The organism is Calothrix sp. NIES-3974 (genome assembly GCF_002368395.1).
Lineage (GTDB): Bacteria > Cyanobacteriota > Cyanobacteriia > Cyanobacteriales > Nostocaceae > NIES-3974.
Genome location: NZ_AP018254.1, coordinates 115,343 through 230,685, shown reverse-complemented (window position 1 = coordinate 230,685; position 115,343 = coordinate 115,343). Strand labels below are relative to the sequence as shown.

The following is a 115,343-nucleotide window of genomic DNA, read 5'->3' as shown; positions in this document are numbered from 1 at the left end:
TCTAACCCGGCAAAACGCTCACCGGGAGTGTCCCGTTATACCACGATGAAAAATCGTCGGAATACGACCAACCGATTGGAATTGAATAAATTCTGTCCCCACTGCAATAAACACACTGTTCACAAGGAAATCAAGTAGAAATGAGCTATTATCGTCGTCGTCTATCCCCCATAAAGCCGGGAGAACCCATTGATTACAAAGATGTGGATTTGTTACGTAAATTTATTACGGAACGCGGAAAAATCTTACCACGTCGAATTACGGGTTTAACTGCGCAGCAACAGCGAGATTTAACCTTGGCGATCAAAAGAGCGCGTATATTGGCATTATTGCCGTTTATTAACGCGGAAGGTTAGTATTGACTGAAAATTTGGGATTTTGCGTCAAGTGAAGTTAGTTGGCCAAGAAGGGGCTTTCCCCAGTAGGGTGACTAACCTTGATGGGAGATGCATTGTTCTCGCAAACTTTCCCAGATGGATTTTGGATGGATGTTGAGTTGCCTCCTTCCAAAATCTAGAATTTACAGATAGGGGTGACTTACGTTTTGTGAGGTCAAGTGCAGGCTAGGTCAACAAATATCAAAATTATCAAATATGAGTTCTAGCACTCGATAAAGGTGAAAATTGTCAGGTAGGTTCAGGGTGTAGAGGGTAGAGTTAGGTTAATTGATACTACTGGATGATTTCCCTCATGGTTTTTGTGACAGCTGACAGGTGACAGGTGATAGTTGGTTGCTCCAGCAAGCATTAACCACCTCCACGAAAAGCCACCTCTTGGCCGTGTAAAGTATATATAGCTATATAGCGAACTGCCTGTAGTATACAAATAAAAGTTTCCTTGGTGAACTACTAGTATGAGTCCTAACATCATCTAAAATCGAATCTGAGGGAAACTTGATTAATGAAAAAATCTAGATAGTTAAAAGCGCAAGACTTGTGGAGAAAGGAACACTGGTAGAATGGAGAGTGGGAAGCGATCGCCGTCTGGGTGTGGTAGACCGTCCAGATGGAAAAAGCCGTTGGTTTGTGGTGGATGAGCGCGGCCAATCCCACAGTATTGCCCCTCGACAAGTCACCTACGCGCTGACAGGTGAAACCTATAAACCGTCTCAAATACCCGCATTTTTGGCTGATGTCCAGCCCTTTTTAGACCCATCTAGCTTAGAGGTTGCTTGGGAAATATTGGTTGAGGAGGGACAAAATGTGACTCCTGCGGAGATGGCAGTTTTGCTATTTTCTGAAAGCCAACCAGTTCACTGTTATGCCTCCCATTATTTGCTCTCCGATGATAAGATATACTTCAAACAAAAGGGTGAAAGTTACGAACCCCGTTCTGCGGCACAGGTTGCCGAACGCAAGCATCAAATCGAAGTAGAAACCTTAAAACTTAAAGGACAGCAGGAATTTTTAAGTCGTGTACAAGCAGCCTTAAATGGTGAGAGTGTAGAATGGCAGCGTTATGACCGCCACCGCATTGAAGCTCTAGAAAAATACGCAGCCCTACTTGCAGATATCGTCCGGGGGAATGCCAACACCGATCCGGGTAAAGCTTTCCCCCCCCCAGCACCAGTACTGGAAACGATGAACCTACTGGGTCGTCCCGCAACCCCCCAAGGAGCATTCCAACTGCTGGTTGATTTAGGTATATGGAGTCAAAATGAAAACCTTTTTCTCCGTCGTTCTGCAATTCCAGTCCAATTTCCTAGTAAGGTAATAGAAGTGGCGCAACAGCGTTTGAATTCCCACCCACCCGACCGTGATGTCGAACGTCTCGACTTGACTGGATTGAAGGTATATACAATTGATGACGAAAGTACGACCGAAATCGATGATGGTTTAAGTTGGGAAAAACTTGAGGATGGTCGGGAAAGACTTTGGGTACATATTGCCGACCCCACCCGTTGGCTGTTACCGGAAGACGAACTGGACTTAGAAGCTCGGCGACGGGGAAGTACGGTATATTTACCAACCGGAATAGTGCCGATGTTTCCGGAAATTTTAGCCACTGGACCGATGAGTTTGATTCAAGGCCAGGTTTGTTGTGCCCTCAGTTTTGGCATTATTCTGGATGCAGAGGGGGGTGTGACAGAATATACCATTCATGCCAGCCATATTAAGCCCACCTATCGCCTCACCTACGAAGACGTGGACGAAATGTTGCAGTTAGATGTGCAGGCAGAACCGGAAATTCGAGCGATCGCGAAATGGGCTGACAAAAGAAAAAAATGGCGCTATGCCCAGGGGGCGATTAGTATCAACATGCCAGAGGCGATGATTAAGGTCAAGGATGATGATATTAGTATCAGTGTGCTAGATGATTCGCCGTCGCGGCAACTGGTAGCGGAAATGATGATTTTAGCCGGGGAAGTGGCAGCCAAGTATGGTAAGGAAAATAACATACCCCTACCCTTTCGCGGACAACCTCAGCCCGAACTACCACCGGAGGAGGAGTTAATTTTGTTACCTGCCGGGTTTGTGCGAGCCTGTGCGATGCGCAGATGTATGCCGAAAAGCGAAGTGAGTATAAGTCCTGTGCGTCATGCGGGGTTAGGGTTAGATAATTATACCCAGGCGACTTCACCGATTCGTCGTTATAGCGACTTGTTGACCCATTTTCAGCTGAAAGCCCATTTACGGGGAGAAGAGTTACCATTTTCGGCGGAACAGCTAAAGGAAGTGATGATGACCGTCAGTACCACCACTCAAGAAGTAACAATGGTGGAACGGCAAACAAATCGTTATTGGGCTTTGGAGTATTTACGTCGTCAAGCTGATGCTGTGTGGCCAGCTATAGTTTTAATGTGGTTGCGGGAAGATAGTGGTTTAGCTTTAATTTTATTGGAGGATTTGGGATTGCAGTTACCCATGTTTTTCCGACGACCAGTGAGTTTGGGAGAACAGCTACTGGTGAAGGTTAGTGTGTGTGACCCCCAAAAGGATGTGATCCAGTTCCAGGAAATTATGTATCAACCAGAAACGGCTCAGTCTGGGGTAAATTAGGGATTTCTAGGATTACTGGTGCGTGGTCGCTGGGTTTTTCGAGTTTGCGGGGGTTTTTATCGATAACGCAACTTTGGGCTTGTGCGTATAATTGCGGAGTGAGGTAGTGATGGTCAATGCGCCAACCGCGATCGCGTTTAAAGGCCATTGTCCGGTAATCCCACCAGGAAAAGTGTCCCGGTTCGTCATTAAACTTGCGAAAAGCGTCGCGAAAGCCTAAATTGAGGATTTGGGATAGGGCTTCCCGTTCGGCGGTAGATGACATAATGTGATTGGGAATATCGACATGTTCGTGAATATCTTTATCTTCGAGGGCGATATTGAAATCTCCACACATACAAATATGGGGGGTGTTGGGGAGTAACTTCTGTAAATATTCCTGAAGAATTTTCAACCAACCTAACTTATAGGTATACTTCTCGCTGCCGATTTCTGAACCATTGGGAACATAAAGGTTAACAACTCGAATACCCTTGTAGATACCAGTAATTACCCGTTTTTGCTCGTCCCATTGGGGATCGATATCGGACAAAATAGAGGTAAATCCTGTTGTCACATCGGCAATTGGTTCACGACTCAGTAGAGCGACACCATTATAGGATTTTTGACCGTAGACATAAACATGGTAGCCCAACTCTTGAAAATGCGATCGCGGAAAATCGGCATCAATTACCTTAGTTTCTTGCAAACACAATACATCCACTGGGTTTTGTTGTAACCAACCAACTACATGGGTCAAACGAGTCCGAATTGAATTCACATTCCAAGTCGCGATTTTCATTCCTGATTACTTCCCAATCCACAATCTCCTATAGTTGCGTTTTGTGTATTTCTCGTCAAGCTCCCCCCCACTGAAGAGAACTGGGGATGCTTTCGGGAGCAGGGGAGAAGGAAGCTTTTTATTCTCCTATTCACCCGACTTTCTTTGACTTTATAAGAGGATGTTTTACAAGTCGATTTTAATACTTGAATTATCGTTTTTGGGAGCGCGACATGTCCGTCGTACTCTCGAAGGAAAAATCAGCTTGATAACCCCATATCCAGAGTCAGGACAATAGTCAAAATAGTGATAATTAATACTTGAGAAACAACCTCTAAGTAGGTGTGTGGTCAAAATTGTCGTTGAGATCAGGGAGTAGAGACAACCCGACGGGTCGTTTCTACGCCAAATAAACGGTTGCGTTGCGGTTTTATGTTTAATTGCACCTACCTAATGACACAGGATCGGAGATTAACTTGCAATTCGCAAAAACCCAAAATCTCAAGTCTAAAGTCTCAAATCCAATTGATCCCCAAGGTAGATGAATCAAAAAGCCTTGAGAAACTATCTTTGAAAAGTCTAAATCACTTAAAAATTAAAGCTGCTAACAAAGGAGGGCGGAACTATATCTAAAGGCAGATTATTGGGACTATTATTGATAGTAATAAATAGTCTTGATGTAAACTGCTAAAGGGAAAGGTCAATTTTTTATTCCCTTAACAATTGTTAAAGTCCATGACTAAAATATTAATAAAATATGGACTTTTATAAAATCTGAACCAAAATAAAGTATGAAAATAGCCCAAGTTGCCCCGTTATGGGAGCGAGTTCCACCACCAACCTATGGAGGGATTGAACTTGTTGTTAGTCGCTTGACAGACGAGTTAGTGCGTCGAGGTCATGACGTAACCTTGTTTGCATCAGGAGACTCACAAACATTGGCAAAACTAGAATCGGTTTATCCCCATGCACTGCGTCTCGATCCCAAGGTGAAAGAATATGCGGTGTATGAAACCCTAGAACTGAGCCATGTTTACCAAAAAGCGGGGGAATTCGATATTATCCATTCCCATGTCGGGGTTCCAGCTTTACCATTAGCGAGTTTAGTAAATACACCAACAGTCCATACTTTACACGGTAAATTTAACCGTGATACTCAGGCAGTCTATTTACACCATCATCATCAACCCTTTGTTAGTATTAGTGATGCCCAGCGTCAAATTAATCTCAACTACGTGGGTACGGTTTATAACGGTATTTCCTTAGCAGATTATAAATTCGTCGGTAATCCCCAAGAGCCAGCTTATTTGGCGTTCCTGGGGCGTTTTTCGCCGGAAAAAGGGCCTCACCATGCGATCGCGATCGCAAAACAAACTGGTTGGAAACTGAAAATGGCGGGTAAAGTTGATGTTGTAGACCAGGAGTTTTTTGAACGAGAGGTCGCTCCCCATATTGATGGTCAACAGATTGAATACCTCGGTGAAGTTGACCACAACGGCAAGGTAGAACTACTCGCGAATGCCAGTGTCACCCTATTTCCCATTACTTGGGCTGAACCCTTTGGTTTAGTGATGATTGAATCAATGGCCACCGGCACACCAGTAATTGCCATGAATTTAGGCTCGGTTCCAGAGGTGATAAATCATGGTGTAACAGGGTTTGTCTGTCAGGCATATGCAGAGATTGCGGCCATGATTCCCCAGGCTTTAGAACTTGACCGTCACAGGTGTCGTCAACACGTTGCGGAGAATTTCAGCGTCCAGCAAATGGTGGACGCTTATGAGGCGGTTTATCAACAAATTATCCAAGACCGGATTGGCAAAAATGGACGTATCCATGCAGCCAAGATTCAGATGTAGTGGTAATTAGTGCCCTGTTCTCGTACCTTTGCGAAGGACTGTAGGTTTCACTGCATTGTTAATGTCATGAATTCATAACTTTTTCCCATACAGAAAAGGAGGACGATATATGAGTATGCGAGCAAACAGTTGTCCCTGTTGCGGAAGTTCCATGCTGTTGCGTCACGTCCGTCACGGTCAAATTTACTGGTTTTGTCAAGCCTGTCGGCAAGAAGTGACATTATTAACAGTTAATCGCACACCAGGAGGAACTGGTGTGCAAGGGGTGAGTTCTAAACCCACAGTGAGTGTGTAGATAGCGTGATTTGAAGTGATGTGGATGGGTTAATCTTGGTTTTGGTAGGTGTGTGAGGTTTGGGAGCGTAATTCACAGATTGACCCTTGATTCGGCTTGAGAAATAAAGACAAAAAAAAATAGAATCGGTTCCCGCCCCATTAGATTTTTCTAGTGGGGAAAATTTTGTACCAATTTGAAAAAAGAATGCAACAGATGAATTGTGTAGAGAGGTCGCATTGCTATGTCTGATATCGTTGCATCTGTATGAGTTAAAATCACCCATATCATCCATTCAAATCAACATGTTGGCAGCAGTTTTGTACGGACAGGAAGACTTGCGTTTGCAACAAGTCGATGACCCAACCCCAGGGGAGGGGGAAATCGTGATTCAAGTAGGTGTCGCGACCACCTGCGGGACTGATTTAAAAGTATGGCGACGGGGTGGTCATGCGAAAATGCTCAAACCTCCCACATTGTTTGGTCATGAAGCTGCGGGGAGGATTGTGGCAATGGGGAAAAATGTCAGAGGATGGCAAATCGGCGATCGCGTGGTTGCCAATAATTCGGCTCCCTGTATGGATTGCTTTTTCTGTCACCGGGGGGAATATTCCCTCTGTCCAAATTTGACCTGGAATAATGGTACATTCGCGGAGTATTTGAAAATACCAGCCCCCATTGTGGAACATAATTTATTGCCGATTCCGGAGGGTTTAGGGGATGAATTAGCAGCCATGACCGAACCTTTGGCTTGTGTGCTACATGGTGTTTCCCGTTCTCATATTAAACCAGGCGATCGCGTGGTGATATTGGGAGATGGAGCCATTGGTTTAATGTTTGTAGCCAAGTTGGTTGGGGATATGGACGTGGAAGTGATCGTTTTTGGTGGGAGCGATCGCAGATTAGCAATTGCCCAAAAATTTGGTGCAACCCAAACATTTAATTATCGCCAAATTGCGGATATACCTGGTGTAGTGCAGGATATAACCGACGGGATGGGAGCGGATATCATTATTGAAGCGACCGGAGTACCCAGTGCTTGGGAAACCGCGATCGCTTGTAGTCGTCCAGGGGGAACGGTGAATTTATTTGGGGGGTGTCCCCGTGATACAACTATTCAAGTGAGTACAGAACTGCTGCATTACAGCGAATTGACCGTGAAAGGTGTATTTCATAACACACCTAAATATGTCCGTGCAGCCCTAGATTTGTTAGCAACTCGGAAAATACCCTTTGAACTGTTGATTAGTCAAACCCGACCCTTAGAGGAACTGGGATTAGCCTTTACCCAAATGCGCGATCGCCAAGCGATTAAAGTTGCCATCAAACCGTTTTATTAGTAGAGACGTAGCAATACTACGTCTACGTCAAATTTTCAATTTATATTTGTATTTAGCGAAGCCGATTTTCAAACCCGATTTACAGTTTTTTCCGTTTTTTCCACTGTTTGTAATTGGGGAATTTCAATCAAAAATTCAGTTCCTTGCTGTGGTACAGAATTACATTTTAAAATTCCCTTGTGTTTTTCCACAATTATTTGATAACTGATTGATAAACCTAAACCAGTTCCCTGTCCCACAGGTTTTGTGGTAAAAAATGGGTCGAATAAACGTTTGATAATTTCTTCCGGGATTCCCCCTGCATTATCACGGATAGAAATGATGGCGCTGGGAAGATGATTGGGAAGTTGACCGACACTGGTTTTAATCCAAATTTGGGCCGGAAATTTTGCTGTTTGTTGATAGCGCTGTTCTTCTAATGCATCAATGGCATTAGTTAAAATGTTCATGAATACCTGATTGAGTTGTCCCGCATAGCATTCGATTTGAGGTAAATTTCCGTATTCTTTAATGATTTGAATTGCGGGGGTGTCGGGTTTAGCTTTAAGACGATGTTGGAGGATTAATAGAGTACTATCAATACCTTCGTGGATATTAACCGGTTTCATTTCGGCTTGATCGAGACGGGAAAAATTGCGTAAAGATAAAACAATTTGGCGAATGCGATCAACACCTACATTCATAGATGCAAGCATTTTTGGCAAATCTTCCACCAGAAAACCGAGGTCAATTTCTTCCGCATATTCAATGATTTCGGGATGGACACCAGGAAAGTGTTTTTGATAGAGGTTTAACATTTCCAGCAAGTCTTGACAATACTGGTTAACATGTTTGATATTGCCGTAAATAAAGTTTACTGGGTTATTAATTTCGTGCGCAACTCCTGCAACTAATTGTCCGAGACTGGACATTTTTTCCGTTTGGATTAATTGCGCTTGAGCTTGCTTAAGTTCTTGAATAGTTTGTGTGAGTTGATGGGCTTGTTTTTGACTTTGTTCCAGCAATTCTGCTTGTTGCAGAGCAATTCCTAATTGCACGGCTGTTTGACGCAGAAAATCCACATCTGCTTTTTCCCAAATCCGGGAATTTTGCTGGTGGTAGGCGATAATTAAACCCCAGGGTTTTTTATCTAGAATAATCGGTGCGATCGCTAATGCTTGCATTTGCAGTTTTTCCACCAGTTCGATTTGTGGTTTGGGTAAATTCAGGGTGTAAATATTCTCAATTGTAAATGGTTCTAAATAATCGGCTTGACCGATAAATTCATGGAAAAATAGCTGATTCCAATTAATTTCTGTCTCTTGATAATTATCTGTCAGCCATTGGGAATTAGTTCGATGAAAATTACCGATAAAACAGGTTTTACCATCATCCAGCCAACGATATATGGTGACACAATCAGTTCTTAACAGTTGACAAATATCGCGAGCAGTGGTCTTAAAAATTGTCTCCACATCTAAAGCCGCACTAATTTGTTCGGTAACTTCAGAAATAAATCTTTGTTGTTCCGAAACATTTTGTAATTGAAGAGTACGCTCTTGAACTTGATTTTCTAATAATTCATTAAATAAATGAATTTGTTGATATAAATTATGGGCATAGACAGCAGAAGCAAATCTAGTTCCCAATTCTTGGGCAAATTCAATATCTTCTTGGCTCCAACCAACAGGTTGAGATTGCTTTAATTCCCGCCATTGAGCAAAGGATTGACGGGGATACAGTTGACGTGCATCGGGATCAAATTTTCCAGCCCAGATTTTTTCCGTATCGTATGCACCACGAAAAATAGTGATATAACCTAATAATTGTTGTCGAGAAATCAGGGGAATAATTAAAATACTACGAATTTTAGTATCCACAAAAGCAGGAAATAAACTTTCTAAATCCGCTTCTTGATAAATATCTGGAATCACCCACAAATTAAATTCATTCCCTTGATAATGTTCTCGTAACTCTATCGCTTGTTCGATGAATTTCCAACCACAACCATCAAAGCGAATTGGTTGCTCCCCATAACTATAAATCAACAAATTTTCCTGTCCTAACTCCACCTGGTCGCGGAAATTATACATGCGACCGTTATATCCTTCAAAACAAGAATTTCCCAAACACACACGTCCACCAATTCCCCCAAAGGCTTTTACAGTAGTATCAAGTGCTATTTGAATTTCCACATCCGGTAAGGAATGAAGCGCATCCACCACCTGATTAATAATTTTTTCCCGCGCAGCGATCGCCCTAGTCGATTCTAGCAACTGGTGGTGAGCGATCGCGATCGCAATTTGTTCTACCACCATTTGCAGTGCTTCAACTTCCACAGGTGATACATCCCGCTCCTGGGAATGGTGGGAAACCAGCAACCCCCACAATTGCTCATGATGACAAATCGGTACAACTACGGATGATTTCACTCCCATTGCTCGTAAATACTGGATGTGACAGGGGTCTACATCACGGGAAAAAAACTCCTGAGCATGGATTTCATCCTCCTGTACGTCCCAAACGGAACTTTCAGAAATTTTTCCGGTTTCAATATTGACTATGGAACGAACTCGTGACCTCCTAAAGGCTTCCCTTGCAGATACAGGAATATCATCGGCGGGAAAGTGTAACTTATATAATGAAGGTAAACGGTTATCTTGGAGCGACTCCGCTACCACCTGACCGCTACCATCCACGTCAAACTGATAGATTTTTACCCTATCTGTGTTCAGAAAATCCCTCACCTCCCTGACGGTGGCTTGTAAAATTTCTGACAGTTCCCCGCAGCGACGGATGCGATTATTGATCCGTCGCAGTAAGGAGTTCTGTTGACGGCTGATTTGTAAATCTTGCTCTAGAGTCCGAGTCATTGTAGTAATTAAAATTAGGGATATTTGATTTTCTTTTTTATTATTTAATTATTTCTATTTTTAGGTTGTTTTAATCTCTGTGTCTTCCGTAAAATCACCGACTATTAAATGGGTATTTCTAAATAATAATTAATATTATTTCCAGTTGTTTTGTCGTATTCTAGAAATGATTTGTATTCACAAAAACAAAATCATGAAAATATACAACCAAATCGAAAAATATAAAATCTGGTTGTCAAGATTTCGTTAAATTCAAAAATCCAGAAAATAGGGAATAGCAACAGAACTGAAGCCTGTAGGCGGAGATTTGTTCCCGAAGAAGCTAATGCCAATTGGAAAAATTAATGTAACAGATATATATTGGCAAGTATTGCTATGTAAAGGTTTTCAAATCTATCACCCGAAGTAAAAATCTAGGACAGAGTTCTTGAAAGAACCTCCTTCTACAATGAGCAATCCAGAATCTAAAATCTAAAACCGTATAATAACTTTTGCATACTTGGTGGTTTTATGACATTGATGTCACACTGAACAGTCAACAATTATCAATAAGCAATTGATTAAGGTGATAAACGGTAAATTTCCCAAGTGCGATCGCTCACATGTTTGTATAATAAACGGTCATGTAAACGGCTCGGTCTTCCTTGCCAAAATTCAATTTCGGCAGGAATAACACGTAATCCCCCCCAATGGGGAGGACGGGGTATTTCTTGATTTTGATATTGAATTTGTAACTCTTGAAATTTAGTTTCCAAAACTTCTCGATTCGGGATAACTTGACTTTGCTGGGACACCCAAGCACCAAGACGACTATTCACAGGACGGCTGTGGAAATAGGCATCTGATTCTGACTCAGAAACCTTTTCCACATGTCCAGAAATACGTACTTGACGTTCAATCTCTGCCCACCAAAATACGAGGGATGCTTGGGGATTTTCAGCTAACTCCTGTCCTTTTTGGCTAGTGTAATTGGTAAAAAAAACGAATCCCCGTTCATCAAAATCCTTGAGTAAAACAATGCGAGCAGATGGTTTACCATCTGGAGTCGAGGTTGCAAGCGTCATCGCGTTCGGTTCGATAATTTTGGCATCCTGTGCAGCTGCAAACCAACGTCGAAACTGGACAAACGGATTTGCATCCACATCGGTCTCAGCTAACCCTTGCAAGCTATAGTCTTTACGCAGGTCTGCGATCGCTTTATCCATGATGATATATATCCTGATTATTTTCGGAGTTTTAATACGGTTTTAAGGAAAATCTATCATAATTCATCATCATGGACACAATAAACCCATCTACCGACATCAACACAAATCTTTCAATTTTGTGGATCGCAGCATGAACCGTTCCCTATTGTCACAGTTATTCACATCTCTGGAATCGCGATGGGGGTCACCAGAAATGCGATCGCAATCTTATAACAGGGTTTTGTGATTGCGTGCAATACCTAGTACGGGTTGGCGGAAATATCCATACCATTTATCTGGTGACTATGCTCTGCGTAGTCACCCAGTGAATGAAGGCTCTGCCTTCATTCACGAGGCTGGAGCCTCACACTCTTGGACTCCCACGCGGAGCATGGGAGCTAGGGAAATGGTAGGCGTATTTCCGCCGACTTGTACTAGTCAAATACCCAAACAATAACTAGCACTGTCGTATAGATGGGTCAGGATTAACATACAGTTACACCATTTCCCTCAAATTTTGATACATTTTCTTCCCCTGCTCCCGAAAGCTCCCCATCAGGTATCAACCCAAAATGCAAACGGTATTACTTTCCCGATTATCCATTTCCCCAATTGCGTAGAAAATGTAAAAAAAAGATGTGCGTAAATAGCAAATAAGCGCTACTATAAAAAAGCTTAACCAGGGAATCTCTGCTTACACTCCATGTCCAAAGCTCATGTAATCGGATTAGGTAAGTCCGGTGTGGCTGCGGCCAGGTTGTTGAAACGAGAAGGTTGGGAGGTGGAAATTGGCGATACCAAAACCTCCCCAGACCTCCTCCATCTCCAACAGGAACTTGCAGCCGAAAATATTACCGTTAAATTAGGGTATTCCCTGCAACTAGATGGCGAACAGGACCCCCAACTAATCGTCGTCAGTCCCGGTGTCCCTTGGGACATACCCGTCCTTGTCCAAGCCCGCAACCAAGGAATCGAAACCATAGGGGAAATGGAACTGGCTTGGCGTAACCTGAATACCGTTCCCTGGGTGGGAATTACCGGAACTAATGGTAAAACCACCACCACATCCCTAGTTGCAGCCATCTTTCAAACCGCCGGTTTGAATGCTCCTAGTTGTGGTAATATCGGCTATGCAGCTACCGAGGTCGCCCTTGCATCTGCCCAGGCTGGAGACCATACCCTACCCCTCGATTGGGTCATCGCCGAAATTAGTAGTTATCAAAGCGAGTCATCTTCCACCCTATCTCCGCGAATCGGGATTTGGACAACCTTCACCCCCGATCACTTAGCTCGTCACAAAACTTTAGAAAACTACTACAATATCAAAGCAAAACTTCTCCACAAATCAGAGCTACAAATATTTAATGGTGATGACCTATACCTGCGGCAAGTAGGTTTGAGTCAGTGGGAAAATGCCTACTGGACAAGTGTCAAGGGCGAGAAAGAATTAATCGGTCATCGAGGCTTTTATCTTGAAGACGGTTGGGTCATGGAAAAACTCACTCCCCAATCCTCATCAATCAGAATTATTCCCAGTTCCGCCTTAAAAATGGTTGGTACACACAACCTGCAAAATCTCCTCATGGCAGTCGCCGCCGCCCGATTAGCTGGTATAGAATCGGACGCGATTCATCAAGCTATCAGTGAATTTCCGGGTGTACCCCACCGGGTAGAGTTGATTTGTACTTGGTCAGGTATTCAGTTCATTAATGATAGTAAGGCGACTAATTACGATGCAGCCGAAGTCGGATTAAAATCCGTTGCTGCACCAGTTATACTGATTGCTGGTGGAGAAGCCAAGGAAGGGGAAGACACAGCTTGGTTAGCCGAGATTCAAGCAAAAGCCGCCTATGTATTGTTAATTGGCAATGCAGCCCCATATTTCGGTCAACGATTGGCAAGTATCGGTTATCACAACTATCTGGATGTGGGGACAATGGCTAAGGCAGTGGATATGGCGGGTGATTTGGCTCAAAAATACCAAGCCAAGTCTGTGTTATTGTCGCCTGCATGTGCGAGTTTTGACCAGTATCCTAATTTTGAAGTCCGTGGTGACGATTTTCGCCAACTATGTTTGACCAAGTTTGGGTGATTTGGTTTCTATTCTTTGATTCTGTGGGGGTAGGGAGCAGGGAGTACAGACACGACATGTGGAGTCTGTACAACATGAGTTTGAATTTTTAATTACGAATTACAAATTACGAATTATCTAGTGACTATGCTCTGGGTGGTCACTCAGTCAGCGAGGTCTACTGCCTTCATTCACGAGGTCAGAACCTCGTAGGTTCCGCACCCACGCGGAGCATGGGTGCGAGGGAAACTTGATATATATCTAGTGACTATGCTCTGGGTAGTCACTCAGTTAACGAGGTCTACTGCCTTCATTCACGAGGTCGGAACCTCGTAGGTTCCGCACCCACGCGGAGCATGGGTGCGAGGGAAGCGGATCGACTGAAGGGTAATCCAAAATCCAAAATCCTTAATATCCCTCCTCCTCATATTCCGGTTGCTTCTCCTTGACCTTCTGGGGAATATTAATCGGTTGGGGAGCATCATCATCCCACGCATCCTTCTCCAGGTCGTGGTCAATGTAATCCTCAGCCTTCACCTCATCCACCGGTACACTATAACTATCCTTCCCTGTAGCTTCACTCCAATTATCTTCCTCCTCCTCATCATCGTAGTATGCCGGTTCCGGTTCCGGACGTGCTTCCATCACCTGACGACGGGGGGGTTCCTCTTCGTAATAATCCTCATCCCAAACTTCCTCTTCCACTGGTTCCGGTTCCCGCAGTTTTTGTCGCGGTGGTTCTAGGGGGATACCACTGGGAAGTTGGTTTGATGGGGCGATCGCTTTTGGCATAGCGTATTCCTCATCCCCATCCCGTTCCCAAGGTGCGCGACCAATTCCCAGGCTTTCTAGTAAACCAACACTCAGTTGATTTACCCTTTCCTCTGCTCCTTCAAACACGATTAACCGATTTGGTCCAGTACTAACTACCTCATCAATGGAAATTTCGTAGGTGCTAATCAACCGGTCGGGGATTTGCGGTAATCCCAGGGAGGCAATAATAATCGACAATAACTTACCATTTTCCCGATGGAAGGTAAATCCACGCACCCGTCCGAGAACTTCTCCGGTTTCGGTAATGACCTCCCAGTTGATGAGATTACTTAACAACTCCACGTCGATATCTTCGATGACATCTTCGTTTTCCACCAGGATGACATCACCGATTTTACTGATGCGGTCAAGATACATGTAACGGGGTATACTGGAAACGGCGATGAGGCTGTCCTTGAGACCAAGGGCTACTACTTCTCGCTGTTCCACATCAACCCAGATTTGATTGACTATTCCTAGCCGTTTTCCATTGTCACTGGTGACGACCTGGGTGTTTAATATATCGGAGCGTCTGATTTGTTCTGAGGTCATTTATCTACCGAGTCCCGATTCTCGAATCCGGTTTATCCATACAACAATATTAATAACAAAAACTCAAGCGGTTGTATTGCTTGATTGTAATTTTATCCCCAATACTTGGGTATGAGCTCCCCGTGCTTGGGTGACACCAATAGTGCGTTCGGCTGATTCTATCATTGGCCGACGGTGACTGACAACGATAAATTGGGCACTTGTTGATTGTTCTCTGACGACTTTTGCTAAACGTTCGACGTTAAATCCATCCAGGAAACTATCTACTTCGTCAAAGGCATAAAATGGTGAGGGACGATATTTTTGGAGGGCGAAAATAAAGCTGAGAGCGGTGAGGGATTTTTCTCCTCCGGACATGGAAGCTAGTCTTTGTACGGGTTTACCCTTGGGGTGTGCAACTAGGTTTAAGCCACTGGTAAAGGGGTCTTCCGGGTTGTCGAGGAGTAAATAACCATCACCGTCGGAAAGTCCGGCAAATATACCTTTAAAATTTTCGTTGACTGCATCGAATGCTTCTTTGAAAGCTCGTTGACGTAGGGTGGTAAAGTTTTCAATTCTTAACAATAATTCGGTGCGTTCCCCTTCCAGGGTTTCGAGTTTTTGGCTAAGTTCCTGGAGACGGTTTTGCGTACGTTCGTACTGTTCCAATGCCAGCATGTTGACGGGTTCCATTGCTTGCATTCTTCGGGTGAGGCTTTTGAGTTCCTTTTGCAGCTCCTCTAAATCAACGTTTTCCGGTACTTCCGGTAGGGGTGAGGGTAGGTCTGTGGTGACGGTTTGTAGTTGGGTTTGGATGTGAGTTAATTCTTCTCGACGGTTAATTTGACTTTCTTGCAGTTTTTGGATTTCCCATTCTACCTGTTGTTGGCGTAATAATTCGGCGCGAATTTCGGCTTCGAGGGTGTCTCGTTTTTGTTTTTCTGCTCCTAAACTGGCTTCTAATTCCGTTAATTTGACACGAGTTTGGTCAATTTGCTGGGTGAGGTGGGTTAATTGTTGAGTCAGTTGCTCATGCAGATTGTGTTGGTTAATTTGTAGTTGCTGATACTCTTGGATGCGCTGTTGGGATTCCTGAATCCGCTCCTGTAAACGTACCTGTTGGGATTCTAAATTTATTAATCGGGTTTCTGCCTCCTGGAGAGCAGTTTGTCGTTGTTGTAATTGCTGCTCGTAATTTTTGATATTGGCTTGAATTTGTTGCCATTCACTAGGGGTTTGGGAAGCTTCCAATTCCGCTAGTTCTGTCCTTAGTTGTTGTAATTGTTCCTCCTGAGTCAGTAATTCCCCTTGAATCACCCCCAAACGGGATTGAACTTGGGTGTATTTTTCATGGTTTTGGGTTAACTGATTCCGGGTCGCTTCCACCTGTGTTGTTAAACCCTGTACATCCCGTTGTAACTGTTCTAAACGTAATTGGGATTCCCGTCGTCCTTGTCGAGACTCCGTTAACTCAGCCGAGATATCTTTAACCCGCACAGATAAATTTGCGATCGCATCGTTACATCTTGCCAATACCCGTTCTATTTCCTGTAGTCTTTGCTTTAAGGCTCGAACTTCCTCCGATTCGCCAACTTCCACGTTTCCAAACCGTAATTGGGAACGGTTGGCCATACTTCCCCCGGTCATGGCTCCACTGGGTTCGAGTAACTCCCCATCCAATGTCACAATCCGATATTTACCTAATTGCGATCGCGCTGTTTGCAAATCCTCAAATACCACCGTACCCCCAAACACATAGGCAAACACATCCCGGTAACGGGGTTCGGTTTCAATCAAATTAATCGCTAAATCCACAAACCCATTCACATACCGCAATTCATTCGCTCCCGGAATCCGGGGTGGATTAATTTTATTCAAAGGCAAAAATGTCGCTCTACCCCCGCGACGCTGCTTCAACAATTCAATCCCCGCAGCTGCAATCCCATCATCTTCCACCACTATATTCGCTAACCTGGCTCCCGCAGCTATTTCCAAAGCAATTTGATACTGGGGCTCCACCCGTCCCAAATCCACCACCAATCCGCAAATACCCGGTAAGCCCGATTGCAAAATTATCTTACTCGCCTGCGTACCCTGGGCTTCCTGTTGTGCCTGTACTTGAGCCTCCAATTTATCTAACTGCCGTTGTTTTTCCCGTTGCTCATTCACCAACCGCTTTTGAGTCTCCTGTTGCAATTGCAACTCCTGCTCCGTCGCCGCCAGGGTTTCTGCCAATTCCTGAATCGGTGTAGTTGCACCCCTAAATTCCCTCTCTAACCCAGCCAATTCCTCCCTTTTAGCTGCCAATTCCGGCTCCAACCTCTCCAACAAATCCCTCTGTTCCTGAATTTGCAACTCCAACTGCTGATACCGTTCCTGCAACTGGGCTTGCTCTGTCCGCAACGGTTCCAAAGTTTGCAACAACGCCTCAATTTGCCGGTTTAAAGCCGTTTGCTGCTGCACCCATGCCTCCGAAGCCGAAGCCACCTCCGCCGCCGCTTGTCGGGCATTTTCCAGGGTCTGCTGCACCCTATCCCGTTGTTGCTGACAAAAAGCAATCGATTCCCGCTCCAACCCCTGGGCTGCAATCATTTGCTGCAAATTCTGCTGCTGTTGCTGCAACTCCTGTTGAGTCGATTCTAACCTGTGTACCGTCCCCTGCTGGGTTTGCCTTAACTCCTCCTGTTGCCGTTGTAACTGCTTTCGCTCCGCTTCCTGATTCGCTAACTCGGCTTGGGTTGCCAATAACTGCTCATCCCCCAAAGCCTTGAGCTGAATATTTAACTGTTCTAATTCCGTATTTTTACTACTAATCAACCCATTAATTTCACCCAATTGGGTCGCCAACTCCGCCTGACGCTTTTCCCCCTCCTGAATTTGGTTTTGCAACCTTTCCTGTTGATTCTGCAAGGTTCTCCACAACAACACCCCTTCCCAGGACTGCTTCTCTAAAAACTCCGTCCGTAACTTTTGATACTTCTCCGCCTTCGCCTTATCCTGAGCCAACCTTTCACACTGGGTCACCAACTCCGACTCAATAATCCGACAACTATCTTCCTTCTCCTTTACTTCCTCCAAAGTCGATTTTGCCTGATTAATCTTGCGATCAAAGGCAGCTACCCCAGCCAATTCGTCGATAATTTCCCGCCTTTCCCGCGCATTCATGGAGATAATACCCGTTACATCCCCCTGCAAAACAATATTATAACCCTCTGGATGAATTCGCAACCGCTCCAACTCCTCATGCAACTCCCCCAAAGTGCAGGAAATGCCATTGATGTAGTAATTCGACGTGTACGTCCCCTGCTGCGTTACCCGCAACCGTCGCGTCACCGACCAATCTTCCCCAGGTTTGGCGCGAATTTTCTCCTTCCGCGTCCGGTCATCCTCACTTAACTCCGGTTCCGGTTCCTCTGGTTCCACCTCATCAGCCAAAAAATCATCCGCAATCGTCGTGATCACCAAATCCTCCTCCGACACCTCCTGGGGTTGGTGGTCAGACAAATCAAAGGTGACGGTGACACTCGCTTCCACCGTCGAACGTCCCTTACTTGCTTGGGTATTAACTAAATCCGGTAATCGGTCTGCTCGCATTCCCTTAGAACCAGATAAACCCAGACAAAATAGTAGGGAATCCAAAATATTCGATTTACCCGAACCATTAGGACCAGTCACCACTGTAAAACCGGGTAACAACGGTACCGAAGTTGTCCCACCAAAGGATTTGAAATTGGTTAGTTCAACGCGCTTTATATGAACCATAGGCGTTGGTAAGAGAAGGGGTAAGAATATAGGATACAGGATACAGGATATGGAAGGGAATGGGGATTTTGGATTTTCCCAGACGTAGAGACGTAGCATTGTTACGTCTCTACAATTAATCGTGGGTCGTGATTTCCGTCGGTAGTCAACGGTCAACACATTTTACCTAAACTTTTATCACAAAAAATATTTAGCCACTTGACTCTCCACTTAACTGGAGGGTTGAGAATAGGGTTATTCATTCACAAACCCAAAGGCTGGAAAATGACATTGACGATAAAAGTCCCCGATATGGCTTGTGCTAGCTGTGGGGAAGCGATCAAAAAAGCAATTATGACGTTGGACTCAGATGCGGTGGTGCAAACAGATACCAATACTAAGTTGGTGAGTGTGGAAACTCAGGTTTCGGAAGCTGTGATTCGGGAAGCAATCATGAATGCTGGTTATTCGGTTGCGTAGAAAGTAGCTATCGACTGCAATAGCCAAAAAAGACCAAATACAAAATATCTACCCTTGCAAGGAGGGGCTGAAAATCTTGAATTGGGTAGGTTGGGTGGAGATGCATAAATCAATATCCAGCGATATTATTCGTCCTCTACACCGTCAACCAACAATCAATTTTTTGGAGGACGATTATTTAGGGTATTTTGATTAGTTTTTCGATTTATTGTTGTTGATAATTTATTGATTTTCTCTGTCAGTTTTGTGGAGCTAAACTGCGTTTAACTCCACCGATAATTGTCCAAAAACTAATCAGATTGATGTGTAATTGAAAGAGATTAAATAAATCAGGGAGTCAACCAATAAATAGGCTAAATAACATGGTGAATAGTACATTAAAATTACGGGGAATGAGTTGCGCATCCTGTGTTCAAAATATAGAAGCAGCTATTAGTTCCGTGCCTGGAGTTAGGGAATGTATAGTGAATTTTGGTGCAGAAACTGCCACGATTACCTATGACCCAGAAAAGACTGATATTGTGACGATTGAAAAGGCTGTAGATGCGGCTGGTTATTCTGCTTTTTTGCTCCAACCAGAAAATACTTTAATGGAGGAAGATGCAGCCGAAACCTATAGACAATCCAGGGAAACCTATCACTTGACTCGTAAGGTGGTGATATCGAGTATCCTGAGTGGGATTATCGTTATTGGGTCAATTCCCATGATGACAGGTTTACATATTCCTGTGATTCCCATGTGGTTGCATGACCCTTGGTTGCAATTAGTCCTGACAATTCCCATTCAATTTTGGTGTGGCTTATCTTTCTATGGGAATGCTGGAAAAGCTTGGAAACGACATACTGCAACGATGGATACCTTAGTTGTATTGGGAACAAGTGTGGCTTTTTTTTATTCCCTATTTCCCACCTTTTTCCCCAACTTTTTTATCTCCCGTGGTCTGTCTCCAGATGTGTATTATGAAGCTGCTGCGGTGATTATTACCTTAATTTTACTGGGAAGGTTGTTAGAAAGTCGGGCAAAAAAACAAACTGGAAAAGCAATTCGTCAATTAATCGGTTTGCAACCAAAAACAGCACGTTTAATTCGGGATGGACAGGAAATTGATATCCCCATTTCTGAGGTGCAAATAGGTGATATTATCCTCGTTCGTCCTGGGGAAAAAATACCTGTAGATGGGGAAGTAATCGCAGGGACATCAACCGTTGATGAGTCAATGGTGACAGGGGAAAGTATACCCGTGGAAAAACAATCAGGGGATGAGGTGATTGGAGCAACTATTAATCAAACAGGTAGTTTTAAATTACGGACAACACGGGTGGGAAAGGATACAGTGTTAGCCCAAATTGTTCAACTTGTCCAGCAAGCTCAGGGAAGCAAAGCCCCTATTCAAAGATTAACAGACCAGGTGACAGGATTTTTCGTCCCAGTGGTGATAGCGATCGCAGTCCTCACGTTTATCATTTGGTTGAGTGTCGCGGGTAATGTCACCTTGGCCATAGTTACCACGGTTGGGGTGTTGATTATCGCTTGTCCCTGTGCTTTAGGTTTAGCGACCCCCACATCGGTGATTGTCGGGACTGGTAAGGGTGCAGAAAACGGAATTTTGATTAAGGATGCCCAAAGTTTGGAATTAGCCCATAAAATCCAAACTATAGTCCTGGATAAAACCGGAACCATCACCGCAGGAAAACCAACTGTCACCGATTTTGTGACGGTGAAGGGAACGGCAAACGGGAATGAAATCAAGTTATTACAATTAGCCGCATCCGTCGAGCAAAATTCGGAACACCCCCTAGCTACTGCTATCGTTGCATACGCTAAAACTAATCTGGAAAGGTTACATGTAACACTTTCCCAGGTAGTCGATTTCCGAGCAATCCCCGGTAGTGGTGTTCAGGGGATGGTTGATGCCCATTTGGTACAAATTGGCACACAACGCTGGCTGGCGGAATTAGGGATAAATACGCAATTGTTAGCAGGGGAAAAAGACCGTTTAGAATCAGAGGGGAAAACCGCCATTTTCCTTGCTGTAGACGGTCAAGTAGAAGGGTTAATGGGGATAGCTGATGCTGTCAAACCAACATCGAAATCAGCCATCCAAGCCCTGCAAAAACTCGGTTTAGAAGTAATCATGCTGACAGGAGATAACCACCGTACCGCCACCAGTATCGCCCGTCAAGTTGGTATAAACCGAGTCATATCCCAAGTCCGTCCCGACCAAAAAGCCGCCACCATTCAAGAATTACAACGGGAAGGTAAAAAAGGTAAAATAGTGGCAATGGTGGGAGATGGAATTAACGATGCACCAGCCCTGACCCAAGCCGATGTCGGGATTGCCATTGGTACAGGAACGGATATTGCGATCGCATCTAGTGATATTACCCTAATTTCCGGCGATTTGCATGGTGTGGTGACGGCTATTCAACTGAGTCATGCCACAATTCGTAATATTCGGCAAAATCTCTTTTTTGCCTTTATTTATAATGTCGCGGGAATTCCCATCGCCGCAGGTGTTTTGTACCCAATTTTCGGTTGGTTACTGAACCCAATTATTGCAGGTGCAGCAATGGCTTTTAGTTCGGTTTGTGTGGTGACGAATGCCTTACGTTTACGGAATTTTCAGCCAAAATTGCTTATTTAGGAAATGGGTGTCGGGAGTCATGGGAAAGTGAGAAATGCAGGATAGTCTTCTACAAGGATATTCTTCTACAAAGTGATTCTTGGAAGATATTTATAGCATGTCAATAAATATTCTTTGAATCCAGTGCTATTTGACCTTGTGTAGGAAGTTTTAAAGGCACGCAGAAGGCAACGCTATATAACGCTATATAATATTTATTACTTCATATTTTATTGATAAACAGGCTCCTATGGGATTTTATTCACAAGTAATTTTACCACCCCTTTTAGATTGGAGTTTATCTGATGCAACGATTGCCAAACTGCGCTATGAACTCCTCCAAGATGTGCAAGGAGAAGTTTTAGAAATTGGTTTCGGTACAGGATTAAATCTTGGTTTCTACCCAAATCATATTCAGAAAATTACCACTGTTGATAAAAATGCTGGAATGAATGCTTTTGCCAAACGACGTATTCAAAATTCCCAGATAAAAGTTGAGCAATTAACACTTTCTAGCGAACAATTACCAATTGCAAATCATACTTTTGATAGTGTGGTCAGCACTTTTACATTATGTAGTATTACTAATGTACGGCAGGCTTTGAAGGAAATTCATCGTGTCCTAAAACCCGGAGGCAGATTTTTCTTTTTAGAGCATGGATTAAGCGACAAACCGCAAGTCCAAATTTGGCAAAATCGATTGACACCACTGCAAAAAATTATTGGCGATGGCTGTCATCTAAATCGGGATATTTATGCATTAGTAGCAGCACAATTTCCAGATGTAAACATTCAACAATTTACTCCGGTCAACATGTCTGATATTATTGCCCATTTTTATCAAGGTGTTGCTACAAAAAGTTCACCACAACAGGAGTGGCAAAATTAATTATGTTAGTAAAGAATGGTCAACAAATCGGTACTGTCGCCAAAGTAAGTGGAGTTCCAATTAAAACAATTCGCTACTACGAGGAACTAGGTTTGCTAAAAGCATCTAGTCGAACAGAAGGGGGATTTCGCCTGTTTGATGAAGATGTTTTTTCCCGTTTACACTTTATTAAACGTGCCCAAAGTTTGGGATTGAGTTTATCAGAAATTAAAGACTTTCTCGAAATTTATGACCAAGGAAAATTACCATGCGATCGCATTAAAATTAGTTTACAAGAAAAGCTGCAAGATATTGAATATAAAATTCAAGAACTTATCCAGTTTAAACAGGAATTAGAACAACTTCTCTCAGCTTGGAAAGTTGAAAACTCTACCTCGACATCAGTGATTTGCCCAATTATTGAAAAAGATTAAAATGTGTTTGATTCGAGAGGAGGATAAAAATGTCGTGATTAGGAGCCACATTTTATATTTGTAAGTTTATAAAGGTTAGCATGAATGACCTACTCCACAAAACAAAATTTGTATAATCCAAAATCCTTTGGAACAAAAAAAGACGTAGCACTGCTACGTCTCTACAAATAAAATTTACATAATCCAAAATCCAAAATCCAAAATCTATTTGACTCTTCCCCGAAATCTCACAAATCCGTAGGAACCTGTCGGTGTACCCGGTGCTGTTGCATTCGGTAAATCTCCTAAATTGACGATAATTGCACCGTTAGTATTTTCTCCACCACAATCCACTAACTTTTTGCTGGGATTACTGGGGTTAAAGTAAACGGTTTGTGGTTCCACTCCCGGTGGTAAATAACGCATTTTCCCGTTGAGATCATAATTAGTCAAAGCTTGCATTTGACCGTTGTATTGCCAAAGTATACCCCTATCCCCACCTACACCTGGTGCTTTGTCAGGATAATTATTAAACGCAGTTGGAATAAAATTTACATGATTGGGAACGCGATCGCACAAATACACATTTTGAGCTGTGTCATCACCTGCTGAGAGGAAATAAATTGTGTATTCCAATTCGTCTCCTGGACGCACTAACCCACCATTAATTACCCCTGTTAACAGGTTAGCAGGCCATCCGGAATTGTCTTCGTCGGGATTATTCCCATCTTTGACTAGTTGCTGATACTGTTGTTGGTTGACTGCGGTAATTCTTTTCACCAAAATTACTTTTGGCTTACCGTTGACAACAGGACTATTTTCCACAGTAAACAGGGTCGGGTCATCATCCCCCGTATTTCCAGGATCATTACCAATACTTACACCATTATCCCCGGTTTGTATAAAGTCCCTGCCAACACCAGGAGGATTAGCTGTCCCATTTCCAGAATCTGCATCCGTTAGCACCATACCAACCGTTGCAGGGTTATCGGGGGTATTGAAGGTTGCGATCGCTTGGTTACTAATGGGATTGCTGTTATTGGTGTTATTGATTTTTGCTCTAATTTTGATGGTAATTGTATCACCCACCCGCAATGTTCCCGAATTGGTAATCGCACCTGTACCATTGTAATTGGTATTGTAGGTAATATTATTGCCAGCAGTAACGGCAGTTATTTCCCCAGACACAAAGGTTAATTGGGAAGGGAGGGAATCATTAATCACAAAGTTAATAGCATCACTGTTACCGGGAGGTAGGTTAGTATAGGTAATTGTATATTCCACATCATCACCCACCGTCACCGTATTACTATTATCATTATCACTCAAGAACCGGACAGATTTTTTCCCCTGCACATTTGCGCGATTAGAAGTTGTGATTACTAAAGGAGTAATTACAGCTTGACTAGGGAAAAAAGCCCAAGTATCAATTCCCTTGAAATCACCATAATTACCGCTAAACCCGTGTACACCTCCAGAACTATTTATCCCCATCGCTGCATTGCGAGGATTGGGAGGTGTTCCGGGAGTACCCAAATCGATCGCAGTCCCGTTTTTAGTCTGATAATTGTCAGCGTTGTAATAAACGGTATACGTATTTAAACCTGGGGGAAAAGCTGCGGGGGGATTCTCCATTTCAATGATCAACCCATTGGGATTATTTTCCGCATCCAGCATAGGAAAATGGTATTCTCCTGTTCTCAGGGTTACTTGAGCTTTGTAAGCAGCATTCCCTGGTAGGGGTTGTAAATTCACCCCATTACGGTCTTTTCCATCCCAGACAACCACATTTTTACCTACCAGGGCAACGTTTTGCAACACCCGATCCTGACTGGGGTTAAACACACCATCGTTATTGGTGTCAATGATGATGGAATAACTACCACTACTAGTACTATCAAAACTAAATTTTCCCCCCACTCCCACAAAGGTTTGATTTCCACTTCCCCCATTTCCCCCTGTAAATTGGAAGTTGGTTGGTGTTGCAGGAATTGCAGGTGTAGTTGGAATTCCTAAATGGATTAAAGTTTCCGGATCTGGGGGATTGAAAAACACCAAATGGGTAATGTCGGTGATCGTATCAGGAACATCCGGACGTTGTACTTCCACATTCCCCTCAAAAGGACTAAGCTGATTATTATTTGCGCGTGCAGAACGGTACAAAGTCGAATTATCAGTCCTATCGATAAACCCCCGACTATTACCAAAGAAAATAAATGCATAGGGGTCTAATCCATTCATTTCCGTCCGGTAACGGAATCCGTCTTTTGTTTGGATATAAAACTTGGAATTTAAAGAACGATTATTACTCCCTAAATTCATCGCGACGTAATTTGTGAACACCCGACCAGTTTTGGAATTTCCTTGACCATCTCGAACCGTGATATCCCAAGCAGAAACAGCCATTCGTTGAGTGTTATCGGTGGGAAAGGATGCATTTACATTTATTGGTGGGGGGTCTCCAGAAGTACTAGGTGCATGAAATTCCACTTCATAAATACCCGTTTCCGTTGCGGTGAATTGACAGGGTGTATATCCACCTGGATTGGGTAAGGGTCCAGCAGTTTCCTTTGCTAGCGTGTTGATAAAACCTTCATTGGTACCAGTGTTTTTGACATCACAAACACTTTCAATTCCCGACGGACTGCGTAAAACAATATCTTTGCCATCAAAACTAGTATGTACACTGGAACCCAAATTAATAACTTCACCCGACTTGACATAGACTTTGAGTTGGGTTTTTCTGGGAATATTTGCAGTTGTACCATTCGACCATTCCAAATAGGGTCGGGAACCACCCCGCGACACCAATTCTTTAGAGCCCTCCGCAACAGCTGGTAGGGAAAGTAAACAAACCAGGGTGGAAGCATTGAGGGTGGAGTGTAATAGCTTTAATAGTAGGTTTTTAAAAACTGAATTGTAGATATGTTTTGACATATCCTCAAAATAAAATATACAATTAATGCAAAAGTAGCATTGTATATTTTGTGGACAAAACAGTATTTTTACCACAAGTCAGGAATCAGGGAGAAGAGACAACCTGTCGAGTCATCAGTAGGTGTTCACTTCCGACGCAATGGGGATTTTGTGGTTGTTCTCATTCACAAGGACAAAAAATAAATCCGTAAATCTACTGTTTGTTTTGTCCGCGTTGATGGATACAAATGATGTATACGAACCTTGAAAATTGAATCTATATAAGTAGGTTAAGTTAAATCATTTTGGGTTTTGGAGAAGATTTTTATTGATTTTTACAGTGAAGTTGGGTTGTTAGGATAGATATCCCAGGACTTACGCAATCACTACTCAGTTACTTCATTGTGTAGATGCGTAGCGGATCGACTGTAGGGTCAGTCTTGTTTTATTGTAATAAGTGTGTAAGTCCTAATATCTTTTGGATAGGATGACTATTGTTAAAAAAAAATGACTTCTGGGATAATTTTTTTAATCACCGATGAAACCATCTAATTCATATTTGAAAAAAAAAGACGTAGCAGTGCTACGTCTCTACAAATAAAATTTACATAATCCAAAATCCAAAATCCAAAATCTATTTGACTCTTCCCCGAAATCTCACAAATCCGTAGGAACCTGTCGGTGTACCCGGTGCTGTTGCATTTGGTAAATCTCCTAAATTGACGATAATTGCACCGTTAGTATTTTCTCCACCACAATCCACTAACTTTTTGCTGGGATTACTGGGGTTAAAGTAAACGGTTTGTGGTTCCACTCCCGGTGGTAAATAACGCATTTTTCCGTTGAGATCATAATTAGTCAAAGCTTGCATTTGACCGTTATATTGCCAAAGTATACCCCTATCCCCACCTATTCCTGGTGCTTTGTCAGGATAATTATTAAACGCAGTCGGGATAAAAGTGACATGATTGGGAATGCGATCGCACAAATACACATTTTGAGCTGTGTCATCACCTGCTGAGAGGAAATAAATTGTGTATTCCAATTCGTCTCCTGGACGCACATTACCACCGTTTGTACCACCAATGAGGAAGGTTGCAGGATTTGGCCATTTATCTGTATCTGCGGGTGTGATGGGGGGATTGGGATTGGTGATGGTAATATTGTTATCGTCGTAGGGATTGCTATCTTCATCTTTGTATACAGCTAGGTTATCACCGTTATTAGTGGTGGTTAAACCGTTGACTGCGGTAATCCGTTTGATGAGGAGAACGTTGGGATTATCTGGTCTGCTAAATGGTATTGTCACCGTTGCTGGAGTTGGATCTTCCTTCCCAGCAGCATCAATGGCAGCATAAGTAAAGACAACAGTAATTTCACCATCATTTGGGTCAATAGTTAACTTAGCTGGGTTATAGTTAGTAATCACTTGACCCGCTGCGATCACATTACCATCGTAATAGAGTATGCCGTTGCTTGGTAGAGTGAAAATCCGAAAACTGTTACCACTACCCAAAACACCATCTTCTGGATCGGTTCCTGATAGTGGTGGAATCTGTACTCTGATACTCCCCCCTGGATTAATTTGGGAAGGTGCTGTAATTTCATTGGTATCAGGAAGTTGTTCGATACCAAAGTCTCGGTCAGCAATATTATTGATACCGATGTTGAAGGGGGTAGTAGCTAAGGGACTGGTACCTACCCATCCCTGGGGAAGTGAAGTTGTAGGAGCAGTAGATCCAACAGTTCCAGGTGTGGTACTTAACCGAATTGTGACGTTATTTTGATTGGAGTTAATGTTAGTGAAGGTATAGGTTCCATTTGAGTTGATGGGTGTTGTGGCAATTACATTACCAGCACTATTTACAAAAATCGCGTTGAGTCCACCTGCATTAGTTCCAGTTTCCGTTCCAGTTTGAATATTGTTAAATGTGTTGTTAGCGCTATTATCTGCGTCATTCCAAACCCGACCAGAAATTGTAATCGTAGAAGAACCAATTGTAATTACAGTTGCATCATTCGGTTGTGGTGTGTTTGGATCATCTGTTGGCACTCCAGTAGTATTACCCAAGTAAAATGTAGTTCCCTGGTTGGTGACACTTGTCGGTGGATTAGCAGTATTGACTCTGACTCGATATTTAAGAATAACTTGATAGGAACTACCTGTTCCTACTACCCCTGGAAGCAGACCTGATGAACGAATCGGTGCAGAATTGGCAAAGGGAAATGTTCCTCCGCTAGCATCAGCCACCGCAACACCATTCATGGTGGTACTATTAGTAACATAGCTGACTCCTGCGGGAATTGGGTCTTTAAAGACAGCTTTCGTTGCCGGGACGGTACCTACATTTGTAATTGTCACTGTGTATTCAACTACATCTCCAGGGAGGACTGTACTACCTGGGCTACCACTAACCTTTGTATAGGTTTTCGTTGATTCCAGAGTGGGAATAGGTGCAGCACAGCTGGCGAAGTCTGTACCCAATGTACTCACAGATGGATTGAATGTAACCGTTCCTGTCGCAGTCAAGGCACCTGTATTCGTATTAATTTGATATTTAGTGTTATTACTACCAGCATAAGCATATAATTTACCATCGGGAGTCAAAGCCAAGCTATTAAATTGTGTACCAGCAGGTGCTTGAGCTAACAAGTTAGCCGGAGAAGAGGCGGAAAAGTTGTCGATGTCAATGGTGTATACATTTTGATCAGCGGCTAAAAATAGGACATTATTTCCATCAAAAGCCATATCTCCATTAGATCCGGTAACGCCAAATAGTGAACTGCGGCTAATCTCTGCACCTGTTGTCGGGTTCAGTTCAAATAAGGTTGTTTGGGTTGCTACAAATAATCGTCCGCTAGGAGAAAATGCTGAACGAATCGTGAATGCACCAGGGTTAAAACTTCCTGTAAGTTGGGTATGGGTGTTGGTAACGGGGTCCCAATAGGCTGTTCTGGTTCCAGAGGTATCGCGAGATGTGTAGAACAATCGACCTGTACTAGGTTGTAGTGCTGCGGCCGCGCTTTGGAAGAACATACTAGTAGAGGGGATGCCATTGTTGGCAGTTGCCTGATTATAGGTAGCAGTGGCTAGATTAACCCGATAAATTCTACCGGGTGACTGATTATCAATTGCATAGACTATTCCGCAGTAAGCAGGTGAAGATGTTTGCGTTCGGGCTGGCTGATGGAGAATAGGGATTGTTAGAATTGCCATCAGGAATATAGCCAGGAATCTAATCCACTTGGGACGAAGAGTTTGGTTTCTCTTCCTTTTTTTCGGAACTGCGATCGCTTTTAATCTTTTATATATAAAATTATTCATACCTGTACATCTATTTGATTTGGGAAGGTAAATAGTTTTCGTGGTGTTTTCGTAGAGACGCGATATATCACGTTTCTACATATTTCGCCTATTTGTGTTGAATTGTCGCAACCTGTTGACTAACGATTCCTGTTGTTGGGGTGGAACAATTTTTTGTCTCCCAAATCCGTTGAATAGTTCGTCGATTTTCACTGTTAATCCCAGGTAGGGACCACCCGCAGACCGAGTTCCGGAAAAGTCGCGGTCGTCTACTTTGCCAAAGACGTAACCTGCTGCTAAACGCAGGGTGGGGGTGAGGTAATAACCTGCTTCAACAACAAATCCGGTTTCACTGAAACCTCCTTGATTAATCCATCTCGCTTCACCAACAATGTCAGTACTGTATCCCAGACGATAGGTTAATCTGGCTTGGGCTAAATTGGTATTAGTGGTTCCCGCTAAATCACTGGCGATGTAGGATGTGGTGTTACGGAGTGCGTATTTACCGTAGAGTTCCCAACGCCAATTGGGTGCGTAAATTGTCTCTAGTGCAAGGGTGTGGTCTTCGACTCCGGTTCCGCTTCCGACCAGGAGGGTTTCGGGGATAGAGGAGGGATTTTTTCGATATTCGTACCGGAATAGGGCGTTAAATTTGTCGTTGTGGGGGTCGCGGTAGGCTAATCCTAATTTTAAGTTAGCAGTGTCGCTGAGTCCGGTTAATCGCTGGTTGGATGCACCTGCTTGTTGATACCGTAAAAGTGCGGTGATGGCTGGTGTGATTTTACCTACGGCTCCGGCGGTGATTACGGTATTGGAACCGGCGGATGATGTGCGGTATTCGTAGCGAGCGCTGGCTTTAAAGTTGGGGTTATCCGTATATTCCAAGCCAATATTGTAGCTATCACCACCATTAAAGCCGATGGCGTAGGCGGATTGTCCGATGGCGAAGGGTTGGGCAAATTGGTTTCCGGCGGCGGTTTTACCAAAAAAGTCGCCAAAAACCCGTTCGTAGCCTAAATTGAGGCGTAATCCGGGGGCTATTTGCCAACGGTTGTTAATTCCGATTGCTCCTTGGGTGGTAAGTTCGTTACTTCCCCCTAATATGGAGTAGCGTCCGGTAATGGTGGTGTCTCGACCTAGTTTGTGTTCACCGCTAATTCCTAAACTGGTGATGGACTGACCGGAAAATTGACCGCGTGTATAAAATTGTTGAGCAAGGGTAAGGTTGAGTCCGGGTGTGAGTAACCAGTTTAAACCGAAAGCTGTGCGGTCAGAGTAGACTGCATCAACTTGGGAGGAAAGGGTTAATTCGTTTTGTGCAAGGAAGGTTAGTCGTTTGCTCAGGGGGAGACTTAAACGCGATCGCAGTTGGTTGGAGTTACCGGAAAAGGTATTATTGATTTTATCTGTGCGATCGCGGTGTATCCAATCGAATTCGAGGTTTCCTTGACCGATTTTTTGTTGGATTCCCGCAGAAATGGTGGTCAGGGAGTTATCAACGCGACCTCCCGGTAAGGGTTGGCTACGGGGTGCGAATAATTCCTCAAAGGTGTCTAGGGGTTGGGGTGCAATCCCAAAGTTGTCTTCGTGGTCGTATTGGAAACGGAGGTTGGTGGTGTTGGTAATTTTACCTGTGACTTGCGCACCGTAGCGGGTTTGTCCGGGGACGAAACTAATGGTGGTATTATTGGCAAAGCCGGTGTCGGCAAAGCGGTAGTAAGCACGTGCTTGGATTCCGGGGAAGATTTGTGCATCCGCTTCGACTCGGACTGCTTCCCCCTTGACTGTTCCCATGATATCGGAATCGTTGTGGGAGCGGGCATATTCGGCGATGAAGCGACTGTTATTCCCGAAGGATATCATCGCATCTGCACCGTAAAGTTGAAAATCGCGGGTTCCTTGATTTTCTTGGAAGTAACTTGCTGCAATCCAACTATCTTGGTTTGTTCCCCTAGCCAGATTGTACTGTAAACGTCCGCCGTAGATATTGCCGTCGGAGTCTTCTAATTTTTGTTGATAGGTGACGATAATTCGTCTGACCAGGACTTCCCCGTTGTCTCCGATATCGGTACGTTGTTGAGGTGCTGTAAATAGTAAAGTTCCCCGGTCGTAATCAATTTGGTAATCCTGACCGATATTTAAACGTTGACGCTGAATAATCGTTCCCGGTCGATTTAATTCCTCCGTTTCGATAAACACCGCTTCACTTCCCGGTTGTACCAGACGACGGGAAAGGAAGTAAAATCCACTTGTCCCATCCGGTGCGATCGCATCCCGTTGGAAACCTTGAACGTTATTACCATAGAACCCTGTGAACTGGAGATTACCCAAGTTGTAATTGAGTTTGAACCCGTGTAATTGCCGGGTAAAGGAGGTAAACTGTTGGGATAGCCGGGCAAATTCTTCGGTGTTGTAATCACCCCACATAATATAATCGGGGGATGCACCCCGGACTTTACTGGAGCGTTCAAATCGAGCATACACACTATCAATCGATGGTGTAATCACATCTATTCGGGAACTGTCACCATAGACGGGATAATTTTGCTCATCAAACTGGTAATTGCGGAACAAGCGATTATCACAATTACAATCCTCATTCAAATTGCGATCGCTGTTATAAGCTCCTGTAAATAACCATTCTCCCACAGCACCGGTGGCAAATAGGGAGGAACGGACATCAAAACGGGTGCTGCTATCTACTCGATTACTAGTTTCCGGACGGGGACGGAGAAAATCCCGCAGACTACCATAATAATCCGTACTTCGCGCTCCTAATCGCAAATCAATTACCCCTGTCACCAAACTTGGCCGTAGTGCAGTGGCAAATTGGACTTGGGTAAAGGCTTCTAAATTACTCGCAGTAGCACGGATGCGTACTGTTTGCGCATTTATGTTAGATTGGAGTTGAGCAGTAAATTCCCCTTTTTTTGCTTGTACCTGAAATCCTGGAACTTCTGGTTGCAAGTCATTTCCCACAAATTCCCCCGCAGTTGCAGCAATGGTAACAACTGCATCCCGGTGGGAAATATTGCCATTTTCATCCAGTAATTGTCCAGTAATATTTGCCAAAGAGCGACCATCTGCGGGAATAGTTGTTTCCCTGGTGGAGAGGGACATTTTCGTTGGTAAACCCCGTAAAAACACTTTCACACTGCTTTCAAGGGTATTTTCTCCCTTAATTCCCGCAGTAATTTGGTTTTCTCCTTCCTTGAGGGGGACACCATACCAAGTTTGCGTCACCACATCCCCATCAACTTCCGTCCGTCCCACTAAAGATGGGTCTACTAATTCACCATTAACTCGTAGTTCAATCTCGCTTCCGGTTGTAAACTGTAGAATTACGGTTGTTGCAGGGATATCAATGACGGCTTTTTCGCTGGGAGTGAGTATTTTTATAGTTTTGGTAGTGGTAGGGGAGTTAGGGGGGGAATCAGCTGTATGATGGGAAGGGGTATTTTGTTTAATTTTTTCAATTGCAGCAGGTAATTGGATGGCAGAATCTGGTTGGAAAGGTTTAATTGCTTCTGGGGAGGAAATCGGTGTCTGGGGATGATTAAGGGGTTGAAGTTCCTGATTATTCTGGTCTTGATTATCAGTTTTTTTGAAGTTACTTTCCGGATGATTAACTTCGTGATTATTAACTTCTTGACTGAGAATCAAAGAATTATCTTTGAATTTATCTATATAGGTTGGCAATTGAACACTTGCATTCGGTTGGAAAGGTGGAATTGAGCCATCAAAGTTTTTAAAAACCTCTTTTTCCTGCTCAACCCCATCTTGATCAACCAGCAGAGATTCCCGTAATTTACGCTTGAACGCCAGAATTTGCTCATCCCGCGATCGCACCACTATACTATCATCAATATTCTCCTGTCTTTTGTCTCCTATTTCCCCTATAATCTCTCCCGTTTCCCCGTCGATTTCCTCCCCATAGGTTGCAATCGGAGCGAAAATACTACTGAAAATACCCGCAACCGTTCCCAGCAAAATTAAATTTGGATAGGAAAGAATCAGCTTGCGCGCAAAACTAGAAAATAGAGATTTGTGATAATTTCTGTGAAATTTCTTATATATATCTAGATATCTATCAGAAGACCTGTAATTCATTTTTTCACATCCTCCAAGAAGCTAGGAGTCACTGCAAAATTCATCCGCGCAGTTCCACCCGGTGCAATACGAACAAGACGGGATTGACTATTACGCTCCTTGAAGCGACGATTAGGAGCAAGGGTATAACCCGGTAAACTACTTAAATCCAATACACCCGTATGATTTCCTGGTAAAACATTCGCAACCGAAAATAAACCATTCGGGTCAGTTGTGACACGATTACCATTATTTAAATAAATTACCGCATTCGGGATACCCGGTTCATTTTCCTGCTGTTCCCCATCAAAATTCTTATCTACAAACACCCGACCAATAATAGTACCGCAATCGGAAATCATCCCCGGACGCAATTGTAATTTATGGGTCGCTGGACCATCCTGGGTACGGAAATTATTATCCACCCGTTGCGCATTTACCACCGCACTATTTACACCACTACCTCGCATTGCATCGGGAGTAATTCGCGTTCCATAGACAATATTTAAAACCGACCGTGGTGGTAAAATTGCATTAGTACGGAAGATGACATTTTGTCCATTTACCTCTGTTGAAACTTCTACTTCTTTACCGTTAATTTCTCCCCGAACAGTTTCTGGTTGCAAACGAAAACCCAAAGGTAAAGTATCAATAGCAAAAACATTATTTAAACCAACTTCCACCAAATTCCGCAAAGATAAACGATAAATTGCGGTATCCCCAGGTTCCGCAGTTGCTCTATCTCCCGATTTAATAATTTGCACCTGATTCGGTTGACACAGATTAGTCGCAAACTCAAAGGTTAATAAATCCAAACCCTGTAATTCCGCATCCGCAACCGCAACTACTGTCCCCGTAAATTCCGTTTCCCCCGTTAAACGAATTGGTTGACCATCTAAAGAAGTCGCAACATATCTTAAAATCCGATTTTGAGCATTACCAATACCCGTTTCTCCCCCCGTAGACTCACCAATTCTAATGCGGATACGACGCTGTTGATAAATCGAATTTGCTGGTGGATTAACAACTAATATATAGGTTTTACCAGGTTGAGTTTGTCCCTTACTGGGGTCAAGTAAAAAATTATAGGTTCCCCGTAAATTGGGGTCAGCAGGGTTATTTTGGAGGAAATAGGGATTCAGGTTTTCCGCGTTTGGTAATCTTCCTCCAGGAACACCATTATTGGGAATATCCGGTAATTCTGTGCGAGTTAAATCCACTAATCGACCCAATTCTGTCCCTGTCGGGTCACTAGGATTAGTTTCATATACACCAACGGAAAAACCTGTATAATCCGGTAAAAGTTCACCACCACAACCTAAAATTCTCCCCAAGGGGTCAATTAACCCCCGTTCTGTATTTAAAACCTGGGAAAATCCACGAAAAATTCTTCCTGTACCATCACTATATTGATAGCTAGCTTGGTTAACAATGGGAATGCGATTATTTTGATTAGTATTTTGATTATTGACCAATTGCGCTTGAGTTGGAAAAGACGATGACAATGAAGTTCCCATTAGGAATACCATCGTGCTAGTTGTTAGCCAACACCTTTTTTTTTTCGTACATTTAGCATTATTTAGCATCTAGAAAAGTAAATATAATAGAAATCCGATTTAGTGTTTGAATCTATTTGTTGGGGTCAGGGAGTAGTGAGTAGCCATCATGAACTGCATACACCAGAACGTACGAAAGTGTTTTTTCCTCTACTCCCCACTCACTACTGACTTTCAAACCTTCAATTCCTGGGGTCAAATTGCAGAAAAAATTTTCCACACCTTCTACAACTACCTGTATTCTGGACGTTACTGATGTGATGTATGAAATTGATTCGTTGGATGTGTAAAACCCGGATGGAGACGCGATATAGCCTCTTTCAGAGGAGCTTCGCTAACGCGTCTCTACATTTTATTCATACCTGGATTCAGCAACGCTGTATTTTGTCTTCTACCGAACCCTTAACTGATAACTTCCCTTGACATTACTCTTAGCAGCGATCGCATTGGGAAAATTCCAGCGAATATGGGTGTATACTTCTGCGGGTGCAGGTTTTTCCTCCACCTTCCCGTTCGCAAGTTTCACCTTCACCGTCGGATTTTCCACAAAATTACGTCCCCCATCAATACTGTAGGTAATTTTAGCGTTCGTATTAGCGTTAGCAGATTTAAGTACAAACACCATCCCCTTGGGAATCGGTTGATTAAACGTTAGATTTTTCACCGCGCGATCGCTTTGATTTGCACCTGTAATCGTGTATCGCAACACATCCCCCGGTTGAACAGTCACTCGACCTTGAAGAGGTTCCCAGGAGGTTTTCATTTTACCTTGAACATCCTTAGTTAAAACTTGTTTCTCCGCAGTCAATTCCAACTTCAGCATTGATTGCTTTTGCACATTCTGCGCGATCGCAGTTATCGCATTCGTCCCACCTCCCAACGGAACCCCAGCAATCACACCAGAAAATGGTAATAATAATGCTGCTCCAGCAAACACCGCAATCGTCAATTTTTTCATAATTAAAACCTCAAAACTAAATAAATCCTCAAAATTTTCGGTCTACCGTAGAGACGTAGCACCGCTACGTCTCTACAAATGGGTTGAAATGCTAATTAACTTTGCGTTGGAAAACAAACTGACGCTGTTCACCAGGAGCAACCGGATTAGTCACCGTATTCACATACTTACTCACATCTGTGTCAGCAGTTGTTCCCGTTTGGTCAATCGAGAGATTAGCACCAGTAGCTCCACTGTAGAATTGAATCGTTGCAGTACCGGAATCCCTCGCAGAACCAACTACGTTACTGGTATCAATTTGACCATTACCATCATTATCCTTAGCCCAGTTATTCTTACCATCACCGGGTGTTGTACTGAGGGTTCCATCCTCCGTAATTACTACCTTGTCAGCGCGGAGAATTCTATTACCTGTACCCGATTCCGCCTCGGAAATATTAGTATAACGAATACGATACTCGATAATATTACCAGGTGCAGGTATTTTCGGATTACTGCTAAATTCCCGGTCTTCAGCACGTACCGCAGGTCCATTTCCAGGTAAGACACGGGATTCTTTCACCATTCGTAGGAAACCTGTATATACCCGGTTAATGGTAATATTATTCGGTTCATTGTTGAAACCAGGGGTACCATCGTCAATGAAAGCAGTGATGGGTACGGGGAAACCACCTACTAAATCGTTTGGATCTGGTGTGGTTGTATCTAAGTCAGTGGAAAGTGGTGTTCCTGGTGGTAAATTCACCTCCACCCCGTAATTAACCTGCGCACCCGGAGCTAAATTGGGAATGGTGATGTAATCGGTGGGATTATTAAACGCTGTTCCATTCCAAGTATAGGTCTTGGATTGCTGACCGTAGGTGATTGTCACCGTTGTTCCTGCTGGTAAATCTGCGGGGTTAGCAGGTGGTGTGGGAATCAAGGAAATATTATTGGGATTAGTACCGCTATTTCTGACGGTATTGGTAAACGTAACTGGAGATGGGTCGAGGGTATCACCAGGTTTTTTATCTTCAGGAACTAGGGAAGATTTGTTTGTAAAGTCATCATTGTTGTTGGTCGGTCCAATCGCATCAGGAGTCCGTTCCGGTCCATTCAAAACCGCATTATTCTGGGGAACGTCAATTACAAAGGAGTTTGCTTCACCACCAGGTCCGACACCAGTGTTATTATTACCCGTATCAATTCCTGTATTATTTAACTCAGTCGGATTATCAATAAACCCATCCGTCACAGTTGGTGTATTATCGGGAATTCCATCACCATTTGCATCCACAGCACCGGGAGGAAGATTATTACTGTCGTAATTGCTGGGATTTTGGTCACCAGATTCATCATAAACCTGATTATCGGGAATTCCATCACCATTATTATCCACGGTCGGTACACCCGCAGTTTGACCAAATAACTGAGCAATATTATTCACAGTTAAAGGTGCTGTTTGACCAGTTCTCACCTTCACCTGTACATTAAACCCACTCACCGTCTGACCAGGTGCTACAGCAGTGACAACATTCGGGTCATTGACAAAACCAACACGGGTGACAGTTGCTAAATTTGCAGGAGGTGTGGTTGTCCAAGTTGCTGCATTGGCATTTACAGATACAGCATCAGTTGTGTATACTACCTGCCAACCAGGAGGAGGTGTGGGAATTGCTGCTAATTCTGTTCCTTGGGGAATCGCATCGGAAACTAAAATTCGGTTCCCCGTCAAACCCCTCACCGTCGTTCCCGCTAAGGGAGCAGGGGTAATCCCATTACCCGTCGGGTCATTCAATTCCACCCGTAAACTTAAACCGTAGGTTAATCTATCATCCTCAATAGCAGGTGTTCCGGCATTATCATAATTATTACGCACCTTGAGAACCGTTGCCAATGCATAGGTCTTCACTGCTTGATCTACGGTAATTCTTTGGGTTGCACTTGCTTCCCGAACTCCATTCACAGGTGCTCCATTGACTTCACCAGGAGTACCATCCGGGTTATCCACCGTATACACGTCACCACCATTGGGGTCACGCAGTTGGTTTTGTGCATCCCCTGGAGTATCACCCAAGGTTACGTTAATAATATCGTTAGTTCGTGCCCCCGCAGCAACTGTAACCGGTACACGGACTAAAATAGAACCGTTGACGGGAATAGAACCAGAAATATATTCACTTCCAGGAATCTGAGTCCAGGTAGCACCCCCATCCAAACTATATTCAGGTTTTCCTGCTTGACCTGGACCTGTCACCCTCACTGCTTCCGGAATCCGGATTCGAGTCGGGTCGTTACCAACGTTAGTTACGGTGTAGTTGTAGTAGATAGTATCACCAACGTTAGCTTGACCGTTATTATTTAAATCTTCTCTGAAAGTTGTACCGCTTCCGGTGACGGTAATACCAGCAACCTCTGCAACGGTGACAACAACTGTATTCGATGTCGCATTGATTTTTGTATTCGGGTCAAGGGGGTCTTCGTAGGTTGCAGTTGCGGTGTTACTAATGGATTCACCAGCACGGGTTCCTTCCGCAATTACCGGTGCAACAAATTGGATAATACCACTTGTAATCAATACAGTTGCTACCAATGAGCGATATAGTTCTGGGAAAAATTTGACAGATTTACGTGAGTATGACATATTTGTGTTTAATTTTTAGTTTTCTTTGTAATCAATCTTGCGTTGCGACGTAAGATTTTTCTTTTTTTTTTACTCCTGATGGGGACATCAGTGAATTTTTACATCAAGCTTTCACAGTCCTTGAACTTCGCAATTGTTCGAGTACTCTATAATTGCGAGTTAGAATTGTGGAAACAAAAAATCCTATTGACCGTCAATTATTAACAGTCAAACACCTAAGTTCTACTGATAGGGTATCTGCAACCTGATTCATTATTGAATTATCTGCAAAGCTTGATACTATGTGTACATATAAAATTTCGGGACAAAATTGCTGACATCAGCTAAAAATCATTGCGTCAATAATTACGGATTGTCAACAGTTAACTGTTAACAACAAGTAAATATATGACTTCAACCCGCAATAGCTTGTTTGAATTGTCTCTGTACACATATATCTCAGTAAATGGCTTTGAACTGATTTGATTTAAGGTTTTTCTGACTCCCTCTAGTTTTGAATGTGTATTTGTGTTTGCTCTGCGGTTAGGGAATCACTTACTTCACTATCTTACCTTCTACAAGCATCAAAACATCTAGAAAGTTCTACAATGAATGTAGCATTTACGATTTTGTTCCCCCTCAGTAAAAGCACTTAAAGACTTGATAAATTAACCATTACTGATGTTGAGGAAAAAGATGCATTGAATTGTTGATTTTTTCCTATCTTTAATGTTGTTTCACCTGGTTATACATCTTCATTCCAGCAGATTTTGACAATGTGGTAAATGTTTACGTAGATATAGGTATGCAACATGTACAATATATACAACTTTTAAATAGATGTTAAACTGACTCCTTTACATGTGTATACTTCGCACCCTGATATATTCCCCTTTCGATTTGTTGATGGTTGACTGTTAACCAGCATTAAGCTGTTTGAAGTATTAAAAATTATTCCAGTACAGACGCGACATGTCGCGTTTCTACTTCCCATTTTCAAATTAGTTTTGAGGTATACAAAAAATTTCACAGGTGAAGGTGGTAGATTAGTGGCGTTATACTAACTACTTTGCGGTTTATAGTTTCATGTATGATTTCTCCAGATTTAATCGGGGAATTACTGTCAACCTATGGTTCTCCCCTATACGTTTATGACGGCGATCGCTTACAAAAAACAATTAGTCACATTACAACAGCGATTCCCTATCCCCGTACCCAATTTCACTTTGCAGCTGTCACCAATGGTAATATTAATTTGTTGAAAATCTTTACAGATGCGGGTTGGGGTTTACATGCAAATACACCGGGAGACATTTATCTGGGTTTAAAAGCGGGTGTTGCACCGGAGGGGATAGTTTATTCCGGTAGCAATTTAAATCAACAGGAGATGGAACAGGTTTTAGATTGGGGGGTAAAAACTCTGAATCTGGATAGTTTGAACCAGTTAGAGTTATGTTGTCAAACAATTCAAACTCGATATCCGTCTGCTGCTGGGACTTGGAATTTAGGTTTACGTTTGAATTTACCAGAAATTACTGGAGACAGTCGGATTGGTGTCCATCCCAGGGAATTTGAGGAGGCAGTAGCCCTTGCAAAAGCCTATGGCTGTGAAATCAGGGGTTTACATTTCTATCGAGGAACCGGGACAAATGCCACAACCGCATTTACTGAAGTCATAGACAAAGTAATTGCCACAGCCCAACTGTTACCCGATTGGCAATATTTAGATTTTGGCGGTGGATTTGGCTATCCTTACCACCACGATGGGGTTGGCTTTGATTGGCAAATCTTCGGCAGCCAAATTAGTCAAAAAATGGCCAACTTAACATACCCAGTAAATTTAATTATCGAGCCAGGACGAGCTGCGATCGCAGGATGTGCATATTTATTTACAAAAGTCGTGTCTGTGAAATGGCAGGGCGATAAACAGATTTTGGGGGTTGATACAACCGTTGCCAATCTGTCAGTTCCTTCCGTACATGGAGGTTACAGGGAGATTCGTGTCTGTCAGCAAGAGGATTCATCACCGCTTTACACCACAGATGTGTGTGGGAACACCACCTATTCGCGGGATTATTTGGGTAGAAACTGTCAACTGCCAAAACTCAAAATTGGTGATGCGATCGCAATTTTAGATGTCGGTGCTTACGGTTATGCCATGTCATCCCACTTTTTACACCGTCCTCGACCAGCAGAGGTATTACTCACAAATCAGCAACATCGTTTAATTCGCCAACGAGAAGATTACAGTGTGCTATTAACAAATCAAGTTGTTTAAAAGGAGACAGGAGACAGAATCAATCAATTAATTATCTAATCCCGGATTTCTCACAAACCCCTAAAACATTTAGGGAGTAGGGAGCAGGGAGTAGGGAATAGAAATAAAACTTCGATGCTGCTTCACAAATAATAAGTAGGGTCTGCGGTAAAAGTCTTTTAGTAGGGGTAGGGAAGAGGGAGTCAAAAAATTACAAATGCAAGGTTTTAAATTTTTATATATCCATGTATTTGCAATTTTTTTCACCCCAAGTAGCCTCAGCACCTTACAAGATGAAAGTCTGACTATTTTTCAGCTAGCCCTAAGTAATCTAAAATCTATAATCTAATTATCTAAAATCCCATGAAATGCATCAACTGTGGAACCGATAATAATCTCCAGGATAGAACCGCTAATCAAGGTAGATGTAAAAGCTGCAATCATCCCTTTGCCTTTGAACCCACCGCAGTGGGAACTCCGAGCAAAATGACAGACCCATTTTTTGCCAAAGTTCTAGCGGATATTTCCGTTAATGACAGCTTATTTTTTAATGAAAAACAGTTACTTTATTTATTAAATAATCGTCTCAAACTGAAGTTTGATTATGATAGTACATTTGGTTGTTTGTATCCACTTTTTGGGATAATTACACTAGTTGTTAGTATTTCTCTATTGTTGAATATTGTTGGTTTAGATTTCCGTTCAAATATCTTCTATATTGCGACAATTATTGTGACAATTATCTACCATGTCTTATGGATACTCGCATTATATGATGGTACCCAATCCAGCAAACTAAACAAAAAAGAGCGCAAACAAAGCGCTCATAACTTAAAAAAGCTGGGATTTATTATCCTCATCATTGGCGGATTATTGAGCTTATTTGCATTTAAATCCTTCCCCCTCTTTGTGATTGCCGTCTGCTTAGGAATGCTATCCATCTATCTTGGCTACAGACCAATCAACCAAACCGAATTACCAGAAGAACTTATTATTACCCCATCCCAACTGCAAACATGGTTAAATCGTTGGCAAGAGATTAACGGTACAAACCCGAAAATCCTCCCACCCCCAATCCAAACCCTAGCACCAGCCAATATTAACCCCGATGTCACCGCTTATAGCTTCGACCGATTAATAGTTTGCGATCGCGCAGATATCGCTCAATTTCTGATTGCCAATAATTTTCACTTTGAACATAACTGTGCCATCCTCAGCATAGATAGATATCCTCAAAATATTTTTGCTACCACCATGCAAATGCTGCGACGCAATCCCGACCTCAAAATCTACACCTTACACGATTGCACCCCTTCCGGAATCACCCTTCCCCACCAACTTACCACCGACCCCGACTGGTTTGCCAATACTAACTTACCCATCACAGATATTGGTATTACACCCCGTCAAGTCCTGAGCAAAAAACGGGGAATGGTCATTCAATCCTCATCTCATTACGCAGCAGCAGCAAAAACCCTACCCCTAGAGGTCCAGCAAAATCTCCTTCCCGAAGAGAAACAATGGTTGGAAGCAGGAAACTATGTGGAATTAGAATCCCTCAACCCCCGTCAACTCATCCAAATTCTCCAGCGTGGAATTACTAGTAATACCTTCAACATCGACAGCGAAGATAGTAACCTCATGCTGATTGGTGATACCGGAAGTTTCATGTATACAAGTGATAGCTTCGGTTGAGGCATTACAGAATTAGAGTGTAGAATTGTAAGACTCCCCGATAAATCAATAGGTTATGTCAGCGAAGGATCAATTTCACGATATTATGAGATTAGCTTTGGAAAAAGACGGGTGGAATATTACAAACGACCCTCTATATATTGATTTTGGTCAAGTTCAGATGCGGATTGATTTGGGAGCAGAGAAGTTAATTGCAGCAGAAAAGCAAGGAGAAAAAATAGCTGTTGAAATCAAAAGTTTTCTCAATCCATCAGCTATTACTGATTTTCATCTTGCTCTCGGACAATTCCTTAACTACCGCACTGCTCTTCGTGGAAAAGAGCCAGAACGTAACCTATATTTAGCTGTTGATCTAGAAACTTATAATGATTTCTTTGGACTTCCATTTATACAACTTCAAATTCAGGAATTTCAATTAAGGCTAGTGATTTATGATATTGAAACTGAGGAGATAGTGAGATGGGTAAGTTAGAAAAATATAGAGAATGCGTTCAGCAACTTTTAGAAAAATATGGCAGTTATAAACCTTCCTACGGGGATATAGAAGTAGAAAAAATATTTGATACTACACGCGATCATTATCAAATTGTTAGTGTAGGCTGGGAAAATAAACATCGTGTTTATGGTTGTTCAATACATATAGATATCAAAAACGAAAAAATTTGGATTCAGTGGAATGGAACTGAGATCAATATTGCGGAGGAGTTAGTTTCGATGGGTGTTCCCAAGCAAGATATAGTTATCGGATTTCATTCTCCTTATAAAAGACAATTTACTGATTTTGCTGTGGGTTAGGAAGTAAAGACGCAGCAATCTACGTCTCTACTTCTTGGATTGAGAAGAAGGAGCTAAAAACGGGGAAAATACTGATTCGGAGTTGGTGTACCTTCCTCAATTGGTGCTTGGTTATTATTTGGTTCGGTCGGGACAACCGTACCATTGTTAAAGTCTGGTGGGGTATCCGGAGTTGGTTTTGGGGTTAGTTTTGGCTTCACATCTGGTCGAGAAGGAGGTACATCCGTTGGTGGAATTACAGGATTTTGATCTATGGGTGCTTCCGTGGGTTCGGGTTCAACGGGAGTGGGAGTATCCTGCATCGGTTTTTGCAAAGATAAGCTAAAATTATATGTCCCCTCTGTAAGCCCTGGGAGTAAATACATTTGAATCGTATATCTACCAGTTAATGGTAAAATACCCTGGTAGGAGCTAACTTGGCGGGCAATGCTATCAATTGGCTCTCCCCTTGGTGTTAGTACCGTAAAGGCAACTGTACCAACTTGATCCAGGGTAGCTGTTAATCTTTCCCCCTCTGTCCCCTGAAAGGTAAATTCAATTGTCTCGTTAGCGCGAATTGTCCCTTGTTCGCGAGCTATTCCCGAACTATCGAATCTTAAACGCTTACTACTAGTAATTGGCTCCAATACAGTTGGTGTGGGTGTAGGTGTTTGTGGTTCGCTAATGACCGGAGAGGGAAAGGTTTGAGGGGAAGTTGGTATATTTTCTTGGGGAAACCGGGCATTATTACGGATAGAACTAACTATCGCCCAAGAGCCAAACCCAGCTAAAATTACTACTGCCGCCCCAATCGCTCCCACCGCCAAGGGATTATCTAAAATGGATTTATCACTAGGATTAGGTATAACAGGATGCGGACGTTGGGGAGAACTTGGATCTGGGGTTGAGGATGGTGTGGGGTCAGGACGGGCACCAACTGCAAGGGTTTGTAAATTTGAGATATTTGCTGGAACCGTTGGCGATGGGGGAGATACGGGAAATGCGGGTGTAGCTTGACTCAGCCCTGCCAATGCCTGAATTACCTCGGCAGCTGTTTGATAGCGATCGCTGGGAATATAACTTAACATCCGATTCAAAATCTGGGCAAAACGGGGATTCACACTCGCGTAACGCTGCCAATTCCAAGCAACCTGGGTTTCATCATACAACTCCTGGGGTTCCTTCCCCGTCAACAACACTATTGCTGTCACCGCCAAAGAGTATAAATCACTACTTGCGTATGCCCGTCCAGTTTGCATCTGCTCGCTGGGGGCGTATCCGAGTTTACCAACAGCAGTCGCATTCACGGATTGGGTGGGAGCTTGTAATTTCGTCGCTAATTCTTTGACCACACCAAAATCGATCAATACAGGTAAATTATCCCGTTCCCTCAAAATAATATTTTCTGGAGATATATCTCGATGGATGATACCAAGACCGTGAATATGCTCTAAAATTGGAAGCAACAACCGCATTATTTGTATTACTTCCATCTCAGTAAAAGTTTTTCCCTGCAATTTCCGCTCTTCCAGTAACGTCCGATAGGTTTGACCAGGAACATAATCTTGTACCAAAAATAAACGCTGATCCTCCTCAAACCGTTCTCGAAACTGGGGAACTTGGGGATGCTGAATCTGGTATAAAATTGCCGCTTCCCGTTGGAATAATTCCCTAGCCTTATCCCAAGCACCCGTTTCCGTCGTCACAGGAATTAATTCCTTAATGGCACAAAGCTCATTGAAGCGACGGGTATCTTCTGCCAAATAAGTGCGTCCAAATCCTCCCTGACCAAGAATACGAAGGATTTTATAACGATTTTGTAATATATGACCAACAGAAATGGGTGCTTGCATGATGAATCGGTTAAGTTTACATTTCGTCGTTGATAAGTTCCGCAGTGCGGTTTGTCAGACAATTTTGGATTTTGGATTGACCCTGTGGATCAACCTCAGAAATTGGGTTGAGGATTTTTGATTATTTTAGCCAGAAGTCACTATGGGTCTCATGGATTGGTTCCACTCATACATTTGCTTCGTACCACCAAAGAACAATTAGTCAATCTACCCCATAGAGGATTATGGCATAAGCACCCCTAAATTGTTTTCGCCTCAAAAACCTATGGAAAATTTTTAATCAAGAACCACAAGTTTTATCTAGTTTATCTGTATTGCCAATTATTTTCCCGATTTCCTGTATACCGTTAGATTATTGAGTTGAAAGTGAGCAGGGAGTAGGGATTAGTAGGAAAATCAGTCCGTTACTCAAGGCTTACAACTTACTTGTGAGAAATCCAGGTTTCATCTGTTGTTGGTGTAAGCAGTATATGATGGCTACTCTTTCTAGTAAACAAGGCTTATTTCCAAACCGATTCCCCACTCCCTACTCCCTTTATTTTCAAATAACAAATTACTTTTGTAGGTATTTTTACTTATACATAAAATTCAAAATCTACATAAAATTCATAGGAATAATTCGTAGTTGGTTATAAATTAGATAGGGGACAATGAAAATCTACCGATATTTCGACTTCAAAGGCAAAAATATCACCGATTCAATCGGAGACTAAATTATTTTAGCGAACCTAGAGGCGATGGTCTGATAAATAATTCTGAGAACATGACAAAATGTCTGTTAAGCTGTCAAACGGTGGTGTTTGGCTAATAGTTCTGGAAAGTGCGGATTTTTGCTTTTCGCAAAGTGATTTTGTCAGCTTTTACAAAGAGTTGAAAAAAACTGTGACGTAATTTTTCAGATTATTTCACCACGAGAAAGCCTTATTTCTAATGATAAGATTGCCATGAATGCACATCGAGGGTCTACTGTGCTCAGTTCTGCAACTTTCAAATTGCAACCTCCCATCACAGGAGTGACGGAAAATAATCGCTTACGGCTATTTTCTGGCTCTGCGAATTTACCCCTGTCTCAAGAAGTTGCCCGGTATTTGGGAATGGATTTGGGACCGATGATCCGCAAACGTTTTGCGGACGGGGAATTATATATCCAGATTCAGGAATCGATCCGGGGTTGTGATGTATACCTCATCCAGCCAAGTTGTCATCCTGTTAACGATAATTTGATGGAACTGCTGATTATGATTGACGCGTGCCGTCGCGCGTCAGCACGGCAAGTTACCGCAGTCATACCTTACTATGGCTACGCACGTGCGGATCGTAAAACCGCAGGACGTGAATCAATCACAGCCAAGTTGGTTGCTAACTTGATTACTCAAGCGGGAGCCAGTCGCATTCTGGCAATGGATTTGCACTCGGCCCAAATTCAAGGTTATTTTGACATCCCCCTTGACCATGTATATGGGTCTCCAGTCATTCTTGATTATCTCAAGAGCAAAGACCTTTCGGATATCGTCGTTGTATCTCCGGATACTGGTGGCGTGGCACGCGCCCGGGCATTCGCAAAAAAGCTAAATGAGGCTCCCTTGGCAATTATTGATAAACGTCGTCAAGCCCATAACGTCGCCGAAGTCATGAATGTGATTGGTGATGTGAAGGGGAAAACGGCGGTGCTGGTGGACGACATGATTGACACTGGTGGAACGATTACCGAAGGTGCGAAAATGCTGCGGGAAGAGGGTGCGCGACAGGTTTATGCCTGTGCTACCCACGCAGTGTTTTCTCCCCCTGCGATAGAGAGGTTATCCAGTGGGGTGTTTGAGGAGGTAATCGTCACCAATACAATTCCCGTTCGGGAGAGCGATCGCTTCCCCCAATTAGTTGTTCTTTCAGTGGCTAACTTGTTAGGGGAAACGATTTGGCGCATCCACGAGGATAGTTCTGTTAGTAGTATGTTCCGTTAGTGGCTATTTTGTTGTTGTTTAGGCAACAATGTTGCAACAGTTAACAGTTAACGGCTAACTGTTAACTTTTTTTTCATTAAATGGCTGATTCCCATTTCCTGAGTTGGAAGGGAGTAGGGAGTAGGGAGTGGTAGGAAAAACCAATTTGATTGGTTATGGTGTCAGCAATACAGCAATAATAAGTAGGGCTTGGTGAAAATATAGTAAAATTTTTATTGCGCATAAGTGCTTGTGTCGGTTACTCTCCACTCCCTCTGTATCAAGTCATACCATTTTACTTTGAAGTTGATACATTTAGGCAAAGGGTGCAGGGGGAGAAAATGTATCAAAATTTGAGTGAAATGGTATCAGTCCCCCGTGTTGTTTGGACACAACCAAGGGCGACAATAGCTAGTGGTCTATGCATTAGTTCTGATGGGTTGGTCATTGTGGCTTTAGCGTCGAAAAAGCGTTAATATAAGGCGCTAGAGCGCTACTACGAACCTTTCCTAACCCATCAAATTAATTTCATGGAGTACTACTCCCAACTCCCGACTCCCTATTTTCAAGCTAGGTAGTAGCCGCCGTTTAAAATGGTCTGGGAGGTACTATCGGCTCTTCGGTGGGTTGAGGTTGGGGGGGATTGAGGAAATTTTCCCATTCGCGGATTTGCTGTCTAGCTAAACCGTGAGCGGAGGTTCCCCGGGGAATTAAACGGGCTGTTTCGATTGCACGGGTAATACTTGATTGGGATTGTCCACGGGCAATATCGAGAATTTGCTGACTCCACTGATCTATTGCTGGATTTGCCTCGTTACGGAGGAAGTTGCGTCGGGGGATGCGTTGGGCGATACGAATTGCCTCAGCGAGGGCTTCTGGTGTACCTCTGAGGGCTGTATCTCTGGCGTTTTTCCAGTTTTGCTGTGCCGTGAGTTCCTCTTGCCAGGTATCAATATCGTTGCGAGCTTCCCTGGATAGGGAGCGTCCCTGACTAATTGGTCGGATTGTCTCGATGGCGGCTCCCAGGTTGCCGTTTGCTGCTAGGGAACGAGCGCGCTCCAGGATTGGTTGGTCTTGGATACGTTGAATGGTGGCTGTCCAGGCGGAGATTTTTTTGCGTGCTTCTGGATACAATGCTCTTCCGCGTCTAATTTGACTAGCTTCCGCGATCGCTTGTTGCAGGGAGTTAATATCTTCGGCGAGGGCTAACTGTTCGGCTCGGTCGAGGAAGGGACGGTCTTCGATGGTTTGAATCTGGGCAGACCAGCGATTGATTTCTTGTCGAGCTTCCCGTCCCCGGGGATTACTGCTGGGGATTAATTGGGCTTCGGCGATCGCCGCACCTAGGTCACTAATTGTACCCTGACTGGCCAACATTCGTGCCCGATCTAACCTGGTGACATCACCGATTTCTATCTGCCATCGAGAAGCTAGTTCTTGAGCTTTTTGATACACCGGACGGGAAGGGTCGATGCTTTGAGCTTGGGCGATCGCGGCTTCTAATCCGGAAATTGTTCCTAACCAGGCGTTCCTTTGGGCTTCGGCAATGGCAATAAAATCTTCCGTTTCTGCTTGTCATTTAGCAGTTGGGGGTATCTGTTGGGCAATACTAATCGCCTCATCCGCATCCCGACTATCCAGTCGCCGTTGTGCTATATCTAACATTCTACGCCCGAATTCGGGAATGGCTTCCTGGGCTTTAGGATACACATAGCTACTGCTGGTGATGGATTCAGCTAATTTGATGGCTTTGAGTAAATCATCTACAGAACCATTTCTTGCCAATCCTCTGGCTTGAGCCAGTTTTTCGCCGTCTTCTCGAGCTAGGGTAATTAACTTAGTTAACTCTTCGTATTTCGTCGTTTCCCAGAAGCTATTATTGATCCGTTGTAACCTAGCTGCGGTCATGAAGGCTTGATGCCAACGTTGTTCCCGCATGTGGTCTTCGGCTTCTTTGAATATCTCCTCACCCTTTGCCCAAATTGACTGCCAATTAGCAATTTTATCTTCCACCAACTTATAGGCAGAAACATCACTGGGAATTCGTTTGGCAATGGCGATCGCTTCTTCTAATTTTCCTGCTTGGAATGTGCCATCGGCAATCTCCAAAACCCTCTTTGACCATTCCTCGACATAACCATCTATTTGGCTGCGTAATGGATGATTTTCCGGTAAATCCTTAACTAGAGCGATCGCTTGTAATAAACTATCCACATTCTGCTTGGATGCAGCTAATTCCGCACAGTGCAACCGCACCGCAGCACTAGCTAACGGCCAAAACACTGACGGACAATTGGGAGCGCTAGGTAATTTCAACAGCATCGCCATCGCTAAAAAGGCAACTGTTCCCGGTACGAATGCTAGTAACCCAGTCCACAATACCCAACTTTTTGTCCAGCCTGGTAATTTCCAACTACCCGCATCGGCAACATGCTCGGAAGAAGATGACTGGTCAATAGTCAAGTCTTCGGAAATCGGTTTGTTTTGCTGCTTCACAGATTTTGATTTTGAAGTCATACTTCGGGATTTTATCCCATCTTGATCGATCGGTTGTCGCTGTCGGGATAACCTAAACTGCTGATCTGAACGTAACTCCTTACCTGACGACCAATTTTCTGGAATATCCCGCTCTGTCATCTCTCACACCAAAATTATCAAAGATTATCGCTAATAATTTTCTGTTTTGAATCTCTATTCTGAACTCACACCCTTAGATTTGCCATCCTACACCCTTTTATCCGCAAAAATCTAGTTCACTCCCCTATTATATCGTTAAATACCATGAAATACCCGGAATTTACAGTGCCAATTTATACATTGCTGTTTTTCTGGAAAATCATGTTTGTAATTCCTCAATTAACTGTGTCAAATGTTCGCGACTAGCGTTGTAAACCTCGCCACAAAACTCGCAGGTAGCTTCTGCACCGTTATCTTTGACAATCATATCTTGAAGTTCATCCGTACCCAGCAATTTTAATGCTCCTAACACCCGGTCAAAGGAACAACCGCAGTAAAAACGCAAAATTTGGGTTTCTGGGAAAATAAATAATCCCAGATCAGCCAGTAAATCCTGGAAAATATCGTTTAAAGTTTTGCCTGCTCGTAGTAGGGAGGTAAACCCTGACAGGGAAGCAATACGCGATTCTAACAGTTGAATGAGAGACTCATCCCGTGCAGCCTTTGGTAAAACCTGAACCAATAAACCACCCGCAGCTGTCACACCGGTTTTATCCACAAATACCCCCACCATCAAAGCCGAAGGAGTTTGCTCGGAAGTCACTAAATAATGGGCAATATCATCGCCTATTTCCCCCGATACTAGCTCCACAGTACTAGAATAGGGGTAGCCGTAACCAATATCACGGACAACATATAAAAACCCATTACCAACCGCACCTCCCACATCTAACTTACCTTTGGCATTGGGAGGTAATTCCACCTGGGGGTTGCCAACATAACCTCGTACTGTCCCATCAAGCCCAGCATCGACTAAAATACCTCCTAATGGGCCATCTCCGCGAATACGTAGATTAATCCTTGAACCAGTTCGCTTCATGCTGGAAGCCATTAACAAACCAGCCGTCATTGTTCGACCTAAAGCCGCAGTGGCTACATAGGACATTTGATGGCGCTGTCGTGCTTCTTCCGTCAACCTAGTGGTAATTGCTCCCACCACACGAATCCCACCGTCTACCGCAGTTGCGCGAATTAACTGATCCGCCATGAATCAACCTTACATTTTGTTACAATTTCCTTATATATTGTAAATTAAAATCTTTATTTATAGGAAAAGGCGAGATTTGGGGGACAGGATACAGTAGAGGGAATTTAACTTTTTTGTCACCCCTAAGAGGTTGTTGGGAAAGTATTAATTATCACTATTTTGTCTATCGTCCTGACTCTGGACATGGGGTTATAAAGCTGATTTTTGCTTCGAGAGTACAGAAGCGACATATCGCATCCCTTCTTATTCCCAAAAACGATAATTCAAGTATTAGAATCGACTTTTAAAACATCCTCTAAGCTAATTTCCGGGGAAAAATCGATTTCAACTCCAATACTGGTGAGGATTCTAAAGGTAACTCCACTGACTGATTAGGGAGAAAAATACGTTTGGAACGATAGCCAAAGTTATTTTGCTCATCTTGGAAAGGTTCAGTATAAACTTCTAGCTGATTCAAAATCAAATTAAATATCCAATAGTGATTAATTTCTGCTTCCGCATATAAAGGTATCTTGACATCGCGGTCATAATTTAACGAAGAATCAGCAATTTCAATCACTAAAAAAATATCTTTTGGTGTCGGATGTGCTGATAAATAATTATCCCCAGGAGAACGAACAATCGCAAAATCTGGTTCAGGTTCGCTACCGAAAGGTAGTTGAATTGGGTCTTGACATTGTAGTTCAGCTTTACCGAAAACTAATCGACTGAGCTCTCGCAATAGGTTGCGACAACAAGTTGTATGTGCTGTTCCTTTCGCTACCATCGGTATTAACTCCCCCCTAATCAGTTCAACACGCTCATTTTCCGGGAAAAAACCCAGCTCAATTAAACGATGGTATTCCTCTGGGGTAAAGCGTCGTGTTGTGACTTGACTCAGCATTGTCGTTACACTAGATATGCCTGGCTTTTTCTACATTTTATAGTAGAGACGACCTGTTGTTTTGTCATTGTAGGGATAACTCGTTATTTTGTCATTGTAGAGACGACCCGTTATTTTGTAATTGTAGTAGAGACGACCCGACGGGTCGTCTCTACGGGGGTGGTACATACATGAAAATCCCAAATCCAAAATTTAAAAATTCTGTCCCAGACCGAAATGGAAACGACTGTCACCTTCGCTACCAAAACCGTAGTCAGCACGAATCACACCTAAAGGTGAATTAACCCGTACACCTGCACCATAGCCAAAACCAGTACCGGGTTTTCCGCGAACACCCGCAGGATTTCCAACGACAGTATCCCCAGAACCCAGGTCAGAAGCGAAATCGGCAAACAGTACACCCCCTAAAGCGGACATAATGGGGAAACGGTATTCCGCAGAAGCAAGGACATAGCTGCGTCCACTACCAATATCACCAGAACCAAAACCACGGACGGAATTTGTCCCACCTAAATTAAAAGCTTCGTAGGGTGGTAAGTCACCGAGGACAGTTCCTGCTTGGAGATTTAAGGCAAATACTTGGGGTTGGTCGCTTTTGAAGATGGCTACGGGTGTATATTGGGTGTAATTGGCTTGGAGACGGTTCATGGAAATGTCACCGTTCGCAAAGGGAACGGATTGTTCGGTGCTGAGTTTGAGGATGGAACCGCTAGTGGGGAAAAAGGGGTTGTCACGACGGTCTTTAACTGCTGCAAAGGAGACGGTGAATAGGTCATCAATACCTGTATTGCTGAGGGTTAACTTATTACCAAGTTCGTCGGTGGGGACAATATTACCATCGCGATCGCGGGTGCTAACACGGGTATAGTTAAAGCCGAGGGAGGTGTCCCAACCATCGATGGGTCGTTCTAAACTGACGCTAGCACCAATTTTACCTTCACGCACTCGATCACCGTTAGCCAGTTTCACATCTCCGTCGAAGGTGTTGGATAAACCCCGGTTGCGGAAGGTTCTGATGGTATAACCAATGCGGTTGGGTTCATTTGCACGGTAGGGACTTCTGAAGAGGGTATCAAATAACAAATCACGACGACCTAATTGGACGTTGACTCCCAGGGTATCGTTGACACCTCCCACGTTGCGGTCTTGGTAACTGAAGGTTCCCATAATGCCTTGGTCAGCGTTATAATTACCGCCAAGGTTGATGGAACGCGCACCGGTTTCCCTCAGTTCGTAGGTAATATCGGTTTTGCTATTATCCCCATCGAGACGGACATTGACGCTTTCAAATAGTCCGATGGTGTAGAGTTTTTGCAGGTCTTGACGAACGATACTTTCTTGGAAAACATCACCGGGTTTTAATTTGAGTTGTTTGCGCAAAAAATCCGGTTTTGTCCGTCCGGTTAGGGGTTTACCTTTGCTATCCACATCCCTTCCCTCTTCATCCACGAACTTGAAGTTGATTTGACCAACCACACCCTCAGTCACATTCATGGTTAGGGTTCCACCGGGGGTCGGAGTAATGGAAATTACCCTGGCTAAACTATAACCTTGGTCGCGATACCATTGATTAACGGTTTCTCCACCTTTTTTTAAAGCTTCTGGACTGATGGGTTTACCAACCAGATTTTGCAAGGGTGCAAAGGCTGTTTTCTGGTCTAGGACTTTCGCTCCGGATAACTGGAAAGTGCGAACAATCACTGGTTCAACTTGGAATGTCACCTGTAAACCCTGGGGGGTAGTGGTGGTTGTAACGGTTGCATTTCGGAATAGTCCTGTATCCAGGATTGCTGTCACATCTTTTTGCAGTTGATTTTGACTGGTGTCACCTCCAAGTTGAGTTTGAATCACTTGACGGATGATTTGGTCAAGTTCGGAGTTTGCACCACGAATTTGCACACTAGTTGCAGGAACAACTAGATTCCCATCGATATTGTTTACGGGATTGGGTCTAGTAACTGGTAGTGAATTGTTGGAGTTATTTGAGTTATTAGCAATATTGGTATTGATGACAGTAACGGAATTATTTGTAGTACTGGTATTTTGAGTAGTTGAAGAGGGATTCTTAACAGCAGTCGAGTTATTCGCAACCGTAGTTCTAATCACAACCGCAGAATTAGTATTACTCGTATTATTTTGATTTTGTGTTCCTAGGTTGATGGGTACAGTGGGAGAAGCAGCAACCTTGACAGGGGTTGATGGAGGTGGAGTGGGGGGAGTTCTGGAAATGGAAGATTGACCAGCTTTGGGGACGGGAATTTTAATGGGTGTGGGTTCCGGTTCCAAACCAGGAGCAGAAAATTCGATAACCCGACCATCATCGGTTTCCGGTGGATTTAAGGGAACAGCTACCACAACCACAGGTGAATTGTTTCTCGAAGGACTTTCCACCGTAGCTGGTTTCTGGGAAAATTGGGGGGTTGTTGTCGTTTCGGGGGTAATATTCGGTTGAGGATTTGCTGGTGTGGTTGTGATCACCGGAATGACCACACTTTTGGGTGCTTCCCCACTGGTAGTATTGGGAATTGGTGTCGCGATCGCTTGACCAATATTCACACCCGTTGTCACGCTGGTAAGGGTAAAAAGTGCAGCTGAAGAAACTCGCATAGTATTATCTGTTAAATATCCAAAACAACTGGTAATAATTTTTTTGGGGAGGTAATGCTATGGGGACACAACCTTTTTTCTTCGCACCATTACCAAGTTTCCCATCAACTATTCCTCTTACATTTCCGTGACTTAGGGGTGGTGATTTTTGTTTCTTTATATCTCCAGAAAACATGACGCAGGAGATAGCACACAGGTGTTAAATTGATTATTTCTCAGGGTTTTACTAGTAGTTGAGGTATTTTACAGATGATGGGATTGATGAGAATGTAAAGAATTAGAAAGCAGAAATTCTCAACAATCAAAGATTTACAAAATTTTTCCGGAAATGTTAAATATACGCAGAATATTTAAAGTTAATGTAAACAGGGAGTAGGGAATAGGGAGTAGTAAGTAGAAAAAAAATCCAGGTAATATTTGACATCAATCCAAAATCTAAAATCCAAAATCTAAAATCCAAAATCCTATGGTTTTATCTACCACAACCGATCCATCCACTTCCCGATTGCGTTTACTTGTACTCAGTAACGGTCACGGTGAAGATATTATTGCTGTGCGGATTTTACAAGAATTACAAACTTGGGAACAACCCCCAGAAATTTTTGTTTTACCCTTAGTAGGGGAAGGTTTTGCCTATCGTCACCTGAATATACCAATTATTGGCACAGTTCAACGAATGCCATCGGGTGGGTTTATCTATATGGATGGTGGTAAACAGTTGATTCGGGATGTTAAAGGTGGGTTGTTACAACTTACGTGGAAACAAATTCAAACTACCCGTAGCTGGGTGAAACAACAACAAATAAACCATCTCCAACATGCAGTGTTAGCGGTAGGTGATATTGTCCCCCTCCTATTTGCATGGATGAGTGGGGGAAATTATGCGTTTGTGGGGACGGCAAAATCAGAATACTACGTGCGTGATGAATCCGGAGTCCTACAACGCAAGGAAAAAGGAGCCTACTGGGAAAACTTTTCTGGTTCAATTTATCACCCCTGGGAACGCTGGTTAATGACTCGTCAGCGCTGTAAAGCCGTATTTCCCCGTGATACCCTCACCCATGATGTATTAAAATCAATGGGTGTACCCGCCTACGATGTCGGTAATCCGATGATGGATGGATTGCAACCTTCATTTCCTACCCATCGAGTTTACCACAGTGATGCCGAAGAGCGAGAAATGGTACGTCCCCTTGTTTTCACTCTTCTCCCTGGTTCCCGTCCTCCCGAAGCCTACACAAACTGGCGAACAATCATGGTGGGAATTTCCACCTTGATAAGTAGCATGGGTGACAATAAATACACAGCCCACACATCACGCAACTTAGTGTTTTTGGCTGCGATCGCACCAGGTCTCGATTGCGCTCCACTCATCACAACCCTAATGGAGGAAGGTTGGCAAGAGATTTCACCCGTGACAGACTTACCTGTTCCCCTAGGAGAAAAACAACCGTTAGTATTTCAACATCAACAGCATTACCTAATTATCAGTCAAAAAGCATACAACGACTGTTTACATATAGGTGATATGGCGATCGCAATGGCAGGAACCGCCACCGAGCAGTTTGTCGGCTTAGGAAAACCAGCTTTTATTATACCCGGAAACGGGCCCCAATTTACACCACGATTTGCCGAAGCCCAAACCCGTTTATTAGGTGAATCGGTAATTTTGGTTCCCCAACCCCAGGATTTAGGTGAAGCTGTGCGCAGGTTATTAAATGACCCGGATAAACTACATTTAATTTCTGATAATGGTATACGTAGGATGGGTAAACCCGGTGCAGCAAGAAGAATTGCTGAATATTTGATGAAAAAATTTACTTGTTAAGTGTGAGGAAATAGGGAATAGTGGGAGAAAATTCAAAATATTTTCTAGAGCTATTTTAATTTCAGATAGGTTGGGTGGAAAAGCAGTGTCAGCAAACAGAACTGATGGCTCAAATAAGTAAAATTTCAACAACAAATCGGGAAATTAAATACCCTAATTACTTGTTTCACAATAATTTTATTGTGAGGTTATGGTGTAGAAGATAAATAATATCGCTGCATATTTTGCTGCATATTAATGTAACGTGAGTTCGATGAACCTCACCCCAACCCCTCCCCAGGATGGAGAGGGGCAGAAAAATCCATAGTTTTAACCAAAAATCAATGTTTTCAAAGCCTCTTTTCAAGAGAGGGAAAGGTGTGGAGAGGGGTTATTTGAATCCGTCGTAGCGAGCTATGACCCAGGAGTACTCACGTTAATGTATGCGACTCAGACGTTACTTCAATGCGCTTAAACTGCGTTACGCAGTGGCTTCCAAATCTACAATTATCTGAGAAAGTGGTTTTTTCCTTACTCACTACACCCTAATTCCTACTCCCTCCCATAAACATTGTGAAAAATTAACAATTATATCCTGATGAAAAAACGGAAAAAACGCATAAATGTTAGAAGCTAACAAAAAGATTGATGGATAATCATCAAAATAAAAGAGCAAATTATTCATCAACAAATAACATGTTGGAATCCGATAAATCCGCTACACTTTCTCCGGAATCTCGTGGGTTGGCATTCGCTTCATCAAACACTTTTGACGATAATTTATATGCAAAGAATGTATCAGGATTAGGACATTCTTCCCAATCCTTAGCAACAGATACAGAAAGTCAATTATTTGGCTTTGGTCGTAATCCCAATCCCAACCCCTTCATTACCAGTCCAGCAGTTAGTCCCGATTTTAACGCTGATGGTAGAACCGATAAAATTTGGCGGAATACCCAAACTGGTGAAGTTGCCATCTGGTTAATGGATGGAACTAATCCCACTGGTGCAGTCATCGGCAAAAAAGGTGCAGACTGGAACTTTAAAATCTCCGATATGAACGGAGATGGCAAAACGGATTTAGTATGGCGTAATCAAAATACTGGTGAAACCTCCGTCTGGATTATGGACGGTGGAACAGTTCTTTCCGAAACCCTATTACCTCAACTTAATTCTGCTTGGGATTTTCAGGTAGGTGATGCCAACGGCGATCGCAAAACCGATTTATATTGGCGTAATAGTCAAACGGGTGAAAATGCGATCTGGATAATGGATGGGGCAAACATTGTCTCTGCGGATTATTTACCCACCACTGACTCCAATTGGTCATTCCAACTCGGTGACTTCAACCGTGATGGTAAAATAGATATGTTCTGGCATAATAAGAATACAGGTGAAAACGCTGCTTGGATTGTCGATGGTACCCAGGTGACAGGAATTAACCTTGCTCAGTTTGGTGCTGGAAATGAGTGGGATTATAAAGTGGGTGATTTCAACGGTGATTTAATTACCGATGTCTTCTGGTACAACCGCAGCACCGGTCAAGCCTTCCTCTCATCCACCGATGGTGCAAACGTCAACAACACAGAACTACCCACCATTGGAACCGGTTGGGATTACAGCATCGCCGACTTTGACGGTAACGGGAAAACAGACGTAATTTGGCGCAACAAGTCCACTGGTGAAAGTCGAGTTTGGCTGATGGATGGTTCCGTTGTCAGTGAATCTGCCCTACCTAGTCTTGGTTCGGAATGGGAATACAGCCTTGGAGACTTCGACGGTAACGGTACTACGGATATTTTCTGGCGTAATCGGAACACGGGTGAAAACGCTATTTGGGCTATGAATGGAGCCAATGCCGAAGGTGCGTTTACAATTACCACCCCCACCGAATGGAAAACCTTTTAGAGGTTTTGGGAAAAGTCGTTTTTCATCGACTTCGCATACTGATATATTTCCCTTCTAGTAGTTTGTTGAAAATTCACTGGTGACAGAAGAGATGTAGCAATGCTACGTCTCTTTAAGTATTAACCATCTCCACAAAAAGCCCAACCCTTGAACGTGTGTACCTAAGCAAGATATTATTTTGGTATTTCATGAACCCTATATAGGTTAATTCACTGAATTGGGATGTTGAAAAATACGGTTCTACCCATTGGTGACAACTTCAAGCGATCGCAATACCCCTCAGTACCCAAAAAGAAACAGAAACCGGTGATTGCGACAAAGCGATCGCAAAACACCATCAAACCTCCTTCACCCACATACATATCTTGCATTTGGAGCAAGGGAGTGATAAACCTTGAGTAGTGGGTTGATTTTATTACTACTCCCTACTCACTGAATGTTTGAGGAGTTTCTGAGAAATCCGGGATACTAAGGACTAATAATCCAAAATCTAAAATCCTTTCATCCGATTCCCTTTTGAGAGAGCAAATAGCATAAAATCCAAGATAGGAGATGCTAGTTTCCCCAAGAGAGAGAACATGAATTGGATCAAAGCTCTGAGTCAGGATGAACTACCTGCAAATACCCGTAAAGTAGTCAAACTCGAAGACAAGGCGATTTTACTACTCAACCATAATCAAAAAATCTATGCAGTTGAAAATTCTTGTCCCCATATGAAACTACCGATGCGTAAAGGCAAAATTACCGATGATGGTGCAATTGTTTGTCCTTTCCATCGCAGTGCATTTGATTTAGAAACAGGAGAGTTAAAGGAATGGACTCCCTTTCCTCCCGGTGTTGGTAAGTTAATGGGTATGATTTCCCAACAAAAACCCCTAGCTGTTTTCCCCACCCGCGTTGATGAAGGGAATATTTGGGTGGGGATGGAATCGTAAATCGGGTTATATATATCATGTCTGGTAACGTAACCATATTCAAATCATTAGATATGGCAATGAAAATTAATGATGCGTTACCTAGTAGAGACGTAGCAATGCTACGTCTCTACAATTATCGGTAATTATGGGTAATCAACCGTCCATGATGATGATTGCTGATTTGATACATGAAAATTATTTTGCGTGATATGAAAACATGTTAGAACTTGGTATATAGCATTTTTTAATCTATTGGTTGATCAATTTCATTTTGCTAGATATTGGTAGTGCTACTCAAAAGTCCAGGTGTAAAACAAGCCATAAAACCCAAAATTGTTCGTATTGACTGAGGAAAGTTCTGGATTTTCCTACAAAAATGCTACAGTGAACAGCAGATATTTTTGTACCCTAGATTGCATATGCTTGAACATGATGTCATCATTGTTGGTGGTGGACTTGCAGGGTGTCGTGCCGCAGTGGAGATTGCTCGTACTAACCACCAACTCAATATTGCAATTGTAGCCAAAACCCACCCGATTCGCTCCCACTCCGTTGCTGCTCAGGGAGGAATGGCTGCAAGCCTAAAAAATGTTGATACGGAAGACTCCTGGGAAGCACATGCATTCGATACTGTCAAAGGGTCTGATTATCTTGCTGACCAAGATGCGGTGGAAATTCTTACCCGTGAAGCACCTGATGTGGTAATTGACCTAGAACATATGGGTGTATTGTTTTCCCGACTTGAGGATGGACGTATTGCTCAACGCGCATTTGGTGGTCATTCCCATAATCGCACTTGTTACGCAGCCGATAAAACGGGACATGCGATTCTCCATGAACTTGTGAACAATTTACGCAAGTATGGCGTAAAAATTTACCAAGAATGGTACGTCATGCGGCTAATTTTGGAGGATGGGGAAGCTAAAGGTGTGGTGATGTACCGGCTTTTGGATGGGGAAATACAAGTTGTCCGGGCAAAAGCGGTAATGTTTGCGACCGGTGGTTATGGTCGTGTTTACAATACAACTTCTAATGACTATGCATCGACGGGTGACGGATTGGCGATGACAGCTTTGGCTGGATTACCCCTGCAAGATATGGAATTTGTGCAATTTCACCCAACAGGGTTGTATCCCGTTGGTGTGTTGATTTCCGAAGCGGTACGGGGTGAAGGAGCTTATTTGATTAATAGTGCAGGGGAAAGGTTTATGGAGCGTTATGCTCCTAGTCGGATGGAATTGGCTCCCCGTGATATTACTTCCCGCGCGATCGCCTATGAAATTCGTGCTGGGAGAGGTATCCATCCCGATGGTAGTGCTGGAGGTGCTTTTGTCCATTTAGACCTTCGTCACATGGGAAAGGAAAAAATCATGAGTCGCGTCCCTTTTTGTTGGGAAGAAGCCCATCGTTTAGTGGGAGTTGATGCTGTCACCCAACCGATACCTGTTCGCCCTACGATCCATTATTGCATGGGTGGTATTCCTGTGAATACGGATTGTCAAGTACGCAGTAGTGATAGTACCCTTGTCGATGGCTTTTTTGCTGCGGGTGAGACTTCCTGTGTTTCCGTTCACGGTGCTAATCGTTTAGGTAGTAATTCCCTGTTGGAGTGTGTTGTCTATGGGAAACGTGCTGGTGCAAGTATTGCTCGGTATGTTGAAAATCGTCCCTTACCCCAAATTAATGAACAAAAATATATTCAAGAAGCACAACAAAAAATCCAAGCACTTTTAGACCAAGTTGGACAATACCGGATTCAAACTCTCCGGCAAACATTTCAAGATACAATGACGGAATTTTGTGGTGTATTCCGCACTGCGGAATTAATGCAACAAGGACTAAATAAATTGCGAGAATTACAGCAACAATACTCACAAATTTATTTAGATGATAAGGGAAAAGATTGGAATACAGAGATAATTGAGGCTTTGGAGTTGGAAAATCTGATGGTAGTTGGTCAGATAATTCTTGCTTCTGCATTTCAACGTCGAGAAAGTCGTGGCGCTCATTTTCGTGAAGATTATCCCCTCCGTGACGATACCAACTTTCTCCAACACACCCTTGCCTATTATTCCCAGGAGCAAGTTAATATCCAATATCGTCCTGTCTGTATAACAATGTTTGAACCTCAAGAACGTAAATATTAATTCGATTTGGTTTTTGAATTGATCTGTTGAGGTCAGGGAGTAGGGAGTCGGTAGAGACGACCTGTCGGGTCGTCTCTAGAGGGAGTAGTGAGCAGGAAACTATACTGAGTCTTGTTCAACATTCAAGTCGGATTCCTATCCAAAATCCAAAATCCAAAATCCCTATTATCTAGCTCGAATTGGTGACAGAGCTACCCCTTTATAGTAATAGGCTAAAATTTGCAAATGATTAGCACGCTGGAGTGCTAAATTGTATGCACCCCATTGACTCATACCTAAACCGTGGCCAAAACCACGACCCTGGAGTAAAAAATTACCATTACCCGTATCGGAAATCGTGAAGCGGGTGCTACGCAATTTCAGTGCAGTCCGAACTTCCTCCCCTTTGAGGGTTTTCGTGCCTTTGTCGCCAACGATACGCAATTGCTTAATACTACCGAAGGGTGAAAGTTCTTCCGGTACAAGTTGCTTGACCGCACCCACCTCTGGGAAAATTTGGCTAATTTCGACTGCGGAGATATTGCGTTGCCATTGACATTGGGGGATATTTTGGTCAAAATCAGGAACAGCACGCAGATAGGGTAGGGGATTTCCCCAGACATCTTCCACGTTTTCCGTATGTCCTCCCGAACAGGCATGGAATACAGATAAAATAATTTGATTATTAAAAGTTAATACTTTGCCAGCTGTTTTATCTACTGCATCGTAGGTCGCTGGAGACTCGCTGATTACACCTTTGTAGATTTGCCAACGGTCAGGGGTATTACCAAGATCAAAGAGGGGATGATTGCGTTGTTCTTGGCGTTTATAAAGAGCATAGGTACGAGCTGCGATCGCCTGAGCTTTAAGAGCTTCTTGCGGCCAACGTGCATCCATTTCTCCACCGATGACGCTGTATAAATACTCTTCGATATCCACCCAATTGACGGCAGTAACACCTTTGTCCGTCGGAACCACTAATACCCGTCCCCGATACCAGCGATCGCCGATATAAACATAACCTTTTCCAGTGGGTTCAATCCAAAATAGTCCAGAACGCCATCGATCGAGTGCTACCCCTCCTCCAGTAACTGGTTGAGCATAGTAGGCATTCATAGCTGGTAATTGTCCTAATGTTTTACCGCTAGCATCTTTAACAATTGCTTCTGTGGAAGCACCGACGCGAACCTGTTGTACATCTCGTTCAATGGCAACACGTAAAATTACTGATGCATAGGAGGGTGCAACCAGGATTAACCAGATTAGGGGTGTTAGCCACCAAACTCGTCCTTTGATGGGCAAAATCAAGGAAGTTAAAGACATAAGGATTTTCATCGGCATCTAAATGACTAAGACTATGTATAATTATGCTTGGTATAATTATGCTTGACGTGATTGAATTGGGTAGTTTCCCTAATCACCTACCTCCCAACACCTAAAATTTGTGCAGCTTGCCAAAACATATATACTGCCAAAATCGCCAGCAAAAATCTAAACATATTCCTGACAATAGAGTCTGGTAATTTCGGCAAGAATCTAGTGCTAATTTGCGCACCAACTAACCCACCAAAACCCAAAATTAAACCCTCAACTACCATCATATTTCCCTTGACTGCATGACCAATAGTGGCGGATACCGCAGTAATCATAATCACACCTAGACTGGTTTGGATGGCGACTTTGATTTGTTCCCCTAGTAATAGCATTTGCAAAGGAACCATAATTACCCCTCCACCAACACCAAATAAACCAGCCAGAACCCCAGCAGCACCACCGGTCATAATTCTGGCAACTACTGGGTTAACCCGCCTCGTGGAGGAATTAGTAGGATTTTTGGCGAGCTGCTTACGTAATTCTACCAGATAAATATTTAATAACAGTAACAAACCAAAGGCAATGAGTAATAATCCGGCTCCCAAGTCAGTTTTTTTGGCGATTTCAGCAATTTCCACACCAATTTGAGCCGTAAAGGCAGCAGGTAATCCTAATAACACAACCCGTCGCCAATCTAGATAACCCATCCGCCAATTTTGCAGGCTACCGGAAACAGAGGTGATAATAATTGCTAAACTACTGGTGGCGATCGCCGGGACTGAGGCGTAACCTAAAGCGATTTGCATTGGCACCAGTATTGTACCACCCCCAATGCCTAAGAAACCAGCTAAAATACCTGCAAAGAAGCCACCGATGATAAGTAGTAATAGGTTGGGGGGAAACATGGGGATGGAAGATTACAGACTATAAAATTCTAGGATACAGGAATTAGGAGCAAAATCTGGAATGATAGGTACAGCCCCTAACAAAGCCTTGAGATTGTTTCCTTTCACTGCGTTCCACTAGCTTTGGACATACCTTGGTTTTTTATACCGACTTACTCATGTAGATTGGATGATAAACCCCATTAGGATACATATAGCACAAAATCGTGATTCACCCGTAGGGTAGAGTCAGTTTATCTACTGGTTCTCATACACTAGAAAAGTTAATACATAATTCTCTTGCACTAGCTTTAATGTTGATGCTGTCCTGTGAACCTTCAACCTTACGGGTTATGGTTGTTGACGACCATGATCTGACACGTTTGACCTTACAAATTGCCTTGGAATGCCAAAAAAATATTCAAGTCGTCGGTTTTGCCAGCAATGGTCGTGACGCACTTCAACTTGTCCAACGCGAAAAACCCGATGTTGTGATTTTAGACCTACAAATGCCTTTGATGGATGGTTGGACAGCTTCAAGGCAAATCAAAGCGATCGCACATAGTACCAAAATTATAGTTTACTCTTCCCAGGAGGAAAACAAGTTATCCCCAGACCAGCGCGTTCAGGGTGAATGGGATGCTTTCTGTAGCAAAGATATTCCGACCCTTGATTTAATCAAATTAGTACGAGAACTTGGTAATCAGTCAAAAGCAGAATAAATTTCTTGTATAATTAGGTTTATCCCAACACTGAAATTGGATTTGCTCAGTAGCCAAAGTGCCCCCAAGTTTACATTACACTCTCAATAGGTAAGCTGTTTGTTTGGATAGTGCTGCTTTAAAGGTCAACTCTCAACAAACCAAAAGGGAAACATATCAGTGTGCCAAGTATTGATGAAATAGTTTTTTGTCGAGACGCAGATACTTACTACGTCTCTACAACACTTAGTTAGTTAAGTTAATATTATATATTGCTTAAATCACCTCATTGGGAAACGTCCGGTGAAACTCATCCAGTAAATCGTCCATTTCTTCTAGGGCTTGGCTGACATCAATTTTTAAGGCTCCTAAATCAGGCTTTTCTAATAATTGTAATAGGTACTCGCGCTTGGCTTTAACAGCAATCACTCTGTCTTTAATCGCTTGTGTATCCATGTCTCTTTCTTTACCTTGATGAGAATTTCCACTCAACGGTCTTCATTTACCCGCCTCACTGTTTAGTTTAGCCTTAAATAGAAAAACTTTGCCTCTACTCTTCCTCAAGGTGGCATTGATCGCCGATGATAGTAAAACTAGTGTTTAAGAAATATTAAGTAACAACTATGTTCGGTAAGTTTCCCCTGTCGATTTTGGGTTTAACCTTGGGTAGCATTCTGACAATAATTGGATTTATTGCCTATGGGATGCACAATGCGACGTTGAATCTGGTAGGCTTTTTTTACGGTATACCTTTGGTTTTAGGGGGTTTAGCTCTCAAAGCTAGCGAACTTGCACCCGTACCCTATAGCCAACCAACACCACCTGCTATCGTCGAATTACGCGAACAACAAGCTACCCCTACCCAAACTAAGATTCGTAAGGATATTACCCGCTACTGCTACGGTCAACAAGCTCATTTTGACCAAGCTCTAGAATATCTAGAATTAGTTCCCTCAGATGAGGATGATATTCCGATTGTCACAGGTTTGCGGGAAACTGAAACCGATGGTGCATATACATTAATCCTGGAATTCGATTCTCCCTATGTTCCTTTATCTGCATGGCAAGAAAAACAGACCAAAATGGTGAAATATTTTGGTCCAGATATCGATGTGAGAATTACACCCACAGGGGAGGACAAGTTAGAAGTGGCTTTCATTAAGGTTCTGCATACCCCCGCAGCTAACCCGGTTTAATCAGGGTCTGCAAGGGTAGGTAGAGACGACCTGTCGGGTCGTCTCTACAGGAAGTAGGGGTATTTTAGAACTTTATCCAGCTACGACGAAATTAACCAATTTTCCTGGGACAACAATTACCTTTTTAATTTCTTTCCCTTCAATATATTTTTTGGCGATTTCCGATTCACGGGCAAATTGTTCCAAACCAGTTTTATCTAAACTTGCTGGTGCTGGTAAATCACCCCGTCTTTTACCGTTGATTTGAATTACTAAAGTAATTTCGTCGGTAATTAAAGCCGCAGGGTCATGTTTTAACCAATTTTGAGTATGTACAGAATCTTGATTCCCCAACAAATGCCATAATTCCTCACTAATATGGGGTGCAAAGGGAGCCAATAATATCAGTAAGGTTTCAATTCCTTCCCGATATACTGGTGAATTCTGACAATCCGCATCCGCAAGAGCATTACTTAACTTCATTAATTCGGAAATGGCGGTATTGAATTGATAGCCATCTTCCACATCTTCGCTAATTTCCTTGATGGCAGTATGGATGGAGCGACGCAAGTCTTTTTCTGATTTGGATTGGGGGTGTGTAGAATTGTGGCTATCTTTGGCTGCTTGAGGATTATTGATAAATTCCGTCACTAACCGCCATACCCGGTTCAAAAAGCGGAATTGTCCTTCCACATCCGCCTCATCCCATTCTAAATCCTTTTCAGGGGGAGCTTTAAACAGGATAAACATCCTTGCAGTATCAACCCCATATTTAGCAATCACATCCTCCGGTGCAACACCATTCCCCTTTGATTTAGACATGGTTGCATAAACCAGCTTTAAGGGTTCCCCTGTTTTCGGGTCACGGGGGTCCTTGGGGTCAACCAAATAGGTGGGAACCCATTTATCCTTGTCGGCTTTATTGGGGTTCATGTAGGTTAAACCCTGTACCATTCCCTGGGTTAACAAGCGTTGGAAGGGTTCATCAAAATTTAATAAACCGCGATCGCGCAGTACCTTAGTAAAGAAACGGGAGTATAATAAGTGTAATATCGCATGTTCAATACCCCCAACGTACTGGTCAACGGGCATAAAATCATTAACTTTCTCCCTGGCAAAGGGTTGGGTTTCATTCTTCGCATCGGTAAACCGCAGGTAATACCAGGATGAATCGATAAAGGTATCCATCGTGTCGGTTTCCCGTTTCGCTGGTGTTCCACAACTTGGACAAGGTACATTTACCCAATCTGCTAATTTTGCCAATGGAGAACCACCCCGTCCGCTAAATTCCACTTCTTCCGGTAACACCACGGGTAAATCTGCTTCTGGAACCGGAACCGCACCACATTCGGGACAGTGGATAATGGGAATTGGCGCACCCCAATAGCGTTGACGGGAAATTAACCAGTCCCGCAAGCGATATTGCACACGGGGTTGACCAAAGCCCTGTGTTTGCGCATACTCAGTGATTGCTTGTTTGGCATCACCAGAAGCCATACCATCGAATTGCTGGGAATTCACTAATACACCTGGTTCCGTATATGCCGCAGTTAATTTGGCTGCTGGGTCGCCACCTTCAGGAATAATCACCACCTGAATGGGTAAGTTTTGCTCTTTGGCGAATTTAAAATCCCGTGCATCGTGGGCTGGTACACCCATAACTGCACCGGTTCCGTATTCGTACAGGACGTAATCGGCAATCCAAATGGGAACTTTTTCACCTGTGAAGGGATTAATTACGTAGCCTCCCGTGGGCATACCCCGTTTCGGTTTATCTTCTGCGGTGCGTTCCAACTCACTTTGGTTGGCTACTTCTTTGATAAAAGCTGCCACAGCAGGTTTATTTTCCGGGGTTGTCACCTGCATGGTTAAGGGATGTTCCGGTGCTAATACCACATAACTCACACCATATACGGTGTCGGGACGAGTGGTATAAACAGCAACCTTATCCTGACTATCAACGATGGGGAATTCTAAATATGCACCGGTGGACTTGCCAATCCAGTTGGCTTGCATTAATTTGACCCGTTCTGGCCATCCTGGCAATTTATCCAAATCCTGTAATAATTCTTCCGCGTAGTCAGTAATTTTCAGGAACCATTGCCGTAATAATTTTCGCTCCACAATAGCTCCACTGCGCCAAGAGCGACCCTCACTATCCACCTGTTCATTGGCTACCACCGTTTGGTCAACTGGGTCCCAATTCACCGCAGCTTCCTTTTGGTAGGCTAAACCAGCATGGAAAAACTGCAAGAAAATCCACTGGGTCCACCGATAATAATCCGGCGAACAGGTGGCCAATTCCCGTTCCCAATCAATAAACAAACCTAACCGCTTTAATTGCGATCGCATTTGTTCTATATTTTGATAGGTCCATTTACCTGGTAAGACTCCCCGGTCAATGGCTGCATTCTCGGCTGGTAATCCAAAGGCATCCCATCCCATTGGGTGTAACACCCGATATCCTTGCATTCTCTTGAGACGGGCAATCACATCTGTAATTGTATAATTACGGACATGACCCATGTGGAGGCTACCGGAAGGATAGGGAAACATCCCTAAACTATAAAACTTGGGTTTAGCAGAATTGGTATCGGTTCGATTCAAACCCAACTCATCCCAGGTTTTGTGCCACTTTTCCTCAATTTCAGCAGGGTTATATCGGGAATCCACTCAAAACACTCCTAATGCGATCGCAATTTCTAATTTTTGTCTGCTTAAATATTCTAGGTCAACTTGCTGGAAAATGGTCAGTAGTCCGTGATGGGAGAAGGGAGTAGAAGTTGTCAATACGGTTCAGTTAAGGTGAATTGTTTGCTAGGGAGCTACTAGGTTGTGCGATTTAATCCCTTGATGGATGCCACTTGCTTCAACTGGGGGAACCCTACCGGAGCAGTGGCTCCTTTTTATTGCTTTTCAGGTGACAACGGACAAATAGTTGTTCCACGTCTACGTCAATTCTTAAACCTCAAGTCCGATTTCTTGTGTTTGAGGGTTTATTTGTTTGACCGATGAGTCTCCCATGAATGTTTGTACACTGTCAAACAAGAAAATAGCTCATACCTACTGCCGACTCCCCACTCCCCATCCCCTCTGCATCAAGCTATCCATTACCCGGATCTTTCTTAACAAAAAGTAAAAATACTTAAAAGAAGACGAAAGGCTTGATAGGTATAGTTTTGAGAGAGGAAAGATAGGGTGTAAAAAATGGAAAAATGGGCAGCAAGGGAATTGAAGCACTTGGATTTGGGAGATAAACGGCGAAACAAGCGTTTGATAAAGATGGTAGAAGATTTAGCAGCACAACCAACATCGAGTGTACCTCAAGCATGTGGGAGCGTAGCAGCGACAACAGCAGCATATGATTTGTGGAGTTCGCCGTATATAAAACCATCAGATATAAGCAATGGACATATCAAAAGTACAATCGAAAGGGCAAAAGAACACGAGATAGTATTAGCAATACAAGACACAACAAATATGGATGTAACAAGTCATCCAGCAACAGAAGGAATTGGATATCTAGACCAGAGAAAAAGTTTAGGATTAAAAGTACATTCAACGTTATTATCAAGCATAAAAGGAGTTCCACTGGGAGTAATAGACCAACAAGTATGGTCAAGAAATATCGAAGATTTAGGAATAGCAAAAACACGTAGAAAAAGACAAACAGAAGAAAAAGAAAGCCAAAGATGGTTGGAAGGGCTAGAGAGAACAAATAAATTACTACCAGAAAAGATAAAAATCATAACAGTAGCAGACTCAGAAGCAGATATATTTGATTTATTTAATCAGGAAAGACCAGAAAATAGCCACTTACTAATCAGAGGAACTCATAATAGAAAAGTTAGCCATACAGCGAATTATCTACATGAGGCGATCAGGTCAAGTCCAACTCAGGGAGAAGTAGAAGTCAAGGTAAGAAGAAATCCAGAAAGACCAGAAAGGATAGCAAAACTAACAATTAGATACGAAACAGTTGAAATAGAAGTACCAAAAAATAAGCTCGGGCGTTCGCTTTGTAAACCAGTAAAACTACAGGTGATATTAGCAGAAGAAAAGAGTCCACCATCGGAGATAAAACCAATCAGTTGGTTATTGTTAACGACATTGGAAATTAATAGCCTTGAAGATGCGGTAAAATGTGTTGAATGGTATACATATCGTTGGTTAATCGAGCGTTATCACTATACATTGAAAAGCGGTTGTCGAATCGAGGAATTACAACTGGAGACAGGAAAACGCCTATCAATGGCATTAGCGACATATTCGATTGTGGCATGGCGATTATTATGGTTAACTTACCAAGCAAGGGATAATCCAGAACAAAGTTGTGAAACGGTTTTAACTACAGTTGAATGGCAATCTTTATGTGTAAGTGTGAACAAAAACCCAATTCCACCAGATCAGCCACCAACATTAAGAGAAGCTGTACGAATGATTGCTCGACTAGGTGGTTTTCTGGGTCGTAAAGGTGATGGGGAACCTGGAGTCAAGACGATTTGGAGAGGGTTACGACGATTGCACGATATCGCCGTAACTTGGAAGCTAGCCCATCAAATCTAAATGCATACTTTCTGAGTTTTGTCTAATCTTAATGCTTAATCCCTCTACTGAAATCATTTCTATAATCGCTTTTCAGACTTTGTTAAGAAAGATGTGACTAATGGATAGCTGCATCAAGGGAGGGATTTTGCAAAAAGTTGGTGAAAGATGTATTCTGCCACCAACTTGAATAGATGTATTGTGATCTCATTCCCTATGCTTCCCCCATAATGCTTGTAGAAGCACAGGGAAGGAATAGATTAAGCTAACGTAAACTGGTTTGCATCAAGGGTTTATCTTCGTCCAATTTCCCCGTGCGTAACCACTCATTCATTTCTGGTGGTGGAGTTGCCGTTTCTAATTTATCCCGCAATTCCTGACCTTCGAGAATTTCTTTCTCCAGTAATTCCTGGGCTGTATTTTCCAATAATTCCCGATTTTGCTGGAGAATACTCAAGGCAATATGATGGGCATTATCCACAATCATTTTCACTTCTCGGTCAATTTCTTCGGCAATTTTCGGACTGATTTGCCGACGGGGGTTGCTATATCCTTCGATAAATTGCTGTTGCATTTTTTCAAAGGCTACAGGACCAAGTTCGCTACTCATGCCGTATAAAGTAACGTATCTTTCCGCCAAGTCGGTTGCCTTTTGGATGTCGTCGCTAGCACCCGTAGATACTTTGCCAAAGACAATTTCTTCCGCCGAACGACCCCCCAAAAGAGTAGCAATTCTGCCGCGAATCTCATCTTCCACCATCAGGAATCTGTCTTCCTCCGGCATTTGAATTGTGTAACCCAAAGCACCAACACCACGGGGAACAATGGAGATTTTTTCTACTTTACCCGCACCCGGCATTAAGGCACCAATAATCGCATGACCGACTTCGTGGTAAGCAACTGTCTTTTTCTCGATTTCGTTAAGAACACGCGATCGCTTTTCCAATCCTGCGACAACCCGTTCAATCGCTTCGTTAAAGTCTGCCATTTTCACGGCTTCGCGGTTGTTGCGAGCTGCCATCAGAGCAGCTTCGTTGACCAGGTTAGCGAGGTCTGCACCGGCAAAACCGGGGGTTCTCGCAGCAATTATGGCTAAATCCACATCCTCATCCAATTTCACGTTACGCGCATGAACCTTCAACACTGCTTCCCGACCAATTTTATCTGGTCGATCCACCACCACTTGTCGGTCAAAGCGTCCAGGACGACGTAGAGCGGGGTCAAGCACTTCGGGACGGTTGGTAGCGGCAATAATAATCACACCAGTGTTGGCATCAAAGCCGTCCATTTCCGTGAGTAACTGGTTCAGGGTTTGTTCCCGTTCATCGTTACCACCGTAGAAACCACCTGCACCAGCGCGGGATTTACCAAGAGCATCCAACTCATCGATGAATACTATACAGGGTGCTTGTTGCTTGGCTTGTTCAAATAAATCCCGTACCCTCGCTGCACCAACGCCGACGAATAATTCAATAAATTCCGAACCAGAGATGCTAAAGAAGGGTACACCTGCTTCCCCAGCGATCGCCTTTGCCAGTAAAGTTTTACCGGTTCCAGGAGGTCCTACCAACAGAACTCCCTTGGGAATTTTTGCACCCAATCGGGTATATCTACCAGCATTTTTGAGAAAGTCAACAACTTCCTCTAATTCAGCTTTGGCTTCTTCAATCCCTGCCACATCACTAAATTTTACACCCGTACTACCTTCAGAATAAATCCGGGCTTTACTTTTACCCACCGTTAAAGCCGCAGGACCACCACCTTGGCGATTAAATAAAAATCCCCAAATTCCAAAGAAAATTAACGGAGGAACTACCCAACTGAGCAAAGTGCCGATCCAACCATTTTCATTGGGTGGAGGTGCTGCAAATTCAACGTTGTTTTCCCGCAAAATCTTCGGTAAATCTAAATCAATGGCGACGGGAGTGGTTTGATAAACCTGTTCGATAATTTTACCATCTTCCGTTGTCACCGGGATTGAATATTGGATGCGGTCATTACCAACCACTGCTCTTTTAACTTTTCCAGCTTGCACTTGGTTGATAAAGTCACTGTAGGGAATTTGCGGCAACTTTGGTCCAAAAAAGCTTGGTACAACTAGATTTAACACCAGTAACAGGGTTAATAAAATTAACAAGCTACCACCAAATTGACGCACCCGTGGCGGTTTTTTCTGATTGTTCGTTTCAACTGGCATTTGCTATCCTCCGTGTTTCTGTTCTTCCTGGAATGGGCAGAAGATGGGAAATAACCATCTCGATCTTGCAACTGCTACACATCTAAATGTAGACATAGTTTTATGGTAGAGAACTGCGTACATTCAAACCTATACAAAATCGTTCTTTCCTACTGTCTGGCTTGTAAGGGAGTGGGGAGTAGCCTACATGTACTGCCTACACCAGAACCCATGAAAGTGTTTTTTCCCTTACTCCCGCGCTCCCCTGTTCCCTGTCAAGTTAACAACAATGCAAACAACCCACATAGGGCAATACCATCAAATACCCCCGCACCCCCGATGCTCAATACCCCCGAACTCATGGCTTGAATATCTTTGAGATGAAAAATGTCTGCACCAATTAGGGTACCGAGAACTCCTCCAGCAAAGGCAACTGGAGCTGCATGGGATGCTGAAATTAGCATTGCACTCAGGGCTGCTGTTAAGGGTGCAACTAAAGGGTTCATTTGAATCCCAATTCCGGGAACTACCTTGGCAGATAGATAACTGACGATACTCACAATCGCTGTGACGATGATAATTGCTAGGGGATTGGCTTGGGTAAATTGATAGATTGCTAACACCACAGGGATCAACCCTCCCCCCACATTCAAGGCGATAATGGTGGAACTTTGAATCCGTCGCAGGGGTATGCCCCAAAATTCCCGCATCCATAATTCCATCTCACTCAGGGCTATCGGTGTGGATGTGGTGGTACGGTAGAGGGGAATATTTATGGTGCTACCAAGGATAATTAAGGCTAGTAATAACAGGGCTACATTGGGTGCAAATCCTAACTTGGCCGCAGCCACTTTCACAATATCAACTGCGATCGCAAACCATAAAAATGGTAACAACAGCAGCAATATCAAAAATAAAATCAGGGAAACTGGTAAATACAGCATAATTCTCCCCACCTCTGTCTAGTGTACTTGTTCTTCACCCTCTACCACCTAATAAACCCTGAGTTGCTCTATTTCCCCATCACAATTAAAAATGCAAATTATCTCCCAGGGAATGATTGCTCTTGTCAAATCCGTCTGTATTCAAATTATATTTGGCTTTGTCTCCTTGTTTCTAGCTCTTGTTTTTACTCAAATTGTCACCTTTGTTGGATTCTTGCGATCGCCTTGACTATTCCCAAAAATGAGAATTGTGTAACAGATTGTTAACTTGATATCATTCTAAAAATGACCCAGGTTGTATGGGTATGGTAGCTACCGTCCCAGAAAGATGCGTATAACCACACTTTCCTGGGGACAGTATGATTTTGCTTGACTCGCGTTGTTGACTGTAACTGGATATGAATAATCAGATAGGACTGATCACCAAAGTAATGCTGGCATCTGCGGTAATTTCCGTGGGGATTAAATATGCTTTACCCTACGTACCGATTCCGGCAACAGATGCAAACGCCCTCGCAATCGTTCTCTTTCCAACTCTAGTCACGATGGGTGTACTTGGATATCGCTTCATTAGAAGTGAAACTAAAATTCGTAATTCGTAATTTGTAATACCCGCTACGCGGGAAGCTAGCTACGTAATTTGAAATTGAGAATTTTTACACTGATTCCAACGGATATCAAGAAGCTAACCCGAAGTTTTTAAGGAAAGCTGAAAAAGCGGTTATATCGATTATCTTGTACTTTGCAATAAATGAAACTAGAATAATCAACGGTTACAGCCCCTGATATGTAGCAAGCATTGGCGTAAACGATATTAAACACTCTCAAAGACGCATTTACAAGCAAGAAAAGTGGAATTTTTGAGTAGAGACAACCCGTTGACTCTTCTCTACTCCCTGTTCCCTACCCTCACTAAAAGACTTTATTCCGCAGACCCATTATTAGTTTTTTTAATCTGTGAAAATCCCAAAATTGTACTTTCCCCCTGTTTGGCAGCTTATTGACACAAAAACCGACCTTATTCTCAATATTAATGACATTATTCTCAATCCTTGCACGTAATTATAATCGTTTCAGGATTGATTATTGACATCTTGACAAAACATGGGTACTATAGTGTATATTAAGGTGCGAGCTATATTTACAAAACAAACACCCTCTTCCCGAAAAATCAACAAAATCCGAAATACCAACAAGTATTAACATTGCCTAAGATATTTGACTGTGGGTATAAGTAGGTAGGTGCAATTAAACATCAAGCCGCAACGTCATCGATCATTCGGCGTACAGACGACCCGACGGGTCGTCTGTACGCCCTAATCTCAACGACAATTTTCACCACCCACCTACTTATCAACAATAGCTACACTATTCCTTTAATCTTGACTCCATGTCCGCAGTTGTAAGTATACCAGTATTAAAGTTATCCCCAAAAGAAATGTAGATGCGGCGGCAGCATAGCCAAAATCAAATTGTCCGAAGGCTTCTTGATAGATATAATAAACCAGCAAATTAGTGGAATTGAGTGGTCCACCTCCGGTCATAACGTAAACTTGCTCAAAACTGCGGAGGGTAAAAATAACCGTTGTAATGAGGACGAAAATCAGGGTGGAACTAAGTCCAGGTAGGGTGACATGTTGGAATTTTTGCCATGAATTTGCCCCATCGAGTTCGGCTGCTTCGTAACGACTGGGAGGGATTGTCTGTAATCCGGCTAAAAATACGACCATATTAAACCCCAGTTGTTTCCAGGTGCTGAGGAGAATTAGTACTGGCATTGCCCAAAAGGTATCCCCTAGCCAGGGAATAGGTGTTATACCCAGTGTATTTAACAGGGCGTTGACGGGACCTTCTGTTTGAAAGAGCCAACGAAATCCCAGACCAGCAGCGACGAGGGAGATGATGGAAGGGATAAAGTAGGCTGTACGCAGGATACCCCGTAGGGCGATACTTTGATCGAGCAATACAGCCATGAACAGGGGAAGGATAATACTGGGTATGACGGTGGCAAGGGTGAAGTATAGGGTATTGCCCATAACTTGCCAAAAATCTGGATTGAGAAGTAAACGCAGGTAATTTCTCCCGCCGACCCAGTAGACACCAGTGGAAGTAAAGCTTCCGGCGGTAAAACTGAGGTAAAACAGGTACAGTATTGGATAGATGAGGAAAACTCCGAATAAAATTAATGCCGGGGTGAGAAATATCCAGGCTGCAACTGTGTCGTTATCGAGGATGGAGTGATTGGTTTTGCTTGAGTTAGTCATTGGATTTTGGATTTTGGATTTACTCTACGGTCGATCCGCTAGCCTAAAGGCATGGCTTTCGCCAACGCGTCTATGGATTTTGGATTACTCTTTGGTCGATCCGCACTAGGTGCATCTATGGATTTTGGATTAATTTTAATTTTGTTGTTTATCCATTTAACCTGAATTCGACGGATTTGAAACACTACAATCCTTGTGAATCAATAATTTTGTCAGTTAAGGTTTAAAGTAACCTCTTTCATTACTTGAGAACGAAGTCAATAACTTGCTGATTCCAGGTTTACTGATTTTATTCCCAATATTAGGAGGTTTTTAAAAACTTCTATTTCTTGCGAATAATGCTGGAAAAGAGTTTTAGGCTTTATGAATCTCATAGATAGATGGCTACGACGTAGGAGTAATCACGTTCCATCGTTCCATTTTCAGGTTAAACAGACGCGACATGTCGTATCTGTACCGACTCCCTGTTCCCTGCCCTCACAAACAGACTTTTTCATTAACTGTTGACTGTCAAAAACCAAAAGGGAAATATATTACTGTACAAATTATAGTTTGGTTTATTTTTGCTGACTTGCTGATCCTGCACTTTGAACAAGGGAATGATAAGCCTTGGATAATGGGTTGATTTTCCTACTACTCCCTACTCCTCTGGAGACGACCGGTGGGTCGTCTCTACTTCCGGATTTCTCACAAGTCACTTATAAGTCTTGAGCGACGGATGAATTGTCCTTCTACTCCCTACTCCCTGTAAGTTTTAGAAGTTTGAGAGAAATCCGGGTTATACAACCAGTAAGTTATCAAGTTGTTCTTCACATTGCTGAAAAATAAAATTGACAACAGCAAATAGTTTATCTAAATCTTGAATTGTGTAAAAGGTGATATTTTTAGTAAAAATATTTTTTTCTAACTTGCCAAATTGCCAGCGATCGCCGTTAGAGACAATGGCAAAAATCGTGATTGGATATTCATCGTTTAACTTTTGTGCAGCTATCATTTCTGCTAAACACTGACCCCAAGCACCTTCAAAATCATCCTGTTTGGCTTCTACCAAAATAAAATATGGCTTGTCAAAGACTACTTTTCCCTGGGGCGAACGTCTTGCTAGTATATATTCGGGTATCCTGACAGCTTTTGATCACAATTTAAAGATTGGTGACTCCACAAGGTAAACTTACTGCTGTAAATTTTCCAAACTTCCTTGAGAACGGGATAAATGAGATTTTCACAAATTGCAAATTCCGAGTTATCCACAACACCTTCCCGCATGACAATTTCCAAGTCTGCTCGAAAATAATCAGGAATATGGAAGGGTACTTCTGTGATCAAGTTGGCTTCCCTAAAAGTCACCTGATATTCCTTGAGAACCTCACCGACGCTTTTAAAGTTACTCAAAGCCATATTTGACTCCAAAATAGATAATTTTGGCGGTTTTGATCATCATGTAGAGAAAACTTGCATTGGGAGCAAATCTCTAAAACTTACAGGGAGTAGGGAGTGGGAAATAGGGAGTAGTAGGAAAATCAATTCGTCACTTCAGGCTGATAACTTACTCGTTCAACATCCCGGTAAAGGATGCGATCGCAAGCAATACCCGATAATTTCCCTATAATGGGTAAACCACCAAATTGGGGTTTTACAAAAGTTGTGTTGTTGCTGTTGTCAAGGTTCCTAAACTGGACTTTTGATGGAGATGATTAATGCTTGAAAAGACCTAGCAATGCTACCTCTCCTCTGTCACCTGTCAACTGTCAACAAACCCAATGGGAAATGTATCAGCATACAAGGCATAAATACAAGCTTACTCAAAACCCCTTTTATACCAATTCAAAAAATGTTTGCAACACATACTCAATATGAGACGTAGCAGTGCTACGTCTCTACAAAATTTATCTGTCGGATTCTTTTTTCAAATTGGTATTACGAACCTATTCCGTATCCTGTATCCTGTATCCTGTATTCTCTAATTCTACCTTATTTCCCCTTTATGTCATCGTTCCCTGAAATTACTCCCAGTTTGGTTGTTCCTCCCATTGATGCTTCCTTAATAAACAACTGGCAAAATCCCCAACAACAACCTGCAAAACTGGCAATCATGGCTTCAGGTAACGGTAGCAACTTTGAAGCAGTTGCAGGTGCGATCGCCAGTGGTATTCTCCATGCCCAAATTCAAGTGGTAATTTATAATAACCCAGATGCCTATGTTGCTCAAAGGGCAAAATCCTGGGGAATTCCGGCTATACTTATCAATCATCGTGAATTTAACAGTCGGCAGGATTTTGATCGAGCGATTGTGAAAGTTTTGTTGGATTACCAAGTAGAATGGGTGGTCATGGCTGGATGGATGCGCTTAGTGACTCAAGTATTAATTGATGCTTTTCCCCAGAGAATTATTAATATTCATCCCAGTTTATTACCAAGCTTCAAAGGTGTGCGTGCGATTGAGCAAGCTTTGGCTGCTGGTGTGAAAATTACTGGTTGTACGGTACATTTAGTGTGCTTGGAGGTCGATAGCGGGCCAATTTTAATTCAAGCCGCAGTCCCAATTTTACCTGGGGACACTCCACAAACCCTACATGAGCGAGTGCAAATTGAAGAACATCGGATTTTACCGATTGGTATTGCCTTAGCTATTCATAAAATTTAATATCTTGGTTACTAAATTGTTGACTGTTTTCTTAAACTGGTTGCGACGTAACCAGTTTTGAAAGGCTGCTTCGTATTCTTGTCCCTGAAGTTGAAAAGTATTCCAAGCATCAACTCCCACCACAAAACCAAAAAAAGCCAGGATATACAAAGACCAGGATATTTGCCATCCACCCAAAAAATCAATCACCAAGAAAAAGCCATTAACCAGTCCATAATTACCTAAACGCTTGCGAAAGCGATCGCGACGATAAACATCAAAGGCTAAACGTTGATTGGCTTCATCACGGAACACCACCCAATCCCGTTCTGCTTTTTGCAGGGATTCGGGACTAATTCCTAATTCCTGAGCTATTTCCTGTAATTCCGTGTAGGTAAAAGCCTTATCTTGATCATTGCTTTGACGAGCGATCGCAATTTGTAATATCTGTTGGACTTCATCTTGGCTATAAACGCGAATTTGATGTTCGGGTGTTGTCATTGTTCACTCCTTCCTTCCTGTCTGCTTGAGAAATAGAAATTTTCATACATCTATTTCTATATTTATCGAACCAATTGGGAAATATCCTAAATTATTTGTTGTTGACTGCTGACTGTTAACGCTCTTTGTATTTTTCACAAAGGAGTGATAAGCCTTGAGTAATGGGTTAATTTTCCTACTACCCCCTACTCCCCACTCCCTACTCACTGAAAGTTTTCGGAGTTTGTGAGAAATCCGGGTTGACCTGTATTTCTCCCGACTTGTTTGAAAATAGGGGGTAGGGGAAAAACACTTTCTTTTATTTTGGTATAAGCAGTACATGTAACCCACTCCCTACTCCCTATTCGCTACTCCCTACTCCCTGTAAATTTTGGGAATTTGTGATAAATGCAGGTAATGATAGATCCGGGTAATGGTTCAACAATGGGTGAATATACAAATTGAATCTGTAACAACTGATAAAAATATATTTATATTTTCAATCTGTTAATTGCCAATTACGGTCGCTGTCGTCACAATCAGACAATAGCATCCAAAATCAGGTTAGCAAATTAAACCTTGCTCACGACTCGGTAAACCGTAACTTCTGGATGGCGATATTACTAATTCCCCTAATCCCGTATTTCTCACAAATTCCTCAAACCTACAGGGAATAGGGAATAGTTTTAACCCGAAAATTCCACTTTTTATTGATTGGCTCCTCAAAATTTCAGATGCAAGGTTTTTGTAGCTCCTATATGCCTATTTGGAAAGCACTGTTTGCGAATGAAATACTCTCCAAGGCTTATAGGATAAGAGTTTTATCATTTTTCCGCAAGCCCTAAGTTACTTGTGATAAATCTGGTAATATGTTGCGATCATTAGTGTAAGCGATATTAAGTCCCCCTAACTGAACCGCGTTGATCCATAGAAAAAACGTACTGCGACGTTTTTTAGACACCGCAGCACTTATGCCGTTTTAAATTGGAGTTGATACCTAACGGGGAAGTAAGGAGAGAAAATGTATCACGATTTTTGGAAAATGATATTACCCGTGAGGGTGATCCAAAATCCATAGACGCGTTGGCGAAAGCCATGCCTTTAGGCTAGCGGATCGACCGAAGAGTAATCCAAAATCCAATTACTTTATTTACTTTGGTCTACACTCTTCTCTGGGAAACGGCTACTCCCCTTGTCCTTGGGTAAAGAACTTACGTATATCTTTTGACTGCTCACCATCTGCCGATACGGAAGTAATGATGTAATCGATGACATTTTGTGTAAAGGGGATACGGAGGTGGAAAGTACCATCAGATTTGACTTTGATGGGATTACCAGCAATAGAAACGGTTGAACCGGGTTGGGTGGAACCGTGGATAATTAATTCCACATCAGTTTCAAACCAAAATTCTTGCTGGGGACGGTTGAAAACGCGGACAATGGGGGAACGTGCTAGTAGTAACCAACGGTCGTCCTCCGTTAAGTAGCCGATTTCGACCATATAATCGCGATCGCTAATCGGAATGGCTACAAATCGGTTTTGCACACTGTCTTCACATTCATATTGTTGGACTAGTTGAGGAGTTTGGTAACTCAAATCCATGTCGGTGACATCATACAAACGCAGTGCTAATTGGGATGCTCCTTGTTGACGCAGGATTTCTCGTTCCGCTTCTGCAATTTGCCATGTAATATGGGCCCATTTTGGAGTTCGAGGTATAATTTGAATTTCGCTGGTTTCCACCTCTAAATCCTCATTTTCTACTTCCGTGAATTCAGTGACTTCTGCTACTGTCAAGTCGGGATTATCTTCAGGTTTTTCCTCAGATTGGTAATTTTCATCAACGGAATCTGAATTATTCCCAGCAATACCTGCGGCAATTACTGCACCTCCAGCTAGGACAGCAGCACCTGTTAGTGGCAAGTTATCAATTAGACCATTTTCGGGACTTTCTTCTCCATCCCCCAAAGGTTGTTCGAGTGTTTGACTGACTTCTGGTGTTTCCGTGAGATTTTCTATTGTTTGTGGAACATCCACATTTACATCTAATCCAGAGATTTCCGGTGTTTGTGGAATATCCACATTGACATCCAATCCGGGAATTTCGGGTATTTGTGGAACTTCAACATTGACATCCAATCCAGAGATTTCCTGTGTTTGAGGAACGTCAACATTGACATCCAATCCAGAGATTTCCGGTGTTTGAGGAACGTCAACATTTACATCCAATCCAGAGATTTCTGTTGTTTCTAAATTGGGATTTGTGCTTAATTCCTGAGTATCTTCAGGATTGGTTTGCTCATCATTTTGGGAAGAATTATTTACAAGTCCCCATAAACCCATTCCAGCAGCAGCAACACCAGCAGCAACACCGCTACCTGCGGACATTACATTACCAAGAATATTAGGTGTTTCTGTCTCTTGTGGAGTTTCTGAAGTTTCCTCCCATACATCTGGTAAGGGATTTGATTCAAATGTTCCTGTGTTTTGTGGAATATCTACATTGACATCTAATCCAGATACTTCTGGTGTTTGAGGAACATCCACATTTACGTCCAATCCGGGAATTTCCGTCGTTTGTGGAAGGTCAGCATTTACATCCAATCCAGAGATTTCCTGTGTTTGAGGAACGTCAACATTTACATCCAATCCACCGGATATTTCCTGTGTTTGAGGAACGTCAACATTTACATCTAATCCAGATATTTCCTGTGTTTGAGGAACGTCAACATTTACATCCAATCCGGGAATTTCCGTAGTTTTTGGAACATCTACATTGACATCTAAACCAGATACTTCTGGTGTTTGAGGAACGTCAACATTTACATCCAATCCAGAGATTTCCGGTGTTTGAGGAACGTCAACATTTACATCCAATCCAGATACTTCCGGTGTTTCTAAGTTGGGATTTGTGTTTGATTCCTGAGTGTCTTCAGGATTGGTTTGCTCATCATTTTGGGAAGAATTATTTACAAGTCCCCATAAACCCATTCCAGCAGCAACACCACTACCTGCGGACATTATATTACCAATAATATTAGGTGTTTCTGTTGCTTGTGGAGTTTCCTCCCATACATCTGGTAAGGGATTTGCTTCAAATGTTTCTGTGTTTTGTGTCGTATCTACATCCAATCCGGGAATTTCTGTTGTTTGAGGAACGTCAACATTGACATCTAAACCAGACACTTCCGGTGTTTGTGGAATATCCACATTTACATCCAATCCAGATGATTCCGGTGTTTGCGGAACGTCAACATTGACATCCAATACGGGAATTTCGGTTGTTTGTGGAACATCCACATTGACATCTAATCCAGAGATTTCCGGTGTTTGTGGAACATCCACATTGACATCTAATCCAGAGATTTCCGGTGTTTGTGGAACATCCACATTGACATCCAATCCAGAGATTTCCGGTGTTTGTGGAATATCCACATTTACATCCAATCCAGAGATTTCCGGTGTTTGTGGAACGTCAACATTTACATCCAATCCAGAGATTTCTGTTGTTTCTAAATTGGGATTTGTGCTTAATTCCTGAGTATCTTCAGGATTGGTTTGCTCATCATTTTGGGAAGGATTATTTACAAGTCCCCAAAGACCCATTCCAGCAGCAGCGACACCAGCAGCAACACCACTACCTGCGGACATTATATTACCAATAATATTAGGTGTTTCTGTTGCTTGTGGAGTTTCCTCCCATACATCTGGTAAGGGAGTTGCTTCAAATGTTTCTGTGTTTTGTGTCGTATCTACATCCAATCCGGGAATTTCTGTTGTTTGAGGAACGTCAACATTTACATCCAATTCAGAGATTTCCGGTGTTTGTGGAATATCAACATTGACATCGAAACCAGGAATTTCCGTGGTTTGTGGAATATCCACATTGACATCCAATCCGGGAATTTCTGTTGTTTGAGGAACGTCAACATTTACATCCAATTCAGAGATTTCCGGTGTTTGTGGAATATCAACATTGACATCGAAACCAGGAATTTCCGTGGTTTGTGGAATATCCACATTGACATCCAATCCGGGAATTTCCGTAGTTTGAGGAACGTCAATATTTACATCTAAACCAGGGATTTCTGTGTTTTGTGGAATATCTACATTTGTATCTAATCCAGAAATTTCCGGTGTTTGTGGAGCATTCACATTGACATCCAATCCAGGGATTTCTGTTTCCGGAATTTGAGCGCTTGCAGATACATCTAGATTTTCTTCTGTAACAGGGGGGTTAATATCTGAATTTTCACCTTGCTGATTCAATAATCCCCATAAACCAGTTCCCACTGCTGTTGTCCCTGCAAGTAGGGCTGCACTGCCTAATAAATTAGCATCATTTGTGACTGTATTTTGGCTAATTTCCGTATTATTTCCCGAATTCTCCGGGGAAACAATATTGACTTCTGTACTAGATACTACTTCTTGAATATCCGTTGTCGAGTCATGACTGGGATAGTCAGGCATAACTACATCCACGGGTGCTGCTAACTGTTGATTTTCATCTTCTTGAGCTAAACGTTCCCATAGGGAGGTTGTTCTAGCCGTATTGACCTGATTTTCTACAGTATTACTATTTGGAATATCCGTCACTGTTTCCAGAGAAGGATTATTCGTCGGTTCGCTAGCATCACCCGAAACCGTGGCCATCGCTAATTTTTCCTCCTGATTGCGGGAACCTTTTGTCAGTAACCATAGTAAAGCACCACCACCTAATCCTAACAAAACGGGTGCTAATAACCACCACCAGGGCCATTTTGCTTCTGCGGTTGAGGTTGGGGTGTCGGCTGTTTGGGTGTTTGCTGCGGTGATGGAACTGGCTTGTTCTTGGCTATTATTGGTATTGTCGATATTACCAGTCGCATTAGCATCCGTTGAACCTTGAGCATTGGTGGTTGCGATCGCATTTGGCGTAGTTCCCTCTGTTGGAGTCGGGGAATCTGGAGAAAGATTCGCAACTTTACCTGCAAGTGATTGAGCGATCGCATTAGCTGCGTTGGTTTGTGCAGTTTTAACTGCTTGGGTTCCAATTTCTGAACTTGCAAATCCCAAAAAGCTTTTTACCCCAATGTTCGGGTTTTGTTTGTAGGCATAAACAAAGGGTTGGGAGTAGGGATATCGCTCGTCATCCGGTAGGATTTGGTGCATTCTCAACACCCTGACCCCCGGTGTCTGTACTACTTCATGGGCGATCGCATAACTAATCCCATCTGCACCTAATTCTTTGATAATAGCTGCTGTATCATCTGTTTCTACTTGAACTGCATTTTTACCAGTGGTAAATTCCTGATTTTTAAACACTGGATAACTACGAAAAGCTTCTCTGGTATCACTTCCACTGGGACGGTCAATAAAACGAATCTTTCCTGGTTCTCCTCCCACCTGTGACCAGTCGGTGATTTCTCCCCGGAAGATTTTGGCAAATTGTTCGTTGGTTAAACTGCCTTGAAAGGGATTTTTTTCACCGACAATAATTGCAATTTTTTCTCGTTTAAGTCGGTACTGCTCTAATCCTTGTTGCAATTCCTGGGTAGTCAAACCCCGACCGATGGCTGCAATATCAATTTTACCGCCTTGCAATCCTTTGATGGCAGCACTAGCACCATTACTACCTACTTCCACCTGACTACCAGCAAACTTCTGCTCAAATTGTCGCTTCAGTTCATTGTTAATCCCAGCCATACTACTGGAACCATCTAAGCGAACAACTGTACCTCGCTCCACATTAGTTGGTAAGGGGAATACAGGTTGTACTGATGACGGAGTTTGGGCGAACAACTTACCATCATGGAAGGATGGGATACTCCCAGGGAGTCGCTGCGCGATCGCAAATTTTGTTGTTAGCGTCGATGATGCCATTGCTAGCAACAATGTTAGACAAGCTACTGATTTATATTGGGTTTGTTTTTGCCACATATCCCACTGAATCTCAAGGTAAAGGTAAATTTAATCCTGGACAGTCACATCGTTAAGCCATTGTGGAGGAGTCGCGCTAATTATACATCGATGTCCCTCATGGCTTAAGTCCTGGTATATACCGATAACTGTTTATACTTGTATTTTTTGGGATTAAATCTAGGGAGTAAGGAGTAGGGAATAGGGGATGGGAAATAGGGGTTTGCGGAAAAATAATAAAGACGTGATATATCGCATCTCTTATTTCTTGTAAGCTTGTGAAAGTATTTTAGTCGCCCAAAGTACAAACAAAAAATAAATAGGTGTAGAGGACAAAAATCTTAATGCATTTTCTTCCCCTGCATTCCCTACATCCCCAGTTCCCCCTACACCCCCCAAACATCTCAACATAAAATTAACCTACCTGTTGCCTATTCCCCAGGTATTTTGGCTTATGATAAATTAAACAAAGTAAAGTTAAATTACAAATATTAGAAACTTTGGTTAACAATACTTTAACTGCCAGCCCATCTCCGACCCCTATCCGGTCAACAGGAGCGGAAACTCAGGGGAATTTAGAAACAAGTAGTCGAGAAAAAAGCTTATCTTTAAGGCGATCAATTCCCTTACTCCGAGGTGAAATTAAACAATCTCTAGTCAGCAAATTTGCTTTACACTGGCAGATGTTTGCGATCGCCACTTTTTTGGTTTCCGTACCCGTATTTATCGAAGCACCCTTAGTGCGGGTTTTACCGTGGCTAAGTTTGGCTTTGACAGGATTTTGGCTGTGGTTAAGCCATCGCTTACTGAAAAACCCGAAAACCACAAGTTGGGGTGATTTGCTGTTTGGCTTTAGTTGGAGTTGGTTGGCTGGTTCTATCTATTGGGGATGGCTACGCTGGGAACCATTGTGGCATTTACCCATAGAATCCATTGCCTTACCCTTGACCATTTGGTGTCTGTGGCAAAAAAAATATCTCGTGGGAAGTTGGTTTTATTTGGGTTCCCTATTAGGTACAGTGTTAACAGATGTTTACTTTTATGTAGTTAATTTAATTCCCTTTTGGCGGCAAATCATGGTGGTAGAAGCTGATCAAGCCCCCTTAATTTTACATGCAGCCCTAGGACAATTAGATAGTCCCTGGGGAGTGACTTGGGCTGTAGGATTGGTATGGATACTCATGTTTACAGGATTAACAGCCTTGACTGAGCGTGAGCGTCATACCTACGCCTTTGCTGGGGCTGTATTAAGTACGATATTAGTAGATGCCCTATTTTTAATTGCGGCGATTGTGGCTTAAATGCTAACAAACGGTAAAGTTTTAACAAAAGTAAATCTAACCAACCGATCTAAATGATAATTGTGGATATTAATAAGCTGTATATTAGTTTCTGATGACTGCTGTGTTTGATTCGACAGCGAGAGTTTTGTAGATAGATTTGTCAGCTTTGGGGTTTTTCCTGGCTGATTTATGCTACATCATCTCAACACTTGAATCGCGAATCTATACAGATATTTCGATGGAAAGAGGTAGACGACAGTGAAAGGATTGGTACGTTTATTAACAGTATTTAGTTTATTAGTAGCTAGCTGGGGATGGTTTGGTACAACTTATTCAGCACAAGCAATTACAATACACAGTCCCCTATTTGCAGCCGAAGCTGCTGTCCCAGCCGAAAAATTACGCAATCGCGCTGATGACAAGTTAGATGAAGTGTACGGGGATAAAATTGATTTAAATAATACAAGTTTGCGGTCTTTCCAGCGTTTCCCTGGTTTTTATCCAAAGTTGGCTAGCAAAATCGTCCAAAATGCTCCCTACGAAAAGGTTGAAGATGTCCTCAAACTAGAAGGTTTGAGCGAAGCTCAAAAAAGACGTTTAGAGCAGAATTTGGATAATTTTATCGTCACCGAACCGGAAGCGGTTTTTAATGAAGGGGATGACCGTTACAATAATGGCATTTATCGCTAGTTGATCGCCTTTGTGTTCTACAGAGTTAATCATCAGCAACAAAGTCAAATCGGTCACTAATTGTGAATATTATTGACTTGTAGGGCTTGATATTGAATGGTTTTGACCAATCGTAAATTGGGAGTAGGAGCGAATAATTTTCCTACTTCCGATTTTATCCAGGGAAGCATGGCTCTGTCTTGAACTATTCGCCTGCTGTTCTCCTTCCCCAAATAATTCACCACATAACCCGCATTTCTCACAAAACCCTAAAACTCATGGGGAATAGAGAGTAGGGATAGTCCGTAGAAGGAAAATCAATCCGTTACTCAAGGCTTACAACTTACTCGTGAGAAATCCAGGATAAGTTCTAAAGGGTTAATACTAGCGGTCTGTCAACTTTATTTTGATAGATGGTGGTGGTGCGGGTATCCTACCCGCATTTAAGTTATAAATAAATGTATCCATCATTTCTGTTTTGACAAACCAGTAGTGGCTTTAGCTACGAAAAAGCTGGAATATCAAGTGTTAAAGCGCAACTACGTGCTTTTTCTTACCCATAGGAACTGCTATCTTCCCTGAGAAACCCTAGATTTTTATGTTATTTTTTTGCATCTCCTAATACGTAAATACTTTGAACAACCAAGAATTTCCGCGCCAATTTGATGTGCTGGTAGTGGGTGCGGGTGCGGCAGGACTTTATACAGCACTGTGTATTCCCCAGAAATATCATGTTGGCTTAATTACAAAAGAAACAGTAAAATTATCGGCTAGTGATTGGGCACAAGGTGGAATTGCCGCAGCTGTTTCTCCAGATGATTCTCCCCAGTTGCATGTTGAAGATACCTTGCGAGCAGGTGTAGGTTTGTGTTCCCGTCCAGCAGTTGAGTTTTTAGCCTACCATGCGCCAGATTGTGTCCGTGATTTGGTCAATTTAGGTGTGACATTTGATCGGCGCGGTAATGATTTAGCCTTAACCCTAGAAGCAGCCCATTCCCGTCATCGAGTTTTACATGCTGCGGATACAACGGGTCGAGCCGTCATTTCCACCTTAACGGCTCAAGTGTTAAATCGTTGTCCCCAGATTCAAGTGATTCAACAGGCTTTAGCACTGAGACTGTGGCACAACCCGACAACAGGACAGGTTCAGGGGATTTGTTTATTTTACCAGGGACAGGTTCAGTGGATTCGCGCTCAGGCAGTAATTTTAGCAACAGGTGGGGGTGGACAGGTATTTGCCCAAACCACCAATCCCGCAGTCAGTACAGGAGATGGTGTGGCGATCGCATGGCGTTCAGGGGCAATTTTACGGGATTTGGAATTTTTCCAATTTCACCCCACAGCCTTGACCAAAGCTGGTGCGGATAGATTCTTAATTAGTGAAGCGGTACGGGGAGAAGGAGCGCATTTAGTTGACGACACCGGAAGAAGGTTTGTCTTTGATTACCATCCCGACGGGGAATTAGCACCCCGTGATGTGGTCAGTCGAGCAATTTACAATCATTTACAAAAAACAGCCACCGATCCCACAACTGCCAATGTATGGCTGGATTTGCGTCCTATTCCAGAAGAGCGTATTCGTCACCGTTTTCCCAATATCATTCAAGTTTGTGCCAAATGGGATATAGACGTGTTTCAAGAACCAATTCCCGTCGCTCCCGCAGCCCATTATTGGATGGGAGGAATTTTGACTAATACCAATAATCGCACAAATATCCCTGGTTTGTACGCCATTGGCGAAACTGCGAGTACGGGGGTACATGGAGCCAATCGGCTTGCGAGTAATTCCTTACTAGAATGTATAGTTTTTGGTGCGCAGATGAAACACCTGGAGCTTGAGAGGAATAATACTCAAGGGTTACAGGAAATTACCAAAGAGTCATTACTGACGGAAACGGTAACAGCAAAAATCATCCGACAAAACGAGTGGGTGCAAGAACTACGTCATCAAATTCCGAAGTTAATGTGGCAAAGTGCAGGTATTTGTCGGACGCAAACACAATTAATCAAGGCGCAAGCAATTGTGGAAAAATGGCGAGAGGAGTTTGCCGAGTTAGAATTTACCAGCTTGATTAATGGTCTGCAACCTGGTGAAAATATTGATTGTGGTACAGAAGAAATTACCTCTAGCTTAAAATTATGGGCAGAAACCGAGAATCTCCTGGATATTGCCTATCTTATCCTCAAAAGTGCAGCCTATCGCACCGAAAGCCGAGGTGGACACTACCGTCAAGATTACCCCCAAACCGATCCCAATTGGCAAGCTCACACCCTGATTCAACATCAAAAATGGTGGAAATCCCCTGAATTAGATTAACTCCCTGGTGTGATGCAGAGGGAGTAGGGAGTAGGGAGTTGATACTTGAGGGGGAGCTTTTGGAAACAGGGGAAGAAAATGTATCAACAATTTTTGGGAAATGGTATCTTAGAGGGTGTTTTAAAAGTCGATTTTAATACTTGAATTATCGTTTTTGGGAATGGGGAGTAGGCAATAGGGAAAGACGCGACATCTTGCGTCTGTACAGTTTCTAAAGACAAATATACCGTTTGAGCCTATTTACTCTCTTCAATCAGTGGTTGATAAAGTATTTATTGACACTTGACAAACAACCTCTTACCAGAAACCAGATGAAAGCTATTTTTCCCCCTCCCTACTGACTTTCAATTCAGAATGTTTACATGACTCAATAATGGCTACTTTCTTTCAATTTGAGGCTGATTTCGTTGATTCCCTGCGGTGCATACCAATGATAGTCAGGTATAAATTAGACACCTGTGGCATCAAATTAAAATTAGGAGATTGGCAAAAAATGGATCACCGCGATCGCTTAACTTTGGCTTCCATGCCTTGTGATACTACCAGCGAAATCATCGCCTATCGAACCCATGTCCAACAATTAGTTTTGACCCTAACAGGTAAACCAGCATCAGAATTACCCCAGAATACCCCCCAGGAGTGGTTAGATAGGGAAAATATCCCCACCCCAGTCCAAACTAAAGCCGCAGAGTTAAACTTGCGTATTACCCCCCAACAATGGGAAAACCTATCACCCCTACAAAGATTCGCTCTGATTAAGCTGAGTCGTTCCGGACACGAAAACAAAAACTTTCCCAGAGCGATCGCTGAATTTCAACTTGATTAACTTCGGACAAAATTCCAGCCGTCCCACATTTCCAATTGCCACGGGGAAATAACTGGATATAGGCAATAATCAGCAATTACCACCAGGACATCCGTCACAATTATGTGTAATATTTAACTCACATATAAGTATGCGGTGTGTTTATAATCATTCGCCGAATACTAAAACACCTGTTTTATAGTATTTTGGTTCTTTTGAAGATGCTTTCAGATAAAATTCAGATAAAATTCCCCATTTGGTCTTATCTTAACCAGCCTTTGTTTTGCAGTTATAAACCGCCGATTTTTAATCCGCGTCGTTTTGCCTATGTGTATCGCGTCGATTTACTAGAGCGTTGCTTACATAAGGAATGTGATGCTAAGTAGTAATATTAGTTACATACTCCTGAAAACCTGGCTCAGAAAGGGAGTAATACCGTTTTACATTGGAGTTGATACCTAACGGGGAGCAGGGGAAGGAAATGTATCAAAACCCTAATGGTATCATAATTAGGACTTACGCACTCGTGACGAGAAATCGGATGTTTAGGATTGCTTCCTTTAATCGACCACATAAGTTCTGAGGGGTTTTTAGTGGTGGTTTTAGCCGCAAAAAAGCTTGAATATAAAGGCGCTATACCCACAGGATTGTCGTAGACTAGCGCAACTACGTACCTTTGTTGACCTATCAAAATTAATGTGGTGGACTACTACACCAATCTGCTACCCTAAGATACCATCAAGGTTGTTGTGGGAATCGTCCTATGTCTTTCGTTCCATTGCACATTCATAGTGATTACAGTCTACTTGATGGTGCTAGTCAGTTACCCGCATTGATTGACCGAGCAATTGAATTAGGAATCAAAGCGATCGCACTGACAGACCACGGAGTCATGTATGGAGCAGTGGAACTACTGAAAATCTGCCGCAATAAGAATTTTAAACCGATTATCGGTAACGAAATGTATGTGATTAACGGTGATATTACGAAACAGGAACGTCGTCCAAAATATCACCAAGTTGTTTTAGCCAAAAATACCCAAGGTTACAAAAATTTAGTGAAGTTAACATCTATTTCCCATCTGCAAGGGTTTCAGGGAAAGGGTATTTTTGGTCGTCCTTGTATTAATAAGGATTTATTACAGCAGTATCATGAAGGTCTAATTGTCACCAGTGCTTGTTTAGGGGGAGAAATACCCCAAGCTATCCTTAGCAATCGACGTGATGCAGCAAGGAAGGTGGCAAAATGGTACAAAGATGTATTTGGTGAGGATTTTTATTTAGAAATTCAAGACCACGGTTCCCAACAAGACCGAATCGTCAATGTGGAAATTATTAGAATTGCTCGTGAGTTAGGAATCAAGTTTGTCGCAACTAATGATTCCCATTTTATTTCCTGTTACGATGTGGAAGCTCATGATGCTTTACTCTGCATTCAAACCGGGAAATTAATTACTGAAGAAAAACGAATGCGCTATTCGGGGACGGAATATTTAAAATCAGCTGAAGAAATGCGTTTATTATTCCGTGACCATCTCCCGGATGATGTGATAGAAGAAGCGTTATTAACAACTGTAGAAGTTGCTGATAAAGTAGAACCCTATGAAATTTTAGGAGAACCCAGAATTCCCCATTATCCTATTCCCCCTGGTCATACTACTGATACCTATGTGGAAGAAGTTGCTTGGCAAGGTTTAATCACAAAATTACGTTGCAAAAATCGCCACGAGTTAGAACCAGTATACCGGGAAAGGATGGAATATGAATTAAAAATGATTCAGCAAATGGGTTTTTCCGGCTATTTTTTGATAGTTTGGGATTACATTAAATTTGCTCGCGATAATAATATTCCTGTCGGTCCAGGGAGGGGTTCGGCGGCTGGTTCTTTGGTCGCCTATGCAATGGGAATCACTAATATTGACCCGGTTCACCACGGTTTACTATTTGAGCGATTTCTCAATCCAGAGCGTAAATCAATGCCCGATATTGATACGGATTTCTGTATTGAAAAACGGGACAAAGTAATCGAATATGTTACCCAAAAATATGGTACAGAAAGGGTCGCTCAGATTATTACTTTTAACCGCATGACTTCTAAAGCAGTGTTAAAAGATGTGGCCAGGGTGTTAAATATTCCCTACGGTGAAGCGGATAAAATGGCCAAATTAATTCCGGTTTCGCGGGGGAAACCCACACCTTTGAAAAAAATGATTTCAGAAGATACTCCAGCCGCAGAATTTAAGGAAAAATATGATAATGACCCCCGTGTTCGCCATTGGATAGATATGGCAATTCGGATTGAGGGGACAAATAAAACCTTTGGTGTACATGCTGCGGGTGTGGTGATTTCGGCGGAACCTTTGGATGAAATTGTTCCCTTGCAACGTAATAATGATGGGTCGGTGATTACCCAGTATTTTATGGAAGATTTGGATTCCATCGGTTTATTAAAAATGGACTTTTTGGGGTTAAAAAATTTGACCATGATTCAAAAAACCCTGGATTTAATTGAACAAAATCATGGTTATAAACTTGACCCCTATGAAATTACAGCCCAGGAACGCAAAGCTCAGAAAATTTTAGCCAAAGGTGGAGAAACAGCCAAGTTACCCCATGATGTTCGTAAGACCTATGAGTTACTAGAATCCGGGGAATTAGAAGGAGTGTTTCAGTTAGAATCTTCAGGGATGCGACAAATTGTCCGTGATTTGAAGCCTTCTAATATTGAGGATATTTCGTCGATTTTAGCTTTGTATCGTCCGGGTCCTTTGGATGCAGGACTAATTCCCAAGTTTATTAATCGTAAACATGGACGGGAAATAATTGAATATGAGCATACGATTTTGGAACCAATTTTAAATGAGACCTACGGAATTATGGTGTATCAGGAGCAAATTATGAAAATCGCTCAGGATATGGCTGGTTATTCCTTGGGTGGTGCAGATTTGCTGCGTCGAGCAATGGGTAAAAAGAAAGTTTCCGAAATGCAAAAACAGCAAGCTTTATTTATTGACGGTTCCACCAAAAATGGGGTGAAAAAACAGGTTGCCGAAAAATTATTTGATGATATGCTCAAATTCGCTGAATATTGTTTGAGTTATGATACACGAATTCTCACCGCAGAATACGGGTTTTTAAAAATCGGTGAAATTGTCGAAAAGCAGATTGAGTGTAGTGTGTTTACCGTAGATGGGAATGGATGCATATATACCCAACCAGTTGCTCAGTACCATCATCGGGGGATACAAGAAATATTTGAGTACGAATTGGCAGATGGTTCCCTAATTCGAGCAACTAAAGACCACAAATTTATGACGCTGGAGGGGGAAATGTTACCAATCGATGACATATTTCATCGTGGATTAGATTTGATGCAGATTGCTGTTGAGTGATGGGATTTTGGATTTATATTTTGCAAGCTGATATATTTCCTTTTGAGTTAGTCAACAGTTGACGGTTGCAGGTGATAGGGGAAGAGGATTAGTGATTTCACGTGAGTATTCCCATGAAAATCCGACAACTTTCCTTTTCCCCTGCAAACACCATCGGGACTAATTCACTCCTCAAAATACATCTGAAAAAACACATCCTGAATTTAATTAATTCTGACTCTTTCCACGTTTACATCCGAACACTGACGAGCGCGATCGCAGGTTATCGCGACTAATCTACCATTGGGTCGAATGGAAAACAAAAAGTTATCGGGAGAGTAATCGGTAGCAGGTCTTTTCGTGTGATAATCTACAGGATTGGAACCAACTAAAATCAAACCCTGGGAAGATGAACGTAGTTCCATAAACTGGGAAATAACTCTGGTTCTTCTCAGTCTCGGATCAAAATAGGTAGTCCCCATACCCCCTGTATAACCATTCATAATCAGCACACTTTCATAGACAATTCCATTCACACTGTAGGTCAGTTTCCAACTACCATATAGGGGAGAATTAGCTCTCGTAACTGCTTGAGCAACTGTGTAGGAATTCGATGTTGTGATTTGCTCTCTTGATTGAGCGCGTACTGATTCTACGGTTGTTAGTCCCATTCCTAATAGTAATACGGCAACGGAAGCGGTTTTGATTAATTTCATCATCTTACCTCATTTGGAGAATCCCTTCACTGATATATACTCCTGGGAAGGTGGAAGTGATGCAGAAATTAGATGAATTAATCAGTCTAAAAATTTACTTAAATAACTAAATGCAACCAAGAGTTAACAATTAGCAACACACATTCAAACTGATTGGACACTTCTTAACTTGCACATTTGATCAACCTCGCTTGTAGATAGGGAGTAGGGAGTAGGGAGTAGATATGAACTTTTTTCTTGTTTATTTGTGTCCAAACCTACATGAGGGACTTACAGGACAAAGCCTTGAGCTTAATCAAACAAATGTACTTCTTGCAACCCCCTAATGGTTTGTCAACCCAGTTCGGACGGGTGAAGGTCAGTAGAGGAAGCAGGGGAGAAAGGATTTATTTGACTAAAAAATCCGCAGGATTACAGAGGATTACAGCTAAATGTGGTACATTATTTAAATTTTCAAGGCTTGTGCGAAACCACTTCCACAACTGTATCTTAATATTCTTGAATACTGCCGTCATTCTACAGAGTATTACCAACATCCACGAAAAACCAAAAACCAAAATTGTATAAATGTTTCCAAAAATGGGAATAATAAGCCAAGAATGAATTACTCAGGGTATTGAAAATGTTAAGTCTGTCCGGCTATCAAATTGGTAGACAAATCTATGCAGGTAATAGGACTCTAGTCTTTGCTGGGACAAGGGAAGTCGATCAGCAACCAGTTATTATCAAGCTATTAAAAAGCAAATACCCATCATTTAGCGAACTGGTTCAATTTCGCAACCAATATACGATTGCCAAAAACCTAGAATTTGCTGGAATTATTACCACCTACAGCCTAGAGAATTACCAAAATAGTTATGCCTTAGTGATGGAAGACTTTGGCGGTATATCCCTAAAAGAGTATACAGGCAATGTACCTCTAAAAATAGAAGAATTTTTAGCGATCGCCTTCCAAATCACCGATGCTCTAGGGGAATTATATCGTCACGGAGTCATCCACAAAGACATTAAACCAGCCAATATCCTTATCAATCCCGACACCAAGCAAATCAAACTCATCGACTTTAGTATCGCTTCCCTACTACCCAAAGAAACCCAAACCCTCCAATCAGCCAACGTTTTAGAGGGAACCCTAGCCTATATTTCCCCCGAACAAACCGGACGGATGAACCGAGCCATTGATTGGCGTAGCGATTTTTACTCCCTCGGAGTCACCTTCTTTGAACTCCTCACCGGACAACTACCCTTTCCAGCAACTGACCCCTTGGAGTTAGTCTACTGTCACCTAGCCAAATCAGCACCCGATATTTGTACCCTCAACCCCCAGGTTCCCCCAATTATCGCCCAGATTATCACCAAACTCATGGCGAAAAACGCCGAGGAACGTTATCAAAGTGCTAGTGGATTAAGATACGACCTAGAAACAGCTTGGAAAACCTATCAACAAACCGGGGAATTTCCCGAATTTCCCCTTGCAAGTCGAGACATACCCGACCGGTTTAATATTCCCGAAAAACTCTACGGACGGGAAGCAGAAATAGAGACCCTACTATCAGCCTTTGCACGTATTTCCCAACCCTCCGAAGACCAAAATCACACCGTAGAAATGGTATTAGTTGCAGGATTTTCCGGAATTGGGAAAACAGCCGTCGTCAACGAAGTTCATAAACCCATCGTCCGTCAACGGGGTTATTTTATCAAAGGTAAATATGACCAATTCCAGAGAAATGTACCCTTAAGTGCATTCATCCAAGCATTTCGCCACTTAATGGAACAACTACTAAGCGAAAGTAGTAGCCAACTACAAACCTGGAAAACAAAAATCCTCGCAGCATTAGGAGAACAAGCCCAAGTTATTATTGAAGTCATACCCGAACTGGAAAAAATCCTTGGACCCCAACCCCCCGTCAACGAATTAACCGGTAGTGCAGCCACAAACCGCTTCAACCTACTATTCCAAAAATTTATTCAACTTTTTAGTAGCAAAGACCATCCCCTAGTCATATTTATTGACGACCTCCAATGGGCAGACTCCGCATCCCTTAAACTGATGGAAATTATCCTCAGCGAAGGAGAAATCCAACATTTACTATTAATTGGAGCATATCGAGATAACGAAGTATCTCCAGCCCATCCTTTGATGATGACCCTCAAAGAAATCGCCAAAAATTCCATTCCCATCCACACAATTACCCTCCCACCCCTTTCCCCAGAAAACATCACCAACCTAGTCGCTGAAACCCTCAACTCTCCACCAGAACTGGTCACTCCCCTCAGCAACCTCATTTATCAAAAAACCCAAGGGAACCCCTTCTTCAGCAATCAACTGCTCAAATCCTTCCACGAAGAAGGCATCATCCAATTCAACATCGAAAATCGTTGTTGGCAATGTGAAATTTCCCAAATCAAACAAGCCATATTAGTTGACGACGTTGTTGACTTTATGGCCTACAAATTACAAAAACTACCATCAGCCACCCAACAAGTTCTCAAACTAGCCGCCTGTATTGGCAATGAATTTGACCTCACCACCCTCGCCATAGTTAATCATAAATCTCCAGAAGAAACCGCCACAGATTTATGGGTTGCATTGCGGGAAGGACTAATCATACCCACCAACGAAGTTTATAAACTATATCAACAAGAAAATCATCATATTCTCACAGCAAATCATCAACACCTGACCACAGAATCACCCAATTACAAATTCCTCCACGACCGAGTGCAACAAGCAGCCTATTCCCTGATTCCCGAATCAGAGAAAAAACAAACCCATCTACAAATTGGTCAACTCCTCCTAGAAAATATTCCCCAGGAAAAGCAAACAGAACGAATTTTTGATATTGTTAATCATTTAAATTATGGTAGAGAACTAATCACTCAAGAATTAGATATTAATCAACTTGTCAATTTAAACTTCATCGCCGCTAGAAAAGCAAAAATAGCAACTGCATATGCAGCAGCGATGAGTTATTTTAATATTGCATTATCAATACTAAATCACAATTCTTGGACAAGACAATATAACTTCACGCTCCAATTGTACGAAGAAGCATGTGAAGCGGCTTATTTGTCTGGAAATTTTGTCAGAATGGAACAGTTGGCAGAAATAGTGACTAATTCTGCTAAAACTCTTTTAGAAAAAATTAAAGTATCCGAAATACAAATCCAGGCAAATATTGTCAGAAATAAGCTCACGGAGGCTTTTGATATAGCCTTAGGTATCCTCAAGCTTTTAAATATAGAATTTTCGACAACACCATCTCATAATGATATTGAGCAAGCATTTCAGAATATAGCAGAAAAATTAAAAAATCGAAAATTAGCAGACTTAATCAATTTACCAGAAATAAATAACTTAGAGATATTAGCAGCAATGCGTATATTACTAAGTATGTTTGCTGCTGCCTATCTCGGACGCACAGAATTTGTGCCCTTACTTAGCACAAAAATGATTGAATTGTCACTGGAATATGGAAATACGAGTATATCAGCATTTGCCTACTGCACCTATGGTCTTCTTTTATGTAGTGTTATTGGTGATATTGAGACAGGCTTTGAATGCGGTCAACTATCCTTAAAAATATTGTCAAAATTTCCTAATAAACCATTACAAGTTAAAAGCTTGTTAATGTATAACAGCTTTATTGGACTTTGGAAAAATCATGCTCGCAACTTTTTAAACCCATTACAGCAAGTTTATCTAACAGCTTTAGAAGTGGGAGATTTAGAATTTACAGCCTATGCCTTAAATAATTTCTCATATACTTCTTATTTAATTGGTAAGGAGCTACATGAATTAGAGTATAACATGTCCAGATATTGTGATGAGCTTGAACGTCTTAATCAGCAAGCAGCCTCTTATTCAGTCAGAATCTGGAGACAAACAATACTCAACTTAATAAATAAAAGTCAAGATGTCTGCTCTTTGATTGGTGAGAGTTATGATGAAAATATTATGTTGCCACTACATAAAGAAAGTAATTACGTGATGGCGATCGCAATAGTAAATTTTAATAAACTTACTCTTAACTACTTATTTAGTAATCCAATATCAGCTTTAGAATATTCCATAGAAACTGAAAAGTATTTATCTAGTATCACAGGCTCTTTAGTCATACCTACCTTCTATTTTTATGATTCTCTTGTGAGGTTATTAGTATATTCTCAGGTAACTTGTTCTCAACAAAAAGAATTATTAGAAAAAGTAAAATCTAACCAACAAAAAATGCACCATTGGGCAACCCATGCACCAATGAATTTCTTACATAAATACTATTTAGTAGAAGCAGAACTCCATCGAGTCCTAGATGATAAATTAGCCGCCATAGAATATTACGAAAAAGCTATTAATTTAGCCAAAGAAAATGAATATATTCATGAAGAAGCACTAGCTAATGAATTAGCTGCGAAATTTTATCTAAGTTGGAATAAACCCACTATTGCTCAAGCCTATCTAATCAATGCATACTACTGTTATGCTAAATGGGGCGCAGTAGCTAAGGTCAATCATTTAGAACAAAAGTATCCAGAATTTATTACTTCTGTACAAACAAAAGAAGTTTTCCAGATTAACTCCACCGAAACAATTGTCTTAAATGCAACCAAAAACTCTATCACTGCCAAAAGTAGTACAAAAGTAGTTGAAACCCTCGACCTCATTAGTTTTATCAAAGCTTCCCAAGCCATTAGTAGCGAAATTCATCTAGATACACTGCTTACCAAACTAACCCAGGTATTAATTGAAAATGCCGGTGCATCAAAAGCAGCGATTATCATGCCAAATCAAGATAAATTGGTGATTGAAGCCGTTGGTTCATCGATACACAAACCTACAAATATATTGCAGTCAATACCAATTGAAGAAAGTCAGGATATTCCAGTTAATTTAATTAATTACATATTTCGCACACAGGAAAAACTGATTGTCAATAACATTGCGACAGAGCTAAAAAAACCTAAATCAAAGATTTCCATCATTGCGGATAATTATTTATTAAGTCAACAGGTACAAAGTTTGCTCTGCACTCCTATTTTTAATCAAGGTAAATTAATTGCCATTTTGTACTTAGAAAATAATTTAACAACTGGCGTTTTCTCCGATGAGAGAATGCAAATTATCAATTTACTCTCTTCTCAAGCCGCAATTTCTTTAGAAAATGCACGTCTATATGAACAATCGCAAAATTATGCTCGACAGTTAGAAGCAAACGCCAAGCAGCTAGAGGAATCCCTAGAGAATTTAAAACAAGCCCAACTCCAGTTGGTGCAAAGTGAAAAAATGTCTACTTTGGGAAATTTAGTCTCAGGAATTGGCCATGAAATTAACAATCCCATTGGTTTTCTTGCTGGTAATATGCAACCAGCCCAAGAATATACCCAGGATTTATTAAAACTGATTAATCTCTATCAAACATATTACCCAGAACCAGTTACAGAAATTGCCCAAGAACTTGCATCGGTAGATTTTGAGTATATTCAGGAAGATTTACCAAAAGTTTTGGAATCAATGCAACAAGCCATTGATCGGATTTACGATATTAGCATCAGTTTACGTACATTTTCGCGGTCAGATACTCAAAAGAAAATACCCTTTAATATCCATGATGGGCTAAACAGTACATTAATGATTCTCAAACATCGTCTCAAAGCGAATCAATATCGTCCTGAAATTCAAGTCATTAAAGAGTACGATGATTTTTCAACAATTAAGTGTTTCCCTGGACAGCTAAATCAAGTATTTATGAACCTCATTGCTAATGCCATCGATGCACTTGATGAGCATAATCAAGGACTTAGTTTCCAGGAAATTGAGGCTAATCCCAATTGTATTACCATCACAACTAAGATGAATGAATTTAGAGAAATAGTCACCATTAGTATCAAAGATAATGGTCCGGGAATGACGGAGGAAATTAGAAGTAAAATATTTGACCACTTATTTACAACGAAACCGGTTGGAAAGGGAACTGGATTAGGATTAGCAATTGCCTATCAAATTATTGTCGAAAAACATGGTGGGAGTATAGATGTGATTTCTGCACCGGGAGAAGGTGCTAACTTTGTGATCTCAATTCCCATCGAATGATGGAATAGGTGTTTGGAATTTACTCTTCAGAGATATTCTATTTTAGCCCACCCCTTAATCCACTCCCTGTCAGTGAGAATTGGAGTGGAGTTCTTTTTTTTCTATGGGTCTTCATATTAAGTTGTTGTTATTGTTTGTGTTAGTCCTTTTCAATTTAGGTTGATTCTTTACGATTTATATAACAATATTTACTCATGATTCATTATCTGGAATAGTTTATCAGTTCAATCTCAGTAAAATTGCTGCAATAGTCTATATATTATAGATAAAATATTCATCTAATGTTCATGAAAAAAATTTTTTTTTTTAAAATTAAAATTATTATTTTTCTAAATGAGCGAATAAAATTTAATTTAGGATATAGAGGATTTGTGCCTGAATAAAATAAGATGTGATGACATATTTAAGCATAAACTTCTGTTTTCAATCATCAAAATAAAAAGTATAAGTTTCAAACAGTCATAATAAATGTTAATTACTACCAAAAGTTCTCTTAAACAAAAAAACGAAATAGCTAATAAAATCGATCAACCAGTAGGGAAAGTACAAACTCAAGCAACCGTTGCAGAAGCTCTTGTACAAATGCTCCAAGACTTAGGTGTGCGTCATGCATTTGGGATTGGAGGAGGTGGAATTGTACCAATATGGGATGCTTTAGAAAAAAGTCCAATCGACGTGTTGTACTTTCGTCATGAATCAGGAGCAGCTTTTGCCGCAATGGAAGCGTATTTTGCCAACGGTTGTCCTGTTGCTGTTTTTACCACTACTGGACCAGGTATTACCAATGCCCTAACTGGATTAATGGCTGCACGTTGGGAAGGAGCTAAAATTCTTTTGATATCTCCTAGTACACCAAAAACCCATGAAGGAAAATGGGCATTTCAAGAAACTAATTTTCATACAATGCCTCAAGAAATTTTTAGTAGTGGCAGTGTATTTCATTACGCGCACCAAGTTCAGTCAGGAAATGAACTACCAAAAATTGCTCAAGAACTTGCTGTTGGATTTGCTAAAACAGGTGGGTTTGTTGCACACTTGAATATTCCCAGCGATGTTCAAACTAGTCATGCCTATAATGTTTATCCTGATATACCCAGTTTGCTACAAATCATTCCTGATGGAAAAACGATTGATCTAGTAAGCAAAATTCTTTTTTCCGAATCCTTGGCGATATGGGTTGGTTTTGGTGCTCGTGATGCGGCAAAAGAAATACTTCAGATAGCAGAAAGAACAGGTGCTGCTGTTATGAGTTCTCCTCGCGGAAAAGGAATTTTCCCTGAAAATCATCCTCTGTATTTAGGCGTTACAGGATTTGCTGGACATGATTCTGTTCTGGAATTTATGAAATCTAATCCTCCTCAGCGTATTCTCGTTTTAGGAACTCGTTTAGGGGAATTTACTTCTTTTTGGAATCCTTTGATGATACCCCCCAAAGGATTTATTCATGTAGATATAGATCAAGAGGTTCCAAAAGCAGCTTATCCACAGGCAGAAACAATCCCCATTATTGCAGATATCAAGGCTTTTACAAGCATGTTAGTGGAAAAATTACCTCCGCTATCGGCAGACTCTCCCGTGAAGTTTCTACCCAAGTTCTATAATTCTATGCCTTCATATGAAAGCCGTGAAAACTATACAGGATTAGTCAGACCAATAGAATTGATGAAGGCAATTCAAGAGTTGATCGTGGAGGGTAGTAATGCAACAATTTTTGCCGATGCAGGAAATTGTTTATCTTGGGCAGTTCATTATCTTAAATTTGATCGACCAAAGCGTTGGCGAGGAAGTACGGGTTTCGGTTCTATGGGAAATGCTACCACTGGAGTTGTGGGAGCCACTCTAGTAAGTCGAAGTAAGTCCGTAGTTCTTGTTGGTGATGGGGCAATGTTAATGAACAATGAAGTTAACACCGCAGTAAAGTATAACATACCAGCAGTTTGGATTGTTTTTAATGATGCTAGTTACAATATGTGTAATCAAGGTGCTGTATTGTTAGGTCGTCCTAGTATCAAGGCGGACATAGCACCAACAGATTTTGCTATGTTGGCAATTAGTATGGGTGCAGACGGAATATGTGTAAATCACGAATCTCAAATTAGGAGGGCAATACTCAAGGCAATGAAATCAAAAGTTCCATTTGTAATAGATGTAAAAATTAATCCGGAAGAATTAGCTCCGATTGGTCAGCGAATGCACAGCATAGGTAAACTAACAAATCAACATCCATAGTCTTATCCTAAGAGGATGTTTTCAAAGTCCCTATTTAATAATTAGCTTATTGTTTTTGGGGTGTAGAGAGAGACGCGACATGTCGCGTCTGTACGGCTATCGGGAGTAGTAGATAATTTACAAAGATACTGTTTGCTCCTCTTTCCTGTCTTTTATAAGTGGTTGATAAAGGATTAATTAACGCTTTCCAATCATCCTCTAAAGTAGATATTAATATACTAATAATTACTACTAAATAAAAAACCTGTCTAGACAGGTTTTTTTACTGCTGAATTATTAATTTAGGCTACATATTGACTTATGGAACTGACACTTGAGAGAAGGAAAAATACGATAATGCAAATTTTCTTACCGTGTTGTCAGATTTTGGCGATGCTTTGAATCATCCTTAATAAAGGAGAAACAGTCACTACGAAATTAATCTGCAACTTTCACATCACCCCAACGCATAACTATTGCCACTGAACTACTAGCAGCTCCAAATCCGTACAGTAAAACTAAATCATTCTCACGAATTTTACCCATTTTGGCTGCATGATAAAGATTAAATAGAGTCAGCGCTCCTCCGATATTGGCACATTCTGGGTAAAGGTTGATAGTACGTTTTGGATCGATATGGAGAAGATGAGTACATAAATCAACAAACCATGCAGTAGGTGTCGTTGAGATGAAAAAGTCAATATCATCTAATTTCAAACCAGCAGCAGCAACAGCGCCTTCACAGCATGTCTTAATCATATTAGGTGCATTTTCAGCAATGATTTTATTGGTGTCTCTAGCAACTACAAAGCGCAAACGATGTTTACCTTCTTCATTGACTGTATCTTTCACGCTGAATTGATTACAAGTAAAACTAGTATTTATGGCTTTAGAAGCTAAAAGACCTTGACCATGTGAAAGCGAACCAACTACATAAGCTCCTGCTGCATCTCCGAAAAACCAAGATAGAGTATCGTTTTCATCAACCAGACGAGAGTAGGTGCAAGAAATAACTACGAGAATATTGCGATAAGTACCTGATTGAATTAAAGCTGTTGCCGTTTGTAAAGCCATTGGCCCACTAGCACAACTAGCATCCAAGTTCCATGCGGGACATTGCATCCCTAATTCGCGGGCTAAAAAAGCGGCATTACCAAAACCTGGTTGATCGGGTAAGAAGGATGAAACAATTAATAAATCGATATCATTAATTGTAAAATTTCCTGCTGCTAGGGCATCTTTGGCGGCGCGATATTCCAATGTTAAGGCTGATTCACCGGGTCCTAAAATAGGTCGTTTAACTGTGCCGCGAAAGGGGTCTTTGAGGTAGGGTTCCATTGCTAATTCGTATTCGTTACTGGGAGTGGAATTAGCTAGGGACATGAATTTGGCTAAGTTTTTGTCTTCTGCTTTGGCGACTATATCTGGATATTTTTCTCTGTAATAATCGTTGGTGCGAATAATGCTGGGTAAGCTGATGGCGAGTGAACGAATACCTACGGGAATATGCATTTTTAATCTCCTTTGTTTTGGGATAATCCGTTTTTTGGGATGGATTATTGGGGTGGAGATGCTAACTGTATGGTGTATTTTTTATGATTTAAAAATCGAAAAACCCTGATTTAAAATTCTGAACAGTATATGGGAAAGTTTCTTTTTTCTTACACTATGTGTGAAGTTTACAATACCCTTTCCAGTAGTTTAACTAACAATGTTTACTTTCGACTTTGGTAGTTGTACGGGATTTTGGGGATTGTGTTGCTCCTTGAGCCTGATTCGAGGCGGAGCCTCCCGCACTTTGGCTCCCACGCGGAGCATGGGAGCAAGAGAAACGAGCCTCCCGCACTTTGGCTCCCACGCGGAGCATGGGAGCTAGGGAAACGAGCCTCCCGCACTTTGGCTCCCACGCGGAGCATGGGAGCTAGGGAAACGAGCCTCCCGCACTTTGGCTCCCACGCGGAGCATGGGAGCTAGGGAAACGAGCCTCCCACACTTTTGGCTCCCACGCGGAGCATGGGAGCTAGGGAAGCGCAACTACGTGCCTTGATGATACGAAATACTAGGAGGGTTCTTCGGTGCTGGTGAATAGGCTGGGGTCGAGGTAGTTAATGCGGGCGGAGGGGCTGAGGGCGTTGAGGATTTGGGCACCATAGCTACGGTTGACGACTCGACTGTCTAAGAGGGCGACGATGCCTTGACTTTCTCTGACTGGGGCGATCGCTCGTTGTAGTTCTGTGAGGGCGGTGGGTAGTAGATATAGGCGAAACCAGTCCTGGTGTTGGCGTTTGTAGTTTTGGACGCGTCCGGCGACTAGGGGGTGTTCCAGGGAGGGGAGAGGTAGGGTGGTAATAATTAGTAGTTGGGGGGCTGGGAGTACGTTTTGATGTTTGCGCCAATATTCCCAGTCGGTGACGAGGATACCGTTGTCGTCGAGGCAGGTTTTTTCGACTTGGACGCGGGAACCGAATTCGGCTGCGAGGGTGGTGCCGATTTGGGCTTTGAGGGGTGTGTCTGTAACCAAAATTACGGTTAGTCCGCTCTTGGTGGCACTCAGACAAACTAATGTGCGGATTTTGTGGATGAGGGCGGGTTGAAATTCAGGGGTGTTGGGTAGGGGTAGTTGGTAGGGAATGTATAGTTGGATGGCTTCGGTTTGATTGTCGCTGGCAAATTTTAAACAGGTGACATCTCCTAGTCCCAGGCGATCGCGAAATAGGGGGGCTTCAGTTTCCGGCTCTAGGGCGCTACCAATAAAGACAACGGGTTGACGCTGCCAAATTGGGCTGAGGATGGCTGCTAGCTCCCCTGGGGCACAGTGGAGGGCATAATTACCCTGGGGTTTATCTACGGTTGTCCAGCCTAAAGTGGGGGATTCGGGGTTGTCATGGGAAAGCATGGCAAATTGCTGGCTAAAATTCTGCCATGTCTGGGGTAGGCTGGGAATATCTAGGCGAGAAAATAATCTTTGTAAAATTTCAATTTCCCCGTCAGCTAGTAGGTAACATCCATAGGGGTTGGTTGGGTGGCGCAGGATGATGTGGGAAAGTTGATTGTAAGCGGTGTGAATGGCTTCGCTGTGGTGGGGAGATGCCAACATCAAGGTATCCCAATCGCTGCGGGTGAGGGTTTGGGTAAGGGTTTGACGTACCCAATCTTCCAGGTCGTCCACACCATCGATAATCGTCGGGATATTGGCTGGGAAAGCACCGTCGTTGGTTAATTGGGACTGTAGCCAAACTTGGGGAGTAACCAGTAACAAGCCAGAAAAATCGGGATGGGGAAAGCTATCTCCGACGCGGATTGACTTTTGGGTCTGTAACCAGGGTTGGAGTCTCTTGATTTCCACCTTGAGTAAACGTTGTTGGACACTTTCGCTAGCTACCACCACCACCGCACCTGGCCACATCAGTGCCGAGGCAATAAAACTCATCCGATAGCGACCTTGGAACCCAGATAAAGCACCAACTTGAATCAACGCACTACGTCCCACCCGTAAAGCACGCGCAACTAACCGCGCCATCGTCAAATGGTGATGCCAAGCCGGAAAACCGGACTGCGATCGCAGGAAGTTATGTAATGACAAGTGAACTTCTGCTTCTATCACGTAAGTTTCATCCCGATATCAAAAAGTTAGTTTTGTCAAGATTGGGCATAGGGTTGAATTGGATGTTTTCAAAGTCCTTTTCGGGTTGACAGTTGTCGGTTGCTAGGTGGCAGTTGTTATATTAACCACGTATAGGCTTGTTTGTCAGGGTGTTATTCTCTTGAGGAAAATTACCCAAACCATTTCATCCTAACCCATACCCTGAATTCGATTTTGGATGGAAAAACCTGGTTTGATCAGGATTATCAGAATCAACTCAATCCCAACCAATTCCCAACCCGTCATCAAATTTGAAATCAATCACAAAAAACTATGGCTACCTACCCCGGAATTTCCAGCGAAGCCTTTCGTCATCCCCTAGATACGCAAGCAGAACAAGCACTGCGCAGTCTACCTGGCTTTGATTTTTTGGCTCGTAAATTTATTGAATTTTTTGCCGAACGCCCACAATATGTGTATTTGATGGGAAACACCATCCAAGTTGGGCCACGTCAATATTCTACTATTTACCACATGTTCCGCGAGTGTGTCCGCGATTTAGATATCTATCCGGAACCAGCTTTATTTGTGGAGCAAAATGCTGTTGCTAATAGTTACGCCCTGGGTAAGGATAATCCCTATATTGTGATTAATTCGGGATTGCTGGATTTACTGGATGAAACAGAAATTAGGGCTGTCCTTGCCCACGAACTTGGTCACATCAAATGTGGCCATACAATTTTGATTCAAATGGCGATTTGGGCGCGACAAATAGCTTCTGATTTTGCCCGTGCCACCCTGGGATTAGGTAATATCGTTAGTCAGGGATTACTACTGGCTTTTTATGAATGGCGACGCAAAGCTGAGTTATCATGCGATCGCGCGGCGCTATTAGTCGTTGATGATATTAATCCCGTGATGACGACAATGATGAAATTAACGGGGGGAAGCCACAAATATGCCCATGAATTTCACCTGCGAGAATTTATCCAACAATCGGAAAGTTATCAAGCCCTGGATACGGATGGTTTGAATCAAATCTATAAAATCCTCATGTATACGGGTGTGCTGGGAGCAATGATGAGTCATCCCTTCCCTGTGGAAAGGGTACATTACATCCGTGAATGGGAAAAAAGCGAGGAATATCAACGCATTCGTCGTGGAGATTATATGCGATCGCCCTCCGAAGGAGCTGTTGATGTGGATGCAGCTACCCCAAATCAAACTACTAGCGAAACCACAGAAGCCGAACAACTGCGCCGTCAACTCGAACAACTTCAACAAGAGCTTGAACGTCTCCGTCGTCAAAAAAATAGCTAGTAGTCCACCACATTAATTAGGCACGTAGTAGCACTTTAGCGCCTTATTTTATCTGAAAAATTTTTCGTTGCTAAAGCCACTACTACAAACCCCTCATAACTTATCATCAGACCACTATCAGACTATACATAAGTAGGTAGGTGCAATTAAACATAAAACCGCAACGCAACCGTTCATTCGGCGTAGAGACGACCCGTCGGGTCGTCTCTACCCCCGTACAGACGCGACATGTCGCGTCTCTTCCTGCTCCTAAAAACGATAATTCAAGTATTAAAATCGACTTTTCAAACATCCTCTCAGGGTAATCCAAAATCCAAAATCCTGGAGTTACTGCTGACTGATAAAAAATGCTTTTAATTGCTTACTACTAATACCGGCCCAAATAGTTGAAAAAACTTTTTGATTATCTATATACAAATTATTGTTCCGAATGGAAACTTGCTCAGATTTATAGGGATATTTCTTTAACGTCATCCCCAATAAATTTTTCATTTCAATACAATCTGTTTTGATAATAATTATATTTTTGGTTAACATTAAAATACTGACTGGTAACAGAATCAAGCCCATAACTGTACTCAGTTTAAACCCACTCACAAAGGCAGACCAAAAGATAACAGCACAACCAGCCAACATAAAAATTGGAAAGATTTTTCTGTACTTAATTTCCAACATTTGGGTTTTTGGTAATTGAATAAATGTGAAATAATTAACTATCAATCACAATTCAGATAGTATGTTAGCGAAAAAGATTTATTTTCGATCTAACTATTGTGCCAATTTTTACTATTGGACAAGATTAAGTGTACTTAAGGTTTGGATATCTCCGCCAACTTGTACTAGTGCGAGCAAATCTAACATCTAAAATCTAAAATCTAAAATCATATGACTAACCCCAGCTACGACAACCTATTTACCCTGATTGAACAACTTGTGATGTGCCATTCTCCTAGTGGAGTCGAAGGGGAAATTAATCAATTTTTGCTGGAGGAATTGGGAAAAATAGGGGTTGAAACGTGGTGCGATCGCGCTGATAATATTATTGCGAAAATCCCTGGTCAATCTACTGCTAATCCGATTGCGATTACCGCTCATAAAGACGAAATCGGTGCAATCGTCAAATCCCTTGGTGAAAACGGTCGGGTGGAAGTACGTCGTCTTGGTGGAGCTTATCCGTGGGTTTACGGTGAAGGAGTAGTAGATTTACTTGGTGATAATACCACTATTTCTGGTATCCTCAGTTTTGGTTCCCGTCACGTTTCCCACGAATCACCCCAAAAAGCTCAACAGGAAAATACCCCCGTGCGTTGGGAAACATCCTGGGTCGAAACCAAATCCTCCACTGCGGAGTTAGAAACTGCTGGAATTCGTCCGGGTACAAGGGTAGTAGTGGGTAAACATCGCAAACGTCCCATCCGTTTAAATAACTACATTGCCAGTTACACCCTTGATAACAAGGCTTCCCTAGCCATACTACTGACATTAGCCCAAATCCTGAAAAATCCTACTGTCGATGTATATTTAGTTGCTTCCGCGAAAGAAGAAGTAGGAGCAATTGGAGCCTTATATTTTACCCAGAATCAACGTCTAGATGGCTTAATCGCCTTAGAAATTTGTCCCCTTTCCCCTGAATACCCCATTGAAGACGGAGATAAACCGGTGTTGTTAATTCAAGATGGCTACGGTATTTATGATGAAAACCTAACAAATCAACTACGTCACAGCGCTCAACAAGTCCAAATACCCATCCAAATAGCCACCCTCAGTGGATTTGGTAGTGATGCATCAATTGCCATGAAATTCGGTCATGTTGCGAGGGGAGCATGTTTATCCTTCCCCACCCAAAACACCCACGGTTACGAAATTGCTCATATCGGTGCGATCGCAAATTGTATCACCATCCTCAAACAATTCTGCGAAAACTATTCCCATTAAATTTAGTACAGAATTACAAAAAACCGTACAGACGCGACATGTCGTGTCTCTCGCGTCTCTCCCTGTTCCCTACCCTCACGAAAAGACTTTTTTTCACGGACTATAACTATTTTTAAAAACCAGATTAAGCCACTAATTACTATTAGCACTCTCGTAGATTTAGTGCTAATTAAAAGCCTCTAACTTTAGCACTTAAACATGCTTAGTGCTAATTAAAACTAGCTTTTTTTTAGCTATAATTATAGTCATGAGTAATTTATCAAATCCTTTGCGGACAGTGTTTTTGCCAACATTAGCACCGTGCAAAATTCCTGTGCCGTACTTCAATTAAATTCAGAATATTCAATTGAACCAGGAAAATTACATGAACTATACATTTGATATTGTCGGAATTTCTCCTGTCCTAAATTTTTTTGATCATCAGTTAAAAAATCAACAAAATCATCAAAAAGCAGGAATAGAATACGTCGGTTCACCCGTTTGTACATTGGATGCATTACTAGCCTATCTAGAACCCATACCTAGTAAATGGGGATGGGATGAAGATGAAATCATGAATACAGTCATCAACTTTTGGATGAACAACTCCGAGAGTATTCGCTACTGGAAATTACGCTTAGAGGATGCGGGGAAAGATAACTTACTTGTTGCTCGTTTAGCAGATATTCACGCACTCAAGCATGAGTTTGAACTGCTGTTAGAGAAGAAGATTTGAATTTATGGGTTCGAGTTGATTGAAAAACACGACCCTACGGTCGATCCGCTACGCGTCTGGTTCAATGACGGTGTTTACGTTGTCCTTGCGTAAGTCCTGATTGGATATTCATCAGCAAGAGGTTAAATGGTATGGCAACCAGTTAATAACATTCACCTAGAATCAGAATTAGAAGCAGGTGATTATTGGTTCGTCAAACTGATTTTGCTGGATGTCTTGTACCGAGCTTGTCGAAATATGATAGTGCGGGCCAAAAAGCCCGCTTTTTGGATTATAAAGATAATATGTCCATCATTTTTTATTGACCACTATTTGACCGAAGCATTTGATGCAACGGTTGTTAAACTACGTGGATTCGGGCTTTCCCGATGTTTGGACGGAGATTTTTCTAAATTCGTAGCTAAAGGAAGTAATTCAATTGATTCAGTTAAGTTCCAAGCATTTTCCAAACTCTCCCAAGAAGGAGCAAAAGGTGGTAAGGCTAAACTACAAGCCTTCCAATGGCTAAGAACTGGTGCTCCTAGGCGATTACAAGTTCCTCCGCGACGACCTTCAGGCTGATAATAACGACAATATCTACAAGCAGAAGTTAATTGTTTTATCTCTTTCATGTTTTTTGCCGCTTTGGCAGAACCGATATCTATATATTTTCTAACTAGACATAAATACGGTGTTTCTGAAAGAAAACTAGATTTTATATATGTTTTAGCCCTATGGGGACTATTTTTAGTTTTAGTTTTTTTTTATCTTTGTGTCATATTTTTCAATCATTATAGTTGTAAGTAAATAGAAAATTTACATTTGGTAATATATGCCTTTATAGAAAAAAACGTAATGGGGATCAATCAAAAAAAAACAGCTATGGATATAGCTAGCAAATTCAAAAAGTCTTGAATAGGAGATTTTTGGTGATATTAAATCAATCCTCAGAGGTAAATCTGGGAATTTCAAGGTGCTAGTCAAAAAGGGGAATGAAGCTACCATATAATTGTGATGGAGATGTCGAAAGATAATTACTTTCTTTCTCCTGCGGCATCAAAAATCCCTCAAACTATTACCCCACGGCGTAAATATGCCGACCATTTCCCTAGTTCCCATACTCCGCGTGGGAACCACCTCGTGAATGAAGACGGTAGACCTCACGCACTGGATAACTACGTAGAGCATAGTTACCAGACGAATGGTCTGGATGTTTCCGCCAACTTGTACTAGCCTCTGAGTTGGGAGTAGCCGATATGTAATGGTGACACCAAAAACAGATGGGTGTAAAAAGTAGTTTTCCCACTCCCTACTCCCTATGATTCCCCAAATTATTGGTAAACTGCTTGGCAACACACAAAGAACACACACCCCAACGCTGTAACTCTCCGGGGGGAGTAGGAGCTTGACACTGGGGACAAAGGGGTAAATTGTGACTGCGTGCTTTAATTTTTTGTGCCCAGGATGCAAAAGCGGTATTTACATTTTCTCGAAAAGTTAATTCCTGGGAGGTTAATCCAGCACCAATATGACTTGGGGAAGAAGTTTGTTCAGTGAGGTGATTGCTATTATAGATATAGCTAGGATGTTCCTGCAAAGACGGTTTTAGCTCCTGAGTAGGAGTTAGAGAGAGATGCCAACCCGCAGTCGAACAACGCAGATCAATCAAAGGTTGGTCAAGGTGGGAATTTAAACCCTGAAGAATTTTCTGGCGTTGAAACATCAAATTTTGAGCAAAAGCAGCGCTGGATGTAGCAACACGTAAGACTTGACGTTGCATCGAAATTGGACGGGAGTGGACAGCAGCAGGTAGGCCAACAACATCATTCCATACACTTAAGACTCGTTGGAAAGGTTGGGCACGAATTTGGGCTTGAATTTCTAACTTGTCTAAAATATCATTAACAGACTGCCAAGACATACGGCTTTTTGGATACATTATTCACCCATAGATATATTTATAATTTACAATTTATCTTCCTTTCATTCACAGAAAACCCAACTTTGGGGGAAGGTGTGCTACGCGCATCTACGGGTCATCTCTACTCCCTACTTTCTATTTTCAAGAGGGAGTTTGCGATCGCCATCTCCCGATTCACCTCCTCCTAGATACAATCAACTTGTGAAAAAATCCACCCCACACCAGCCATGAGTCAAAATCCTCTCACCTATCCAGGTTCTTACCCATCCCAACCAAGTAAACCATCCCCAATCAAACCCCAATTAGCAGCAGCTTTAGCCAGTTTGGAGGTGCAACTAGACCAGGAATTAGCCCGTTATCGTCGAACTCGTCCTCAAGGGATGCGCACACCTGTATTTGGTGCGAATCCACCATCATTTGTAGTCGATAACCCTAACTTAGCAGCTAATCCGGAAAATCAGGCTGCAACGAGTCAAGCATTAGCAACAGATTTACCTACCCCCCCATCATTCACAGAAGTCAACGAAAATTCTTCCATTGATTCAAACCGGGAAAGTAAACTACCACCAACAGAAATACCGGGAACTAACCTGAATATTTCCACACCACCGCAAACCGAGACGAACCCAAATATAGAAACTAATTCCTTCCCTTCAGCAGAATTGAATCCAGAATTAGAACCACAAAACTTGGCAACAGCACCGACACAGGAAACCCAATTAAATTCAGCCGGTATTGTCCCAGTAAGTAAAACCAACAATAACTCCACCTCAAAAGATACAAAATTTGCCGTCCCAGGAACATCCGAACCCGATGATTACCTCGAATCATCAGAAGCACTATTGCGCAGTTTGACCGAATCAGAACCTCAATCCCCAAGCAGTTCCCAGCAAAATCAGAAAAATAATAGTCTTCTATCCCCACTAGGGATTGGCTCCATGCTCCTACTGGTCGTAGCAAGTGCTATTTTGGGAATGGTATTATTTCAACCTAAATTTATTCCCGAACTTAACTTTAGTAAACTATTTCCTCGGAACCAAACCAACAGCAGCGAAAATAACCCATCTTCCGGAGCAAATTCAGCCCCCGTCGAACCCCAACTTACCCCAGTTCCCCAATATCCGAACCTCGCAAACGACGAATTTCCCGAAGTCAAAAACCCTAATGACATCGTGGGGTTAACCCCCAAACCATCTCCAACATCTCCACCCGTCGTCAACCAGCAACCCAACCCCGTAACCCAACCAGTTGCACCAGCACAGCCAATTAATCCAGTACCTCCCACCCCTCCCCAACCAACGGTTCAACCCACCCCCCAACCCCAACCCATCACAGACGCTGACTTGAAACCATCTCCCAACGGAATGTATCAATTTGTCGTCGAAAATCAGGGAGAAACAGCCCTAGCCAATGCGCGAAAAATAGTACCCGATGCCTATTTGTCACGCGATCGCAAATATATTCATGTCGGTGCAGTTTCCACCAAAGAACGAGCGAAAAAACTCCTAGCAGAGCTCAAAGCCAAAGGTTTAGATGTTCGTCCCTATCAACCCTAGTTATGCTATACACAGAAGCAAGAATCTGGTGTTGTGGAACAGACTGATTGCCTGTTCTGTGTTGGCTAGAAAAATGATTTGTGAGATTGTGGAGTTGGTAAAATGGGATTATTTGAGCGATTTAATCGAGTTGTACGGGCAAATTTGCACAGTTTTGCCAATCAAGCCGAAGACCCGGAAAAAGTATTAGCACAAAGCTTACTGGAGATGCAAGATCGACTGGTAGAATTACGTCAGGGAATAGCCAGTGCGATCGCTACCCACAAACGCACTGAAAGACAAATCGCTAATGCCCAAATGACGGCTGATGAATGGTACAAACGCGCTCAATTGGCAATACAACAGGGAAATGAACCTTTAGCCCGCGAAGCCCTTACCAAACGCAAATCCTACCAAGATACCGCCAACACATTAAACTCGGAAATTGCCCAACAACGGGAAGTAATCGCTAAACTAAAAAAAGATATGCGCGGCTTGGAGTTAAAAATTACCGAAATTAAAACTAAAAAAGAAATGTATATTGCTCGACTGCGGTCGGCTGAGGCTTCCGTACGCTTGCAAGAACTTCTCGATGAGATTTCCGGTAAAAGTACTACCACTAGTGTATTTGCAAAAGTGGAAGATAAAATCTTACAACTAGAAGCCAAAAATGAGGTTTTAGAACTAGCTGGGAAGGATGAATTAGAGGAAAAAATCGCTGCTCTCGAAGGAGGTGCTAATATTGACCAAGAATTGGCTACCCTAAAACAGAACTTGGAGAATAGTCAGTAGGGTAGTTATGTCGAAGGCAAAAGGAAATAATTAATAATACTGGAATACTCACAAGATATTGTTAACCTATCCTCTTGCCCTCTTCTTCCCCTAACTAGTTAATATTTAGAGTTAGTATAGTAGCAATGTAAACAGCCCTGGTGGTTGGTAAATCGGAGATAAGGAAAGAATAAATTATGGGATTATTTGATCGGATTAAACGGGTCGTTAGTGCGAATTTAAATGATTTGGTTAGTAAGGCTGAAGACCCAGAAAAGATGCTGGAGCAAGCGATTCTGGAAATGCAGGAGGATTTAGTCCAACTGCGTCAAGGAGTTGCACAGGCGATCGCAGCCCAAAAACGCACAGAAAAGCAATATAATGATGCCCAAAGTGAAATTAATAAGTGGCAGCGTAATGCCCAATTAGCTATCCAAAAAGGTGATGAGAATTTAGCCCGACAAGCTCTGGAGCGCAAAAAAACCTTTACCGAATCCTCAGCTGCCCTCAAAGCTAGTTTAGATCAACAAATCGTCCAGGTTGAATCCCTCAAACGCAACCTAATTCAGCTAGAGAGCAAAATTTCCGAAGCAAAAACCAAGAAAGAAATGCTCAAAGCCCGTATTACCTCCGCCAAAGCCCAAGAGCAACTACAGGGTATGGTGCAGAGTATGAATACCAATAGCGCGATGGCTGCATTCGAGCGGATGGAAGAAAAAGTCCTCATGCAGGAAGCACGAGCGCAATCGGCTGCGGAACTAGCTAGTAATGACCTGGAAATGCAATTTGCAGCCCTAGAATCGGGTAGCGATATTGACGACGAACTCGCAGCTCTGAAAGCTTCCCTTGCTCCCGCACCGGAACAACAAGCATTACCCCAAGCTCAAACAGAAGCTACCACCACCCCCTCCCAACCAGCATCCCAATCTAACCAAGTGGTAGATAAGGAATTGGAAGAGTTACGTAAACAACTTGACCAAATGTAAATTAAGTATCTAGATATTAAGTATATTTAATGAATACCGTTTTCCTCGGAAGACGGTATTTTATCGGAAAACTAAGCTTAAAACCCTGTCAACAGTTATACCCAAGTTTGCTTGAAAAAGCCGCAGCACTGAGTTTGCAATCATTTGAGATTTGAAAATATAAGCAATTTTTCAGGTTACAGCTTGAAGTAGACGCGAAGAAACCCACCAGAGCATTCTGTAGAAAGCACATTTGCAAGTTAACACTTTGATTTTTGTTACATAAGCACTTCTACTCACCCAAAAGAGCTAATCTAAGGGTGGAGCACTTCTTTAGCTAAGAGGAGAAGTCAGTATGAAACCGCGAGAGTTTAGCTTTTCACAATACACTGGGAGTCCAAACCTACGGGATCATTTAGAAGCAATTCTGCGACATGCAGAAGCTGCATCTCGTATTTCTGAGAATCAATTTCCCATAGCTGGCAAAATCAAGCTTCAACATGAAGTTCAGCTCCCACCACACATACCACATATAAAAGTAGATTCAGAAAATATTTATACAAAAAGTCAATCTAGATTTGTTATAGATTCTGAAGAGAATACAGTCATCAACGACTCTTTACATAAGATTGGCCCTCAAAGATGGAATTATGAAATACTAAACTATCCTGTGAACTATACTGTGAATAACCGATCTCTTCAAGTTACAGAGGATCATTTGGGTTTGAACGGGCATTTATCAGAGATCAAGCGTCATACTCGATCAGCAATAGAGATGTTAGAAGGTTCAGATCCTCCTCCGATTGGGTGTTGGGTGCTGGGGTTAATCATTATATTTCTATTAGCATTTTGTGGACAGCAGACTTCAGATCAAGATCCTCAACGACAACCCCAGCAAAATCAAGGATATTTCCAAAATACTCCTACTGTAGTCGCAACTTTAGCTTCAAATAATGGTTTGTAGAATATAGCTCTCAAGCAATAGGGTCTAAATTTTATGGGCTAATGATTCACTTGGAGCGGACTGCGGAAATATCTTGGTATATAATTGAATTGGTCAGCAAAATCTCAGTAAATAGCTAGCTATACCCTTCGCTACGATCGCTCAACTCGGATAATTTTCGTAAACTGGTTTCAGGGTAAAAATATCCGGAAAATTTCGGGATATGCGCGAGGAATGCACTAAAAGGCTTGTATTTACCTCGAAAATTGGGTAATTTAAATCAATACACCGAGTAATAATATCGACCGCATTAGAGAAAAAGTCCAGTCTGGCTTCGTCAGTATGAATTATTCCACTGATGGAGATTTGCAGAGTTTACAGGTCTAAAGGAGTATTCAGTTTGTATATTAAGCAAGTCTGTCTCGAAGTGCAGAGCCTATTACCCAGATGGCAATTTTCAGGATATACTTAAAATTAGGTCAAGACT

72 protein-coding genes and 2 pseudogenes (1 of these 74 cut by a window edge) are annotated in these 115,343 nt (G+C 42.3%); 41 read left to right on the top strand and 33 right to left on the bottom strand.

Annotated features, from left to right (window positions below; all coding sequences use genetic code 11):
- The 3 genes from rpmG to CDC37_RS00815 form a co-directional block, all read left to right on the top strand.
- Window positions 1-138 carry the 3' portion of a 50S ribosomal protein L33 gene (gene rpmG, locus CDC37_RS00825; RefSeq protein ID WP_096620051.1) on the top strand. Its footprint begins 57 nt before the window's first position, so only the last 138 of its 195 coding nucleotides appear in the window; the start codon falls outside the window, past its left edge; the stop codon is at window positions 136-138.
- A 2-nt stretch (window positions 139-140) separates the two neighbouring features.
- On the top strand, window positions 141-356 hold the full coding sequence (gene rpsR / locus CDC37_RS00820) for a 30S ribosomal protein S18 (protein ID WP_016875849.1): 216 nt from the start codon (window positions 141-143) through the stop codon (window positions 354-356).
- A gap of 579 nt (window positions 357-935) precedes the next feature.
- Window positions 936-2,999, top strand: a complete 2,064-nt coding sequence (locus CDC37_RS00815) for a ribonuclease catalytic domain-containing protein (protein WP_096620050.1) — start codon at window positions 936-938, stop codon at window positions 2,997-2,999.
- On the opposite strand, the gene xth is transcribed toward CDC37_RS00815, so the two are convergent.
- Complete coding sequence (gene xth / locus CDC37_RS00810; RefSeq protein ID WP_096620049.1) at window positions 2,959-3,780, bottom strand: exodeoxyribonuclease III; 822 nt, start codon at window positions 3,778-3,780, stop codon at window positions 2,959-2,961. The two genes, CDC37_RS00815 and xth, sit on opposite strands and share 41 nt — an antisense overlap.
- A gap of 770 nt (window positions 3,781-4,550) precedes the next feature.
- Here xth and CDC37_RS00805 point away from each other — a divergent pair.
- The 3 genes from CDC37_RS00805 to CDC37_RS00795 all read left to right on the top strand — a co-directional run bounded on the left by CDC37_RS00805 (window position 4,551) and on the right by CDC37_RS00795 (window position 7,232).
- Window positions 4,551-5,618, top strand: coding sequence for a glycosyltransferase family 4 protein (locus CDC37_RS00805; protein ID WP_096620048.1), 1,068 nt, complete (start codon window positions 4,551-4,553; stop codon window positions 5,616-5,618).
- Window positions 5,619-5,727: 109 nt separating this feature from the next.
- Entirely contained in the window at window positions 5,728-5,913 is a 186-nt protein-coding gene (locus CDC37_RS00800) for a hypothetical protein (RefSeq protein ID WP_096620047.1), read from the top strand.
- Window positions 5,914-6,197: 284 nt separating this feature from the next.
- Window positions 6,198-7,232: a zinc-dependent alcohol dehydrogenase gene (locus CDC37_RS00795; protein WP_096620046.1), complete on the top strand. Its 1,035-nt coding sequence runs from the start codon at window positions 6,198-6,200 to the stop codon at window positions 7,230-7,232.
- A 68-nt stretch (window positions 7,233-7,300) separates the two neighbouring features.
- Here the strand turns inward: CDC37_RS00795 and CDC37_RS00790 are convergent, their stop codons facing one another.
- Complete coding sequence (locus CDC37_RS00790; RefSeq protein WP_096620045.1) at window positions 7,301-10,084, bottom strand: GAF domain-containing protein; 2,784 nt, start codon at window positions 10,082-10,084, stop codon at window positions 7,301-7,303.
- Window positions 10,085-10,644: 560 nt separating this feature from the next.
- On the bottom strand, window positions 10,645-11,289 hold the full coding sequence (gene pdxH, locus CDC37_RS00785; RefSeq protein ID WP_096620044.1) for a pyridoxamine 5'-phosphate oxidase: 645 nt from the start codon (window positions 11,287-11,289) through the stop codon (window positions 10,645-10,647).
- Between the two features lie 685 nt (window positions 11,290-11,974).
- Here pdxH and murD point away from each other — a divergent pair.
- Window positions 11,975-13,363, top strand: coding sequence for a UDP-N-acetylmuramoyl-L-alanine--D-glutamate ligase (gene murD, locus CDC37_RS00780; RefSeq protein ID WP_096620043.1), 1,389 nt, complete (start codon window positions 11,975-11,977; stop codon window positions 13,361-13,363).
- Between the two features lie 387 nt (window positions 13,364-13,750).
- Here the strand turns inward: murD and CDC37_RS00775 are convergent, their stop codons facing one another.
- A complete protein-coding gene (locus tag CDC37_RS00775; RefSeq protein ID WP_096620042.1) occupies window positions 13,751-14,707 on the bottom strand; it encodes a PRC-barrel domain-containing protein in 957 nt (318 codons plus the stop codon).
- Window positions 14,708-14,770: 63 nt separating this feature from the next.
- Complete coding sequence (smc, locus tag CDC37_RS00770) at window positions 14,771-18,448, bottom strand: chromosome segregation protein SMC (protein ID WP_096620041.1); 3,678 nt, start codon at window positions 18,446-18,448, stop codon at window positions 14,771-14,773.
- 264 nt (window positions 18,449-18,712) lie between these two features.
- On the opposite strand from smc, the gene CDC37_RS00765 reads away from it, so the two are divergent.
- The 4 genes from CDC37_RS00765 to CDC37_RS00750 all read left to right on the top strand — a co-directional run bounded on the left by CDC37_RS00765 (window position 18,713) and on the right by CDC37_RS00750 (window position 22,833).
- Complete coding sequence (locus CDC37_RS00765; protein WP_096620040.1) at window positions 18,713-18,907, top strand: heavy-metal-associated domain-containing protein; 195 nt, start codon at window positions 18,713-18,715, stop codon at window positions 18,905-18,907.
- A 362-nt stretch (window positions 18,908-19,269) separates the two neighbouring features.
- Window positions 19,270-21,552 carry a heavy metal translocating P-type ATPase gene (locus CDC37_RS00760; protein ID WP_096620039.1) on the top strand — a complete coding sequence of 761 codons (2,283 nt, stop codon included), beginning with the start codon at window positions 19,270-19,272 and terminating at the stop codon, window positions 21,550-21,552.
- A gap of 229 nt (window positions 21,553-21,781) precedes the next feature.
- Window positions 21,782-22,420: a class I SAM-dependent methyltransferase gene (locus tag CDC37_RS00755; RefSeq protein WP_096620038.1), complete on the top strand. Its 639-nt coding sequence runs from the start codon at window positions 21,782-21,784 to the stop codon at window positions 22,418-22,420.
- 2 nt (window positions 22,421-22,422) lie between these two features.
- Entirely contained in the window at window positions 22,423-22,833 is a 411-nt protein-coding gene (locus tag CDC37_RS00750) for a heavy metal-responsive transcriptional regulator (RefSeq protein WP_096620037.1), read from the top strand.
- Window positions 22,834-23,037: 204 nt separating this feature from the next.
- On the opposite strand, the gene CDC37_RS00745 is transcribed toward CDC37_RS00750, so the two are convergent.
- The 6 genes from CDC37_RS00745 to CDC37_RS00720 form a co-directional block, all read right to left on the bottom strand.
- Window positions 23,038-25,749, bottom strand: coding sequence for a DUF11 domain-containing protein (locus CDC37_RS00745; RefSeq protein ID WP_096620036.1), 2,712 nt, complete (start codon window positions 25,747-25,749; stop codon window positions 23,038-23,040).
- A gap of 613 nt (window positions 25,750-26,362) precedes the next feature.
- A complete protein-coding gene (locus CDC37_RS00740) occupies window positions 26,363-28,945 on the bottom strand; it encodes a DUF11 domain-containing protein (protein ID WP_172892735.1) in 2,583 nt (860 codons plus the stop codon).
- A 183-nt stretch (window positions 28,946-29,128) separates the two neighbouring features.
- A complete protein-coding gene (locus tag CDC37_RS00735) occupies window positions 29,129-33,142 on the bottom strand; it encodes a TonB-dependent receptor (RefSeq protein WP_231943175.1) in 4,014 nt (1,337 codons plus the stop codon).
- Window positions 33,139-34,707, bottom strand: a complete 1,569-nt coding sequence (locus CDC37_RS00730) for a DUF11 domain-containing protein (RefSeq protein WP_096620034.1) — start codon at window positions 34,705-34,707, stop codon at window positions 33,139-33,141. Before CDC37_RS00730 ends, CDC37_RS00735 begins: the two co-directional genes overlap by 4 nt.
- Window positions 34,708-35,068: 361 nt before the next feature.
- Window positions 35,069-35,635, bottom strand: coding sequence for a DUF11 domain-containing protein (locus CDC37_RS00725; RefSeq protein WP_096620033.1), 567 nt, complete (start codon window positions 35,633-35,635; stop codon window positions 35,069-35,071).
- A gap of 91 nt (window positions 35,636-35,726) precedes the next feature.
- A complete protein-coding gene (locus CDC37_RS00720; protein WP_096620032.1) occupies window positions 35,727-38,258 on the bottom strand; it encodes a DUF7925 domain-containing protein in 2,532 nt (843 codons plus the stop codon).
- Window positions 38,259-39,327: 1,069 nt separating this feature from the next.
- Here CDC37_RS00720 and CDC37_RS00715 point away from each other — a divergent pair.
- The 4 genes from CDC37_RS00715 to CDC37_RS00700 all read left to right on the top strand — a co-directional run bounded on the left by CDC37_RS00715 (window position 39,328) and on the right by CDC37_RS00700 (window position 42,984).
- Window positions 39,328-40,515 (top strand): diaminopimelate decarboxylase family protein, encoded by a 1,188-nt coding sequence (locus CDC37_RS00715; protein WP_096620031.1) that lies wholly within the window; start codon window positions 39,328-39,330, stop codon window positions 40,513-40,515.
- A 342-nt stretch (window positions 40,516-40,857) separates the two neighbouring features.
- Window positions 40,858-42,189 (top strand): hypothetical protein, encoded by a 1,332-nt coding sequence (locus CDC37_RS00710; protein ID WP_096620030.1) that lies wholly within the window; start codon window positions 40,858-40,860, stop codon window positions 42,187-42,189.
- 55 nt (window positions 42,190-42,244) lie between these two features.
- Window positions 42,245-42,661, top strand: a complete 417-nt coding sequence (locus CDC37_RS00705; protein WP_096620029.1) for a XisH family protein — start codon at window positions 42,245-42,247, stop codon at window positions 42,659-42,661.
- Window positions 42,649-42,984 carry a XisI protein gene (locus CDC37_RS00700; protein ID WP_096620028.1) on the top strand — a complete coding sequence of 112 codons (336 nt, stop codon included), beginning with the start codon at window positions 42,649-42,651 and terminating at the stop codon, window positions 42,982-42,984. Before CDC37_RS00705 ends, CDC37_RS00700 begins: the two co-directional genes overlap by 13 nt.
- A gap of 53 nt (window positions 42,985-43,037) precedes the next feature.
- Here the strand turns inward: CDC37_RS00700 and CDC37_RS00695 are convergent, their stop codons facing one another.
- The gene (locus CDC37_RS00695) at window positions 43,038-44,816 is read right to left on the bottom strand and encodes a serine/threonine-protein kinase (RefSeq protein WP_096620027.1); all 1,779 of its coding nucleotides are present in this window, start codon (window positions 44,814-44,816) and stop codon (window positions 43,038-43,040) included.
- A 944-nt stretch (window positions 44,817-45,760) separates the two neighbouring features.
- On the opposite strand from CDC37_RS00695, the gene CDC37_RS00690 reads away from it, so the two are divergent.
- Window positions 45,761-46,777 carry a ribose-phosphate pyrophosphokinase gene (locus tag CDC37_RS00690; RefSeq protein ID WP_096620026.1) on the top strand — a complete coding sequence of 339 codons (1,017 nt, stop codon included), beginning with the start codon at window positions 45,761-45,763 and terminating at the stop codon, window positions 46,775-46,777.
- 567 nt (window positions 46,778-47,344) lie between these two features.
- On the opposite strand, the pseudogene CDC37_RS00685 reads toward CDC37_RS00690, so the two are convergent.
- The 4 genes and pseudogenes from CDC37_RS00685 to CDC37_RS00670 all read right to left on the bottom strand — a co-directional run bounded on the left by CDC37_RS00685 (window position 47,345) and on the right by CDC37_RS00670 (window position 53,970).
- Window positions 47,345-49,393: pseudogene (locus CDC37_RS00685) on the bottom strand (chromosome segregation ATPase).
- Window positions 49,394-49,592: 199 nt separating this feature from the next.
- Window positions 49,593-50,480, bottom strand: a complete 888-nt coding sequence (gene hslO, locus CDC37_RS00680) for an Hsp33 family molecular chaperone HslO (protein ID WP_096620025.1) — start codon at window positions 50,478-50,480, stop codon at window positions 49,593-49,595.
- A gap of 295 nt (window positions 50,481-50,775) precedes the next feature.
- Entirely contained in the window at window positions 50,776-51,363 is a 588-nt protein-coding gene (locus CDC37_RS00675) for a Uma2 family endonuclease (RefSeq protein ID WP_096620024.1), read from the bottom strand.
- Between the two features lie 192 nt (window positions 51,364-51,555).
- Window positions 51,556-53,970: a BamA/TamA family outer membrane protein gene (locus CDC37_RS00670; protein WP_096620023.1), complete on the bottom strand. Its 2,415-nt coding sequence runs from the start codon at window positions 53,968-53,970 to the stop codon at window positions 51,556-51,558.
- A 466-nt stretch (window positions 53,971-54,436) separates the two neighbouring features.
- Here CDC37_RS00670 and CDC37_RS00665 point away from each other — a divergent pair, with 466 nt between their 5' ends.
- Window positions 54,437-55,798, top strand: coding sequence for a lipid-A-disaccharide synthase-related protein (locus tag CDC37_RS00665; protein ID WP_096620022.1), 1,362 nt, complete (start codon window positions 54,437-54,439; stop codon window positions 55,796-55,798).
- 675 nt (window positions 55,799-56,473) lie between these two features.
- A complete protein-coding gene (locus tag CDC37_RS00660) occupies window positions 56,474-57,685 on the top strand; it encodes an FG-GAP repeat domain-containing protein (RefSeq protein WP_096620021.1) in 1,212 nt (403 codons plus the stop codon).
- Window positions 57,686-57,894: 209 nt separating this feature from the next.
- Here CDC37_RS00660 and CDC37_RS23835 read toward each other — a convergent pair whose 3' ends face one another.
- Window positions 57,895-58,065, bottom strand: a complete 171-nt coding sequence (locus tag CDC37_RS23835) for a hypothetical protein (protein ID WP_172892733.1) — start codon at window positions 58,063-58,065, stop codon at window positions 57,895-57,897.
- A gap of 198 nt (window positions 58,066-58,263) precedes the next feature.
- On the opposite strand from CDC37_RS23835, the gene CDC37_RS00655 reads away from it, so the two are divergent.
- Together CDC37_RS00655 and CDC37_RS00650 are read left to right on the top strand one after the other, a co-directional pair.
- Window positions 58,264-58,620, top strand: a complete 357-nt coding sequence (locus tag CDC37_RS00655) for a Rieske (2Fe-2S) protein (protein ID WP_096620019.1) — start codon at window positions 58,264-58,266, stop codon at window positions 58,618-58,620.
- Between the two features lie 401 nt (window positions 58,621-59,021).
- The gene (locus CDC37_RS00650; protein ID WP_096620017.1) at window positions 59,022-60,749 is read left to right on the top strand and encodes a succinate dehydrogenase/fumarate reductase flavoprotein subunit; all 1,728 of its coding nucleotides are present in this window, start codon (window positions 59,022-59,024) and stop codon (window positions 60,747-60,749) included.
- A gap of 165 nt (window positions 60,750-60,914) precedes the next feature.
- Here CDC37_RS00650 and CDC37_RS00645 read toward each other — a convergent pair whose 3' ends face one another.
- Together CDC37_RS00645 and CDC37_RS00640 are read right to left on the bottom strand one after the other, a co-directional pair.
- Window positions 60,915-62,051: a SpoIID/LytB domain-containing protein gene (locus CDC37_RS00645; RefSeq protein WP_442861057.1), complete on the bottom strand. Its 1,137-nt coding sequence runs from the start codon at window positions 62,049-62,051 to the stop codon at window positions 60,915-60,917.
- A 98-nt stretch (window positions 62,052-62,149) separates the two neighbouring features.
- Window positions 62,150-62,947, bottom strand: a complete 798-nt coding sequence (locus CDC37_RS00640; protein WP_096620015.1) for a sulfite exporter TauE/SafE family protein — start codon at window positions 62,945-62,947, stop codon at window positions 62,150-62,152.
- Between the two features lie 293 nt (window positions 62,948-63,240).
- On the opposite strand from CDC37_RS00640, the gene CDC37_RS00635 reads away from it, so the two are divergent.
- Window positions 63,241-63,648 carry a response regulator gene (locus CDC37_RS00635; protein WP_096620013.1) on the top strand — a complete coding sequence of 136 codons (408 nt, stop codon included), beginning with the start codon at window positions 63,241-63,243 and terminating at the stop codon, window positions 63,646-63,648.
- A 255-nt stretch (window positions 63,649-63,903) separates the two neighbouring features.
- On the opposite strand, the gene CDC37_RS00630 is transcribed toward CDC37_RS00635, so the two are convergent.
- Complete coding sequence (locus CDC37_RS00630; RefSeq protein ID WP_096620011.1) at window positions 63,904-64,083, bottom strand: hypothetical protein; 180 nt, start codon at window positions 64,081-64,083, stop codon at window positions 63,904-63,906.
- 167 nt (window positions 64,084-64,250) lie between these two features.
- Here CDC37_RS00630 and CDC37_RS00625 point away from each other — a divergent pair, with 167 nt between their 5' ends.
- Window positions 64,251-64,823 carry a DUF2854 domain-containing protein gene (locus tag CDC37_RS00625; protein WP_096620009.1) on the top strand — a complete coding sequence of 191 codons (573 nt, stop codon included), beginning with the start codon at window positions 64,251-64,253 and terminating at the stop codon, window positions 64,821-64,823.
- Window positions 64,824-64,895: 72 nt separating this feature from the next.
- Here CDC37_RS00625 and leuS read toward each other — a convergent pair whose 3' ends face one another.
- Entirely contained in the window at window positions 64,896-67,475 is a 2,580-nt protein-coding gene (gene leuS, locus CDC37_RS00620) for a leucine--tRNA ligase (RefSeq protein WP_096620007.1), read from the bottom strand.
- A gap of 534 nt (window positions 67,476-68,009) precedes the next feature.
- Between leuS and CDC37_RS00615 the strand changes: the two genes are divergently transcribed.
- Complete coding sequence (locus tag CDC37_RS00615) at window positions 68,010-69,368, top strand: IS4 family transposase (protein WP_096620005.1); 1,359 nt, start codon at window positions 68,010-68,012, stop codon at window positions 69,366-69,368.
- Window positions 69,369-69,612: 244 nt separating this feature from the next.
- On the opposite strand, the gene ftsH is transcribed toward CDC37_RS00615, so the two are convergent.
- On the bottom strand, window positions 69,613-71,544 hold the full coding sequence (gene ftsH / locus CDC37_RS00610) for an ATP-dependent zinc metalloprotease FtsH (protein WP_096620003.1): 1,932 nt from the start codon (window positions 71,542-71,544) through the stop codon (window positions 69,613-69,615).
- Between the two features lie 254 nt (window positions 71,545-71,798).
- Window positions 71,799-72,467, bottom strand: coding sequence for a DUF1614 domain-containing protein (locus tag CDC37_RS00605; RefSeq protein ID WP_096620001.1), 669 nt, complete (start codon window positions 72,465-72,467; stop codon window positions 71,799-71,801).
- A gap of 91 nt (window positions 72,468-72,558) precedes the next feature.
- On the opposite strand from CDC37_RS00605, the gene CDC37_RS23830 reads away from it, so the two are divergent.
- Window positions 72,559-72,696 (top strand): hypothetical protein, encoded by a 138-nt coding sequence (locus CDC37_RS23830; RefSeq protein ID WP_157780605.1) that lies wholly within the window; start codon window positions 72,559-72,561, stop codon window positions 72,694-72,696.
- A 169-nt stretch (window positions 72,697-72,865) separates the two neighbouring features.
- Window positions 72,866-73,069: a hypothetical protein gene (locus CDC37_RS00600; protein ID WP_096619999.1), complete on the top strand. Its 204-nt coding sequence runs from the start codon at window positions 72,866-72,868 to the stop codon at window positions 73,067-73,069.
- Window positions 73,070-73,843: 774 nt separating this feature from the next.
- On the opposite strand, the gene CDC37_RS00595 is transcribed toward CDC37_RS00600, so the two are convergent.
- Both CDC37_RS00595 and CDC37_RS00590 read right to left on the bottom strand, forming a co-directional pair.
- Window positions 73,844-74,731: a carbohydrate ABC transporter permease gene (locus CDC37_RS00595; RefSeq protein ID WP_096619997.1), complete on the bottom strand. Its 888-nt coding sequence runs from the start codon at window positions 74,729-74,731 to the stop codon at window positions 73,844-73,846.
- Between the two features lie 778 nt (window positions 74,732-75,509).
- Window positions 75,510-76,129: pseudogene (locus CDC37_RS00590) on the bottom strand (hypothetical protein).
- 586 nt (window positions 76,130-76,715) lie between these two features.
- On the opposite strand from CDC37_RS00590, the gene purN reads away from it, so the two are divergent.
- Complete coding sequence (gene purN, locus CDC37_RS00585; RefSeq protein ID WP_096619995.1) at window positions 76,716-77,375, top strand: phosphoribosylglycinamide formyltransferase; 660 nt, start codon at window positions 76,716-76,718, stop codon at window positions 77,373-77,375.
- Here purN and CDC37_RS00580 read toward each other — a convergent pair.
- Together CDC37_RS00580 and CDC37_RS00575 are read right to left on the bottom strand one after the other, a co-directional pair.
- The gene (locus tag CDC37_RS00580; RefSeq protein ID WP_096619993.1) at window positions 77,355-77,855 is read right to left on the bottom strand and encodes a 2TM domain-containing protein; all 501 of its coding nucleotides are present in this window, start codon (window positions 77,853-77,855) and stop codon (window positions 77,355-77,357) included. The two genes, purN and CDC37_RS00580, sit on opposite strands and share 21 nt — an antisense overlap.
- Before the next feature lie 1,162 nt (window positions 77,856-79,017).
- A complete protein-coding gene (locus tag CDC37_RS00575; protein WP_096619991.1) occupies window positions 79,018-83,754 on the bottom strand; it encodes a substrate-binding domain-containing protein in 4,737 nt (1,578 codons plus the stop codon).
- A gap of 479 nt (window positions 83,755-84,233) precedes the next feature.
- Here CDC37_RS00575 and CDC37_RS00570 point away from each other — a divergent pair, with 479 nt between their 5' ends.
- The 5 genes from CDC37_RS00570 to CDC37_RS00545 all read left to right on the top strand — a co-directional run bounded on the left by CDC37_RS00570 (window position 84,234) and on the right by CDC37_RS00545 (window position 92,198).
- Window positions 84,234-85,034 (top strand): DUF3120 domain-containing protein, encoded by an 801-nt coding sequence (locus tag CDC37_RS00570; RefSeq protein ID WP_231943174.1) that lies wholly within the window; start codon window positions 84,234-84,236, stop codon window positions 85,032-85,034.
- A gap of 240 nt (window positions 85,035-85,274) precedes the next feature.
- A complete protein-coding gene (gene psbU / locus CDC37_RS00565) occupies window positions 85,275-85,706 on the top strand; it encodes a photosystem II complex extrinsic protein PsbU (RefSeq protein WP_096619989.1) in 432 nt (143 codons plus the stop codon).
- Between the two features lie 613 nt (window positions 85,707-86,319).
- Window positions 86,320-88,002 (top strand): L-aspartate oxidase, encoded by a 1,683-nt coding sequence (gene nadB, locus CDC37_RS00560; protein WP_096619987.1) that lies wholly within the window; start codon window positions 86,320-86,322, stop codon window positions 88,000-88,002.
- Between the two features lie 373 nt (window positions 88,003-88,375).
- Window positions 88,376-88,828, top strand: a complete 453-nt coding sequence (locus CDC37_RS00555; RefSeq protein ID WP_096619985.1) for a nitrate reductase associated protein — start codon at window positions 88,376-88,378, stop codon at window positions 88,826-88,828.
- Window positions 88,829-89,570: 742 nt separating this feature from the next.
- Window positions 89,571-92,198, top strand: coding sequence for a DNA polymerase III subunit alpha (locus tag CDC37_RS00545; protein WP_096619981.1), 2,628 nt, complete (start codon window positions 89,571-89,573; stop codon window positions 92,196-92,198).
- Between the two features lie 203 nt (window positions 92,199-92,401).
- Here the strand turns inward: CDC37_RS00545 and CDC37_RS00540 are convergent, their stop codons facing one another.
- Complete coding sequence (locus CDC37_RS00540) at window positions 92,402-92,896, bottom strand: hypothetical protein (RefSeq protein WP_231943173.1); 495 nt, start codon at window positions 92,894-92,896, stop codon at window positions 92,402-92,404.
- A gap of 619 nt (window positions 92,897-93,515) precedes the next feature.
- Here CDC37_RS00540 and CDC37_RS00535 point away from each other — a divergent pair.
- Window positions 93,516-98,981, top strand: a complete 5,466-nt coding sequence (locus tag CDC37_RS00535; protein ID WP_096619979.1) for a trifunctional serine/threonine-protein kinase/ATP-binding protein/sensor histidine kinase — start codon at window positions 93,516-93,518, stop codon at window positions 98,979-98,981.
- Between the two features lie 468 nt (window positions 98,982-99,449).
- Window positions 99,450-101,210, top strand: coding sequence for a thiamine pyrophosphate-dependent enzyme (locus CDC37_RS00530; RefSeq protein ID WP_096619977.1), 1,761 nt, complete (start codon window positions 99,450-99,452; stop codon window positions 101,208-101,210).
- A 417-nt stretch (window positions 101,211-101,627) separates the two neighbouring features.
- On the opposite strand, the gene CDC37_RS00525 is transcribed toward CDC37_RS00530, so the two are convergent.
- Window positions 101,628-102,701, bottom strand: a complete 1,074-nt coding sequence (locus tag CDC37_RS00525) for a 3-oxoacyl-ACP synthase III family protein (RefSeq protein WP_096619975.1) — start codon at window positions 102,699-102,701, stop codon at window positions 101,628-101,630.
- 547 nt (window positions 102,702-103,248) lie between these two features.
- A complete protein-coding gene (locus CDC37_RS00520; protein WP_096619973.1) occupies window positions 103,249-104,793 on the bottom strand; it encodes a helicase C-terminal domain-containing protein in 1,545 nt (514 codons plus the stop codon).
- Window positions 104,794-105,105: 312 nt separating this feature from the next.
- On the opposite strand from CDC37_RS00520, the gene CDC37_RS00515 reads away from it, so the two are divergent.
- On the top strand, window positions 105,106-106,092 hold the full coding sequence (locus tag CDC37_RS00515) for a M48 family metallopeptidase (RefSeq protein WP_096619971.1): 987 nt from the start codon (window positions 105,106-105,108) through the stop codon (window positions 106,090-106,092).
- Window positions 106,093-106,419: 327 nt separating this feature from the next.
- Here CDC37_RS00515 and CDC37_RS00510 read toward each other — a convergent pair whose 3' ends face one another.
- Window positions 106,420-106,767 (bottom strand): hypothetical protein, encoded by a 348-nt coding sequence (locus tag CDC37_RS00510; RefSeq protein WP_096619969.1) that lies wholly within the window; start codon window positions 106,765-106,767, stop codon window positions 106,420-106,422.
- A gap of 210 nt (window positions 106,768-106,977) precedes the next feature.
- Here CDC37_RS00510 and CDC37_RS00505 point away from each other — a divergent pair, with 210 nt between their 5' ends.
- Window positions 106,978-108,027 (top strand): M42 family metallopeptidase, encoded by a 1,050-nt coding sequence (locus CDC37_RS00505; RefSeq protein ID WP_096619967.1) that lies wholly within the window; start codon window positions 106,978-106,980, stop codon window positions 108,025-108,027.
- Between the two features lie 364 nt (window positions 108,028-108,391).
- Complete coding sequence (locus CDC37_RS00500; protein ID WP_096619965.1) at window positions 108,392-108,742, top strand: hypothetical protein; 351 nt, start codon at window positions 108,392-108,394, stop codon at window positions 108,740-108,742.
- Between the two features lie 308 nt (window positions 108,743-109,050).
- On the opposite strand, the gene CDC37_RS25065 is transcribed toward CDC37_RS00500, so the two are convergent.
- Window positions 109,051-109,353: a hypothetical protein gene (locus CDC37_RS25065; RefSeq protein WP_231943172.1), complete on the bottom strand. Its 303-nt coding sequence runs from the start codon at window positions 109,351-109,353 to the stop codon at window positions 109,051-109,053.
- A gap of 388 nt (window positions 109,354-109,741) precedes the next feature.
- Here CDC37_RS25065 and CDC37_RS23825 point away from each other — a divergent pair, with 388 nt between their 5' ends.
- The gene (locus tag CDC37_RS23825) at window positions 109,742-109,954 is read left to right on the top strand and encodes a hypothetical protein (RefSeq protein WP_157780604.1); all 213 of its coding nucleotides are present in this window, start codon (window positions 109,742-109,744) and stop codon (window positions 109,952-109,954) included.
- A gap of 76 nt (window positions 109,955-110,030) precedes the next feature.
- Here the strand turns inward: CDC37_RS23825 and CDC37_RS00490 are convergent, their stop codons facing one another.
- On the bottom strand, window positions 110,031-110,642 hold the full coding sequence (locus CDC37_RS00490; RefSeq protein WP_096619963.1) for a DciA family protein: 612 nt from the start codon (window positions 110,640-110,642) through the stop codon (window positions 110,031-110,033).
- A gap of 227 nt (window positions 110,643-110,869) precedes the next feature.
- On the opposite strand from CDC37_RS00490, the gene CDC37_RS00485 reads away from it, so the two are divergent.
- The 4 genes from CDC37_RS00485 (at window position 110,870) to CDC37_RS00470 (ending at window position 114,877) form a co-directional block, all read left to right on the top strand.
- The gene (locus tag CDC37_RS00485) at window positions 110,870-112,198 is read left to right on the top strand and encodes a hypothetical protein (protein WP_096619961.1); all 1,329 of its coding nucleotides are present in this window, start codon (window positions 110,870-110,872) and stop codon (window positions 112,196-112,198) included.
- Window positions 112,199-112,300: 102 nt separating this feature from the next.
- Window positions 112,301-112,969 carry a PspA/IM30 family protein gene (locus CDC37_RS00480; RefSeq protein ID WP_096619959.1) on the top strand — a complete coding sequence of 223 codons (669 nt, stop codon included), beginning with the start codon at window positions 112,301-112,303 and terminating at the stop codon, window positions 112,967-112,969.
- 176 nt (window positions 112,970-113,145) lie between these two features.
- Window positions 113,146-113,934, top strand: a complete 789-nt coding sequence (locus tag CDC37_RS00475; RefSeq protein ID WP_096619957.1) for a PspA/IM30 family protein — start codon at window positions 113,146-113,148, stop codon at window positions 113,932-113,934.
- A gap of 334 nt (window positions 113,935-114,268) precedes the next feature.
- The gene (locus CDC37_RS00470) at window positions 114,269-114,877 is read left to right on the top strand and encodes a hypothetical protein (protein WP_096619955.1); all 609 of its coding nucleotides are present in this window, start codon (window positions 114,269-114,271) and stop codon (window positions 114,875-114,877) included.
- Window positions 114,878-115,343 lie beyond the last annotated feature (466 nt).

Bases quoted from the DNA above. Each gene is read 5' to 3' on its own strand.
- ftsH (WP_096620003.1), bottom strand. From the start codon at position 71,544: ATGCCAGTTGAAACGAACAATCAGAAAAAACCGCCACGGGTGCGTCAA.
- CDC37_RS00705 (WP_096620029.1), top strand. From the start codon at position 42,245: ATGTCAGCGAAGGATCAATTTCACGATATTATGAGATTAGCTTTGGAA.
- CDC37_RS00650 (WP_096620017.1), top strand. From the start codon at position 59,022: ATGCTTGAACATGATGTCATCATTGTTGGTGGTGGACTTGCAGGGTGT.
- CDC37_RS00725 (WP_096620033.1), bottom strand. From the start codon at position 35,635: ATGAAAAAATTGACGATTGCGGTGTTTGCTGGAGCAGCATTATTATTA.
- CDC37_RS00645 (WP_442861057.1), bottom strand. From the start codon at position 62,051: ATGTCTTTAACTTCCTTGATTTTGCCCATCAAAGGACGAGTTTGGTGG.
- CDC37_RS00775 (WP_096620042.1), bottom strand. From the start codon at position 14,707: ATGACCTCAGAACAAATCAGACGCTCCGATATATTAAACACCCAGGTC.
- CDC37_RS00575 (WP_096619991.1), bottom strand. From the start codon at position 83,754: ATGTGGCAAAAACAAACCCAATATAAATCAGTAGCTTGTCTAACATTG.
- CDC37_RS00490 (WP_096619963.1), bottom strand. From the start codon at position 110,642: ATGTCTTGGCAGTCTGTTAATGATATTTTAGACAAGTTAGAAATTCAA.
- CDC37_RS00720 (WP_096620032.1), bottom strand. From the start codon at position 38,258: ATGTCATACTCACGTAAATCTGTCAAATTTTTCCCAGAACTATATCGC.
- CDC37_RS00750 (WP_096620037.1), top strand. From the start codon at position 22,423: ATGTTAGTAAAGAATGGTCAACAAATCGGTACTGTCGCCAAAGTAAGT.
- CDC37_RS00505 (WP_096619967.1), top strand. From the start codon at position 106,978: ATGACTAACCCCAGCTACGACAACCTATTTACCCTGATTGAACAACTT.
- CDC37_RS00640 (WP_096620015.1), bottom strand. From the start codon at position 62,947: ATGTTTCCCCCCAACCTATTACTACTTATCATCGGTGGCTTCTTTGCA.
- CDC37_RS00515 (WP_096619971.1), top strand. From the start codon at position 105,106: ATGGCTACCTACCCCGGAATTTCCAGCGAAGCCTTTCGTCATCCCCTA.
- CDC37_RS00740 (WP_172892735.1), bottom strand. From the start codon at position 28,945: ATGGCAATTCTAACAATCCCTATTCTCCATCAGCCAGCCCGAACGCAA.
- CDC37_RS00480 (WP_096619959.1), top strand. From the start codon at position 112,301: ATGGGATTATTTGAGCGATTTAATCGAGTTGTACGGGCAAATTTGCAC.
- CDC37_RS00655 (WP_096620019.1), top strand. From the start codon at position 58,264: ATGAATTGGATCAAAGCTCTGAGTCAGGATGAACTACCTGCAAATACC.
- CDC37_RS00675 (WP_096620024.1), bottom strand. From the start codon at position 51,363: ATGCTGAGTCAAGTCACAACACGACGCTTTACCCCAGAGGAATACCAT.
- CDC37_RS00535 (WP_096619979.1), top strand. From the start codon at position 93,516: ATGTTAAGTCTGTCCGGCTATCAAATTGGTAGACAAATCTATGCAGGT.
- CDC37_RS00630 (WP_096620011.1), bottom strand. From the start codon at position 64,083: ATGGATACACAAGCGATTAAAGACAGAGTGATTGCTGTTAAAGCCAAG.
- hslO (WP_096620025.1), bottom strand. From the start codon at position 50,480: ATGGCGGATCAGTTAATTCGCGCAACTGCGGTAGACGGTGGGATTCGT.
- CDC37_RS23830 (WP_157780605.1), top strand. From the start codon at position 72,559: ATGCAAATTATCTCCCAGGGAATGATTGCTCTTGTCAAATCCGTCTGT.
- CDC37_RS00710 (WP_096620030.1), top strand. From the start codon at position 40,858: ATGAAATGCATCAACTGTGGAACCGATAATAATCTCCAGGATAGAACC.
- CDC37_RS00790 (WP_096620045.1), bottom strand. From the start codon at position 10,084: ATGACTCGGACTCTAGAGCAAGATTTACAAATCAGCCGTCAACAGAAC.
- murD (WP_096620043.1), top strand. From the start codon at position 11,975: ATGTCCAAAGCTCATGTAATCGGATTAGGTAAGTCCGGTGTGGCTGCG.
- CDC37_RS00595 (WP_096619997.1), bottom strand. From the start codon at position 74,731: ATGACTAACTCAAGCAAAACCAATCACTCCATCCTCGATAACGACACA.
- CDC37_RS00510 (WP_096619969.1), bottom strand. From the start codon at position 106,767: ATGTTGGAAATTAAGTACAGAAAAATCTTTCCAATTTTTATGTTGGCT.
- CDC37_RS00625 (WP_096620009.1), top strand. From the start codon at position 64,251: ATGTTCGGTAAGTTTCCCCTGTCGATTTTGGGTTTAACCTTGGGTAGC.
- CDC37_RS00615 (WP_096620005.1), top strand. From the start codon at position 68,010: ATGGAAAAATGGGCAGCAAGGGAATTGAAGCACTTGGATTTGGGAGAT.
- CDC37_RS00695 (WP_096620027.1), bottom strand. From the start codon at position 44,816: ATGCAAGCACCCATTTCTGTTGGTCATATATTACAAAATCGTTATAAA.
- CDC37_RS00760 (WP_096620039.1), top strand. From the start codon at position 19,270: ATGGTGAATAGTACATTAAAATTACGGGGAATGAGTTGCGCATCCTGT.
- CDC37_RS00530 (WP_096619977.1), top strand. From the start codon at position 99,450: ATGTTAATTACTACCAAAAGTTCTCTTAAACAAAAAAACGAAATAGCT.
- CDC37_RS00715 (WP_096620031.1), top strand. From the start codon at position 39,328: ATGATTTCTCCAGATTTAATCGGGGAATTACTGTCAACCTATGGTTCT.
- CDC37_RS00735 (WP_231943175.1), bottom strand. From the start codon at position 33,142: ATGAATTACAGGTCTTCTGATAGATATCTAGATATATATAAGAAATTT.
- rpsR (WP_016875849.1), top strand. From the start codon at position 141: ATGAGCTATTATCGTCGTCGTCTATCCCCCATAAAGCCGGGAGAACCC.
- CDC37_RS00670 (WP_096620023.1), bottom strand. From the start codon at position 53,970: ATGCGAGTTTCTTCAGCTGCACTTTTTACCCTTACCAGCGTGACAACG.
- smc (WP_096620041.1), bottom strand. From the start codon at position 18,448: ATGGTTCATATAAAGCGCGTTGAACTAACCAATTTCAAATCCTTTGGT.
- purN (WP_096619995.1), top strand. From the start codon at position 76,716: ATGTCATCGTTCCCTGAAATTACTCCCAGTTTGGTTGTTCCTCCCATT.
- CDC37_RS25065 (WP_231943172.1), bottom strand. From the start codon at position 109,353: ATGAAAGAGATAAAACAATTAACTTCTGCTTGTAGATATTGTCGTTAT.
- CDC37_RS00795 (WP_096620046.1), top strand. From the start codon at position 6,198: ATGTTGGCAGCAGTTTTGTACGGACAGGAAGACTTGCGTTTGCAACAA.
- CDC37_RS00555 (WP_096619985.1), top strand. From the start codon at position 88,376: ATGGCTACTTTCTTTCAATTTGAGGCTGATTTCGTTGATTCCCTGCGG.
- CDC37_RS00600 (WP_096619999.1), top strand. From the start codon at position 72,866: ATGAATAATCAGATAGGACTGATCACCAAAGTAATGCTGGCATCTGCG.
- CDC37_RS00700 (WP_096620028.1), top strand. From the start codon at position 42,649: ATGGGTAAGTTAGAAAAATATAGAGAATGCGTTCAGCAACTTTTAGAA.
- CDC37_RS00665 (WP_096620022.1), top strand. From the start codon at position 54,437: ATGGTTTTATCTACCACAACCGATCCATCCACTTCCCGATTGCGTTTA.
- CDC37_RS00745 (WP_096620036.1), bottom strand. From the start codon at position 25,749: ATGTCAAAACATATCTACAATTCAGTTTTTAAAAACCTACTATTAAAG.
- CDC37_RS00605 (WP_096620001.1), bottom strand. From the start codon at position 72,467: ATGCTGTATTTACCAGTTTCCCTGATTTTATTTTTGATATTGCTGCTG.
- CDC37_RS00470 (WP_096619955.1), top strand. From the start codon at position 114,269: ATGAAACCGCGAGAGTTTAGCTTTTCACAATACACTGGGAGTCCAAAC.
- CDC37_RS00805 (WP_096620048.1), top strand. From the start codon at position 4,551: ATGAAAATAGCCCAAGTTGCCCCGTTATGGGAGCGAGTTCCACCACCA.
- CDC37_RS00540 (WP_231943173.1), bottom strand. From the start codon at position 92,896: ATGATGAAATTAATCAAAACCGCTTCCGTTGCCGTATTACTATTAGGA.
- CDC37_RS00800 (WP_096620047.1), top strand. From the start codon at position 5,728: ATGAGTATGCGAGCAAACAGTTGTCCCTGTTGCGGAAGTTCCATGCTG.
- CDC37_RS00525 (WP_096619975.1), bottom strand. From the start codon at position 102,701: ATGCATATTCCCGTAGGTATTCGTTCACTCGCCATCAGCTTACCCAGC.
- CDC37_RS00730 (WP_096620034.1), bottom strand. From the start codon at position 34,707: ATGCTAAATAATGCTAAATGTACGAAAAAAAAAAGGTGTTGGCTAACA.
- CDC37_RS00485 (WP_096619961.1), top strand. From the start codon at position 110,870: ATGAGTCAAAATCCTCTCACCTATCCAGGTTCTTACCCATCCCAACCA.
- CDC37_RS00500 (WP_096619965.1), top strand. From the start codon at position 108,392: ATGAACTATACATTTGATATTGTCGGAATTTCTCCTGTCCTAAATTTT.
- CDC37_RS00690 (WP_096620026.1), top strand. From the start codon at position 45,761: ATGAATGCACATCGAGGGTCTACTGTGCTCAGTTCTGCAACTTTCAAA.
- CDC37_RS00580 (WP_096619993.1), bottom strand. From the start codon at position 77,855: ATGACAACACCCGAACATCAAATTCGCGTTTATAGCCAAGATGAAGTC.
- xth (WP_096620049.1), bottom strand. From the start codon at position 3,780: ATGAAAATCGCGACTTGGAATGTGAATTCAATTCGGACTCGTTTGACC.
- CDC37_RS00475 (WP_096619957.1), top strand. From the start codon at position 113,146: ATGGGATTATTTGATCGGATTAAACGGGTCGTTAGTGCGAATTTAAAT.
- CDC37_RS00660 (WP_096620021.1), top strand. From the start codon at position 56,474: ATGTTGGAATCCGATAAATCCGCTACACTTTCTCCGGAATCTCGTGGG.
- CDC37_RS00635 (WP_096620013.1), top strand. From the start codon at position 63,241: ATGTTGATGCTGTCCTGTGAACCTTCAACCTTACGGGTTATGGTTGTT.
- CDC37_RS00755 (WP_096620038.1), top strand. From the start codon at position 21,782: ATGGGATTTTATTCACAAGTAATTTTACCACCCCTTTTAGATTGGAGT.
- CDC37_RS23825 (WP_157780604.1), top strand. From the start codon at position 109,742: ATGTCGAAAGATAATTACTTTCTTTCTCCTGCGGCATCAAAAATCCCT.
- CDC37_RS00765 (WP_096620040.1), top strand. From the start codon at position 18,713: ATGACATTGACGATAAAAGTCCCCGATATGGCTTGTGCTAGCTGTGGG.
- CDC37_RS00545 (WP_096619981.1), top strand. From the start codon at position 89,571: ATGTCTTTCGTTCCATTGCACATTCATAGTGATTACAGTCTACTTGAT.
- pdxH (WP_096620044.1), bottom strand. From the start codon at position 11,289: ATGGATAAAGCGATCGCAGACCTGCGTAAAGACTATAGCTTGCAAGGG.